The organism is Pseudomonas sp. LBUM1641 (assembly GCF_059716235.1).
The window spans coordinates 1,264,462-1,379,804 of sequence record NZ_CP166815.1; the positions used below are offsets into that span (position 1 = coordinate 1,264,462).

Genomic DNA, 115,343 nt, shown 5'->3' on the forward strand with positions numbered 1-115,343 from the left:
CCGGCCACACCGATAACTTCACCTGCCCGCTGTGTGGGCATGAAGACGACATCAACGGCTTCCTGTTCCTGCAGGAATGCGGCTTTTCCAACCTGGGATTCATCTTCAATAACTGGGCGGAGGCGGGGTTCAAGCAGAGTTTTATCGACGAATTTGCCGATTGGCTGGACCAGAAGATGAGTTGGGTCAAAGTCGAACTTTAATCCATCTATCAGTATTACCAAGTTTGTCAGAGTTTTACATTGAACCCGAGGGGGTGTCTGACTATAATGGCGCGCTTCCATTTTCCCGCTCGGGAGCCCCCGCGATGCTGCGTATCAGCCAAGAAGCTCTGACATTCGACGACATTCTCCTAGTGCCCGGTTATTCCGAGGTGCTTCCTAACGAAGTCAGTCTCAAGACCCGCCTAACCCGTGGCATCGAGCTGAATATTCCTCTGGTTTCCGCTGCCATGGACACCGTCACTGAAGCCCGTTTGGCAATCGCCATGGCTCAGGAAGGCGGCATTGGCATCATCCACAAGAACATGACCATCGAGCAGCAAGCTGCCGAAGTTCGCAAGGTCAAGCGCTACGAAGCCGGTGTGGTCAAGGACCCGATCACCATCGAGGCCGATGCCACCGTTCGTGACCTGTTCGACCTGACCCGCCTGCACAACATCTCCGGCGTTCCGGTACTGCACGATGGCGACCTGGTCGGCATCGTCACTTCCCGTGACGTGCGTTTCGAGAACCGTCTTGAAATCACCGTCCGCGAAGTGATGACGCCTAAAGAGCGCCTGGTCACTGTCATGGAAGGCGCAGACAAGGACGACGCTCGTGAGCTGTTGCACAAGCACCGCATCGAACGCGTACTGATCGTCGACGACAAATTCGCCCTCAAGGGCATGATGACCGTCAACGACATCGAAAAAGCCAAGGCTTACCCGCTGGCCAGCAAGGACGATCAAGGTCGTCTGCGCGTAGGCGCTGCGGTCGGCACCGGTAAAGACACCGGTGACCGTGTAGCGGCCCTGGTGGCTGCCGGTGTTGACGTGGTAGTGGTCGACACTGCCCACGGTCACTCCAAAGGCGTGATCGACCGCGTTCGCTGGGTCAAGCAGAACTTCCCTGACGTGCAAGTGATCGGCGGCAACATTGCCACCGGCGCTGCCGCCAAGGCCCTGGCCGAAGCCGGTGCCGATGCAGTCAAGGTCGGTATCGGCCCTGGCTCGATCTGCACCACCCGTATCGTTGCAGGTGTAGGCGTGCCGCAAATCAGCGCCATCGCCAACGTCGCCGCTGCCCTTGAAGGCACTGGCGTACCGTTGATCGCCGACGGCGGCATCCGTTTCTCCGGTGACCTGTCCAAGGCCATCGTAGCCGGTGCTTCCTGCGTGATGATGGGCTCGATGTTTGCCGGCACTGAAGAAGCGCCGGGCGAAATCGAACTGTTCCAGGGTCGTTCGTACAAGGCTTACCGTGGCATGGGTTCCCTGGGCGCCATGTCCCAGGCTCAAGGCTCTTCCGACCGTTACTTCCAGGACTCCTCCGCGGGCGCCGAGAAGCTGGTACCGGAAGGCATTGAAGGGCGTGTTCCGTACAAGGGCACCCTGAGCGCCATCATCCATCAACTGATGGGCGGCCTGCGTTCCTCGATGGGCTACACCGGCAGCGCCGACATCGAAGAAATGCGCACCAAGCCTGAGTTCGTGCGGATCACCGGTGCAGGCATGGCCGAGTCCCACGTCCACGACGTACAGATCACCAAGGAAGCGCCAAACTACCGCGTAGGTTGATGCTTCCAGCAAATAGTTAAGTAACCGGGGCTGTCTTATTCAGCCCCGAGTTGTTTCTGATTCATTAGACGAGACTGATCTCATGGCCCTCGACATTCACGCCCACCGCATCCTGATCCTCGACTTCGGTTCCCAGTACACCCAGCTGATCGCCCGCCGCGTGCGTGAAATCGGCGTGTACTGCGAACTGCATCCGTTCGACATGGACGACGAAGCGATTCGCGAATTCGCTCCAAAAGGCGTCATTCTCGCCGGCGGCCCCGAGTCCGTGCACGAAGCCAATAGCCCGCGTTGCCCGCAGGCGGTGTTTGACCTGGGCGTGCCGGTCTTCGGCATCTGCTACGGCATGCAGACCATGGCCGAGCAGCTGGGCGGCAAGGTTGAAGGTTCCGAGCTGCGTGAATTCGGTTACGCCCGTGTCGACGTGGTCGGCAAGAGCCGCCTGCTGGACGGCATCGAAGACCACATCGACGCCGACGGCCTGTTCGGCCTCGACGTGTGGATGAGCCACGGTGACAAAGTCACCAAGATGCCGGAAGACTTCCACATCCTGGCCAGCACCCCGAGCTGCCCGATTGCCGGCATGTTCAACGACGAGCGCGGCTACTACGGCGTGCAGTTCCACCCGGAAGTGACCCACACCAAGCAAGGCGGTCGCATCCTGTCGCGCTTCATCCTCGACATCTGCCAGTGCGAAGCCCTGTGGACCCCGTCGAAGATCGCTGAAGACGCCATCGCCAACGTGCGTGCCCAGGTCGGCACCGACAACGTCCTGCTGGGCCTGTCCGGCGGCGTTGACTCCTCCGTGGTTGCAGCCCTGCTGCACAAGGCTATCGGTGACCAACTGACCTGCGTCTTCGTCGACAACGGCCTGCTGCGCCTGCACGAAGGCGAGCAGGTTATGGCCATGTTCGCCGAGAACATGGGCGTCAAGGTGATCCGCGCCAACGCTGAAGATCAGTTCCTGAACAACCTGGCCGGCGAGTCCGACCCGGAGAAGAAGCGCAAGATCATCGGCCGCACCTTCATCGACGTATTCGATGCCCAGTCCAACAAACTGGACAACATCAAGTACCTCGCCCAGGGCACTATCTACCCGGACGTGATCGAGTCGGCTGGCGCCAAGAGCGGCAAGGCCCACGTGATCAAGTCCCACCACAACGTGGGTGGCCTGCCTGAGGAAATGAACCTCAAGCTGGTAGAGCCACTGCGCGAACTGTTCAAGGACGAAGTCCGTCGTCTGGGCCTGGAACTTGGCCTGCCGTACGACATGGTCTACCGCCACCCATTCCCGGGGCCTGGCCTGGGCGTGCGGATCCTGGGTGAAGTGAAGAAGGAATACGCCGACCTGCTGCGTCGCGCCGACCACATCTTCATCGAAGAACTGCGCAAGGCCGACTGGTACCACAAGGTCAGCCAGGCGTTCGTGGTGTTCCAGCCGGTGAAATCGGTTGGCGTGGTCGGCGATGGCCGTCGTTACGCCTGGGTTGTTGCCCTGCGTGCGGTGGAAACCATCGACTTCATGACCGCCCGTTGGGCGCACCTGCCGTACGAGCTGCTGGAGACTGTCAGCGGTCGTATCATCAATGAGATCGAAGGTATTTCGCGCGTTACGTATGACGTGTCGAGCAAGCCGCCGGCGACGATTGAGTGGGAGTGATCCTGCCCTAGCAGGTGAGCGCTGAATATCAAAACCCCGGCCTGGTGCGGGGGTTTTGTGTTTGTGGGATAGGCGCTTTTAATCGAGAGCTGCAAATGATCGTTTATGTGAGTTGCATCGTATGCGATGCATTTTTACGCAATTACCTTTTTATGCACTGTATAGGATGCATTTGGATAGAGATGAGTTGGGAGTCCTGATCAACAATCAATGAGTCACCCAATTCTTTGTTCCCTCACCGCCGCGCAATATCCGAAAAGTAAAACTTATCCAGCGTATGCCGCGACTCGGTGTACTCGAACTGCCTTCCATCCTGCAAAAACGTCTGGTTGCTCACCACGATCACATGGCTCTGACCTTCGAGGTCCAGGTGTGTCTGATCGTCCTTCCCCCGCGGCAGCGCTTCGATGGTGCGCTGCGCATAGCTGATCTGCAGCTGCAAGGTCTGCTCGATAAACGCATAGATCGACTGCTCGGCAATCCCCCGGTCCAGCCCCGGAATCAGGTCGGCGACGAAGTGGTTGATGTCGAGGATCACCCGTTTGCCGTCGATCCGCCGTACCCGTTTGACCCGGGTTATCAGGCTGCCGGCTTCGGCTTCGATGTGTTGCATCAGTGGCCCTTCCAGCGGGAATTGGCTGAACTCCACCACTTCGGTGCTGACGTCATCGCCGAGGGCGGCATGGGTCTCGCGAAAGCTGACGATGCCGCCGAGCTGGAACTCGATGGGGTTGGGCGATAACACGAAGGTGCCCTTGCCGTGGATCTTTTGCGCGAACCCGCGCTCCTGCAATTGCTCGATCGCCCGGCGCACCGTGCCACGGCTGGCCTGGTAGGCGTCCATCAGTTCGGTTTCGGAGGGCAGGCGCGTGCCGCGTTGCAGGCGTTCGGTGGTGATGCTGGCAAGCAGATCGGTATAGATCTGGTTGTATTTGCTCATGGGGGAGGGCTCTGTGCCGCGTTGGCGTTCAAGGCAGGAACCTTAGTGGCAGCGATGGGGTTTGTCCATGCAACCCATTGTAGAACTCGGAAATTTCTGACTTAAAAAACAGAAAATTAATCATTTTCAAACTCGTACATACGAGTTATTGCTTTAACTCGTACAGACGAGTACTTTTGGCTTCGGCGTGCTGCCTATGACCGCCCCAATAAAAAAAACCAAAGTGGATACCAAGCATGAGCCACGACTATCCGAATATTGCCCGCGAGATTCTCAAGAACCTCGGTGGCAGCGACAACCTTGAGCAAGCTGCCCACTGCGTGACCCGCCTGCGCCTGGCCCTCAAGGACCCGAGCCTGGCGAACAGCGGCGCTCTGAACCAGGTCGACCTGGTCAAGGGTTCGTTCTTCACCGGCGGCCTGTTCCAGATCGTGATCGGCCCCGGCGAAGTGGAAAAGGTCTACGCCGCCCTGCGTGAGCAAACGGGCCTCGCCGCGTCGACCATCGCGGACGTGAAACAGAAAAGCGCCGACAAAATAAACCCGATGCAGCGCCTGGTGCGGGTGTTCTCCGACGTGTTCATGCCGATTTTGCCGGCGCTGATCATTGCCGGCTTGCTCATGGGGGTGAACAACCTGATGGGCGCCAAGGGCATGTTCATCGCGGACAAGACCCTGCTCGACGCCTATCCGAACCTGGATGGCCTGTGGAGCCTGATCAACCTGATGGCCAACACCTCGTTCGTGTTCCTGCCGGCGCTGGTGGGCTGGTCGGCGGCCAAGCGTTTTGGTGGCAGTGAAATCCTCGGCATCGTCCTCGGCCTGATGCTGGTGCACCCCGATTTGCTCAATGCCTGGAACTACGGCAAGGCGGTCGCCGGCCTTGATGGCGCGAGCCTGCCGTACTTCGATATTTTCGGCTGGTTCAAAATCGAGAAGGTCGGTTATCAGGGGCAAATCTTGCCGATCCTGCTGGCCGCCTACGTGATGAGCGTGATTGAAAAATGGCTGCGGGCACGGGTGCCGAATGCCATCCAATTGCTGGTGGTACCGATCACTACCATCGTTGTCACCGGTGTGCTGGCGCTGGCGATCATCGGCCCGGTGACCCGTCACCTTGGCATCCTGATCACCGAAGGCGTGGTCACTCTGTTTGACCTGGCGCCCATGGTCGGCGGCGCCATTTTCGGCCTGCTGTACGCACCGCTGGTGATCACCGGCATGCACCACATGTTCCTCGCCGTGGACCTGCAACTGATCTCCACCCAGGGCGGCACCTTTATCTGGCCGATGATCGTCATGTCCAACCTGGCCCAGGGCAGCGCGGCGCTCGGCGTGTTCTACATGAGCCGCAATGCGCGGGACAAAAGCATGGCCTCCACCTCGGCGATTTCCGCCTACTTCGGTATCACGGAGCCGGCGATGTTCGGGGTCAACCTGCGCTTCAAGTTTCCGTTCTACGCCGCCCTGACCGGCTCGGCGCTGGGCAGTATTTTCCTGTCGCTGAACAAGGTCCAGGCCTCGGCCATTGGCGTCGGTGGCTTGCCCGGGTTCATCTCGATCATCCCGCAATACATCCCAAGTTTTGTCATCGGCATGGTCGTCGCGATTGTCGTGCCGTTTGTTTTGACCTGTGTACTGAGCATGAAGATTGTTCGGCCTGGATACAGGGTCGCCTGACCTACCGCTATCGCAGGCAAGCCAGCTCCCACAGTTGATCGCATTTCAAATTGAAGGAACCCACCATGCAAAACTGGCAACACTCGGTGATCTACCAGATCTACCCAAAAAGCTTCCATAGCCACGCGGGTAACGCCACCGGTGACCTGCTGGGCATCGTGGACAAGCTCGATTACCTGAAATGGCTGGGCGTCGACTGCCTGTGGATCACCCCGTTCCTGCGCTCGCCCCAGCGCGACAACGGCTACGACATCAGCGACTACTACGCCATCGACCCGAGCTACGGGACCATGGCCGATTGCGACCTGCTGATCAGTGAAGCCGCCAAGCGCGGGATCACGCTGATGCTCGACATCGTGGTCAACCACACCTCCATCGAACACGAGTGGTTCCAGCAGGCCCGCAGCAGTCTCGACAATCCGTACCGCGACTTCTACATCTGGCGCGACCAGCCGAACAACTGGGAATCCAAGTTCGGCGGCTCGGCCTGGGAATACGAGGCGCAAACCGGCCAGTACTTCCTGCACCTGTTCGACCACACCCAGGCCGACCTGAATTGGGACAACCCCAAGGTGCGCGCCGAAGTGTTCAAGTTGATGCGCTTCTGGCGCGACAAGGGCGTGGGCGGTTTCCGCCTGGACGTGATCAACCTGATCTCCAAACCGGCGGATTTCCCGGAAGACAACAGCGACGGTCGACGCTTCTACACCGACGGCCCGAACGTCCACGAATACCTGCAGGAAATGCACCGCGAAGTGTTCGAAGGGCATGACCTGATCAACGTCGGCGAGATGTCGTCCACCAGCCTTGAACACTGCATTCGTTATTCGAATCCGCAGTCGAAAGAGCTGTCGATGACCTTCAACTTTCACCACCTGAAAGTCGATTACCCGAACCTGCAAAAGTGGGTCACGGCCGACTTCGACTTCCTGCAACTCAAGCAGATTCTGTCCGACTGGCAGCTCGGCATGCAGGCCGGTGGCGGCTGGAATGCGCTGTTCTGGTGTAACCACGACCAGCCGCGAGTGGTCTCGCGTTTTGGTGATGACGGCGAACACCGCGTGGTCTCGGCGAAGATGCTCGCCACTGCATTGCACTTCCTCCAGGGCACGCCTTTTGTGTACCAGGGCGAAGAGCTGGGGATGACCAATCCGGGCTTCGACACCATCGACCAATACCGAGATGTCGAGACCCTGAACATCTACCGGCTCAAGCGCGAGGCGGGTGAATCCGAGGCGTCGAGCATGGCGGCGATCATGCAGAAATCCCGCGATAACGGCCGCACGCCGATGCAATGGAATGCCGAGCAACACGCCGGCTTCAGCCGCGGCGAACCGTGGATCGGCATCCCGGCCAACGCGGCGCAGATCAACGTGCAAAGCCAGCTGGATGACCCGCAATCGGTGCTGCATCACTACCGCGCGCTGATCGAACTGCGTCGGCACGAGCCGCTGATTCAGGAAGGTATTTATCGCCAACTGCTGCCGCAGCACACCCAGGTATGGGCGTACCTGCGCGAAGGCCACGGCGAACGCCTGCTGGTACTCAACAATTTCTATGGCACGCCGTGCCAGATCGAATTGCCCGATGGCCTGCTGACGGCGGCGAGTGAGCAGCGCCTGCTGATCAGCAACTACAACGACTGCCCACAGCGTTCGAGCCAGGTCTCGCTACGCCCCTATGAATCGTTTGTGCTGCACCTCAAGGACTGAGACGCCAAATCCAGGCCGTAGCAGCTGTCGAGCACCAGCGAGGCTGCGTCAGGCGCGACTCGATGTCTGCGCCTGGCGTGATTGCGGCGGTGCGGCCAACGCAGCCTCGCTGGTGCTCGACAGCTGCTACGGGATGTGGCGCGTTAACACCCTGCGTGGGAGCGCAGGGGGCTTCAAAAAAACATAATAAAAATATCGGAGTGCTTCATGAAAACAACAATAAAGCTGGGCCTCGTTGCATCCTGCCTGACCTTGCCGATGGCTGCTCAGGCGTTGGAATTTGCCGGCTACTTGCGTAGCGGGGCGGGGACTTCAACCGGCAGTGGCAAGCAGCAGTGCTTCCAGTTGCCGGGTGCACAATCCAAATACCGTCTGGGCAACGAGTGCGAGCAGTACGCCGAACTCGAATTGCGCCAGGACCTGCTGACCCTCGACGACGGCTCGGTGTTCAGCGTCGATGCCATGGCCTCGCTGTACAACAAGTACGACCGGGCGCTGAAGTTCCAGGGTGAAGACAACGGCTCGGCACGCATGCCGCAGATGTATGCGCAGTGGTCGAACATCCCCAGCCTCAACGGCGGTTCGCTGTGGGCCGGCCGGCGCTACTACAAACGAAATGACATCCATATCTCCGACTTTTACTACTGGAACCAGAGCGCCACGGGCGGCGGTATCGAGGACGTGAAAATCGGCGACCTGAAGTACAGCTATGCACTGTCCCGCAAGGACAACCTGTACCAGAAGGAATACGCCACCCGTCACGACTTCAACGTGGCCGGCTTCAAGACCAACCCGGGCGGCGAGCTGGAACTGGGCTTGAGCTACATCGAAAAAGCCGGTGGCCGCGACACCAACAGCGGCTGGGCCATCACTGCCCAACACGTGCAGAAACCCTTTCTTGGCGGGCGCAACAAGTTCGCTTTGCAGTACGGCGAAGGCCCCGGCACCGGCCTCGGCTACACCGGCGATACGTTCCTCGATAAAAGCAGCAAGAGCTATCGTGCGGTGGAGTTCTTCGACTGGCAAGTGACCCCGCGGTTTGGCGGGCAGATCGAGGCCGTCTACCAGAAGGATATTCGCCCGGGCAGCCAGGACCAGACCTGGATGTCGCTGGGCGTGCGCCCGGCCTATGCGATCTCCGAACAGTTCAAGCTGGTCACCGAACTCGGTCATGATCAGGTCGAGGCCACTGGAGGCACGCGCAAGCTGAGCAAATTTACCTTCGCCCCGACCTGGTCACCCAAAGGCCCGGATTTCTGGGCGCGGCCGGAAGTGCGTTTGTACTACACCTACGCGACCTGGAACGAAGCGGCCAAGCGTGCGGCCAATGAGCTGGCGGCAGGTTCGGCGTTGTCCGACACCGGCAGCTACGGCACGGCGCGGCATGGTTCCAACGTTGGTGTGCAAGTCGAATATTGGTGGAAGTAATCACTTATCTGTAGGCGCGAGCTTGCTCGCGAAAAACTCAAGGGCAACGCGTCTATCCAGAATGCACGCGTACTCGTTGACGACCTTCGCGAGCAAGCTCGCTCCTACAGGGATTTTTACAGAACAAAACAGCAGGTGAAGTCATGACCACAACTCAACCCCTGGAATTGCTGGCGCCCTTGTCCGGGGTGCTGCTCGCCCTGGATCAGGTGCCGGATCCGGTGTTCTCCAGTCGCCTGATCGGCGATGGCCTGTGCATCGATCCGACCTCGCAGACCCTCTGCGCGCCGCTGGACGGGGTGATCAGCAATATCCAGGACAGTGGTCATGCGGTGAGTGTCACCGACGACAACGGCGTTCAGGTGCTGATGCACATCGGCCTGGACACCGTGAATCTCGCGGGCAAGGGTTTCACCCGACTGGTCGAGGAAGGCCAGCGGGTGGAAGCCGGGCAACCGTTGATTGAATTCGATGCCGACTACGTGGCGCTCAACGCCCGTAGTTTGCTGACCCTGATGCTGGTGGTCAGTGGCGAGCCCTTCAAACTGCTGACGCCCGAGCAGGGTTTGGTCGATGTGGGGCAACCGCTGCTGCAAGTAACCTCGCAAGTCGCTGCGGATGAGGCGAAAGACGAGGAGGGCGAAGCCCTGTTCTCCAAACCGCTGACGCTGCCCAACGCCAATGGCCTGCATGCGCGCCCGGCGGCGGTGCTGGCGCAGGCGGCCAAAGGCTTCAAGGCGAGTATTTACCTGCACAAGCAAACCGAGAGCGCCAACGCCAAGTCGCTGGTGCGGATCATGGCGTTGCAGACGGTGCAGGGCGATACCTTGCAAGTCAGCGCGGCAGGCGAGGACGCCGAAGCGGCAATCCAGGCGCTGGTGACCTTGCTGGCCGAAGGCTGCGGGGAAGCCGTCGCGGCTCATCAACCTGCCGCTTCACCCGTGACGCCTGATTCATCGGCGACCTTGCTGCGCGGTGTGTGCGCCTCGCCGGGTTCGGCGTTTGGCCAAGTCGTGCAGGTTAAAGAGCCGGCGCTGACCATCGTCGAAGCCGGTAAGGGCGAAGCGCTGGAGCGTGCTGTCCTGACGCAGGCCCTGAGTGATGCGAATCTGGCCCTGCAAGCCTTGCAGGAAAAAGTCGTCGGCAGCGCCCAGTCCGAGATCTTCCGCGCGCACCAGGAATTGCTCGACGACCCGGCCCTGCTGGAACAGACCCGCGACCTGCTGGACCAGGGTAAAAGCGCGGCCTTCGCTTGGAACAGCGCCACCGAAGCCACCGCCACGCTTTTCCAGGGCCTGGGCAATGCCTTGCTTGCCGAGCGTGCTGCCGACCTGGCAGACGTTGGCCAGCGGGTGCTGAAACTGATCCTCGGCGTTCAGGACCGCGCCTGGGATTTGCCGGAGCAGGCGATCCTGATTGCCGAGCAACTGACCCCGTCACAAACTGCCAGCCTTGACACCCGCAAGGTATTGGGCTTCGTCACGGTGGGCGGCGGCGCTACCAGCCATGTCGCCATCCTTGCCCGCGCTCTTGGCTTGCCGGCCATCTGCGGCGTGCCGGCGCAGGTGCTGGAGTTGGTCAACGGCAAACAAGTGCTGCTGGATGCCGACAAAGGCGAGCTGCACCTGAACCCGGACCTGGCCGAGATCGAGCAGCTGCAAGTCACCCGCCAACAGCAAGTGCTGCGCCGTCAGCGGGAAGTGGAGCAGGCTTCATTGCCCGCCACTACCCGCGACGGTCATCACGTCGAAGTGACGGCCAACGTCGCGTCATTGCAGGAAGTGGAGCAGGCGCTGTCCCTGGGGGGCGAAGGTGTCGGTTTGCTGCGTTCCGAATTCCTCTACCTGGACCGCAATCGCGCACCGAGCCCCGAAGAACAGGCGGGCACCTACAGCGCCATCGCCCGTGCGTTGGGCCCTGAGCGCAATCTGGTAGTACGCACCCTGGACGTCGGTGGCGACAAGCCGCTGGCCTATGTGCCGATGGACAGCGAGACCAATCCATTCCTCGGCCTGCGCGGGATTCGCCTGTGCCTGGAACGCCCGGAACTGCTGCGCGAACAACTCCGCGCGATCCTCGCCAGTGCCGGTTTCGCCCGCCTGCATATCATGTTGCCGATGGTCAGCCTGCTCTCGGAATTGCGCCTGGCGCGGAAGATTCTTGAAGAGGAAGCACTGGCCCTGGGGCTGACGGAATTGCCGAAGCTGGGAATCATGATCGAAGTACCATCGGCGGCGTTGATGGCCGACCTGTTTGCGCCGGAGGTGGATTTCTTCTCCATCGGCACCAACGACCTGACCCAATACACCCTGGCCATGGACCGTGATCACCCGCGCCTTGCCAGCCAGGCCGACAGCTTTCACCCGGCGGTGCTGCGCCTGATCGCCACCACCGTCAAGGCGGCCCATGCCCATGGCAAGTGGGTGGGTGTATGTGGCGCGCTGGCGTCTGAAGCGCTGGCGGTACCGGTGCTGATCGGGTTGGGGGTGGATGAGTTGTCGGTCAGCGTGCCGTTGATCCCGACCATCAAGGCCACCGTGCGCGAGCTGGACCTGGCCGACTGCCAATCCATTGCTCGACAGGTGCTCGGCCTGGAAGAAGCGGCTCAGGTACGCGAGGCGTTGCGCCTGTACCACGCGGCTACCGTTGAAACCTCATTGGTTGTGGAGAACTGACATGTTCGAGAAATTTCAGCGGGCGTTCTGGAAGGCCCTGACGCCGGATCTGGTTCTTGAAACGCCACAGGCGGTTGTTGCGCCAGCGGGCGAAACAGCGCTGGCGCCGGCGGTGCTGAATGCGCTGGGCGGGGCGGAGAATCTCAAGTCGCAGCAGCGGGTGGCATTGACCCGGGTGCGGGTGCAATTGAAGGATGCGGGGCGGTTGGATGCGCAGGCGTTGAAGGTGGCAGGTGTGCCGGGCGTGATGGTGTTGGCGGGCGGAGTGGTGCACCTGATCACCGCCTGAGAATTTGTAGGAGCGAGCTTGCTCGCGAAAATCGTCAACGATAACGCGGGGAGCCTGGTTGACCGCGGTGCCCTTGCGTTTTTCGCGAGCAAGCTCGCTCCTACAGTGAGATGTTCTGCCGGTTACAACTGCGGGGTTTCGTCGGTCGGCTTGGTCTTGTCCACACCCGGCACATGCAGGTTGCCTTCCACCACCTGATTGCCTTCCAACTGCGGCTGCGTCACCCACGTCAGGATGTCGTAGTAGCGCCGGATGTTCGCCACAAAGTGCACGGGCTCACCGCCACGGGCATAGCCATAACGGGTCTTGCTGTACCACTGCTTCTGCGACAGGCGTGGCAGCATCTTCTTCACGTCCAGCCACTTGTTCGGGCTCAGGCCTTCTTTCTCGGCCAGCTTGCGCGCGTCATCCAGGTGACCGGTGCCGACGTTGTACGCCGCCAGGGCAAACCAAGTGCGGTCCGGCTCGGCAATCTTGTCGTCCAGTTCATCCTTGATCTTGGCCAGGTACTTGGCGCCGCCCATGATGCTCTGCTTGGCGTCCAAACGGTTGGACACGCCCATGGCTTGCGCAGTGTTCTGGGTCAGCATCATCAGGCCGCGCACGCCGGTCTTGGAGGTGACCGCCGGCTGCCAGAGTGATTCCTGATAACCAATGGCCGCCAACAGCCGCCAGTCGACCTTTTCTTCCTTGGCGTAGGCGCGGAAGTGTTTCTCGTATTTGGGCAGGCGCTGCTGCAGATGCTGGGCGAAGGTGTAGGCGCCGACATAGCCGAGTACATCGACGTGCCCGTAGTAACGGTCTTTCAGGCGTTGCAGGGTGCCATTCTTTTCAACCTTGTCGAGGTAGCTGTTGACCTCGTTGAGCAGGCTGTTGTCATCACCCGCGGCCACGGCCCACGCCTGGTTGCTGGCATCACCAAGGTCAAAGGCCACCCGCACGTTGGGGAAGTACACTTGGTTCATCGCCACTTCGTTGGAGTCCACCAGGGTCAGGTCGATCTGGCCTTCGTCCACCATGCGCAGCAGGTCGACCACCTCAACGGCGTCGGATTCTTCGTATTCAATTGCGGGAAACTGTTTTTTCAGCGCCGCCAGTTGCTCGGCGTGGGTGCTGCCCTTGAGCACCATGATCTTCTTGCCCACCAGGTCTGCCGCAGTGGTCGGGCGGGACTGGCCGTTGCGGTAGATGATCTGCGGGGTGACTTCCAGGTACGGATGGGAGAAACGCACCTCTTGGCGACGCTGCTCGCTGCTGACCAGACCGGCGGCGGCCAGCACCGGGCCGTTGGGTTTGCCGATCTGTGAGAACAGGTCGTCAAGATTGTCGGCGGTCTGGATCTCCAGCTTTACACCCAGGTCGTCGGCAAAGCGCTTGACCAGTTCGTATTCGAAACCGGTTTCGCCGTTACGGTCCTGGAAATAAGTGGCCGGGCTGTTTCGGGTAACCACCCGCAATACGCCATCCTCCTTGATTCGCTCGAGCGTGTTGGGTTTATCCACACACGCGCTGAGCAGCAGGAAGAGTCCGGTGACGAAGAGCCATTTGGCGCATCGCGGGCGTAAAGCAGTAGGGGAGAACATCTGCGCAGTATACGCAAAGGACTCGCGGCGCCATATCTCGACAGCGGGGCACTTGTCTGCTAGCGGCCGTAAAGCTGGGCTACAGGCCGCAGAAACGGGGCTTGGCAGCCGATTGTGACGGTTAAAATAACTGCCCGGAATAGCCTGGATGGCCATCTGATATCGTGCGATTTATGCCAACTGACGTCCGGCAGCGGCCATAGGTGCCGTTTCGGGTGCCGTTGGCGACGGTTTACGCTAGAATGCACGGCCTCAAAGCACACCCCCTTCCCGAGGCTGTCCCGAAGATGTTGATCCTGCGCGGCGCTCCTGCCCTTTCTGCCTTTCGCCACAGCAAACTCCTTGAGCAACTGAGCCAGAAGGTACCTTCTGTCAGTGGCTTGTATGCTGAATTTGCTCACTTCGCCGACGTTACCGGCGTTTTGACCGCCGACGAACAGCAAGTGCTGGCGCGCCTTCTGAAGTACGGTCCCAGCGTTCCTGTTCAAGAGCCTAACGGCCGCTTGTTCCTGGTCCTGCCACGGTTCGGCACCATCTCGCCCTGGTCGAGCAAGGCCAGCGACATCGCCCGCAACTGCGGCCTGGAAAAAATCCAGCGCCTGGAACGCGGGATCGCCTTCTATGTAGCAGGCCAGTTCAGCGACGCCGAGGCCGAGCTGATCGCCAGCAGCCTGCACGACCGCATGACCCAGATCATCGTGGCCCAGCTGGAACAGGCCGCCGGTCTGTTCAGCCACGCCGAGCCCAAGCCGCTGACCGCGATTGACGTGCTCGGTGGCGGTCGCGCCGCGCTGGAAACCGCCAACACCGAACTGGGCCTGGCCCTGGCCGAAGACGAAATTGACTACCTGGTCAACGCCTTCATCGGTCTGAAGCGCAACCCGCACGACATCGAACTGATGATGTTCGCCCAGGCGAACTCCGAGCACTGCCGTCACAAGATCTTCAACGCCAGTTGGGACATTGACGGCCAGAGCCAGGAAAAAAGCCTGTTCGGCATGATCAAGAACACCTACGTGATGCACAGCGAAGGCGTTCTGTCGGCTTATAAAGACAACGCCTCGGTCATCGTCGGCTCCGTCGCCGGCCGTTTCTTCCCGGACCCTGAGACCCGCCAGTACGGCGCGGTGCAGGAGCCGGTGCACATCCTGATGAAGGTCGAGACCCACAACCACCCGACCGCGATTGCCCCGTTCCCGGGCGCAGCCACCGGTTCCGGCGGCGAGATTCGCGACGAAGGTGCAACCGGTCGTGGCGCCAAGCCAAAGGCTGGCCTCACGGGCTTCACCGTGTCCAACCTGCAGATCCCGGGTTTCGAACAGCCGTGGGAAGTGCCGTACGGCAAGCCTGAGCGCATCGTCACCGCGCTGGACATCATGATCGAAGGTCCGCTGGGCGGCGCTGCGTTCAACAACGAATTCGGTCGTCCGGCCCTGACCGGCTACTTCCGTACTTTCGAACAGTCCATCACCACCCCGCGTGGCGATGAAGTGCGCGGTTACCACAAGCCGATCATGTTGGCCGGCGGCATGGGCAACATCCGCGCCGAGCACGTACAGAAAGGCGAAATTCTGGTCGGCTCCAAGCTGATCGTCCTCGGCGGCCCGGCGATGCTGATCGGCCTGGGCGGCGGTGCCGCTTCCTCAATGGCTACCGGCACCAGCTCGGCAGATCTGGACTTCGCTTCCGTTCAGCGTGAAAACCCTGAGATGGAACGCCGTTGCCAGGAAGTCATCGACCGTTGCTGGCAATTGGGTGACAAGAACCCGATCAGCTTCATCCACGACGTCGGCGCGGGCGGTTTGTCCAACGCCTTCCCGGAACTGGTCAACGATGGCGACCGTGGCGGCCGTTTCGAACTGCGCAACATTCCAAACGACGAGCCGGGCATGGCCCCGCACGAAATCTGGAGCAACGAATCCCAGGAGCGTTACGTCCTGGCCGTCGGCCCTGCCGACTTCGAACGCTTCCAGGCGATCTGCGAGCGCGAGCGCTGCCCGTTTGCCGTGGTCGGCGAAGCCACTGCCGAGCCGCAACTGACGGTCACCGACAGCCACTTCGGCAACAGCCCGGTGGACATGCCGCTGGAAGTGCTGCTGGGCAAAGCCCCACGCATGCACCGTTCGGCCGTGCGTGAAAACGAACTGGGCGACGATTTCGATCCGTCGACCCTGGCCATCGCCGACTGCGTGGAGCGCGTCCTGCACCACCCGGCCGTTGCCAGCAAAAGCTTCCTGATCACCATCGGCGACCGCACCATTACCGGTCTGGTTGCCCGTGATCAAATGGTCGGCCCGTGGCAGGTTCCGGTGGCTGACGTCGCCGTCACCGCCACCAGCTTCGACGTCTACACCGGTGAAGCGATGGCCATGGGCGAGCGCACTCCGCTGGCCCTGCTGGACGCCCCGGCGTCGGGCCGCATGGCCATCGGCGAAACCCTGACCAACATCGCCGCTTCGCGTATCGCCAAGATCTCCGACATCAAACTGTCGGCCAACTGGATGTCTGCTGCCGGTCACCCGGGTGAAGATGCGCGTCTTTACGACACCGTGAAAGCGGTCGGCATGGAGCTGTGCCCTGAGTTGGGCATTACCATTCCGGTGGGCAAGGACTCCATGTCCATGGCCACGCGCTGGAACGATGAAGGCGTGGACAAGAGCGTCACCTCGCCGCTGTCGCTGATCGTCACCGGCTTTGCGCCGGTCACCGACATCCGCCAGACCCTGACCCCGCAACTGCGCATGGACAAGGGCACCACCGACCTGATCCTGATCGACCTCGGTCGTGGCCAGAACCGCATGGGCGCCTCGATCCTCGCCCAGGTGCACGGCAAGCTCGGCAAACAGGCCCCGGACGTCGACGACGCCGAAGACCTGAAAGCCTTCTTCGCGGTGATCCAGGGCCTGAACGCCGACGGTCACCTGCTGGCTTACCACGACCGTTCCGACGGTGGTTTGCTGACCAGCGCCGTGGAAATGGCCTTCGCCGGTCACTGCGGCCTGAACCTGAACCTCGATGGCCTGGCAGAAACTTCCGCCGACATCGCTGCAATCCTGTTCAACGAAGAACTGGGCGCCGTGATCCAGGTTCGCCAGGACGCAACGCCAGACGTACTCGCACAATTCAGCGCTGCTGGCCTGGGCGACTGCGTGGCGGTGGTTGGCCAGCCGATCAACAACGGTGAAATCAACATCGTCTTCAACGGCGAAACCGTGTTTGAAGGCCAGCGCCGCCTGTTGCAACGCCAGTGGGCCGAGACCAGCTACCAGATCCAGCGCCTGCGTGACAACGCTGACTGCGCCGAGCAGGAATTCGAGGTGATCCTGGAAGAAGACAACCCGGGCCTGAGCACCAAGCTCAGCTTCGACGTCAAGCAGGACATCGCCGCGCCTTACATCAAGAAAGGCATCCGCCCACAAGTGGCCGTACTGCGTGAGCAGGGCGTCAACGGCCAGGTGGAAATGGCGGCGGCGTTCGACCGTGCCGGCTTCAATGCGATCGACGTGCACATGAGCGACATCCTCGCCGGTCGCGTTGATCTCAACGAATTCAAAGGCCTCGTGGCCTGCGGTGGTTTCTCCTACGGCGACGTACTGGGTGCCGGTGAAGGCTGGGCCAAATCGGCCCTGTTCAACAGCCGTGCCCGCGACGCGTTCCAGGGCTTCTTCGAGCGCAACGACAGCTTCACCCTGGGTGTGTGCAACGGTTGCCAGATGATGTCCAACCTCAGCGAACTGATCCCGGGCAGCGAGTTCTGGCCGCACTTCGTGCGTAACCGTTCCGAGCAGTTCGAAGCCCGTGTTGCGATGGTCCAGGTGCAGGAATCTAACTCGATCTTCCTGCAGGGCATGGCCGGTTCGCGCATGCCGATCGCCATCGCCCACGGTGAAGGCCATGCCGAGTTCGCCAGCGAAGAAGCACTGCTGGAAGCCGACCTGTCCGGTACCGTGGCCCTGCGTTTCGTCGACAACCACGGCAAGGTCACCGAAGGCTACCCGGCCAACCCGAACGGCTCGCCGCGCGGGATCACCGGGCTGACCAGCCGCGACGGTCGCGTCACCATCATGATGCCGCACCCGGAGCGTGTGTTCCGCGCCGTGCAGAACTCGTGGCGCCCGGAAGAGTGGAACGAAGACGGCGCGTGGATGCGCATGTTCCGTAACGCTCGCGTCTGGGTGAACTAAGACGGTGTACAAGCTCGCCTTCTTTGTGCCCGACAGCCATGTGGAGACGGTGAAAGCCGCCGTCTTCTCAGCCGGCGGCGGGCGTATCGGCAACTATGACAGCTGCGCCTGGCAGGTACTGGGCCAGGGCCAATTCCGCGCGATGGACGGCAGCCAGCCGTTTATCGGGCAGGTGGGGCAGGTTGAAGTGGTTGAAGAATGGAAGGTTGAGCTGGTGGTGGCGGATGAGTTGATCGTGGCTGTCGTAGCTGCGTTGAAACTGAGCCACCCGTATGAGACACCGGCGTATGAGGTGTGGCAGTTGGCGGATTTTTGATTCGTCGGCTGCAAAACAAGAAACCCGCTGGGCCAGTTTGGTCAGCGGGTTTTTTGTTGCCTGTGAAGGCCTCATCGCGGGCAAGCCCGGCTCCCACATTTGACCGCGTTGCCATGTATGGTGGCGATCAAATGTGGGAGCTGGCTTGTCGGAGCGACTCGGATTTTTCTGGCAAGCCTTTCAGGTTGTCCCTCGGAACCTGCCTCTCTAACCTTCGCCAGTCGCTGCCAATTCAGTGACCGGGACTGCAAGCTCGTAAACATCACTAGGAGCGTATTCTTCTCGGAGCTTCACGATGGTCAACGAAAACACTTCATCTTCCATAGCCTCGCTTCAAGCTGCAGCCCGTCAGGCGACGAGTCAACCTGCCGATCAGTTATTCACCCTTGTACCTAATCTGGATAGCGAAACCCTGCTGGCCAACGCCTCTCAGGACCTTGCCTCAGTGCAGGCGCTGATGGTTCATCTGGCGTTTGAAGTCGACGGTTCCCACCGTGATGTGGCGCTGGGGATTTGTCGGATGCTGGAGGGGATTCAAATGATGGTGGATCGGATGCTGGACTTGTATGAGGTGCCTGAGCCTGAGTAATCGGCGCCTGTGAGGGCCATTCGCGAGCAAGCCCGCTCCCACATTTGACCGCGTTGCCATGACGGGCACCGATCAAAATGTGGGAGCGGGCTTGCTCGCGAAGAGGCCCTGATGCTCAGCAAAGATTCAGGCTTTTACCCCAACCTCACGGCCACTGACCAACCGCTCCAACGCCTCACCCAACCCCGAGGCCTTGTCACCAATCAGCAAGTGCCAAACCCCACTCTCAAGCTGGCTAACACCCTGGCAACCCAGCGCAGTCAGTTGGGCTTCCGACAACACCGAACCGTCCCCCAACTCCACCCGCAGCCGCGTCATCGCCACCGCATCCAGTTGCAGCACATTGGCCCGACCGCCCAGGGCGCTCAGCCATTTCTCGGCCTCATGCACATTCACCGGTGTGCTCTTCTCAACAGGCGTTACCACCGCCGCCGGCGCCGCAACATACGAGGGCATCGCCAACCGAATCTCATCGGCAATGCTGTCCGCCATCGGCCCGACCACTACCTGCAAACTCCCGCCATTTCCTGGCCGAACCACAGCCATGGCACCCAGTGCTTTCAGCTCGGCATCTACCGCCTTGTTGCGGTCCACCATGTCCAACCGCAGGCGCGTTGTGCAAGCACCCACACTCAGCAGATTGTCCGCACCACCCAGCGCTCGGATGTAAGCCCCGGCCCGCTGGTTATCGGTCATGGTCTCAGCCTGTACGACCTGAATATCCTCACGCCCCGGCGTCTTCAAATTGAAGCGACGGATGCAGTAGTTGAACACGCTGTAATAGATCACCGCATACGCCAGCCCAACCGGGAACACCAGCCAGCCGTTGGTGGATTTACCCCAACCCAGCACCATGTCGATAAACCCGCCGGAGAAGGTAAAGCCCAGGTGGATGTTGAGCATGTTGGTGACCGCCATCGACAAGCCGGTCAGCAGCGCATGCAGCAGATACAGGAATGGCGCGAGGAACATGAACGCGAACTCAATCGGCTCGGTCACCCCGGTCAGGAACGAGGTCAGCGCCATCGACAGGAAAATCCCGCCCATGATTTTGCGCCGCTCCGGCAGGGCATTGCGGTACATCGCCAGGCACGCCGCCGGCAGACCGAACAACATGACCGGGAACATGCCGGTCATGAACTGGCCGCCTTTCGGGTCGCCGGCAAAGTAGCGGGTCAGGTCGCCGGTCACTACCGCGCCGGTCGCAGGATCCGTGAAGCTGCCGAACACAAACCACGCCATGTTGTTGAGGATATGGTGTAAGCCGGTGACGATCAGCAGGCGGTTGAACACGCCAAATACGAACGCGCCAAAGCTGCCGCTTTCCATCAGCAGTACGCCGAAGCTGTTGATGCCATGCTGGATCGGTGGCCAGATCAAACCAAAGATCACCCCCAGCGCCACCGCCGAGAACCCGGTGACGATCGGCACAAACCGTCGCCCTCCAAAGAACGCCAGGTACTCCGGCAGTTTGATGTCCTTGAAGCGGTTATACAGCGCACCGGCCATCAAGCCGCTGGCGATCCCCGCGAGCATGCCCATGTTGATGCTGGCGTCCATCACCTTGAGGGTGGAGACCATCACCAGGTACCCAATGGCACCCGCCAGGCCCGCCGTGCCGTTGTTGTCGCGGGCAAAACCCACGGCAATCCCGATGGCGAAGATCAGCGCCAGGTTGGCGAAGATCGCCTGCCCGGCGTCGTGCATCACCGCGATGTTCAGCAGGTCAGTGTCGCCCAGTCGCAGCAGGAGGCCGGCGATCGGCAGAATCGCGATCGGCAGCATCAGTGCACGGCCCAGGCGTTGCAGCCCTTCGATAAAATGTTGATACACGGCGTGTCTCCCTATTCTTGTTGTTTTCAGCTCAGCGGCCAGTGGTGTTGACAGGCTTGGCGAACGGCTTTGGCGCTGCTCAGGTTAAGCAGGCTTTGGCTCAGTTGCCGGCATTGGGCTGCGTCCAGGTGACGGACACGGTCCTTGATTTCTCCGATTTGCGGCGGGCTGACGGACAGCTCGCTGATGCCCAGGCCGATCAGCACCGGCGTGGCCAGCGGGTCGGACGCAAGCGCCCCGCACACACCCACCCAACGGCCATGCCTGGCGGCGCCGATGCAGGTCTGGGCGATCAGTCGCAGCAGCGCTGGGTGCATGGCGTCGACCCGGGCGGCGAGGCCGGCGTGGTCGCGGTCCATGGCCAGGGTGTACTGGGACAGGTCATTGGTGCCGATGGACAAAAAGTCCGCATGCTCGGCCAGTTGCTCAGCCATCAGCGCGGCGGCGGGCACTTCAATCATCACCCCCAGTTCCGGGCGCTGGGTCAGTTCCAGTTCGGTGCACAGTTCATCGAGGCGCTGGCGGATGTGCAGCAGTTCGTCGACTTCGCTGACCATCGGCAGCAGGATCCGGCAGCGTTCCAGTGGCGAGACTTGCAGCAGCGCACGCAGTTGCTGGTCCAGCACTTCTGGGCGGACTTGCGCCATGCGAATGCCCCGCAGGCCCAGCACCGGGTTGGTCTCGAACGGCAGCGGCAGGTAGTCGAGTTGCTTGTCGCCGCCGACGTCGATGGTGCGGATGATCACGGACTTTTCACCCATGGCATCCAGCACGGCCTGATAGGCCTGGCGCTGCTCTTGCTCGTCGGGCGCGGTGCGGCGATCGACGAAGAGAAATTCGGTACGCAGCAGGCCAACGCCATCGGCGCCATTCTCGAAGGCCAGTTGGGCTTCGGCGCTGGAGGCGACATTCGCGGCCACTTCAATACGCACGCCATCCTGAGTGCTGGCGGTGCCTTGAGCCTCCGCGTGTTGCTGCTGGCGACGCAGTTTCTGCGCATCGCGCAACTGGTGGACCTGGGCGTGGCGCGCATCGTCCGGCGTCAGTTCCAGGCGACCATTGGCGGCATCCAGCACCACCCGTTGACCTTGTGGCACTTCCAGCACTTGCTCGCCTAAAGCGACCACACACGGCAGGCCTTTGCCCCGTGCCAGAATCGCCACATGAGAAGTCGCGCCGCCTTCGGCCATGCAGATGCCGGCGGCGTTTTGCTTGCTCAGTTGCAGCAGGTCCGAGGGGGTCAATTCATGGGCCGAGACGATCGCGCCGGCCGGCAACTCGAAGTGCCAGGCCTCGCCCAAAAGGGCCCGCAGCACGCGTTGTTGCAAGTCCCGCAGGTCGTTGGCGCGTTCGGCAAATAGCGGTTTACCCAGTGCCAGCAGCACCGCACATTGTGCCTGGATTGCATCGCGCCAGGCATGAGTGGCAGCGCTGCCGTGTTCGATGCTGGTGGTGGCGGCTTCCAGTAGCGTCGGGTCTTCCAGCAGCGCCAGGTGGGCGGCGAAGATCTCCTCTTCCTCAACGTCCTTGCGCTGGCGCGCCTGGTCCAGGGTGTGGCGGATTTCGCTGCGCACCTGTTCCAGGGCACTGTCCAGGTGCTGCAATTGTTCATCCGGAACGTTGTTGCCCGGGTCCGCCGGCAGCTCGATTCCGTTCAGGCGGAACAGCGGGCCGCAGACCAAACCCGGCGCTGCGCAGACGCCTTGCAGCACCCCGGCCTCGGTATTTGCGCGTCGCGGGGCGGCGGCCACCGGGGCGTGATGTTCTTCGCTGACAGCCACCGACAGCGCGGTAATCAACGCTTGCAGCGCCGCTTCACAATCCTTGCCGCGACAAGTGACCTGTACCTCGTCCTGCTCACCAATCCCCAGGCCCATCAAGCCGATCAAGCTGTCGCACGAAGCCGACTTGCCGGCGAAATGCAGCTGCGACTGGCTGCTGAATTCCTGTGCAGTCTTGCGGATCAAGGCCGCGGGGCGCGCGTGCAGGCCGCCACGATGGGTGATGCGAATAGTCGCGCTGGCTTCGGTGACAGACTCATCAATGACCTTCGCCGCCCCGGCCACCCGCGCAACCACGTGTAGCAGCGGCTCGCCGACCCGGACCGTTTTCAGGGTGATCGGCCGCAGTTCGAACACATCACTGTTGGTCAGGATGATCAGGCTGACCAGGCTTTTGCACTGGCGCGCAATCAGGTCCAGGTCAAACTGCACCAGCGCCTGGCCCTTGCTGACCCGCGCACCTTGCTTGACCAGCAACGCAAAGCCTTCGCCGTTCAACTCCACCGTGTCGATGCCCACGTGCATCAGCAATTCAGCGCCGTTATCGGCGCGAATCGTCAGCGCGTGCCCGGTGCGGGCGACGTGGATGATCACGCCGTCGCACGGTGCATGCAGGCAATCGTTGAGCGGGTCGATGGCAATGCCGTCGCCCATGGCGCCACTGGCGAACACTTCGTCGGGAACGTTGCCCAGGGTCAGCACCGGCCCACTGAGGGGAGCGCTGAGGGTAAGGTCTTTATTATTGTGGGACATGGGCACGGTACTCATCAGGAAAACGCTGCAATCAACTCAGTGGGTGCGGGTCACTTTGCTCAAGTGACGCGGTTGGTCCGGGTCCATGCCCCGGGCCTCTGCCAAACCGGCAGCCATCACGTAGAAACTCTGGATCGCCAGGATCGGGTCCAGGGCCGGGTGTTCGGCGCGGCTCAGGGTCAGGTCGCGTTCGGCGATGTCGTCGGGGGCGGCCAGCAACACGCGGGCACCACGCTGGCGCATGTCGGCGGCGAGGCTCAGCAGGCCGGCTTGTTCGGCACCACGGGGGGCGAAGACCAGCAGCGGGTAGTTGGCATCGATCAGGGCCATCGGGCCATGGCGCACTTCGGCGCTGCTGAACGCTTCGGCCTGGATCGCCGAGGTTTCCTTGAGCTTGAGCGCGGCTTCCTGGGCAATGGCAAAACCGGCGCCACGGCCGATCACCATCAGTTGCTGGCAGCCGCGCAGGGCTTCGATGGCCACGCTCCAGTCTTGCTTGGCGGCTTCACGCAAACCGTCGGGCAAGGCCTGGCAGGCTTGCAGCAACTCGGCTTCCTGATTCCAGTGGCCGATCAGTTGGGCGCTGGCACTCAGGGTGGCGATAAAGCTTTTGGTAGCGGCGACACTGCGTTCCGGGCCGGCGCACAGCGGTACGTGGAATTCGCAGGCGGCTTCCAGCGGTGAGTCTTCGGCGTTGACCATCGAGATGCTCAAGGCGCCGCGCTTGCGCAGCAGGCGCAGGCTGTTGACCAGGTCCGGGCTTTGCCCCGACTGGGAGAAACCGAACGCCACTTGCCCGCTGACCTTGAGCGGCGATTGCAGCATGGTCACCACCGACATCGGCAACGACGCCACCGGAATCCCCAGGTGTTGCATGGTCAGGTAGGCGAAGTAACTGGCGGCATGGTCCGAACTGCCACGGGCGATGGTCATCGCCACTTGCGGCGGTTGGCGACGCAGGCGGCCGGCGACTTCCTCCAGCAATGGGTCCAGGCGTTGCAGTTGAGCCTCGACGGCCTCGCAGGAGGCCAGGGCCTCTTCAAGCATTTTTGAAGTCAATGGTTTCTCCTTCGACCATTACGTCGGTGAGGTTCAGGGATCGGTCCAGGCGCACGCAGTCGGCAAAGCTGCCGGGTTGCAGGCGACCGCGTTCTTCCAGGCCCAGGTAGTCCGCAGGAAATTGCGACAGGCGTTGTGAGGCTTCGCTGATCGGCAGGCCGATCTTCACCAGGTTGCGCAGCGCCTGGTCCATGGTCAGGGTGCTGCCGGCCAGCGTTCCATCGGCCAGGCGTACGCCGCCCAGGCATTTGGTCACGGTGTGGCTGCCCAGCTTGTATTCACCGTCGGGCATGCCGGCGGCGGCGGTGGAATCGGTGACGCAGTACAGGCACGGGATCGAACGCAGGGCCACGCGCATGGCGCCGGGGTGCACGTGCAGCAAGTCGGGAATCAGTTCGGCGTATTTGGCGTGGGCCAGGGCCGCGCCGACGATGCCGGGCTCGCGGTGATGCAGCGGGCTCATAGCGTTGTACAAATGGGTAAAGCTGGTGGCGCCGGCGGCGAGGGCGGCGACGCCTTCTTCGTAGCTGCCCAGGGTGTGACCGATCTGCATGCGCACGCCACGTTCGCTGAGGGCGCGGATCAGTCCGTCATGGCCGGCGATTTCCGGGGCAATGGTGATCACCCGGATCGGCGCCAGGCGCAGGTATTCTTCGACTTCGGCCATCAAGGCGGTGTGAGCGAAGTTCGGTTGTGCGCCGAGTTTTCCCGGATTGATGTAGGGGCCTTCCAGGTGCACGCCGAGCACACGGGCGGTGCCGGTCGGACGGCTTTCGCAATAGGTGCCGATCTCGCCGAGCACACGGGTGATTTCGTCCACCGGTGCGGTCATGGTGGTGGCCAGCAGCGAGGTGGTGCCAAACCGCACGTGGGTGCGAGTGATGGTGTGGAAGGCGTCGGTGCCTTCCATGATGTCTTTGCCGCCACCGCCGTGCACGTGCAGGTCGATAAAACCTGGCAGCAAATACGGCAGGTCGTTGTCAGCCGGGTCGCACGGGCGGCCTTCAACGGCAGTGACCTTGCCGTGCTGGTGCACCAGGCGGCCGCGAATCCAGCCGTTGGGCGTAAGAATGTTGTCTTCGGACATGGGCAGTTCTCTAAATTCGCAGTTCAGCGGAATAGTCGTGGCGGCGCAGTTCTGCGACGAAGTCGTAGTAGTCGTTGCGGCAATAGGTGTCGGTGATTTCAATCGGGGTGTTGTCGGCGGTGTAGCCCACCCGGGTCATCAGCAGCATGGCGGTGCCGGGGGCGATGCCCACCAGGGCTGCAAACTCGTCCGACGCGTTGATTGCCTGGATGTGTTGCAGGGCGCGCACGATGGGCTTGCCGATGCTTTCCAGGTATTCGTACAGCGAGTTGCCGATGGCCTGCGGGTGGGGGAGGACGGAGGCGGGCATGGCGGTCATTTCAATCGCCATCACCGTGTCGTCGGCCTTACGCAAACGCTTGAGCCGCGCGACCTTGTCGCTCGGCGACAGGCCCAGGCGGATCAGCTCTTCATGGGTCGGCGGGGTGATGTCGCGCTCCAGCCACTGGGAAGTCGGCACAAACCCCTTGAGCCGGAGCATTTCGCTGAAGCCCGAGAGGCGCGACAGCGGCTGTTCCAAGCGAGGTGTGATGAAGGTTCCGGAGCCTTGGCTGCGACGGATCAGGCCTTGTTCGAAGAGTACTTCCAGCGCTTTACGGGCGGTTACCCGGGAAATGCTCAGTTGCTCGCTGAGGGCGCGTTCCGACGGCAATGCCTGCTCGGATTTCCATTGGCCAGCATGAATCGCGGCTTCGAGGTTACGGGCCAGTTGCAGGTACAGCGGCGTCGATTGTTTATCGTCGGGGCGCAGGGCCAGGATGGGGTTCATCGTGTCGGTTTCCGATGCGGTTATTGGAGTGTTGTCGCCCGGTAGTGATCGCAAGCTAATACCACTTAAATACCATGTCAATGCAGCGAAAACGGTGCAGGCGAGCGTTTACGGGCGCCTTAATAGTGCGCCAATCCAAGTGGTATTAGAGAGGTCTTTCTGTCGGGCAGAAGCGCGCAGCTTGCCGGGGTGAACTGGTATTCACCGGTAAGCGCTGCGCGGGGCAGGAATTTTTTTTGAATTATTTTACGAGCGGCGGGAAATTACGGACGAATCTCGATCATCGTGCCGTCTTTCACCAGGTTCCAGACTTCGCGCATGTCGACATTGCGCATGCCGATGCAGCCGTCGGTCCAGTCCAGGGTGTGGAACAGCTCTTCGGGGTAGTCCTCGGCGTCGGGGGTGCCGTGGATCATGATCATGCTGCCGGGCTTGACCCCTTCGCGGCGGGCGCGGGCGGAGTCGCTGATATTGGGGTAGGAGATGTGCATGGCCAGGTTGAAGCGGTCGCTGGTCTTGCGCCAGTCGATCCAGTAGAAGCCCTCCGGGGTTCGGCGGTCGCCTTCCATCAGCTTGGTGCCCTTGGGGTTTTTACCCAGGGAGATGCGATAGGTCTTGAGGGGCTTGCCGTCGTTGATCAGTTGCAACTGATGGGCGGACTTGAGCACCAGGATTTTCTCGACCGGTTTGCCGCCCAGGATCAATTGGGTGGAGGCTGGCGACAGCGTGGCAAACGACAGGCAGATCAGAGCAAGCAACCAACGCATTAAAACGGTATCCCCTGAAAAGCCTACGTGCCACCTGGATTGTTATTTGGCCAACTGGGTCAGTGGCGGCACGGACTCGCTGCGCACCGGATACGACTGTTGCCGGCGGTCAGCAAAAAAGCATTCTAAGGTACGCCCGACCGTGCGGAAAGCCAGCTCGGACCAAGGGATGTCGGCTTCATCGAATAAGCGCACTTCAAGGCTTTCGGGGCCTGCGGCAAAATCCAGGTTGATCAGTTCGGCGCGGTAGAAAATGTGCACCTGGCTGATGTGCGGCACGTCGATCAAGGTATAGATGCTCAGGTTACGCACCCGGGCGCAGGCTTCTTCCATGGTTTCGCGCATGGCGGCCTGTTCGACGGTCTCGCCGTTCTCCATAAAGCCTGCAGGCAAGGTCCAGAAACCCAGGCGCGGCTCGATGGCGCGGCGGCACAGCAGCACCTGCTCGCCCCACACCGGCACCGTGCCGGCGACGATATTGGGGTTCTGGTAGTGAATGGTCTGACAGTGATCGCAGACATAACGCAGGCGTGCGTCGCCTTCGGGAATGCGCTGGGTGACTGGTTTACCGCACTGGCTACAGAAGTTCATGCTGGGGTTCCTGGAGAGTGCGCCTATCTTGGCGTGACCGGGTATGGCCTGCAAGTTGTCGTTTAGCGACATGGCCAGGGTTTTGGGGTTGGGCGTGCGCAAGGTTTGGTGCATGATGCAAGGTAGCCAACAGACCGAGATGACTCATGCTGGACGAGCTACTTCGCCGGGTAAGCAATCATACGCCACGCACGCTGGAGACCGACGGTCGGTTCCCGGAAGCGGCGGTACTGGTGCCGATCACCCGCAGTGACGAACCCGAGCTGATCCTGACCTTGCGCGCCAGCGGGTTATCCACCCATGGCGGTGAAGTGGCGTTCCCTGGCGGGCGCCGCGACCCTGAAGATCCCGACCTTATATTCACCGCGCTGCGCGAAGCCGAAGAAGAAATCGGCCTGCCGCCGGGGTTGGTTGAAGTGATTGGTCCGCTGAGCCCGCTGATTTCCCTACACGGTATTCGTGTCACGCCTTATGTAGGCGTTATCCCTGATTACGTTGAATACCTGGCCAATGACGCCGAGATCGCCGCTGTCTTCAGCGTGCCCCTGGAGTTTTTTCGCCAGGATCCCCGCGAACACACCCACCGTATCGATTACCAGGGCCGCAGTTGGTATGTGCCCAGTTATCGGTTTGGCGAATACAAGATCTGGGGCCTGACGGCGATCATGATTGTCGAGCTGATCAATCTGCTCTATGACGATGCCGACATCAGCCTGCATCGGCCGCCGAAAAGTTTCATCAATACCTAAGAGCCAGATGGCCATCGTTCCTGCCGTGAGGATCCACCTATGAAATACCGCCTGGGCGACGCCCGAGTCGAAACCCATCCCAACAGCTGGGTGGCCCCCAATGCCACGCTGGTGGGCAAGGTCAAGCTGGAGGAGGGCGCCAACGTCTGGTTCAACGCGGTGTTGCGCGGCGACAACGAGCTGATCCTGATCGGCAAGAACAGCAACGTGCAGGACGGCAGCGTGATGCACACCGACATGGGTTACCCGCTGACCCTCGGCACCGGCGTGACCATCGGCCATAACGCCATGTTGCATGGCTGCACGGTGGACGATTACAGCCTGATCGGCATCAACGCGGTGATTCTTAACGGCGCGAAGATCGGCAAGCACTGCATCATCGGCGCCAATTCGCTGATCGGTGAGGGCAAGGAAATTCCCGATGGTTCGCTGGTAATGGGCTCGCCGGGCAAAGTGGTGCGGGAACTGACCGACGTGCAGAAGAAGATGCTTGAAGCCAGCGCTGCGCACTATGTGCATAACTCCCAGCGTTATGCCCGTGATCTGGTTGAGCAGGAAGAATGACCGTATCTGAACGGCCGGTAGCGTCGCCTTGCGTGAGCATTTGTGCGCTGGATGACGATGATATCTGCACTGGCTGCCAGCGCACGGTGGATGAAATCACCCGGTGGAGTCGCATGGACAGCGCCGAGCGCCGGGTGGTGCTGGGGTTGTGCCATGAGCGGGCGAAGGCGAGCGGGCTGGTGTGGATGATTCCCGGGAAGTCCGGCGGCTGATCGCTAGAGGGCTGCTCTTATGTGGCGAGGGAGCTTGCTCCCGCTGGGCTGCGAAGCAGCCCCAAATCAGACGACTGCATTACTTCAGATACACCGCTATCGCCCATTTCAGGGCCGCTTCGCGCCCCAGCGGGAGCAAGCTCCCTCGCCACATTGATGGGTTGTGAAGTACCCTGTGCCCATTGTTCACAGGTCCCTCGCCCCATGTTCTTCCTGATTGCCTACATCAGCAGCGTCGTGCTGATCAATTTCGCCTTTTCCACCGCCCCGCACCTGGATGTCATCTGGTCTGCCTGGGGCGGTTTGGTATTTGTCCTGCGGGACATGGTGCAAACCCGCTTCGGTCACGGCGCGATCATCGCCATGCTGGCGGCGCTGGTGCTGTCCTATATCACCTCCGATCCGTCCATCGCCCTGGCCAGCGCCACGGCGTTCGCGGTGTCCGAGTGCATCGACTGGCTGGTGTTCAGCATCACCAAGCGCCCACTCCACGACCGCCTGTGGATAAGTTCGGCGCTGAGCATCCCCCTCGACACCTTCATCTTTTTCGGCCTGATCGGCGCGCTCACGCCTGCCGTAGCCGGTACTGCCCTGGTCTCGAAGTTCGCCGGCGTTACCGTGGTGTGGCTGGCCATGGCCTGGCGTTTGCGCCGGCAGCGCGTCGCCAACTGAAGCCAATCTTTACAGTTCATGTAAAATGCCGGCCTTTCTCCACATGATCCGCTCCCCTGAGGACCTGAGATGACCCGAATCGGAACTCCATTGTCGCCAACCGCGACCCGCGTAATGCTGTGTGGCTGCGGTGAGCTGGGCAAGGAAGTGGTAATCGAACTGCAACGCCTGGGCGTTGAAGTGATTGCCGTGGATCGTTACGCCAACGCACCGGCCATGCAGGTTGCCCACCGTAGCCATGTGATCAACATGCTCGATGGCGCCGCCCTGCGTGCCGTGATCGAAGCCGAAAAGCCGCACTTCATCGTGCCGGAAATCGAAGCGATCGCCACCGCCACCCTGGTTGAGCTGGAAGCCGAAGGCTTCACCGTGATCCCGACCGCCCGCGCCACGTTGCTGACCATGAACCGCGAGGGCATCCGTCGCCTGGCCGCTGAAGAGCTGGACCTGCCGACCTCTCCGTACCACTTCGCCGACACCTTCGAGGACTACAGCAAGGCCGTCACCGACCTGGGCTTCCCGTGCGTGGTAAAGCCGGTGATGAGTTCGTCGGGCAAGGGCCAGAGCCTGTTGCGCAGTGCCGATGACGTGCAGAAAGCCTGGGATTACGCCCAGGAAGGCGGGCGTGCCGGCAAGGGCCGGGTGATCATCGAAGGCTTTATCGACTTCGACTACGAAATCACCCTGCTGACCGTGCGCCACATCGGCGGCACCACGTTCTGCGCGCCTGTCGGTCACCGTCAGGAGAAGGGCGACTACCAGGAATCCTGGCAGCCACAGGCCATGAGCCCGATTGCGCTGGCAGAGTCCGAGCGCGTTGCCAAGGCAGTGACCGAGGCCCTGGGCGGTCGTGGTCTGTTTGGTGTCGAGCTGTTCATCAAGGGCGATCAGGTGTGGTTCAGCGAAGTATCGCCGCGTCCCCACGACACTGGTTTGGTGACGCTGATTTCCCAGGACTTGTCGCAGTTTGCCCTGCATGCGCGGGCAATTCTCGGCCTGCCGATCCCGTTGATCCGTCAGTTCGGGCCTTCGGCTTCGGCGGTGATCCTGGTAGAAGGCAAGTCGACCCAGACGGCGTTTGCCAACCTGGGTGCAGCCTTAAGCGAGCCGGATACGGCGTTGCGTTTGTTCGGCAAGCCGGAAGTGAACGGTCAGCGTCGTATGGGCGTTGCGCTGGCGCGGGATGAGTCGATTGAGGCTGCCCGGGCTAAAGCCACCCGTGCTTCGAAGGCGGTTGTTGTAGAGCTGTAACCGAGTCGCGCCCTTCGCGAGCAAGCCCGCTCCCACATTTGAATGTATTCGCAAATCAAAATGTGGGAGGGGGCTTGCTCCCGAAGGCGGTTTATCAGGCGACCTTGTTCAGATCGTTATTGCGCGTCTCTTTCAGGCACAGCACAGCAATCAAGCTGATCACCGCTGCCGCCGACACATACCCGCCGACATAACTCAAACCGCCCATCGCCACCAGCTTGGTCGCGAAGAACGGGGCCGCCGACGCGCCCACGATCCCACCCAGGTTATACGCCGCCGAAGCACCGGTATAACGCACGCGGGTCGGGAACAGTTCCGGCAACATCGCGCCCATCGGGGCAAAGGTCACGCCCATCAGGAACAGCTCCAGCGCCAGGAACAATGCCACGGCCCAGGTTGAACCGTGGGTCAGCAATGGTTCCATGGTGAAGCCGGAGAGGATGGTCAGAATCGCCCCCACAATCAGCACCGGCTTGCGCCCGTAACGGTCGCTTGCCCACGCCGCCAACGGCGTCGCCGCACCCATGAACAGCACGGCGAAGCACAGCAGCCCGAGGAACGTCTCACGGCTGTAGCCCAGCGTGGACACACCGTAGCTCAAGGAAAACGCGGTGGTGATATAGAACAGCGCATAACACACCACCATCGACGCCGCGCCCAGCAGCACCGGCAGCCAATGCTGGCTGAACAGCTCCACCAGCGGCACTTTCACCGGAGCTTCTTTGGCTACGGCATTCGCGAACACCGGCGTTTCGTGCAGTTTGAGCCGCGCATAAAGACCGACCATCACCAGCGCTGCGCTGAGGATGAACGGAATGCGCCAGCCCCAGCTGCGGAACTGCTCGTCGCTCAGGTTCATGGCGAGGATCAGGAACAGCCCGTTGGCCGCCAAAAAGCCAATCGACGGGCCCAGTTGCGGAAACATGCCGAACCAGGCGCGTTTGCCCTTCGGTGCGTTCTCGGTGGCCAGCAACGCCGCGCCACCCCATTCGCCGCCAAGCCCGAGGCCTTGGCCAAAACGCAGCACGCAAAGCAGGATCGGTGCCCAGGCGCCGATGCTGTCATAACCGGGCAGCAAGCCAATCAGCGTGGTGCACACGCCCATCAGCAGCAGGGACGCCACCAACGTCGATTTACGGCCAATCCGGTCACCAAAGTGGCCGAACAGCGCCGAACCCAACGGCCGCGCGATAAACGCGATACCGAAGGTCAGGAATGAGGCGAGCATCTGCGCCGTGCCGGAGGTTTGCGGGAAGAACACCGGGCCGATCACCAGCGCGGCGGCAGTTGCGTAGATATAGAAGTCGTAGAACTCGATGGCGGTGCCGATGATGCTCGCGGTGGCGACCCGGGCCGTCGAGTTGGTCGGGGCGGCGGTCGCCGTCTCGTTATAGGTGGTGCTCATTGAGGTATCCCTGACGGTCATTGCGCGTTTGGACGCGGATTATTATTGGTCGAACACCCATGGATCAGGGTTGTGCGCGGGGCGGCTCGGGATGGGAGCAAACACCGGTCAGACAAGGTAAAACGATGCCTGGACGCGCTTAGTGCGGGTAGCACGCGGTCGGGCGGGGCTTGGGTAAGCCGCCCCGATTATAGGAAGGGGTTTACGGATCCAACAAGGGCCTTAAGCGGCGACCGGCACGGTGCTGGTGTGCCAGATCAGCACCTTGGCGACGCGGTTGTCCTCGGTCTCGAGGATTTCCAGGCGATAGCGGCCGATTTTCAGGCACACGGCGCAATCCGGGATGGTCTCCAGCGCTTCGGTCACCAGGCCGTTGAGGGTCTTGGGGCCGTCGCTGGGCAGGTGCCAGCCGAGGGTTTTGTTCAGGTCACGAATCGAGGCGGCGCCGTCGATCACGTAGCGGCCATCCAGTTGGGGCTGGATGTGCGGGTTGTCGAGGTGCTGCTCGCTTTCGAACTCACCGACGATTTCTTCAAGAATGTCTTCCAGGGTCACGATGCCCAGCACTTCGCCGTATTCATCCACCACCATGCCCAGACGGCGCTGCTGCTTGTGGAAGTTCAGCAGTTGCAGTTGCAGTGGCGTGCTTTCCGGGACGAAGTAGGGCTCGTGACAGGCGGCCAGCAGCGCTTCCTTGGTCAGGCTGGCGTCCGGCAGCAGGTGGCGGATCTGCCGGGTGTTGAGCACCGCTTCGACCTGGTTGATGTCGCTGTGGAACACCGGCAGCCGGGTACGCGTGGAAACCCGTAGCTGCTCGATGATTTCCTCTACCGAGTCATCCAGGTTGATGCCGTCCACTTCGCTGCGGGGCACCAAAATGTCGTTCACGGTGATGTTGTCCAGGGCATGGATGCCTGGCATGCCCGGTGCGCGGGTGTTGGGGATTTCGGCTTCCGGCTCGTCGTCCTGATCCGGCTGCGGCTCGTCGCTTTTCTTGACCACACCAGGCTTGCGGGCGAACGGGCGCAGCAGCAACAGGCTGATTCCGTTGAGCAGCCAGGCCAGCGGGGAAAGGATTTTCAGCGGCACGCCCAACAACGTATTGCCGAAGCCGAGGATGGTTTGTGGGTGGCGAGTAGCCAGAGCACGGGGCAGATAGTCGGCCAGCACCAGCAGGACCGCACTGGAGATCACCCAGCCGAGCCACGGGCCGTTTTCCGCCCAGGCGTAGATCGCCAGCAGTGTGCAGAGAATCACCACCACGGCGCGGCACAGGGTGTTGCAGAGGATCAGGCTGTTGCGCGGGAAATTCAGGCGGGCGGCGGCTTTGTCACCCTGGCGGGTGCCAGGGCGCAGTGCCAGCAAATGTTGCTGGGCGGCTTCGATGGCGGTAAACAGCGCCGACCATAAAACCAGCAAGGCTACTACGGCAAGCATCGGCCCTAAGGGCAAGTTGTCCATGTCGGCTGCCCGTCAGATATGCAGGATGTATTCGCGAACCAGCTTGCTGCCGAAATAGGCCAGCATCAGCAGGCAGAAACCGGCCAGGGTCCAGCGGATCGCCTTGTGCCCGCGCCAGCCGAGGCGGTTGCGGCCCCACAGCAGCACGCTGAACACCACCCAGGCCAGGCACGCCAGCAGGGTCTTGTGCACCAGGTGCTGGGCGAACAGGTTCTCGACGAACAGCCAGCCGGAGATCAGCGACAGCGACAGCAGCGTCCAGCCGGCCCAGAGGAAGCCGAACAGCAGGCTTTCCATGGTTTGCAACGGCGGGAAGTTCTTGATCAGCCCGGACGGGTGCTTGTGCTTGAGCTGGTGGTCTTGCAACAGCAGCAGCAAGGCCTGGAACACCGCGATGGTGAACATGCCGTAGGCGAGGATCGACAGCAGGATGTGGGCGAGGATGCCCGGCTCTTCATCAATAACCTGCACGGTGCCGGTCGGCGTGAATTGCGCCAGCAGCACCGTCAGCATCCCGAGCGGGAACAGCAGCACCAGCAGGTTCTCCACCGGGATCCGGTAGCAGGCCATGAGGGTCAGCGCGATCACCGCGGCGGCAATCAGACTGGCGGCGCTGAAAAAATCCAGGCCCAGGCCGACCGGCGTCATCAAATGCGTGAACAGGCTGGCTGCGTGGGCCAGCAGGGCGATCACGCCAAGGCCTACCAACAGGCGTTTGTCGGCCTTGGCGCCTTGGGCCAGACGAGTGCCCTGATAGAGGGTCGCAGCGGCATACAAGATGGCGGCGGCGAGGCTGGGTAGCAAACTGGGTGACAAAGGGAGCATAAATCCTGTTAAGCAGGCCCGAAAGGCGCTGAGTTTGGCATACACCTGCGTAACACGAAAGACTCTCAGGCCAGACAGCGGGTGTGCATGGCGGCAGTCTTCGCTATAATCCGCGACCTGCCCACGCCGCAGGCTCGCCGAGCGCTGTTTTTAATAGCGATTTACCACAGCCTGGGCCGCCATTACCTCGGTCTAACATAGGGCCTGAAAGGATCGCGCATGTTTGAAAATCTGACTGACCGTCTCTCGCAGACGCTGCGCCATGTCACCGGCAAGGCCAAGCTGACCGAGGACAATATTAAAGACACCCTGCGTGAAGTGCGCATGGCGTTGCTGGAAGCCGACGTCGCCTTGCCGGTGGTGAAGGACTTCGTCAACTCGGTCAAAGAGCGCGCGGTCGGCACCGAAGTGTCCCGCAGCCTGACCCCGGGCCAGGCGTTTGTGAAGATCGTCCAGGCCGAACTCGAAAGCCTGATGGGCGCGGCCAACGAAGATTTGAACCTCAGCGCCGTGCCGCCAGCCGTTGTGCTGATGGCTGGCCTGCAAGGTGCGGGTAAAACCACCACGGCCGGCAAACTGGCGCGCTTCCTTAAAGAGCGCAAGAAGAAGTCGGTGATGGTGGTGTCTGCGGACGTTTACCGTCCGGCCGCGATCAAACAGCTGGAAATGCTCGCGGGCGAAGTCGGTGTGACCTTCTTCCCGTCCGACCTGAGCCAGAAGCCGGTCGATATTGCCCAGGCTGCTATTAAAGAAGCCAAGCTGAAATTCATCGACGTGGTCATCGTCGATACAGCCGGTCGCCTGCACATCGATGAAGAGATGATGGGCGAGATCAAGGCGCTGCATGCCGCGATCAACCCGGTAGAGACCCTGTTCGTGGTCGACGCCATGACCGGCCAGGATGCGGCCAACACCGCCAAGGCCTTTGGTGACGCGCTGCCGCTGACCGGTGTGATCCTGACCAAGGTCGACGGCGACGCCCGTGGCGGTGCCGCCTTGTCGGTGCGTGCGATTACCGGCAAGCCGATCAAGTTCATCGGTATGGGCGAGAAGAGCGATGCGCTCGAGCCGTTCCACCCTGAGCGGATCGCCTCGCGTATCCTCGGCATGGGCGATGTGCTCAGCCTGATCGAGCAAGCGGAAGCGACCCTCGACAAGGACAAAGCCGACAAGCTGGCTAAAAAGCTGAAGAAGGGCAAGGGCTTCGACCTCGAAGACTTCCGCGACCAGCTGCAACAGATGAAGAACATGGGCGGCCTCGGCGGCCTGATGGACAAGCTGCCGAACATCGGCGGCGTGAACCTGGCGCAAATGGGCAATGCCCAGGGCGCGGCAGAGAAGCAATTCAAGCAGATGGAAGCCATCATCAATTCCATGACCCCGGCCGAGCGCCGCGACCCTGAGCTGATCAGCGGTTCGCGCAAGCGTCGGATCGCCATGGGTTCCGGCACCCAGGTGCAGGACATCGGTCGCTTGATCAAGCAGCACAAGCAGATGCAGAAGATGATGAAGAAATTCTCTGCAAAAGGCGGAATGGCCAAAATGATGCGCGGCATGGGCGGTATGTTGCCCGGCGGCGGCATGCCAAAGATGTAAAGAATTCGAGCAAAAGCCTGCTTTTGCTCCGACCCACAGGGATGTGGGATCTCCAGCAAACCCGCCGTTGGCGGGAGCTGACTTGCCGTTTTAACCGACGGCTCTATAGCAGATCTGAATGGCACGCTGATAGGCGCCAGAAAAAGACATTTGCAAAAGTCCGGATATTCCTTAGAATATGCGGCCTTTCGGGCACCTATGCCCGCTGTGCATTTAGATTTGCAGCACCGACTACAGGAACGATGTTCACATGCTAACAATCCGTCTTGCCCTTGGCGGCTCCAAAAAGCGCCCGTTTTACCACTTGACCGTAACTGACAGCCGCAACCCACGTGACGGCTCTCACAAGGAACAAGTTGGCTTCTTCAACCCGATCGCTCGTGGTCAAGAAGTCCGTCTGTCCGTGAACCAAGAGCGCGTAGCCTACTGGCTGAGCGTTGGTGCACAACCTTCTGAGCGCGTTGCTCAGTTGTTGAAGGATGCATCTAAGGCTGCGGCCTGAGCAATATGAACGCGACGCCAGCGGTTGCTGATGATTTGATCGTTATCGGCAAGATTTACTCTGTTCATGGCGTTCGCGGCGAAGTGAAGGTGTATTCCTTTACTGATCCGACTGAAAACCTGTTGCAGTACAAGACCTGGACGCTCAAGCGCGAAGGTAGTGTGAAACAGGTAGAGCTGGTCAGTGGACGCGGGAGCGACAAGTTCCTGGTCGCAAAGCTCAAGGGTCTTGATGATCGTGAAGAAGCTCGTCTTCTGGCCGGTTATGAGATCTGCGTGCCGCGCAACCTGTTCCCTGAATTGACCGACGGCGAGTACTACTGGTACCAGCTGGAAGGTCTGAAGGTAATTGATCAACTCGGGCAATTGTTCGGGAAAATCGATCATCTTCTGGAAACCGGCGCCAATGATGTAATGGTGGTCAAGCCTTGCGCTGGCAGCCTGGATGATCGTGAGCGCCTGTTGCCCTATACAGAGCAATGCGTGTTGGCCATCGACCTGGCAGCGGGCGAGATGAAGGTGGAATGGGACGCGGACTTCTAACGTGGCTAACCTGCGCGTTGAAGTGATCAGTTTGTTTCCCGAGATGTTTTCCGCCATCAGCGAGTACGGCATCACCAGTCGGGCGGTGAAACAGGGGCTCTTGCAGCTCACCTGTTGGAACCCGCGAGACTACACGACGGATCGACATCACACTGTGGACGATCGCCCATTTGGCGGTGGCCCGGGCATGGTGATGAAGATCAAGCCCCTGGAAGATGCGTTGGTTCAGGCCAAGGCAGCCGCCGGGGAGAAGGCGAAGGTAATTTACCTGTCCCCTCAAGGCCGTCAGCTGAATCAGTCGGCGGTACGCGAGTTGGCGAATCTGGAAGCATTAATCCTGATTGCCGGTCGCTATGAAGGCATTGACGAGCGGTTTATTGAAGCTCATGTCGATGAAGAGTGGTCGATTGGGGACTATGTCCTGTCTGGCGGCGAGCTGCCGGCGATGGTCCTGATAGATGCGGTTACACGACTGCTGCCTGGAGCTTTAGGGCATGCGGACTCCGCGGAGGAAGATTCCTTCACGGATGGTTTGCTGGATTGCCCGCACTACACCCGACCGGAGGTGTATGCGGATCAGCGTGTTCCCGACGTATTGCTAAGTGGCAATCACGCACACATCCGGCGTTGGCGTTTACAGCAGTCCCTCGGGCGGACCTATGAACGACGCGCCGATCTTCTGGAAAGCCGCTCGCTTTCTGGAGAAGAGAAGAAGCTGCTCGAGGAATACATCCTCGGGCGGGACGATAGTTAACAACGTATCGATGGTAGGTCCGACGACTTACCTTAGGAGCACAGCATGACTAACAAAATCATCCTTGCACTCGAAGCAGAGCAGATGACCAAAGAGATCCCTACCTTTGCCCCGGGCGACACCATTGTCGTTCAGGTGAAAGTGAAGGAAGGCGACCGTTCGCGTCTGCAAGCGTTCGAAGGCGTGGTAATTGCCAAGCGTAACCGTGGTGTGAACAGTGCTTTCACTGTTCGTAAAATCTCCAACGGTGTTGGCGTAGAGCGTACTTTCCAGACCTACAGCCCGCAAATCGACAGCATGGCCGTTAAACGTCGCGGTGACGTACGTAAAGCCAAGCTGTACTACCTGCGTGACCTGTCCGGTAAAGCAGCTCGCATCAAGGAAAAACTGGCTTAAGTCCAGCTTCCCGATGCAGAAAAAAGCAGCCTACGGGCTGCTTTTTTGTTGCCTGAAATTTGTCCATTTCCCTGGTACCTGTTCATGACCACCCGCCTCGAAGAAATCCAGCGCCGCATTGACCTGTCCGTCACCCATGTGACCAAAGCGGTGTTCCCGCCCACCACCAACCACCACAACACCCTGTTCGGGGGCACCGCATTGGCCTGGATGGACGAAGTGTCGTTCATCACCGCCACGCGTTTCTGTCGCTTGCCGCTGGTGACGGTGTCTACCGACCGCATCGACTTCAACCATGCGATCCCTGCCGGCTCCATCGTTGAACTTATCGGTCGCGTGATCAAGGTGGGTAACACCAGCCTCAAGGTCGAAGTGGAAGTGTTTGTCGAAAGCATGAGCGTTGACGGACGAGAAAAGGCCATCCAGGGTGTGTTCAGTTTTGTCGCGATTGATGCTGACAAACGACCGGTGCCCGTGCTGCCAGGGTTTGCCGACTGATCCTGAATCGAGTCGCTTTTGTGGCGAGGGAGCTTGCTCCCGTTGGGCTGCGCAGCGGCCCTGAAACCGGCAATAGAAGTCTCTCTGTTGGGCCTCAGGGTCAGTCAGGGCCGCTTCGCGCCCCAGCGGGAGCAAGCTCCCTCGTCACAGATTATTTGCCCGCCTTCATTGATGTGTAGATGCCTGTGCTGCGATAGGATCTACCCGACACCGCCACTTTCCCAGCCTGAGCCCTCATGCCCGCCATCGACCACCCCCAGATCGACCGCTTTCTCGATGCCCTATGGCTGGAAAAAGGCCTGTCAGACAACACCCGCCAGGCTTACCGCAGTGACCTCGCGTTGTTCAATGGCTGGCTGCAGGAAAAAAACCTCGAACTGCTTAACGCCGGTCGCGAGCTGATCCTTGACCATTTGTCCTGGCGCCTGGAGCAAAACTACAAACCTCGCTCTACCGCGCGTTTTCTTTCCGGCGTACGTGGCTTTTATCGCTACCTGCTGCGGGAAAAGCTGATCGCTGTCGACCCAACCCTGCAAATCGACATGCCGCAGTTAGGCCGGCCCCTGCCCAAATCCCTGTCGGAAGCCGACGTCGAAGCCTTGCTCGCAGCCCCGGACTTGAGCGAAGCCATCGGTCAGCGCGACCGCGCCATGCTGGAAGTGCTGTATGCCTGCGGCCTGCGCGTCACCGAGTTGATCAGCCTGACCCTGGAGCAGGTCAACCTGCGCCAGGGTGTATTGCGCGTGATGGGCAAGGGCAGCAAGGAACGCCTGGTGCCCATGGGCGAAGAGGCGATTGTGTGGATCGAGCGCTACATGCGCGATGCCCGCAGCGAGTTGCTCAACGGTCGGCCCAGCAATGTGCTGTTCCCCAGCCTGCGCGGTGAGCAGATGACCCGCCAGACCTTCTGGCATCGCATCAAGCACCAGGCCAAGGTCGCGGGGATCGGCAAGTCGCTGTCGCCCCACACCCTGCGTCACGCCTTCGCCACGCATTTGCTCAACCACGGCGCGGATTTGCGCGTGGTTCAAATGCTCCTGGGCCACAGCGACTTATCCACCACCCAGATCTACACCCACGTGGCCCGAGCGCGTTTGCAGGAGATGCACGCCAAGCACCATCCCCGCGGATGAAAATCACATCGGAAAAAGCCCAATTTCCCCGCGACTGGCTGCCCTGCGGCCCAACTGTGGTAGGCTTTGCCGGTTCGCAAAGGGGACGGCCCAAACCCGTGTTTGAAGATCGGTGTTCCTGCTCCCGTCCCTGCATCTGCCTTCAGGAGTTCCCATGCGCTTGACCCAGATTTTCGCCATCGCAGCCATTGCGTTGGTCTCCACCTTTGCCGTCGCCGATGACGCCGCAGAAAAGACAATCCGCAAGAGCCTGGAAGCCCTCCAGCTCGACACTCCGATTGAAAGCATCAGCGCCAGCCCGATGGCCGGCCTGTATGAAGTCAAGCTCAAGGGCAGCCGCGTGCTGTACGCCAGCGCCGATGGCCAGTACATCGTCCAGGGCTACCTGTTCCAGTTGAAAGACGGCAAGCCGGTCAACCTCACCGAGAAAGCCGAGCGCCTGGGCGTGTCCAAGCTGATCAACGGCATCCCGGTGGCTGAAACCGTGGTTTACCCGGCCATTGGCGAAACCAAGACTCACATCACCGTCTTTACCGACACCACCTGCCCGTACTGCCACAAGCTGCACGCCGAAGTGCCTGAGCTGAACAAGCTCGGCGTTGAAGTGCGCTACGTGGCGTTCCCGCGCCAGGGCCTGGGTTCGCCGGGTGACGAGCAGTTGCAAGCCGTCTGGTGTTCGGCCGACAAGAAAGCCGCCATGGACAAGATGGTCGATGGCAAGGAAATCAAGGCTGCCAAGTGCGCCAACCCGGTTTCCAAGCAGTTCGCCCTCGGCCAGTCGATTGGTGTGAGCGGCACGCCGGCCATCGTTTTGGCTGACGGTCAGGTGATTCCGGGCTACCAGCCGGCGCCGCAAGTTGCCAAACTGGCACTCAACGCAAAGTAAGCAAAATCGTCGAGCCTTGACGATCATGACTCGCCGACAGTTCGGCGGGTCATTAATAGAGAGCCGCAGTTGTGCGGCTGTTTTCACGGCCGACCTTGAGTCGGCCGTTTCATGGGGAGTTCTTCAGTGAAACCGGTCAAAGTAGGCATCTGTGGGTTAGGGACCGTCGGTGGCGGCACCTTCAACGTACTTCAGCGTAATGCTGAAGAAATTTCCCGCCGTGCAGGGCGTGGGATTGAAGTGGCACAAATTGCCATGCGTACGCCAAAGCCTCAGTTCCAAACGACCGGTATTGCGATTACCAACGATGTCTTCGAAGTCGCCACCAACCCTGAAATCGATATCGTCATCGAACTGGTGGGCGGCTACACCGTGGCCCGCGAACTGGTGCTCAAGGCCATCGAAAACGGCAAGCACGTAGTCACCGCCAACAAGGCGCTGATCGCCGTGCACGGTAACGAAATCTTCGCCAAGGCCCGCGAGAAGGGCGTGATCGTGGCGTTCGAAGCTGCCGTGGCCGGTGGTATCCCGGTGATCAAGGCGATCCGTGAAGGCCTGTCTGCCAACCGCATCAACTGGGTGGCCGGCATCATCAACGGCACCGGTAACTTCATCCTCACCGAAATGCGCGAGAAAGGCCGTACCTTCGAAGACGTGCTGGCCGAAGCCCAGGCCCTGGGTTACGCCGAAGCCGACCCGACCTTCGACGTCGAAGGCATCGACGCTGCCCACAAGCTGACGATCCTGGCGTCCATCGCCTTCGGTATCCCGCTGCAGTTCGACAAGGCCTACACCGAAGGCATCACCAAGCTGACCACTGCCGACGTGAACTACGCCGAAGCCCTGGGCTACCGCATCAAGCACCTCGGTGTGGCGCGCAGCACCCCGGCCGGTATCGAGTTGCGTGTGCACCCGACGCTGATCCCGGCCGACCGCCTGATCGCCAACGTCAATGGAGTGATGAACGCTGTGATGGTCAACGGTGATGCCGCCGGTTCGACCTTGTTCTACGGTGCCGGTGCCGGCATGGAGCCCACGGCTTCGTCGGTGATCGCCGACCTGGTGGACGTGGTGCGTGCCATGACCAGCGACCCGGAAAACCGCGTACCGCACCTGGCCTTCCAGCCGGACTCGCTGTCGGCCCATCCGATCCTGCCGATCGAGGCCTGCGAAAGTGCCTACTACCTGCGCATCCAGGCCAAGGATCACCCGGGCGTGCTCGCTCAGGTGGCCAGCATCCTGTCGGAGCGCGGCATCAACATTGAATCGATCATGCAGAAGGAAGTCGAAGAACAAGACGGCCTGGTGCCCATGATCCTGCTGACCCACCGTGTGCTGGAACAGCACATCAACGATGCCATCGCCGCGCTTGAAGCGTTGCAGGGCGTGGTTGGGCCGGTGGTGCGAATCCGCGTCGAACACCTGAACTAATCGTTTTGCGACAAGGGCCCCACGTGTTCGGCGGCCCTTGTTCAAACATGCTCTAGAGGAGCCAGTCATGCGTTATATCAGCACCCGCGGCCAGGCACCGGCCCTGAATTTCGAAGACGTTTTGCTGGCCGGTCTGGCCACCGACGGCGGCCTGTACGTGCCGGAAAACCTGCCACGCTTCACCCAGGAAGAAATCGCTTCCTGGGCCGGCCTGCCGTACCACGAGCTGGCGTTCCGGGTCATGCGCCCGTTCGTCACCGGCAGCATCCCGGATGCGGATTTCAAGAAGATCCTGGAAGAAACCTATGGCGTGTTTTCCCACAGCGCCATCGCCCCGTTGCGCCAACTGAATGGTAACGAGTGGGTCCTGGAACTGTTCCACGGCCCGACCCTGGCGTTCAAGGATTTCGCCCTGCAACTGCTGGGTCGCCTGCTGGACTACGTGCTGGAAAAACGTGGCGAGCGCGTGGTGATCATCGGCGCCACTTCCGGTGATACCGGCTCGGCGGCGATCGAAGGCTGCAAGCACTGCGAAAACGTCGACATCTTCATCCTGCACCCGCACAACCGCGTGTCGGAAGTGCAGCGTCGGCAGATGACCACCATCTTCGGCGAGAACATCCACAACATCGCCATCGAAGGCAACTTCGATGACTGCCAGGAAATGGTCAAGGCCAGCTTTGCCGACCAGAGCTTCCTCAAGGGCACGCGCCTGGTGGCGGTGAACTCGATCAACTGGGCGCGGATCATGGCCCAGATCGTCTACTACTTCCATGCGTCCCTGCAGTTGGGCGGCCCGGCGCGTTCGGTGTCGTTCTCGGTGCCAACCGGCAACTTCGGCGACATCTTCGCCGGTTACCTGGCGCGCAACATGGGCCTGCCGATCAACCAGTTGATCGTCGCCACCAACCGCAACGACATCCTGCACCGCTTCATGAGCGGCAACCAGTACGTCAAGGAAACCCTGCACGCCACGCTGTCGCCGTCGATGGACATCATGGTGTCGTCGAACTTCGAACGCCTGCTGTTCGACATGCACGGTCGCAACGGCGCAGCCCTGGCTGGCCTGATGGACAGCTTCAAGCAAGGTGGCGGTTTCAGCGTCGAGCAAGAGCGCTGGACTGAAACCCGCAAGCTGTTCGATTCCCTGGCCGTGGACGATGCCCAAACCTGCGAGACCATTGCCGAAGTCTACGCCCAGACCGGCGAGCTGCTGGACCCGCACACTGCCATTGGCGTCAAGGCCGCGCGCGAATGCCGTCGCAGCCTGGACATCCCGATGGTGATTCTCGGCACCGCGCACCCGGTCAAATTCCCGGAAGCGGTGGAGAAGGCCGGTGTTGGCAAGGCGCTGGAATTGCCACCGCACCTCACCGACCTGTTTGAACGCGAAGAGCGTTGCACGGTGTTGGCCAATGACCTGAAAGCGGTGCAGGCGTTTGTCAGCCAGCATGGCAATCGCGGCAAGCCACTCTGAGCCAACGGCTTTACGTGGTAGCTCAAGCCCGTCTTCGTGACGGGCTTTTTCATTCTGGCGAGCCATACTTGCGCGGCGACCAACAAGAATAATCAAGGAAACCCAACTGGTGTATGTATCGACCCGCGCGTGTGTGTGGCTGACAGGTGTGCTGTTGCTTGTGCAGGGTTCGGCAAGCCTCGCGGCTGTCAGCCTGCCGTTCAAGCTGGTGCCGGCGTTCATTGCCCTGGAGCCCATGGCCCTGACGGCCAGCGAGCAGCAATGGCTGGCGGCACATCGGCCGTTGAAAGTGGGCATCTCGATTGATGACTATCAGCCGATTGATATCACCCGCGACCGCAATCGCTACCAGGGCATCAGCGCCGATTACCTGAGCCTGATCGGCGCTCGCCTGAATGCACCGATGCAAGTACTGGGTTTCGCCGAACGGGCGCAGGCGGTGGAAGCCTTGCGTAACGGCACCATCGATATTCTTACCAGTGCCAACGGTTATGAGCGCGACGTCTCGGGGCTGCGCTTTACCGAAGACTACATGCCGGATCGTTCGGTGGTGGTTGTGCGCCGGGATGACACCACCCAGAACGAAGACCTCAACGACAAGAGGCTGGTGTTGCTGGACGGCTACGCCAACGTCAAGAACGTCCATCAGGCATATCCCGGCAGCCACATCATGCTGGCGCCGAATCTCTACAGCGGCCTGGAAGCGCTGAAACAAGGCGATGCCGATGCGTTTATCGGCAACGAAGTGATTGTGCGCGCCTACAAGTCTTTGCGGCCTTACCTGGGCTTGCAGATCAAGGTGGAAAGCCGCCTGGCGCCCATTGGTTTTGCCTTTGCCACACGGGAGGCCGACCCGCTGCTGGGGACGATGATGGACCAGGCGCTGGCGAGTATCGATGACTCCGTGCGCCGGGAAATCCTCGCGCGCTGGACCACCGGGCTGGGCGTCGGTATGGCCGCCGAGCGCATCGCCTTGTCGGCCCGGGAGCGGGCCTGGGTGCTCCAGCATCCCCATGTGGTGGTGGCGTCCCAGCAACTGTCGCCTTACGTATTCAGGGACAAGGACGGCCAATGGGTGGGGCTGAATGTGGACTTGCTCAACCGCATTTCACGCATGACCGGCCTGCAGTTCGTCATGGAGGACGTGTCTTCCACGGCGCAAACCCTGGCGTTGCTGGAAACGGGCCGGGCGGACATGAACACCACCCTGGCCGAGAATCAGGAGCGCAAGGCATTCCTCAATTTCAGCCATGGTTTCGGGGGTTCCGGCTGGGTGTTTATCCAACGCGTGGATGCACCGCCAGTGGCCAGTTTGAGCGAGCTGTCAGGCAAGGTCCTGGCGCTGCCGGCACGCCATGTCCTGGAGGGATACATTCGTCGCGAGCACCCCGAGATCAAGCTGCAATCGGTGGATAACTACGCACAAGCCCGTGAGCTGGTAACGCAGGGCCGCGCGGCGGCGACTATCCAGAGTGAAGTGGAAGTGCAGAGTTACCCGGCCGATGAATTGCGCATCGGTCGCAGTGTCGAGGGCAAGTGGTCGGCCAACAGCCTCTCGGTGCGCAAGGATCAACCCGAGCTGCTGAGCATTTTGAACAAAGCGCTGGAGGCGCTGCCGGTCGCGGAGTTGAGTGCCTTGCGCTTGCGTTGGCTGGGCACAGTGCCAGTCCCGGTGCCCGCCTGGCAACGTGTGCCACCGTGGGCGTATTGGACGGTCGCGATGGCGCTGTTGTTTGTGCTGGTGTCCCTGGCCTGGAACAGCCGGCTCAAGCGCCAGATTCGCCAACGCTTGCAAGCCGAGCAGCGGCTCAACGACCAGTTGGCATTCAAACGCGCGTTGCTGGATGGCATGCCCAACCCGGTATTTGTGCGTGATCTGGAAGGACGCCTGGTGACCTGCAACACCCGTTACGAACAGCAGTTGGCCACCAAGCGTGAGCATATTAAGGGCCTGACGCTGATGGAAAGCGGCCTGATGCCTGACGCAACGGCTGCGCGCCTGCACGCCGGCCATATGGAACAGTTGGCGACCCAACAGTCGCTGTTCGTCGACCGGCAACTGGAGTTCAAGGGCGGGGCCTTTCATGTCTATCAGTGGACGGTGCCGTTCTTTGACGCCAAGGGCCAATTGCAAGGGTTGCTCGGTGGCTGGATTGACATCAACGAGCGCAAGGTCCTGGAAAACCAACTGATGGACGCACGCCAGGCCGCTGACGAAGCGAACTACGCGAAAAGCGCCTTTCTCTCGACCCTGAGCCATGAGATTCGTACACCGATGACGGCGATCATCGGTCTGCTTGAACTGGAGCAGGAGCGTGCCCTGGCCGAAGGCAAGCCGGTGTCCGAAGCGCTGCGGGTGGCCCATCGCTCGGCACGCGAGTTGATTGCCCTGATGGGGGACAGCCTGGACCTGGCGAAGATTGAAGCCGGACATCTGCAACTGGCACCGCAGACCACTGACTTGAAAGCTTTCTTTGAGGGCATACAACGGCTGTTTGAAGCCATGGCGCAGAAAAAGGGCCTGCACTTGACCCTCGCTTTTGATCCGGCGGCGCAAGGGCACTACTGGTTCGACCCGCTGCGCCTGCGCCAGGTTATCCATAACCTGTTGGGCAATGCGCTCAAATTCACCCGGCGCGGCGAGGTTCGGGTCAGTGTCGCGCGCAAGCTTGACCAGGCGGGTGCCGAATACGTGCACATCTGCGTGGAGGACAGCGGCCCGGGTATCGGCATCGAGCAGCAGGCGCGGGTGTTCAAGCCGTTTATCCAGGTCAGCGCGCTGACGGCTGCCGAGCACGGTGGTACGGGGCTGGGCTTGAGCATCTGCCAGCAACTGGTGGAGTTGATGGGCGGCAGCATCGCCTTGAGCAGTGTTGTGGGGCAGGGCACGGTGGTGTGCATCGACCTGTACCTGGACCGGGTCAGCAGCGACGACGTGCCGGCGGCACCTGCCGTATCATTGCCCGTCGCCGGCCGCAGCCTGTCGGTGCTGGTGGTGGATGACCTGCCGGCCAACCGCCTGGTACTGGTTCAACAGTTACAGTTCCTTGGTCATCAGGTGGTGGCCGTCGACTCGGCCGAAGCTGCCTTGCAGCATTGGCGCAACGAGGTGTTTGATCTGTTGGTCACCGACTGCAACATGCCGGGCATGTCTGGCTACGCCTTGAGCGAGGCCATCCGCCGGCTTGAAGCCCAGGAGCAACGGCCACGCCTGGCGCTGGTGGGTTGCACGGCGAATGCCCAGGATGACGAACAACAGCGGTGCCGGGAGGCTGGAATGGATGAATTGCTGGTCAAGCCCGTGACCCTTGAACACTGGACGCGCGTGCTTGCCCGGGTGGCGCCTTCGCGTTCTTTCAGTATCGAGACCCTGCGCACCATGACCCAGGCCGACGGACCGGTTTTGCAGCAGATGTTGCAGGAGCTGGCGAGGAGTCTTGAGCAGGAACAAAGCGTGATGACCGCCGGCATGGCGGACCACGATCAGGCCCGGCTGGTCGCCTCGTTGCACCGCCTGAAGGGCATATGCTGCCTGGTGGATGCGTTGCCGCTGGCCAAGGCCTGCGTGGCGCTGGAAGGTTGTATTCGGGAGCAGCGCAACGCTGAGATTGAAAGGCATTGGTTAGCGCTGCGCGAAGCATTGATCGAGTTCCGGTGCGAGCTTGATGCCTGTCTGGATCAGTCCGAATAAGACATGTCCTATGGGGAAGGTGCGGGGTTTTGACTAGTCTGTGCACCCTCGCTTCTCCCCGGTAAAGTTTTCATGCGTTCCCTTAAAGTCCTGATCCTCGAAGACAACCCGTTCCAACTGATGGCCCTGCATCAGATGCTCAATGCCAACGGCGTATTCAATGTGCGCACTGCCGAAACGGTTGACGCCGCTCGGCAGTCACTGGAGAGCAAGGGTGCGGTGGACATTGCGATTTGCGATCTTTACCTGGAGCAGGGCGATGGCCTGGAGCTGATCCGCGAACTGGCTGAACGTCGCCAGGCTCAGGTGTTGATCTTGTTGAGCAACGCCGAGCCTGAGGTGTTGGAGGGCGTGGCGAACATGGCGCGGCAGTTGGGGCTCAACGTGCTCGGCTGCTTGCCCAAGCCCGCGTCGGCAAAGCTGATCGGGCAAGTCCTGGCGGCGTGCCAGGAACGCCTGCGGCCCGGGCCGGTGGCGATGTCCTGGGAGCGGGTGCGCCAGTTGCTGGGTTTGAGCGAAATCGAGTTGTTGCCACCTTCAGCGGATCTGAGCCAGGCCGTTATCGCACGCTGTGGCACGGTCTGGTATCAGCCCATCGTCAGCCAGGCCGGTGCGTTGCAAGGTGTTGAGGCGCTGGCGCGTTGGCAGCTTCCTGAAGGTGAACTGCTGTTGTCTGACGAGTTTCTACCGGTGCTGGAGTTTGCCGGAATGGAAGAGGCGTTTACCTGGCACGTATTGGAGCAAGCGCTGGGCCTGGCGGCACACGTCATGCGCGAGACCGGCCAGGTCCTGCCGGTGGCGGTGAATATCCCGGGGCGAATGCTGGAGCGCGCGCATTTCCCCCAGGTGCTGCAAGGCTTGCTGCAACTCCACGGAATACCTGCTCATAGCCTGACCCTGGAACTGGTGGAAACCTCGCGCTTGAATACCGACAGCGCCCACGTCACCGGCTTGCTGCGTTTGCGAATGATGGGGTGCAAGCTGTCCATTGGTGATTTCGGCGTGGGTGGCACCAGCCTGCAACGCTTGCTGGAATTGCCCTTCAGCGAATTGAAGATCCCGCCGGCGTTTGCCAGCGGCATGGCCAAGGACGATCGCAAGGCGGCAGTGGTTGCCGGTGCCATGAGCATGGCCGTGCGCTTGGGCGTCGGAGTAGTGGTGACCGGGGTTGAAAGTGCCGCCGATTATCACGCGGTGAGTGAGCTGGGGGCTGCGTGGTTGCAAGGCTGTTTTATCGCCCGGCCCATGGATGTCGAGGCGCTGAAACAGTGGATCGCGTTTCAGGCTAGGCCAGTCCGTGTTCCTGCACATAGATAAACAGCGCGGCGTCGTTGCTCAGGCCCAGCTTGCGCATGGCGCTGACTTTTTGCGCGCTGACGGTTTGCTTGCTGCGATGAAGATTCGCGGCGATCTCGCCTACCGTCAAGCCGCCGGCCAGCAGGCGGATGACTTCCAGTTCACGGGGTGACAGTTGATCCTGGGAGTGCACGCGCTCGACGCCTGCCAGGTTCAGTGACTGACTGATGGTCTGGGCCACATAACGTCGCTGCTGACGCACCTGGCGGATCGCTTCAGGCAACTCGTCCGCGAGACTGGCCTTGCTCAGCAGGCCCATGACGCCCAGTTCCAGGATGGCGTGGAACAGGCCAGCGTTGTTCAGCATGGTCACCACCACGATGGGCAGCGCCGGGTGATGCCGGCGCAGCTGCTCGATCAGGCGCAAGCCATCGGCCTGGGGCTCGGCGGGCATCATGAAGTCGGTGACCAGTACGTCACAGGAGCAGTGTTGCAGTAGCTCGGCAAGGGCTTGGGGGGAATTGGCCTCACCGACGATGGTCAGCCGCTCGTCACGTTCCAGCACCGCCCGCAGACCGATGAGGAAAATCGGATGGTCGTCGGCGAGGACGATGCGCAATGGCTTTTCAGACGCTTCTTTCAATACAGGCTCCCCGGGGTAATTTGGGGATTCTAGCCTGTTAACGCAGGAGCGGTTCTGAAGTTGCGGTTTACAAAGGCGTAAAAAAACGCCGCGTTCCCGTCCTTGGGTGAGCGGCGTTTTTCGTTTCTGGCAGGCCCGGCCGGAGCGATCGTTTATGCGAGTAGTTTTTGCGCGACTGCCATTACGGTTCCGACAGCCGTGAAGAATCCGATGGCGATACCCACGGGATACCAGAAATTCTCTCGGGTTATCTTGTGGGATTCTGCGTTGAGCTTGCGTTGCTCGGCATAAATTCTTGATATGTCGGCGTGAATCTTCTCTAGTACAGCCTGCTCTTTTTCGTGTTCCAGCATGGTCTTTATCCTTCGCAACGGGGGCCTTTTGGTATGCGCAGTTTATCGGTGTGGCAGCATGATCAGCACTCACCGAGTAATGGATTCACTCTCGGCATCAGCGCCAAAACGGCGACCCATTAAGTAAGCAGTTATGTGCTGCCGTTTTTTGGTTGTCATGTTGCAAGCGCATGCTGGACACGTCATCCCCCGGCAACCCTTGCAAGACGAAAAAGCGAACTTTCCTACGACACAAATAGTCACTTAGGATAGATGCAGCTCCCGTTTACACGATTGTTCCCGAACTATTGAGTGGTGATCGAGATGGAAAGTATCAGCCTATTGCTCGGTGAAGCACTGAGCCCTTATCAGGTCACGCTGACCACCTCGGGTGTGCAGGGCGAATGCCTGGTAACCGTAAAGAATCCGGCCGGTGCCATCGTGGTCGAACGTGAAGTCGACCAGGCGCAATTGACCGACAAGCGTGCGTTGGTAGACGTGGTGGATTGTTTGCACCGCGACCTGATGATTGCCGAAGGACGCCTGGAGCCCTCGGTCATGGCGGCTCTGCGCAACGCGGCCCTGACCAGGCCGAACGCCTGTGCATGAAGATTTATTTTTGTTTGGAACCTTCCTACGGTAAGGCGAGTCAGACTTTGTAACAGCGAGACCAAGCATTGTGCTCCGGTGCTTGTGGCTCGTTGTTACTGGTCTTTTTAGGCCCTTATTAACCCCGAGTTGTCTCCCCACTGCTCGGGGTTTCTTTTTGCCCGCGATTTGTCAGGGCCTCGGGGCATCCTGGAAAAACGTCGGGTTGTCTTTCAGGTATTGCTCACGCATGACCGGGTCGAGCCATGAAGCGTAGGACTGTCGCAGTTGCTCCTGCGGGATTTCGCGCAACACCTGATTGATCCGCTCGATGGCTACGCGCCCTGCTGCAGTATCCGTGCAGCCGATATGGGTCAGTTGAGAGGGCGGGGTGCCCTTGATGGGATAAAAGATCAGGTCCTGGGGATCAATGCCCTGTTGCAACGCCTGATAGCGAACTTCTGTCCAGTAACCCAGCACCGCCTCCAGCCGCCCTTTGCGTTGCATCTGCAGCAGGCTGCCGAGGGCGTCATTGCCGTAGTGCGGTGCCAACTTATGCGTACTGGCGTGCTTCAGTGCTTCATCGATAATGGCGCCATAGCTGCGCTCAGCGATGATGCCGAGGCGCGCCTCCTGCGCATTCAGAAACGCCTCCAGGTCAAACATTCCATCCACCACAAACGGCGCCAGCGCTGCCCGCTGATTTTGGCGGATCGTCACCCCATTGCTCAACGTCGCAAAGGCCTGGGCGGAAAAAACAACGGTTTTTGCGCGTTCTGCCGTCCACAGCAGAGACGGGTCGCATGTAAGAGTGGCGGGGTCGCGGAGCATCTGCATGGCGCGTGCACGGTTTACGTGGAGGATCTGGTGTCGATATTCCGGCATGTGCTCGGCAAGTATCGGCAGCAGTTGGTCGAGGGCGCCCTGGCCTTTTTGCGGGCCTTCGAAAATCGTCACTGGCGGCAGGTCACGCAGCAGCCAGATCAAGGTGTCCTGTGCCTGGCTCGACAGCGGCCACGCCCCGAGCAGTGAACCCAGCAGGCACAGGCGAATGATGAAGCGCCGGGCCATCAGATCGCGCCATCCTCACGCAGGCGCGTAATGGCAGCCGCGTCGTAGCCCAATTCATTGAGCACCACGGCGTTGTGCTCACCCAACTGTGGTCCGACCCACTCACAACTACCCGGTGTGTCCGACAGTTTGGGCACGATGCCGGGCATCTTGAAGTCCTTGCCGCCTGGGAGCTGGGCCTTGAGGAACATTTCGCGGGCGAGAAACTGCGGGTCTCCCAACATGTCTTCAGCGCTGTAGATACGGCTGGCGGGCACTTCGGCCTTGTTCAGCTGTTCCACCACTTGCTCCAGCGGCAGTGAGTTGACCCAGCGATCAATCACGCCATACAACTCATCGCGCCGACTGTCGCGGCCATCGTTGCTGGCCAGGGCCGGATCGTTGGCCAGGTCGTCCCGACCAATGGCCAACATGAACCGCTTGAAGATCGCATCGCCATTGGCGCCGATCTGCACATGCTTGCCATCCTGGCTGGTGTGGATCGAGGAGGGCGTGATGCCGGGCATGATGTTGCCGGTGCGCTCGCGGATAAAGCCAAATACGTCGAACTCCGGGATCATGCTTTCCATCATCGCGAAAATCGCTTCATACAGCGCCACATCCACGACTTGGCCGAGCCCGCCATTCACTTCGCGATGACGCAGGGCCATCAGTGCCCCGATCACCGCCCACAACGCCGCAATTGAGTCGCCGATGGAAATCCCGGTGCGCACCGGCGGGCGGTCCTCGAAACCGGTGATGTAGCGCAGGCCGCCCATCGACTCGCCCACCGCGCCAAACCCTGGCTGGTCCTTCATCGGCCCGGTCTGGCCGAAGCCGGAGAGGCGCACCATCACCAGCTTCGGGTTCAGGGCGTGCAAGGTTTCCCAGCTCAGGCCGAGTTTTTCCAGCACGCCAGGGCGAAAGTTCTCGATCAAAATGTCGGCGTCCGCCAACAGTTGCTTGAGGATCGCCAATCCGTCCGGGTGTTTCAGGTTCAGGGTCAGGGATTTCTTGTTGCGGGCCTGCACAAACCACCACAGCGAGGTGCCTTCATACAGCTTGCGCCACTTGCGCAGCGGGTCGCCGCCATCCGGGGATTCGACCTTGATCACTTGCGCACCGAATTCGGCACAGATGCGGGACGCGAACGGGCCGGCGATCAGGGTGCCGAGTTCGATGACTTTCAGGCCGGCAAGTGGTTTGGCGGTAAACGACATGAGGAACCTTTCGGGCAGGGCAGGGATGTGAGCCTTTTAACATAGGCGAGTCGCGCAGTGATAAGGATGATGCAGCGCAGGATTCGTTGAATCAGCTCGCCATCGGTTAGACTTGCCGCCTTTCCCTGTCTCTAGAAGTCCGTTCATGGCCCAGCCGTCCACGACCTACAAGTTTGAACTCAACCTCACCGACCTTGATCGTTCGGTGTACGAGAGCGTCAAGCAGACCATCGCCCGCCACCCTTCGGAAACCGAAGAGCGCATGACCGTGCGTTTGCTGGCCTACGCACTTTTCTACAACGAACAGTTGTCTTTTGGTCGTGGCCTGTCAGATGTAGACGAACCAGCGCTGTGGGAAAAAAGTCTGGATGATCGCGTCCTGCACTGGATCGAAGTCGGCCAGCCGGATGCAGACCGCCTGACCTGGTGTTCCCGCCGTACCGAACGCACCACCTTGCTGGCCTATGGCAGCTTGCGCGTCTGGGAAGGCAAAGTGGTGCCGGTGGCGAAAAACCTGAAAAACGTGAGCATCGCCGCCGTACCCCAGGAAATCCTGGAAGTGCTGGCCAAGGACATGCCCCGGGTGATCAAGTGGGACGTGATGATCAGCGAAGGCACGATCTTCGTGACCGATGATCGTGGCCAGCACGAAGTCCAGCTGGAATGGCTGGCTGGCGAGCGCGGCTGAAACGTCGATACCTGATTGGATGCTGGTCGAGTGTGGGAGCTGTCGAGCGTTAGCGAGGCTGCGATGCAGGCGCTGCGGCCTGACAGGTACACCGAGGTGATCCTATCGCAGCCTCGCTGGGGCTCGACAGCTCCTACAAGGGATCACCGCTAATTTTCAACATTAAAGAGAAGTTTCCGTCACCCCATGCGTATCGATCCTCGCCCGTTGCCCGCCGTCCTGCCATTCCTCGGTGAATTGCCACCGCTATTGACCCGTCTCTACGCCGCACGCGGGGTGCAATCGGAAGCCGAGCTGGATAAAAGCCTGGCGCGGCTGATTCCATATCAGCAGCTCAAGGGCATCGATGCCGCCGTGGACCTGCTGGTGACGGCCCTGGAACAGCGCCAGCGGATCCTGATCGTGGGTGACTTCGACGCCGATGGCGCCACCGCCAGCACCGTGGGCACCCTGGGCCTGCGCTTGTTGGGTGCCGCCCATGTCGACTACCTGGTGCCCAACCGTTTTGAGTACGGCTACGGCCTGACCCCGGAAATCGTCGCCGTGGCCTTGCAGCGCGAGCCACAGCTGCTGATCACCGTGGACAACGGCATCTCCAGCGTCGAAGGCGTGGCGGCGGCGAAAGCGGCGGGGCTCAAGGTGTTGGTCACCGACCACCACTTGCCGGGCGACGAACTGCCGGCGGCGGATGCGATCGTCAACCCGAACCAGCCGGGCTGTGAATTCCCCAGCAAGGCGTTGGCCGGTGTGGGCGTGATCTTCTACGTGCTGATGGCCCTGCGCGCCCGTTTGCGCAGCCTTGGCTGGTACGAGAACAAGCCGCAGCCGAATATCGGCGAACTGCTGGACCTGGTAGCCCTGGGCAGCGTGGCCGACGTGGTCCCGCTGGACGCCAACAATCGCATCCTGGTCTATCAAGGCCTGGAACGCATTCGTGCCGGTCGTGCCCGCCCGGGGATCAAGGCGATCCTCGAAGTGGCCAAGCGCGATCACGCGCGCATCACGTCCACCGACCTCGGGTTTATCCTTGGCCCGCGCCTGAACGCCGCCGGTCGCCTGGATGACATGAGCCTGGGCATCGAATGCCTGCTGACTACTGATTTCGCCGCTGCCCGGGAAATGGCCGCGCAACTGGACGGCATGAACCAGGACCGTAAATCCATCGAACAAGGCATGCAGCGCGAGGCTCTGGCCCAGCTCAAGGACTTGCCGGTAGAGTCGATGCCGTATGGCTTGTGCCTGTTCGACCCGGAATGGCACCAGGGCGTGATCGGCATCCTCGCCTCGCGGATGAAAGAGCGCTACTTCCGCCCGACCATCGCCTTTGCCGATGCAGGGGATGGCCTGCTCAAGGGCTCCGGGCGTTCCGTGCCGGGCTTTCATATCCGTGACGCGCTGGCCGTGGTGGCCAGCCAGCATCCGACGCTGATCGCCAAGTACGGCGGTCACGCCATGGCGGCAGGTCTTACCTTGCCCGAGGCCAACTTCCCACTGTTTGCCGAGGCCTTTGACGCCGAAGTGCGCCGGCAACTGCGCGAAGAAGACCTGACCGGCCGGCTGCTGTCCGACGGCACCCTGGCGGTTGAAGAGTTTCACCTGGAACTGGCCCGCGCCCTGCGCAATGCCGGGCCGTGGGGCCAGCATTTCCCCGAGCCGTTGTTTCACGGGGTGTTCCAGTTGGTGGAGCAGCGGGTCGTCGGCGAGCGCCATCTGAAAGTGGTGCTCAAGAGCGAATGCGGTTCGGTGAAGCTCGATGGCATCGCCTTCGGCATCGACCGCGAGATCTGGCCCAACCCGACCATTCGCTGGGTGGAACTGGCCTACAAGCTCGACGTGAACGAGTTCCGTGGCCAGGAAACCGTGCAACTGATGATTGCCCATATCGAGCCACGCTGAACCCTGTGCAATCCTCTGTTGTCGACTAGTCTCTAAGCACTGTGTGATCGGTCTTGTGACCTTGTCTTATTTCAGCCCGCCGGGGACGGGTTTTTCGTCGACCTTTCAAACAGAACCCTGGAGCCTGCCCACTGCATAAAAGAGGTGCCCCATGAGTCTGCTGCTTGAACCCTATACCCTGCGCCAACTGACCCTGCTCAACCGCATCGCCGTGTCACCGATGTGCCAGTATTCCAGCGTCGATGGCCTGGCCAATGACTGGCACCTGGTGCACCTCGGCAGCCGTGCCGTCGGTGGCGCCGGGCTGATCTTTACCGAAGCCACCGCCGTTACCGCCGATGGACGCATCACCGCCCAGGACCTGGGCCTGTGGAACGACGAACAGATCGAACCCCTGCAACGCATCACGCGCTTCATCAACGCCCAGGGCGCGGTGGCGGGCATTCAGCTGGCCCACGCCGGGCGCAAGGCCAGCACGCACCGGCCATGGATCGGCAAGCACGGCAGCGTCAAGCCGGAGGACGGCGGTTGGGTGCCGGTGGGGCCATCGCCGATTGCCTTCGATCCGCAGCACACCTCGCCCAAGCAACTGGACGAAGGGCAGATCCAACAAGTGATCGCTGACTTTGTCGCTGCCGCCAAGCGTGCGTTGACCGCCGGTTTCAAAGTGGCGGAAATCCATGCGGCCCATGGCTACCTGCTGCATCAGTTTCTTTCGCCGCTGAGCAATCAGCGTCAGGACCAGTACGGTGGCTCGTTCGAAAACCGCATCCGCCTGGTGCTGCAAGTGACCACGGCGGTGCGTGAAGCCTGGCCGCAAGAGCTGCCGCTGTTTGTGCGGGTATCGGCCACCGATTGGGTCGAAGATGGCTGGAACCCGGATGAAACCGTCGAACTGGCGCGCCGCCTGAAAGACCTGGGCGTCGACCTGATCGACGTCTCCTCCGGTGGCACTGCGGCCAATGCGGAAATTCCCACAGGCCCCGGTTACCAGACCCGCTTCGCCGAGCGTGTGCGCAAAGAGTCGGGAATTGCCACCGGCACCGTGGGTATGATTACCGAGCCCGCCCAGGCCGAACACATCCTGCGCACTTGCCAGGCCGATGTCATCTTCCTCGCCCGCGAGTTGTTGCGTGACCCGTATTGGCCACTGCATGCCGATGATGACCTGGGTGGGCGCAAGGCGATCTGGCCGGCGCAGTATCAGCGGGCCACACATCGCGACCAGCCGATTCATGAGTCGGATTTGCGGGATTGATCTGCAGAGCAATCGTGGTAAACATGAAAGCCCGCCCCTGAACCGGCGGGTTTTTTATTGGCTTCAACACCGGAGGAACCCATGTTGCACCTGATCTGCGGCAAAATCGCATCCGGCAAATCGACCCTGACCCAGCAGTTGTCGCAGGCTCCCCAGACGGTATTGATCAGCGAGGATGAGTGGCTGTCACGCCTCTATCCCGGACAGATCCTGGCCCTGGGCGACTACGTGCGCTGCACCGGCCACCTGCGCGATGCGTTGACGGCCCATATCATCTCGCTGCTCAAGGCAGGCATCTCGGTGGTGCTGGATTTTCCCGCCAACACCCTGGCCAGCCGTCGCTGGATGCGGTCTTTGTTCGAAGGCGCGGGCGCCGACCATCAATTGCATTACCTGGACGTGCCGGACGAGGTCTGCAAGGCACGCCTGCGTGCACGCAATGCAGCCGGTACCCACGCGTTCGAAACCAGTGATGCCCAGTTCGATTTGATCACCGGCTATTTCGAAGCGCCCCGCCTAGAAGAGGGCTTCAACATTATTTGCTATGAGCCGTCGGGGAGTGACGTGGGATAACGCTGTAGGTCATTGCCCTATGAGCACTTTTTTAAGTGATTACTCTAAAAAAATCCCACGCTCGGCCAGATAGTTTCTACGCTTACAGTAAGTCTGATTTCTGGCCCAGGAAGTCAGTCTGTTGGTCCCCGCAGGCATTGCGGGTTGCGGGACAAGGTTATGGGCAACCAGGAGCAGTTGATTGATACGAGGAGACAGTCCATGGCCAAGTCTTATGGTGTTGCAGGGTTTTTGTCGTGTTTTCTGGCCCGCAGGATGTCGCTACGTGGCCGACGCTTGAGTTCGGACGAGGCTGAATTGCTGGAACAGTACCGCGCCCTGACCGAGAGTGATCAGGTGGCGATGCGGTACTTGATTGGGGCGATGAAGAGTATTTCGCGGTTCTGAAAGCGCCGAAGGGACGTTCCCACGCAAGCGTGGGAACGTTCGGTATCAGATGTACTTGCGCTTGTCTGGCGCAGGCGGGAAGTACTGGTACAACCAGGTTTCGCTCAAGGTGCGGTCCTGAGTGCGGATGAACAGCCGCAGTTCAACCGGCTCGACACTGTCGCTGGTCGGGTACCAATCAAACAGGATTCGATAACCCTTGATGGCATCCAGCACCAACACGCTGAAGTCTTTGACTTCGCCATGGGAGCACGTCACCACCGGCTCGATCCCGGTGCCTTCTGGCAACCGATCCAGCCCGCCGCCATTGAAGTCCACCGCAAAGCGTCGTGCCCATACTTCAGGGTAATGCTCGCCCGGTGCCCAACCTTCGGTAAAGCCGCCCATGCCCGAACGGGTGGCATTGACCTGCGCCAGTGGCGTGCTGACCGGCGGCAGGGCGCTCCAGTAGAGCTTGTAGCCGTAGTTCAGGGATTCGCCGGCTGCCACGGGTTTCTTCGGGGTCCAGAAGGCCACGATGTTGTCCAGGGTCTCGCCGGTTGTAGGAATTTCCAACAGGTCGATAGAGCCTTCGCCCCACGAGGTTGTAGGTTCTACCCACAGGCTTGGGCGCTTGCTGTACCAGTCCACGGTGTCCTGATAGCTGGCGAACTCATGGTCGGTCTGCACCAGGCCGAAGCCTTTCGGGTCTTTGTCGGCAAATGCGTTGAATTGCAGGGTGGCCGGGTTGTTCAGCGGGCGGCAGATCCACTCGCCGTTGCCGCGCCACATGGCCAGGCGATCCGAGTCGTGGATTTGCGGGTGGATGGTGTCGCACATCCGCCGCTCAACCGTGCCGCAGCTGAACATGCTGGTCATCGGCGCGATACCTAGTTGTTCGATGGCGGTGCGCGCATTGATGTGGGCGTCGATGCCCATCACCACCTGGTTGGCCTGGCAGTCGATATCGAAGCGGTAGGCACCGGTGGCGCTTGGCGAATCCAGCAGGGCGTAGACCACGAAGCGGGTGCTGTCCTTGTCCGGGGTTTCGAACCAGAACTTGGTGAAGTCCGGGAATTCCTCGCGCTTCTTCGCGTAGGTATCGATGGCCAGGCCGCGTGCGGAAAGGCCGTACTGGCCGGTGGAATCCACCGCGCGGAAGTAGCTGGCGCCGAGGAACGACAGCACGTCATGGCGGTCCAGTTCCGGGGCCTTGAACAGCTTGAAGCCGGAGAAACCCAGGTCGCCGGTCAGCTGCTTGGTGTCTACCGTGGTTTTTTCATAGTTGAACAGCGAAGGGCGGAAGTGCACCTCGCGGGCCTGGCGGGTTTTCGGGTCGACGCTGTACATGCGCACCGGCGTCTTGAAGCCCATACCGACGTGGAAGAACTGCACGTCCAGTTGGCCGTTCAATTCTTTCCACAGCGAATGCTTGCCGTCGTAGCCGATGGCATTGAAATTCTGCGGGGTCATGGTCGCCAGGGTCGGCGGCAATACCTGCTTGGTGTCCTGGTAGCGATTGCCGGCCAACTGCTTGGCCTGGATCTTCAGCGCCTCGAAATCGAAGGCCTGGGCCTCGCCATCAGCGGCGCGATTGCCCGCCCAGGCTTGGGCGGCCAGCAGGCCACTGGCCGATAGACCGGTGTAAGCCGCGATGGCCATGGACGCTTTGAGCAAATTCCTGCGGTGCATAAATACAACCTGTCGTGAACAATCCCGCGCCGTTCCTGGCACGTGCTGGATCAAGGAAAACGGTTCGGACATGCCTTCGGCCAAACGCAACGGACATTAAACAGATGCCAAATAGCTTAAGCGGTTCGGTGCGGAAGGAAAAATGATTGATGGCGGGTTGATGGCGTTGCATATGAAACAAGACATTTCTGCGCAACGCTGGTGTTTATGAATATCGGATTTATGTGGCGAGGGGGCTTGTCCCCTCGCCACAAAAGCCCTTCAGCGATTAGCCCACTTCTCCAACCGCCCGATACGCCTCATCAATCGCCGCATGGGCATACGCACTCCACGCCGCATCCGAGTTGGCGATGCTTACATGCCCCAGCGGCTTACGCGCCAGGTCCTTCAGTTTTTCGCTTTCATCGGCATCATCAAACAAGCTGTTGGAGAAGGTCGCATAGCCGTGTGACCAACGGTTGACAGTGATCGCCAGAATGTCGGTCTGGTGGTTGAAACCGCCCGGGCCGAGCATGCGTTGCAGTTGATCCCGCAGTTGCGCTTCCAGTTGTTCAAATGTCTGCCCATACAACTTGCCCCGGCCGGCGCGGGCCTGGTCGCGGCCGTTCATGCCGCTGTTGGGGCTGGTGGGCACGTAGACCATGTGCAAACCAATCGGCTGTGTCGGGTCGCGTGGGTGCTCGTAGCCGCCCATGCTTACCGGGTAGTCGAGCTTGATCCGGCTGTAAGGCTGGGTAGCCGCATAAATCTCATGCACCCCCAGCTTCTGGAATGACGTCCAGTTGCGCACCACCACTTTGGTGTAGACCAGCGGATACTTCACGTTCTGGCTCAGGGCCTGGGCTTGTTCCGCTGGCAGGTCCCGCAGCAGGTACGGGATCATCATGTTGTAGCACGCCAGGATGCAGCGTTTGCCGCGTATCTGTGCGAGTTGGCCGCCACGGCTGTAGCCGATATGCACGCCGTCGCCGACGTTACGCACACTGACTGCCGTGCTATTGAGGCGCACCCGTACCGGCGTCTTGGGCTGATCAAGCTTGGCGTAGTCAAACGGCGCCAGCACGATGTCATCCATGGTGTGCCCGGGCGCCACGGCCGGAATCAGGCTGCGCACCAGCAACCGAGCGAGGGACGCGTTGCCGTCGGGGAAGTGGTAGATGTAGGGCTCTTCCATTTCTGCGGCGGCTTCTTCGCTGATAGGCGCGAGGTTCATGCCGCCAAAGCCCGGGAAACCCACGCTGTAGGCATCGGCCGAAGCCACGGCATCGATGCTCAGAGCCATGAAGTCGTTGGTGCGACTCTGGAAGTACTTCACCGCGCCCTCCGACAAGCCTACGTCCTTGAGCAGGAAATCGCGGTAGCTGGTGGCCGCCAGATAGTCGGCCTTTTCTTCGGCGGACTTGCCCGGCAGGTAATCCTTGGGCGTGACGTGCAGGGCGATCAGCGCCTGACGGTCGGCCTCCGGCAATGGGAAATCATTGATGAAGTCGCTGATGGAGCGCGCATGCAATTGGTCCGGGGCGATATCGTCGGCCACCATCGGTGTCGGGTCGCCGGTGACCAGCTTGTCTTCGCCGAAGTTTTCCTTGTCGAAGAACACCCCGCGGGATAACCCCAGGCCCGGGTAGAACTGGCGGTCGAAGGCGGTCTCGAAACGCTTGATGTTCACCCCGAGTTTCTTCAACAGCCCGTTTACTTCCTTGCTGTAAAGATGATTTGGCGATTGGAACGCTTCGCTGCCGCCGTAGCCGATGATCAGCCGGCCACCGGCCTGGAATTCATTGCGCTTGGCATGCCCGCCGAAGTCGTCGTGGTTCTCCAGGATCAGGATCTTCGCCTTCGGATGCTTCTCACGGTAGAACCACGCCGCCGACAAACCGCTCAAGCCGCCGCCGACCACCACCAGGTCGTAGTCTTCGGTGATCGGCAATTTATCGGTGTCGAACACCTTCTTTTCCCAGCCCATCTGGTGGGCAATTTCGAACGAACCCACATGGCTGCCACGCAAGCCGGTGAGGGCGGGTGGGTAGTAGCGGCCATCGGGAGCGGCCTGGAGGATTTGCAGCGGGGTCATGCCGGCGGCAATCGTGATGGCGACGCCGTTGAGGAAGTCGCGGCGGGTGATGTCCATGGGAACCTATGAATTATTTATTGTTATTAGGAGACCCCCTGTGGGAGCGGGCCGTTGTGGCGAGGGAGCTTGCTCCCGCTGGGCTGCGTAGCGGCCCCAAAAATCCTGGGAGCGCTTCGCACTTCAGCGGGAGCAAGCTCCCTCGCCACAGTTAGCCCGTTCCACAGGGGTAAAGGGTCAGTGCTTGAACATCACATGGCGAACGGTGGTGTAGTCCTCCAGGCCGTACATGGACATGTCCTTGCCATAGCCGGACAGTTTCTGACCGCCATGAGGCATTTCACTGACCAGCATGAAGTGGGTATTCACCCAGGTGCAGCCGTACTGCAAACGCGCAGCCAGGCGGTGGGCGCGGCCGACATCGGCGGTCCAGACCGACGACGCCAGGCCGTAGTCCGAGTCATTGGCCCAGGCCAATACCTGGGCTTCGTCGTTGAACTTGGTCACCGACACCACCGGCCCGAACACTTCGCGGCGCACGATCTCATCGTCCTGCTGCGCGTCAGCCAGCACGGTCGGCTCAAAGAAGAACCCGTTGCCTTCGACGGCCTTGCCACCGGTGATCAGGCGGATATGGGATTGCGCTACGGCACGCTCCACAAACCCGGCCACACGGTCGCGATGCTGCGCGGTGATCAGCGGGCCCAGTTCGGTATCCGGATCATCCTGCAAACCGTATTTGATGCTGGCGACTGCCGCGCCGAGCTTCTCGACAAACGCATCGTAGATATCGGCCTGTGCATAAATCCGGCACGCAGCGGTGCAATCCTGGCCGGCGTTGTAGAAACCGAAGGTACGGATGCCTTCCACGGCCGCGTCGATATCGGCGTCGTTGAAGATGATCACCGGCGCCTTGCCGCCCAGCTCCATATGCATGCGTTTGACGCTGTCGGCGGTGCTGGAAATGATATTGGCACCGGTGGCAATCGAACCGGTCAGCGACACCATGCGCACTTTCGGGTGATTCACCAGCGGGCTGCCAACGGTTGGCCCACGGCCAAACACCAGGTTGAGCACACCGGCCGGGAAAATTTCAGCGGCCAGTTCCACCAGGCGCAACGCGGTCAGCGGGGTTTGTTCCGATGGCTTGAGCACCACGGTATTACCGGCGGCCAGCGCCGGGGCGATTTTCCAGGCGACCATCATCAGCGGGTAGTTCCACGGCGCGATGGAGGCAATGACGCCCACCGGGTCGCGGCGGATCATCGAGGTGTGGCCCGGCAGGTATTCGCCGCCAGCCGAACCGCTCATGCAGCGGCTGGCGCCGGCGAAGAAACGGAACACATCGGCCACTGCCGGGATCTCGTCGTTCAGCGCGGCGCTGTAGGGTTTGCCGCAGTTGTCCGACTCCAGCTTGGCCAGCTCTTCGCCGTGGGCTTCGATGGCGTCGGCGAGTTTCAGCAGCAGCAGCGAGCGGTCTTTCGGCGGAGTTTGCGACCAGCCTTCAAAGGCGCTGTCGGCGGCGCGCACGGCGGCGTCGACCTGGGCTTCGCTGGCTTCCTTGATCTCCACCAGCACCCGGCCCAGCGCTGGGTTGAACACCGGCTGCGCCGGTCCTTCGCCTTCGACCAGATGGCCGTTGATCAGCAGTTTGGTTTGCATGGTTCAGTCCTCTTAAAGCTGCATCGTTTCCCCTGCCGAAACCGGTTCAAGTGTGGGAGCGGGCTTGCTCGCGAATGCGGTCTTTCAGTTGATACATCACGTGACTGATACACCGCTTTCGCGAGCAAGCCCGCTCCCACATTTGAATCTCATTCCTTCAGTGGCAATGTGTTGTCAGTTATTTACCGCCACTACCGGCCACGCTTTCGCCGCCGCGGGTCAGGTAATAGGCACCCAGAATCGGGAACATCGTCACGATCATCACCAGCATCGCCACCACGTTGGTCACCGGCACATCCCGTGGCCGGCTCAACTGGTTGAGCAGCCACAGCGGCAAGGTGCGTTCGTGGCCGGCGGTGAAGGTGGTGACGATGATTTCGTCGAACGACAGCGCAAACGCCAGCATGCCGCCGGCCAGCAACGCCGAGCCGAGGTTGGGCATGATGATGTAGCGGAAGGTCTGCCAGCCGTCGGCACCGAGGTCCATCGAGGCTTCGATCAGGCTGTGGGAAGTGCGGCGCAAACGGGCGATCACGTTGTTGTAGACGATCACCACGCAGAAGGTGGCGTGGCCGACGATGATGGTGAACATCCCCGGTTCAATCCCCAGGGTCTTGAAGGTCGCCAGCAACGCGATACCGGTGATGATCCCCGGCAGTGCAATCGGCAGGATCAGCATCAGCGAGATGCCTTGCTTGCCGAAGAACTCCCGGCGATACAGCGCTGCCGAGGCCAGGGTGCCGAGCACCATCGCAATCAGCGTGGCGATGGCGGCGATTTGCAGCGACAGCTTGATCGCTTCCAGCACGTCCGGTCGCGAGAAGGCCACGCTGAACCACTTCAGGGTGAAGCCCTGGGGTGGAAAGCTGAAGGCTGCCTCTTCGGTGTTGAAGGCGTAGAGGAAGATGATCAGGATCGGGAAGTGCAGGAAAACCAACCCACCCCAGGCCGCGATTTTTAAACCGAGTGAGGCTTTTTCAGAGTGCATCGAAGGCCCCCAGACGTTTGACGATGGACAGGTAAACCGCGATCAGCACGATTGGCACCAAGGTGAATGCAGCGGCCATGGGCATGTTGCCGATAGCGCCTTGCTGGGCGTAGACCATGCCGCCGACGAAGTAACCCGGTGGGCCCACCAGTTGCGGCACGATGAAGTCGCCCAGGGTCAGCGAGAAGGTGAAGATCGAACCGGCGGCAATCCCCGGCACCGACAGCGGCAAAATCACTTGCATGAAGGTCTGGCGCGGCTTGGCGCCGAGGTCGGCCGAGGCTTGCAGCAACGACGGTGGCAGGCGTTCAAGCGAGGCCTGGATCGGCAGAATCATGAACGGCAGCCAGATGTACACAAACACCATGAACCGCCCCAGGTGCGAGGTGCTCAAGGTGCTGCCGCCCACGCCGGGAATGCCCATGATGAATTGCAGCGCCGGCTCCAGGCCCAGGTGCTGCACGAACCACTGCGCCACGCCGCCCTTGGCCAGCAGCAGGGTCCAGGCGTAGGCCTTGACGATGTAGCTGGCCCACATCGGCATCATCACTGCGATGTAGAAAAACGCCTTGGTCTTGCCCGTGGTGTAGCGCGCCATGTAATAGGCGATGGGGAAGGCCACCACGGCACTGGCGATCGACACCACAATCGCCATGCTCAAGGTGCGCACGATGATGTCGAAGTTCGATGGCTGGAACAGCGCGGCGAAGTTGGCCAGGGTCAGGTCCGGCGTGACCGCCATGGTGAAGTCATCAAACGTATAGAAGCCTTGCCACAGCAAGGTCAGCAGCGAACCCAGGTAGATCGCACCGAACCAGATCAGCGGCGGCACCAGCAGCAACGACAGGTACAGGTTGGGCTTCTTGTACAGCAGGTTGGAAAACCTGCGCATCGGGGGTTGGGACAGGGCCAGGCTCATGTCACACCTCGCCTGCGATGTCGGTCAACGGGGTCATGGCTTCCCGCGCCCAGCGCGCGGTGATGGACTGGCCGACCTGATGCCCGGCGGTGGTGTCCAGCCATTGGTTGTTGGCCTGGCTGATGTTCAGGGCCTGGCCGTTTTCCAGTTTCAGTTCGTAGCGGGTGGCGCTGCCCTGGTACTGGATATCGTGCAGCAGGCCGCTGACTTCTACCTCGCCACTGCCCAGCGGGCCTTCGGCGAAACGCACGTGTTCCGGGCGGATCGAGAACGGCTGCGGGTTGCCGCTCAAGCGTTGCGCCAGCTCGCCACGAATCACGTTGGAGGTGCCGACGAACTCTGCGACGAAAGTGGTGGCGGGCTTCATGTACAGGTTGCGCGGGGTGTCGACTTGTTCGATGCGGCCTTTGTTGAACACCGCCACGCGGTCGGACATCGACAGCGCTTCGGTCTGGTCGTGGGTGACGAAGATGAAAGTGATGCCGAGTTGGCGTTGCAACTTCTTCAGTTCGCTTTGCATCTGCTCGCGCAGCTTCAGGTCCAGAGCGCCCAAGGGCTCATCGAGCAGCAGCACACGAGGGCGATTGACCAGTGCACGAGCCAGGGCCACCCGTTGACGCTGGCCGCCGGAGAGTTGCACCGGCTTGCGGTCGCCGTAGCCGCCGAGGGCAACCATGCCCAGGGCTTCTTCGGCACGGTCAAGGCGTTCGGTCTTGCCCACGCCTTTGACTTTCAGGCCGTAGGCCACGTTGTCCCGCACGTTCATGTGGGGGAACAGCGCGTAATCCTGGAACACGGTGTTCACGTCGCGCTGATAGGGCGGCAAACCGGCGGCTTCTTCACCGTGAATACGGATGGAGCCGGCACTCGGCTGCTCGAAACCGGCGATCAGGCGCAGGCACGTGGTTTTGCCCGAGCCGGAAGGGCCGAGCATGGAAAAGAACTCGCCGTCCTGGATATCGATGGAAACCCGGTCAACGGCTTTCACTTCGCCGAACTGACGGGAAACGTGGGTGAATTGGACTGCAAGCGTCATGGTGCGGTGCTCCAAAAAGGCGCGTTTTGGATAAAAATCAAATCCGAGGCGGTGCGGAAATTCGCAGCCTCGTTTCACTCGACAGCTCCTACATTCGGTGTAGGCGCTGTCGAGCGCAGGCGGCGGTATTGAGGTTCGCGTAGTAGCTGCCGAGGCACGAGGCTGCGTTGGGCCGCGAAGCGGCCCCGAAGGCTAGCGGCCGCCCATGATCGCGATGTAATCCTGGGTCCAGCGGCTATACGGCACGAACTTGCCGCCTTCAGCCTGCGGGGTTTTCCAGAAGGCGATCTTTTCGAACTGGTCGAAACCGTTGGTCTTGCAACCCTCGGCGCCGAGCAATTCGCTCTCCTTGCACGCAGCGGGAACCGCCGGCAACGAACCGAACCACGAGGCCACGTCACCCTGGACTTTCGGCTGCAGCGACCAGTCCATCCATTTGTAGGCGCAGTTCGGGTGCTTGGCTTCGGCGTGCAACATGGTGGTGTCCGCCCAGCCGGTAGCGCCTTCCTTCGGAATGGTCGAGGCAATCGGCTGTTTCTCGTTGACCAGGCCGTTGACCTGGTACGGCCACGCGCTGGACGCCACCACACCTTCGTTCTTGAAGTCACTCATTTGTACGGTGGTGTCGTGCCAGTAGCGGTGGATCAACGGTTGCTGGGCGCGCAACAGGTCGAGCACGGCCTTGTACTGGGTTTCGGTCAGTTCGTACGGGCTCTGGATGCCCAGTTCCGGCTTGGTAGCCTTGAGGTACAAAGCCGCATCGGCGATGTAGATCGGGCCGTCATAGGCCTGCACACGGCCTTTGTTTGGCTTGCCGTCCGGCAGGTTCTGCGCTTCAAACACCACGTTCCAGCTGGTGGGCGCGGTCTTGAACACGTTGGTGTTGTACATCAACACGTTCGGGCCCCATTGGTACGGCGTGCCGTACGTTTGCTGGCCAACCACGTACCACGGCGCATCTTTGAGGCGCGGGTCGATGTTCTTCCAGTTGGGAATGAGCGAGGTGTTGATCGGCTGCACGCGCTTGCCGCCGATCAGCCGCAGCGAGGCATCGCCCGACGCGGTGACCAGGTCGTAGCCACCCTTGGCCATCAAGCTCACCATCTCGTCAGAGGTGGCGGCGGTCTTGACGTTGACCTTGCAGCCGGTCTCTTTCTCGAAACCGGTGACCCAGTCGTAGTTCTTGTCGCTTTCGCCACGTTCGATATAGCCGGGCCAGGCGACGATATCCAACTGGCCTTCGCCGGCGCCGACCGCCTTGAGCGGTTCGGCGGCCTGGATACTGACACTGGCCAGCAGCGCGGTGGTCAGGGCACTGAGCAGTGCGGTCTTGTGCGCAGACATGGGGGTTCCCTCTTCTTTAATTATGGTCGGGGCAGTTTTTGCAGCAGGTGATGCGTGAGCGTAGTTGTTGTTTTAAAGATGCTGGCCGTGGCGCGCCATGATGTGCCGCACCACGCTGTAGTCCTGTAGCGAATCACTGGACAGATCTTTCCCATACCCCGAACGCTTCAAGCCGCCGTGGGGCATTTCGCTGACCAGCATGAAATGGCTGTTGATCCAGGTGCAGCCGTATTGCAGGCGCGACGCCACCTGCATGGCCTTGTCCAGGTTCTGGGTCCAGACGGAGGAGGCCAGGCCGTATTCCGAGTCGTTGGCCCAGTCCACGGCCTGCTCCAGTTCGTCGAAGCGGGTCACGGTGACCACCGGGCCGAACACTTCGCGCTGCACGATTTCATCATTCTGTTTACAACCGGCCAGTAAGGTTGGCTGGTAGAAGAAGCCGGCACCGGAATGCACGGCGGCGCCGGTGATGCGTTCGATATGTGGCTGGCCGAGGGCGCGTTCGACAAAACTGGCCACCCGGTCGCGCTGGCGCGTGCTGATCAGCGGGCCGAGTTCGTTGTCGGCATCGCGCTTGCCGGCAAACCGCAGGCTGCTGACGGCGGCGCCGAGGTCGGCCACCAACTTGTCGTGAATGCCGGCCTGGGCGTAGATGCGGCACGCGGCGGTGCAGTCCTGGCCGGCGTTGTAATACCCGTAGGCGCGCACGCCTTCGACCACGGCTTGCAGGTCGGCGTCGTTACACACGATCACCGGAGCCTTGCCGCCGAGTTCCAGGTGGGTGCGCTTGAGGGTCTTGGAGGCGGCCTGGAGGATTTTTTGCCCGGTGACGATATCGCCGGTCAACGAGACCATGCGCACCTTCGGGTGGCTGACCAAATGGCTGCCGACGCCTTCGCCGCCGCCACACAGGATGTTGATCACCCCGCGCGGCAACAGTTGGCTCAGCACGGGCGCCAGGGCCAGGATCGACAGCGGCGTATGTTCCGAAGGCTTGAACACCAGGGTATTGCCGGCGGCCAGGGCCGGGGCGATCTTCCAGGCGGCCATCATCAGCGGGTAATTCCAGGGCGCAATCGAGGCGACCACGCCAATCGGGTCGCGGCGCACCATGCTGGTGTAGCCCGGCAGGTATTCACCGCTGAGCTGCCCGGTCTGGCAGCGCACGGCACCGGCAAAGAAGCGGAACACATCGACAGTGGCACTCAAATCGTCCTGGCGCGCCAGGTGCAACGGCTTGCCGCAGTTCAGCGATTCCAGGCGGGCGAGGTAGTCGGCTTGTTTTTCGATGGCATCGGCGATGCCCAGGAGAATGTTCGAGCGCTGCTGGGGCGTGGTCCGCGACCAACCGGCAAACGCGCGGTGGGCGGCGAGGATCGCGGCTTCTACCTGTTCGGTGCTGGCTTCGGCGATGTGGGTGAGGATTTCACCGGTGGCCGGGTTGATGATCGGCTCGACAAAACCTTCGCCTGCGACCAGTTCGCCGTCGATCAGCAACGCAGTGAGCAGCGGTGTGGGCGCGCCAGACATTTTTCGCGATCTCTTTTCTTGTGTGGTCATGGCTGTTCTCTTACGAGGCGCCTGACCTTCTCTTATGGGATGAGCAGAGACTAGAGGTCAGGCGCGAGGTCAACAAATACTAAATACTGAAAGCAGCATTCGATTAAATAGATGGCTTGCGTGGGTGGGGCTGTTCACGGGCTACCGTCAGGAACGGGTCCACCAACGCCGGGCGCGCCGTGCCCCGGCGCCAGGCCAGGCCCACGTCGAGGGTTTGGCTGAGGTCGGCAATCGGCCGGGCTTCGATAATGTCGCCCTCCAGAGACCAGGGGCGGTAGGTCATATCCGGCTGGATCGACACGCCGAGGCCGGCGGCCACCAGGCTTCGCACGGCTTCCGTCGAGGCGGTGCGCAAGGTGACGCGTGGTTGCAGCCCGGCGCCGGTCCACATGCGTTGGGCGTTGTGGCCCATTTCGTCGACGTTCAGTTGAATCAGCGGTTCGCGGGCAACGTCGGCGAGGTTGATGCTGTCGTGTTCCAGCAACGGGTGCTGGGCGGGCAGCCATAAACGGTGGGGCGAGTGGGTGAGCACTTCGGTTTGCAGGGCGTGGCGGTCTTCGAGGTTAGAGAGGATCAGCACACCGACGTCGATTTCACCGCTGACCAGCAAGTGTTCGATATAGGGGCGTTCGTCTTCCATTACGCGGATTTCGACATTGGGGTACGCACGCTGGAAACGCGTGAGCAAATCCGCCAGGTAGTAGCCGGCGACCAGGCTGGTCACGCCGATGATCAATTGCCCGGCGACCTGGTCGGTGCTCTGTTGCAGGCTGCGCTTGGCGTTGTCGACGGTGGCGAGGATCAGGTGCGCCTGGCGCAGGAACTGGTGGCCCTGGTGGGTCAGGGTCATGCCCTTGGCATGGCGGTTGAACAGGTTGACGCCGATTTCCTGTTCCAGTTGCTGGATCGCCAGGGTCAGGGTGGACTGGGAGATGAAGGCGGTCTGGGCGGCGGCGGAGATCGAGCCGGTCTCGGCCACGGCGATAAAGTGACGGATCTGACGCAAGGTCATCATGCTGGAATTACCAGTGGGGTGTTTTTATAGATTTGTTCGAGTGTATATCGTTTTAATTGAGGGGTAAGCGCGTTACATCTGGAAGCACTCTAGATCGGGGGTTTTTGGCACTTAGTTTTACGCTGGGGGCCTATTGGTCCTGTGAACCCTAGTTTCTGGAGGCTGTGAATGAATACCCGTGGATTGCTCGATCAACTGCTCAAATCCGGGCAGGACATGTTGCAGAACAAGGCTGGCGGGCAGCGCAAGTCAGATGACAAAGGTGCCCTTGGCGGCCTGCTGGGCGGCGGCGGGTTGGGTAGCTTGCTCGGCGGTGCCGGTGGTGGGGCCCTCGCGGCTGGTGCCATGGGCCTGTTGATGGGCAACAAGAAAGCCCGCAAGTTTGGCGGTAAGGCGCTGACCTACGGTGGGTTGGCGGCGCTGGGGGTGATTGCCTACAAGGCGTATGGCAACTGGCAGGCGCAGCAGGCCAATGCGCCTCAGGGCGAGCCGCAGACCATCGACCGCCTGCCGCCGGCGCAAGTCGAGCAACATAGCCAAGGGATTTTGAAGGCGTTGGTGGCGGCGGCCAAGGCTGACGGGCATGTGGATGAGCGGGAGCGGGCGCTGATCGAAGGGGAGTTTTTGAAGCTGGACAATGATCGTGAGTTGCAGCAGTGGTTGCATGCTGAGCTGAACAAGCCTCTTGATCCGGCAGATGTGGCTAGGGCTGCCAGCACTCCGGAGTTGGCTGCCGAGATGTATATCGCCAGTGTGATGTTGGTGGATGAGGAGAACTTCATGGAGAAGTCGTATCTCGATGAGTTGGCGCGGCAGCTTAAGTTGGAGCCTGGGTTGAAGGCTGAACTGGAGAAGCAGGTGCGGCAGGCTGTGGTGGTTTGATTGTGTACATATCCGTTGTTTAGGTAACGGCGACTTAGGGTTCCGCTCTTACAGCGGGTCACTTTTGAAAAGCCGGAATGCCGGCCCAGTCAAAAGTAACCAAAACGCTCTGCCCCGCCTGTCGGCGCCTCGCTGTGGCTCGGCGTTCCCTCACTTCGGCATTGCTCCGCGGGCCGCCGCGACGGGCCATCCATGGCCCGGCGCGGGTAAACCGGCGTCCTGCCGGTTTACCCGCTCCGTAATACCTGCGTTCGGCCTCGGGCTGAATGGGGCAGTCAGATCAAGATCAAAAGCAAGAGCACAGCGGCCTACCGGCCGGCTTGAGTGTTAGAAGCAGAGGCAAGATCCAGAGCGAAAGCAGAGCTGCTTTTCTGTGGGAGCGGGCTTGCTCGCGAAAAACCTGAGGGCGCCGCGTTCATTCAGGATGCCCGCGTCATCGTTAACGACCTTCGCGAGCAAGCCCGCTCCCACATTTGGACCGTGCCCGCTTTAGCTTCTGATCTTGCTGTTGCTGTTGCTTCACCACACTCAAGCCGGCCGGTAGGCCGCTGTGCTGTTGATCTGCTTTTGATCTTGATCTTAGGCGCCCCGTTAAACCACGCTGGCCGAACGTAGGCAGTACGGAGCGGGTAAACCGGCAGGACGCCGGTTTAGCCGCGACGGGGCAGGGACGCCCCGTCGCGGCGGCCCGCTTCGTGCTGCCGGAGTGAGGGCACACCGAGCATTAGCGAGGTGCCGAGTGGTGGGGCAAGAGCCCTTTTGGTTACTTTTGGGGCTCTTTTCCAAAAGTGACCCGCCGTAAGGGCGGAACCCTAAGCCGCCGTTACCGCAGCAACGGATATGCCCCCCCCAAAAACTTCCCCCCCCGTGTGACCCAGATCCCACAACCCGTTGATTAATGATGGCACCCGCTCAGCTATACTCCCCTCCATTTGAATGGCCCTCGAGGAATTACTGTGAAGAACTGGACCTTGCGCCAACGGATATTGGCAAGCTTTGCGGTCATCATCGCGATCATGCTGCTGATGGTAGTGGTCTCGTATTCACGACTGTTGAAGATCGAGGCTGGCGAAGAGTCAGTCCGCGACGACGCAGTCCCCGGGGTCTACCTAAGCTCCATGATCCGCAGCGCCTGGGTCGACAGTTACCTCGACACCCTCGACATCATCGGCCTGCGCAAAGACAAGGTGCTCACCGACGCCGACAAGGCCGACTACAAGTCCTTCGAAGCGCGCATCCTCACGCAGATGGCCAATTACAAGGCAACCATCAACGGCGCTGACGATCAGGCCGAGTTCGATAAATTCGAAGCCCTGCACCAGGCCTACAACAAGGCATTGGCCACCGTAACGGACAATCTGCAACGCAATGACGTCGCCGCCGCCCGCAAAGTGTTCGACGAAGAGCTGACCCCGACCTGGACCGCAGGCCGCAAGAAGCTCAACGACATCATCACCGAAAACAAAAACGTCGCCGACCGCGCCACCAACGCTATCGACGACGCGGTGTCCGCTGCAAAAATCAGCATGGGCGTCTCCCTGATCCTTGCGATCCTCGCCGCCGGTCTCTGTGGCCTACTGCTGATGCGCGCGATCATGGCGCCGATGAAACGCATCGTCGACATCCTCGAAATCATGCGCACCGGTGACCTGAGCAAACGCCTGAACCTGGAACGCAAAGACGAATTCGGCGCGGTAGAAACCGGCTTCAACGACATGATGACCGAGCTCACTGCCCTGGTATCCCAGGCACAGCGCTCCTCGGTCCAGGTCACCACTTCGGTCACCGAGATTGCCGCCACCTCCAAGCAACAACAGGCCACCGCCACGGAAACCGCTGCGACCACTACGGAAATCGGCGCTACTTCCCGGGAAATCGCCGCCACTTCCAAGGATTTGGTCCGCACCATGACCGAGGTCTCCACCGCAGCCGACCAGGCCTCGGTGGCCGCCGGTTCCGGCCAGCAAGGCCTGGCACGCATGGAAGAAACCATGCACTCGGTGATGGGCGCTGCCGATCTGGTGAACGCCAAGCTGGCGATCCTCAATGAGAAGGCCGGCAACATCAATCAGGTGGTCGTGACCATCGTCAAGGTTGCCGACCAGACCAACCTGCTGTCCCTCAATGCCGCCATCGAGGCCGAGAAGGCCGGTGAATACGGTCGCGGTTTTGCCGTGGTGGCTACCGAAGTGCGGCGCTTGGCCGACCAGACCGCCGTCGCTACTTATGACATCGAGCAGATGGTGCGCGAGATCCAGTCGGCAGTGTCGGCCGGGGTGATGGGTATGGACAAGTTCTCCGAAGAAGTGCGCCGTGGCATGTTCGAAGTGCAGCAAGTGGGCGAGCAGTTGTCGCAGATCATCCATCAGGTGCAGGCCCTGGCGCCGCGGGTGTTGATGGTCAACGAGGGCATGCAGGCCCAGGCCACCGGCGCCGAGCAGATCAATCATGCGCTGGTGCAGTTGGGTGATGCCAGCAGCCAGACCGTAGAGTCCCTGCGCCAGGCCAGCTTTGCCATTGACGAGCTGAGCCAGGTCGCGGTCGGCCTGCGCAGCGGCGTGTCGCGTTTTAAAGTCTGATGAGCGACCTCGCGGCTAAACGCGGTGCCGTTGCGGCAGTGAAGAAAGCACTGTTCCTGGTGTTTCACATCGGCAATGAACGGTATGCCCTCAAGGCCACGGAAGTGGCCGAGGTACTGCCGCGCCTGCCGCTCAAGCCCATTGCCCATGCGCCTGTGTGGGTCGCCGGGATCTTTGCCCATCGCGGGGCGATGGTGCCGGTGATCGACCTTAGTGCCCTGACCTTCGGCACGCCGGCCCAGGCGCGCACCAGTACGCGCCTGGTACTGGTCAACTATCAGCCGGATGCACTGGCTCCGGTGCGCTGGCTGGGGCTGATCCTCGAACAAGCCACCGACACCTTGCGCTGTGATCCTGCTGAGTTCCAGCCCTACGGCCTGGACAACCGCCAGGCACGCTACCTGGGCCCGGTGCGTGAAGATGAGCACGGCTTGATGCAGTGGATTGGCGTGGCCGACCTACTGACGGCTGATGTGCAGGCGCTGCTGTTTGCCGCCGGCGAGGAGGGTTGATGAGCAGTGATCAACGCTTCTTCGACTTCCTGAAAGAACGCATCGGCCTCGATGTGGCCTCGGTGGGCGAAGCGATTATCGAGCGTGCCGTGCGCCAGCGCAGCATCTCCCTTAACGCACAGACGCCAGATCAATACTGGCAGCAGTTGCTGGTCTCGACCGACGAACAGCAAGCGCTGATCGAAGCGGTGATCGTCCCCGAAACCTGGTTTTTCCGTTACCCCGAGTCCTTCGCCACATTGGGCCGGCTGGCGGTCGCACGTCTGGCTGAAATCAAGCACATGCGCGCCCTGCGGATCCTCAGCCTGCCATGTTCCACCGGCGAAGAACCCTATTCGATCGCCATGGCCTTGCTCGACGTCGGGCTGGCACCGCATCAGTTCAAAGTGCAAGGCATGGACGTCAGCCCGCTGTCGGTGGAGCGCGCCCGCCGCGGGGTGTACGGTAAGAATTCGTTTCGCGGCCAGGATATCGAGTTCCGCGATCGCCACTTCACCGAACAAACCGACGGCTACCGAATTGCCGACCGGGTACGCGAACAAGTGCGCCTGCAAGTGGGCAACCTGCTGGACCCCACGCTGCTGGCCAACGAGCCCACCTACGATTTCGTGTTCTGCCGCAACCTGCTGATCTACTTCGACCAGCCTACCCAGAAGCAGGTGTTTGAAGTGCTCGAGGGCCTGACCCACGTCGACGGCGTACTGTTTATCGGGCCTGCCGAAGGCAGCCTGCTGGGGCGCCTGGGCATGCGTTCGATTGGTGTGCCGCAGTCGTTTGCCTTCAGTCGCCACGCTGAACCTGCGCCGGAACCGGTATTTGTGCCGATGCCTGCGCCGATCCCCCAGCGCAGTGCCGCGCCTATCCCGACCAAGCCACGGCCGTTCAGCACGATCAGCGCTCAACCCGTCGTTCCGATCAAACCGCCACCCGCGCAGTCGGACGCTGCCGATCTGCTCAGCCAGATCGCAACCCTGGCCAATGAAGGTAAAAGCCTTGAGGCCCGTGCCGCCTGCGAGCGTTATCTGCAAACTCACCCGCCAGCAGCCCAGGTGTTTTATTGGCTGGGCCTGCTCAGCGATGTGGCCGGCAGCGCCCTGGAAGCCCAGGGTTATTATCGAAAAGCCTTGTACCTGGAACCCCAGCACCCGCAGGCCTTGATGCACCTGGCCGCGTTGCTCGAATCCCAGGGCGATGTCGCCGGCGCCCGCCGTTTGCAGGCCCGTGCCGCCCGCAGTGAGCGTAAACAATGACCCTGGATACCGCGCTGAACCTGGCCCTGGCCGACACCCAAGCCATCGACGACTGCTGGAACCGTATCGGCATCCACGGCGACAAGTCTTGCCCGTTGCTGGCCGAACACATCCACTGTCGCAACTGCTCGGTGTATTCCGCCGCCGCCACGCGCCTGCTCGACCGCTACGCCTTGCAGCAGGACGATCATCGTCCCGTAGCGGCGCCGGAAGTCGAAGGCGATGTAGTCACCCGTTCGCTGTTGATGTTCCGCCTCGGCGAAGAGTGGCTGGGCATCGCCACCCGCTGCCTGGTGGAAGTGGCACCGCTGCAACCGATTCACTCCTTGCCACATCAGCGTTCACGCGCCCTGTTGGGCGTGGCCAATGTGCGCGGCGCGCTGGTGGCGTGCCTGTCCCTGGTGGAATTGCTCGGGCTGGACGGCGCCAGCAGCGGCCCCAGTGGCGGGCGAATCATGCCGCGCATGCTGATCATCGCGGCGCAGGACGGCCCGGTGGTGGTGCCGGTGGACGAAGTGGACGGCATCCATGCCATTGATGAACGCACCTTGAACGCGGCGTCTGCCTCGGGCACCCAGGCCAGCGCCCGCTATACCCAAGGCGTGTTGCAGTGGAAAGGCCGCAGCCTGCGCTGGCTGGACGAGGCGCAATTGTTGTCTGCCGTGACCCGGAGCCTCACATGACCCCCGACCAGATGCGCGATGCCTCGCTGCTGGAACTGTTCAGCCTGGAAGCCGACGCCCAGACCCAGGTGCTCAGTGCCGGTCTGCTGGCCCTGGAGCGCAACCCGACCCAGGCCGACCAGCTCGAAGCCTGCATGCGCGCCGCCCATTCCCTGAAGGGGGCGGCACGTATTGTCGGAGTGGACGCCGGTGTCAGCGTCGCCCACGTCATGGAAGATTGCCTGGTCAGCGCCCAGGAAAGCCGGCTGTACCTGCTGCCGGAACATATCGACGCACTGCTGCAAGGCACCGATTTGCTGATGCGCATCGCCACGCCGGGCAACACCGTGGGCACGGCGGACATCGAGTCCTACGTCGCGCTGATGGAGCGTTTGCTCGACCCGTCGCAAAAAGTCGCACCGCCCGTTGCGCCAACGCCAACGCCAACGCCGGCACCTGCGCCAGAACCTGAATTGTCGATGGAAGCACTGCTGACGCTGCCGCCGGAGCCCGAACCCGCGCCGCCCGTCAGTGCCGAACAGCCACGCCAGAACAAACGCATGACCGAAGGCGGCGAGCGCGTATTGCGGGTCACTGCCGAACGCTTGAACAGCCTGTTGGACCTGTCCAGCAAATCCCTGGTGGAAACCCAGCGGCTCAAGCCATATCTCGCCAGTTTGCAACGTCTCAAGCGCATCCAGAGCAACAGTGCTCGGGCCCTGGATAACCTCGACGGCCACCTCAAGACCGTCGACCTGAGCCTGGAAGCCCAGGAAGCCCTGGCCGACACCCGCCGCCTGTTGAGCGAAGCCCAGGCGTTGCTCGCGGAAAAAACCGCCGAAATCGATGAGTTCGGCTGGCAGGCCGGGCAGCGTGCCCAAGTCCTGTACGACACCGCGCTGGCATGCCGTATGCGGCCGTTTGCCGATGTACTGGCCGGTCAGGTGCGCATGGTTCGGGATTTGGGCCGCAGCCTCGGTAAACAGGTGCGCCTGGAAATCGAAGGCGAGAAGACCCAGGTCGACCGCGACGTGTTGGAAAAACTCGAAGCGCCGCTCACCCATTTATTACGCAATGCCGTCGACCATGGCATCGAAATGCCTGAGCAACGCCTGCTGGCGGGCAAACCCGCCGAAGGCTTGATCCGCCTGCGAGCGTCCCACCAGGCCGGCCTGCTGGTGCTGGAACTGAGCGACGACGGCAACGGTGTCGACCTGGAACGCCTGCGCGGCACCATCGTCGACCGGCATTTGTCGCCGCTGGAAACCGCCCTGCGCCTGAGCGAAGAGGAGCTGCTGACGTTCCTGTTCCTGCCGGGTTTCAGCCTGCGGGACAAGGTCACCGAGGTTTCGGGCCGCGGTGTCGGTCTGGATGCGGTGCAGCATATGGTTCGCCAGTTGCGCGGCGCGGTGGTGCTGGAGCAAACGGCGGGGCAGGGCAGTCGCTTCCATCTTGAAGTGCCGTTGACCCTGTCGGTGGTGCGCAGCCTGGTGGTGGAGGTCGGTGAAGAGGCCTACGCCTTCCCGCTGGCTCACATCGAACGTATGTGTGACCTGGCCCCCGACGACATCGTGCAACTGGAAGGTCGCCAGCATTTCTGGCACGAAGGCCGGCATGTCGGCCTGGTCGCCGCCAGCCAGTTGCTGCAGCGCCCGCCCGGGCAGGGCAATCAGGAAACCCTCAAGGTCGTGGTGATCCGCGAGCGCGATGCCGTCTACGGGATTGCCGTGGAGCGTTTTATCGGCGAGCGCACGCTGGTGGTGCTGCCCCTGGATGACCGGCTGGGCAAAGTCCAGGACATCTCCGCCGGTGCCCTGCTCGATGACGGCTCGGTGGTGTTGATCGTCGACGTTGAAGACATGCTGCGTTCAGTGGACAAGCTGCTCAATACCGGTCGTCTGGAGCGCATCGCCCGGCGTACCCAGCAAACCCAGGAAGCCGCGCGCAAGCGTATTCTGGTGGTGGATGACTCACTGACCGTGCGCGAGCTGCAACGCAAACTGTTACTTAATCGCGGTTACGAAGTAGCCGTGGCGGTCGATGGCATGGATGGCTGGAACGCGCTGCGCTCCGAAGACTTTGACCTGTTGATCACTGACATTGATATGCCTCGCATGGACGGTATTGAATTGGTCACACTCTTGCGCCGTGATACTCGCCTGCAATCCCTGCCGGTGATGGTTGTTTCCTACAAAGACCGGGAAGAAGACCGCCGCCGTGGACTGGACGCCGGCGCCGACTATTATCTAGCCAAGGCCAGCTTCCATGACGACGCGTTGTTGGACGCGGTGGTAGAGCTGATTGGAGGAGCCCGGGCATGAGGATTGCGATCGTCAATGACATGCCCATGGCTGTGGAAGCCTTGCGCCGGGCGCTGAGTCTTGAGCCGGCCCATGAAGTGGTATGGGTCGCCACCAATGGTTTGGAGGCGGTGCAGCGCTGCACCGAGCTGACGCCCGACCTGATTCTGATGGACCTGATCATGCCGGTGATGGACGGCGTGGAAGCCACCCGGCAGATCATGGCCGAGACGCCCTGCGCGATCCTGATTGTCACCGTTGATCGCCAGGCCAACGTCAGCCGCGTGTTTGAAGCCATGGGGCATGGCGCCCTGGATGTGGTCGACACCCCCGCGCTGGGCGTGGGTAACCCGAAGGACGCCGCGGCGCCGCTGTTGCGCAAGATCCTCAATATCGGCTGGCTGATCGGCCAGCGTGGCAGCCGCGTACGGGCCGAGCCTGCGCCCCAGCGAACCATGGGCAAACGCCAGAGCCTGGTAGCCATCGGCTCATCCGCCGGTGGCCCGGCAGCCCTGGAATCCCTGCTCAAGGGCTTGCCCCGGGACTTTTCGCCGGCCATTGTGTTGGTGCAGCATGTGGACCAGGTGTTCGCCGCCGGCATGGTCGAATGGCTGAGCAGCGCCTCGGGCCTGCCGGTGCGCCTGGCCCGCGAAGGCGAGCCGCCCCAAAGCGGCGTGGTGTTGCTGGCGGGCACCAATCATCATATTCGGCTGCTGAAGAACGGCACGCTGGCCTACACCGCAGAGCCGGTGAACGAAATTTATCGGCCGTCCATCGACGTGTTTTTCGAAAGCGTTGCCAGTTACTGGAACGGTGATGCCGTCGGCGTGCTGCTGACGGGGATGGGCCGTGATGGCGCTCAGGGACTTAAAACGATGCGTCAGCAAGGCTACCTGACCATCGCGCAGGACCAGCAAAGCTGTGCGGTTTATGGCATGCCCAAAGCGGCAGCGGCGATCGACGCGGCTGTTGAAATTCGCCCATTGGACAGAATTGCGCCACGATTGCTGGAGGTATTCGCAAAATGACCGATATCACACGCTGTCCTGGCCTGCAGGTAGTAATTCAGGTGACTGCAAATGAATGATTTACAGCTCGACGACTTCAAGACCGACGAAAACGCCGCCATGGTGTTGCTCGTCGACGACCAGGCAATGATCGGCGAAGCCGTACGCCGGGGCCTGGCCCATGAAGAGAACATCGACTTCCATTTTTGCGCCGACCCGCACCAGGCCATTGCCCAGGCGATCCGTATCAAACCGACGGTGATCCTGCAGGACCTGGTGATGCCGGGGCTCGACGGCCTGACCCTGGTGCGCGAATACCGTAATCATCCGGCGACGCAGAACATCCCGATCATCGTGCTTTCCACCAAGGAAGACCCGCTGATCAAGAGCGCCGCGTTTGCCGCCGGTGCCAACGATTACCTGGTCAAGCTGCCGGATAACATCGAGCTGGTGGCGCGCATCCGTTACCACTCGCGCTCCTACATGACCCTGCTGCAGCGGGACGCGGCGTATCGTGCGCTGCGGGTCAGCCAGCAGCAGTTGCTGGACACCAACCTGGTACTGCAACGGCTGATGAACTCCGACGGCCTGACCGGGCTGTCCAACCGCCGGCATTTCGACGAATACCTGGAGCTGGAGTGGCGACGTGCCATGCGTGACCAGACCCAGCTGTCGTTGTTGATGATCGACGTGGACTTCTTCAAGACGTACAACGACAGCTTTGGGCACCTGGAAGGCGATGAAGCGTTGCGCAAGGTGGCTGCGGCCATTCGTGATGCCAGCAGCCGTCCCTCGGATTTGCCGGCGCGTTACGGCGGTGAAGAGTTTGCCCTGGTGCTGCCGAACACCTCGCCGGGCGGTGCGCGGCTGGTGGCAGAGAAACTGCGCCAGGCGGTGGCGGGCCTGAAAATCCCGCACATTGCCCCGGCGGAAGGCTCGAGCCTGACCATCAGTATTGGTCTGGCCACCATGACTCCGTTGCAGGGCACCGATTGCCGGCAGTTGATCTCGGCGGCGGACAAGGGCTTGTACCTGGCCAAGCACAATGGGCGTAATCAGGTGGGGATCGAATAACGACGGCAAAACGCTGGTTGTCGGGAGAGCGCTTGCTGTGGAGAGGTAGCTTGCTGTGGTGAGGGAGCTTGCTCCCGCTGGGCTGCGAAGCAGCCCCAGACCATCACCACGTACCGCCTGACACACCACAGTGACATTGCAAGGGGCTGCTGCGCAGCCCAGCGGGAGCAAGCTCCCTCGCCACAGGGTTCTCTTGAGCTCGCATTTGCTGATGCACCCCGCCTTTTCGGCCAAGCGGACTGCCGTTATCAGCCGTTTGTCGTTATACTCTTCGGCTTTCAAAAGTTCGCCAACGAGTGCTGCCCGCCATGGAAATCAACCCGATCCTTAACACCATCAAGGACCTGTCCGAGCGCTCCGAAACTATTCGGGGGTATCTTTGACTACGATCAAAAGCATGAGCGTCTGACCGAAGTCAATCGCGAGCTTGAAGATCCGGCTGTCTGGAACAAACCTGAATACGCCCAGGAACTGGGCCGCGAGCGCTCTGCGCTGGCGCAGATCGTCGACACCCTCGACGAACTGAACACCGGTCTAGGCGATTGCCGCGACCTGCTGGACATGGCCGTCGAAGAAGACGACGAAGGCGCAGTGGGCGATATCGTCGCCGAGCTGGCCCGCCTCGAGGAAAACCTCGCCAAGCTTGAATTCCGTCGCATGTTCAGCCACGAAATGGACCCGAACAACGCCTACCTGGATATCCAGGCCGGTTCCGGCGGCACCGAAGCCCAGGACTGGGCCAACATCCTGTTGCGCATGTACCTGCGCTGGGCTGACAAACGCGGTTTCGACGCCACCATCATGGAGCTGTCGGCCGGTGAAGTGGCTGGCATCAAGGGCGCGACCGTGCACATCAAGGGCGAATACGCCTTTGGCTGGCTGCGGACCGAGATCGGTGTTCACCGCCTGGTGCGCAAGAGCCCGTTCGACTCCGGCAACCGTCGCCACACTTCGTTCTCCGCTGTTTTCGTCTCGCCAGAGATCGACGACAAGGTGGAAATCGAGATCAACCCGGCAGACCTGCGCATCGACACCTACCGTTCCTCCGGTGCCGGTGGTCAGCACGTAAACACCACCGACTCGGCCGTACGTATTACCCACGTACCGACCAACACCGTGGTCAGCTGCCAGAACGAACGTTCCCAGCACGCGAACAAGGACACCGCCATGAAAATGCTGCGGGCCAAGTTGTACGAGCAGGAGATGCAGAAACGTAACGCCGCGTCCCAGGCGCTGGAAGACACCAAGTCGGATATCGGCTGGGGTCACCAGATCCGTTCTTACGTGCTCGATGCGTCGCGGATCAAGGATCTGCGTACCAACATCGAACGCAGCGACTGCGACAAGGTGCTCGACGGTGATATCGACGAATACTTGGAAGCCAGCCTGAAATCCGGCCTGTAACCCCCTTGTAGGAGCCGGCTTGCCGGCGATCCCCGGCCGCATGCCGGGGACCACGAACCTGATGGAAAATTTAAAGACATGAGCGACCAACAACTCGACCCGCAAGCCCTGCAACAGGAAGAAAACTCCCTGATCGCCCTGCGCAAGGAAAAGCTTGCTGCCGAGCGCGCCAAGGGCAATGCCTTCCCCAACGACTTCCGCCGCGAAAACTACTGCGATGCCTTGCAGAAACAGTACGCGGACAAGACCAAGGAAGAGCTGGCAGAGGCTGCGATCCCGGTCAAGGTGGCAGGTCGCATCATGCTCAACCGTGGCTCGTTCATGGTGATCCAGGACATGACCGGTCGCATTCAGGTCTACGTCAACCGCAAAACCCTGTCTGAAGAAACCCTGGCCTCGGTGAAAACCTGGGACATGGGCGACATCATTGCAGCCGAAGGCACCCTGGCCCGTTCCGGCAAGGGCGACCTGTACGTTGAAATGACCAGCGTGCGCCTGCTGACCAAGTCGCTGCGCCCGCTGCCGGACAAGCACCACGGCCTGACCGACACCGAACAGCGCTACCGCCAGCGCTACGTTGACCTGATCGTCAACGAAGAAGTGCGCCAGACGTTCCGCGTACGCTCGCAAGTGATCGCGCACATCCGCAGCTTCCTGATGGCGCGTGACTTCCTGGAAGTCGAAACGCCGATGCTGCAAACCATCCCCGGTGGTGCCGCAGCCAAGCCTTTCGAAACTCACCACAATGCGCTGGACCTGGAAATGTTCCTGCGTATCGCGCCGGAGCTGTACCTCAAGCGCCTGGTGGTTGGCGGCTTCGAGAAAGTGTTCGAGATCAACCGCAACTTCCGTAACGAAGGCGTTTCGACTCGTCACAACCCTGAATTCACCATGTTGGAGTTCTACCAGGCTTACGCCGACTACGAAGACAACATGGACCTGACCGAAGAACTGTTCCGCGAACTGGCGCAGTTGGTCCTGGGTTCCACCGACGTGCCGTACGGCGACAAAGTGTTCCACTTCGGCGAGCCGTTCGTGCGCCTGTCGGTGTTCGATTCGATCCTCAAGTACAACCCTGAGCTGACCGCTGACGACCTGACCGACATCGACAAGGCCCGTGCCATCGCCAAGAAAGCCGGCGCCAAGGTGCTGGGCTTTGAAGGCCTGGGCAAATTGCAGGTGATGATTTTCGAAGAGCTGGTTGAGCACAAGCTGGAACAGCCGCACTTCATCACCCAGTACCCGTTCGAAGTGTCGCCGCTGGCCCGTCGCAACGATGACAACCCGAACGTTACCGACCGTTTCGAGCTGTTCATCGGCGGCCGCGAAATCGCCAACGCCTACTCCGAGCTGAACGATGCGGAAGACCAGGCCGAGCGCTTCATGGCCCAGGTGGCCGACAAGGACGCCGGCGACGACGAGGCGATGCACTACGACGCCGACTTCGTTCGCGCCCTGGAATACGGCATGCCGCCAACGGCCGGTGAAGGGATCGGCATCGACCGGTTGGTGATGTTGTTGACCAACTCGCCGTCGATCCGTGACGTGATCTTGTTCCCGCACATGCGGCCACAAGCGTAACCGTAGCGAAATCCGAAGCCGCCTTTTATAAGGCGGCTTTTTTATGTGGCGTATTTAAGCGTCAAGCTAACAGCGCCAGATGATCGTCCCCACGCTCTGCGTGGGAACGCAGCCCGTGACGCTCCGCGTCACCCTGAAAGGAAGATCCGTCGTGAACCGCGTAATGGCTCAAAAGGGTGCCGCCGGCATTGCCGCTGCCGTGGCTGAAAGTGTTCAGTACCAGGGCCGCAAGGCCAGTCGCCGGGGCAGTGAGCAACGCAGGCAGGACATTCTCGATGCGGCGATGCGCATCGTGGTGCGTGAAGGCGTGCGCGCTGTGCGTCATCGTGCGGTGGCGGCAGAGGCCGGCGTGCCATTATCGGCCACTACCTATTACTTCAAGGACATCGACGACCTGCTCACCGACACCTTCGCCCAATACGTGGAGCGCAGTGCGGCGTTCATGGGCAAGTTGTGGGTGCGTAACGAAGGGCTGCTGCGGGAGATGGTCGCTTACGGCGACGGCAGTCCGCAGTCTCGCTCGCAGCTGGCCGACGACATCGCGCGCCTGACCGCCGATTACGTGCAACGCCAATTGCTCAACCGCCGCGAGCACCTTATGGCCGAGCAAGCGTTTCGCCAGGAAGCGCTGCTGAACCCGCGCCTGGCCGAGTTGGTACGTTCTCACCAGCAAATCCTGCTGCAGGGTACTTGCCAGTTTTTCCAGGTATTGGGTTCGCGCGAGCCGCAACAGGATGCCAAAGTGTTGACGGCGATTATCGGTCGGATGGAATATCAGGGCCTGCTGGGCGGTGCAGAGCCTCTGACCAGCGAAGAAATGCTTGAGATCCTCAAGCGTTACATGCATTTGGTGTTGGCTTCGGTCTGACACAGGGGAGTGTCCAATGAAAGCCTGGCGTGTCGTTGTGATCGCCTTGTCGTTCCTGTTGCTCAGCGGTTGCCTGGTGACTTTCAAGGATCCGTTGCCGGCCAGTGAGGCGGCGCCTGAGGCCCTGTTGGGCAAATGGGCCAGCAAAAATGCCTGGGGCGAGCCGCTCAACCTGCAGATCAGCCGCGTGGGTGCACATCGCTACAAAGCCGTGAGCTACCCTAAAGCCAAGCCGGGCCAACGTGATGAATACCTGTTCACGGTCTCCCGCCATGGCAGCCGCTGGTATTTGTCGGCGCCGCTGCCGGCCAAGTTTGGCGGGCATTTCATCCTGGCAGGCTTCGAGCTCAACGATGAACACGAATTGGTGGTCTACAACCTCGACCTGGACCAGATCCACCAGGCTGTCGGCCAGAAAGTCCTTGGCGGCAGCACTGTCGAAACTGTCGAAGGCGACGGCGTATTGATCAACAGCCCCATGGCCCAGGTGTTTGCCTACCTGGATGACCCGGCCAATGCTGACGTGTTCGTCGAAGCCGTGCGCTACCAGCGCGCGAGCAAATAACGTTTAAAGAGGAAGTACCGGGTGGACGATTACCAGCAGACGATACGCACCTTGTCCGATCGCATTGTGCTGGCGCAAACACCGATTCGCGTCCTCGACGCCGTGAAGTGGGACGAGAATATCCGCCAGGGATTTCTCAAGGCCAATGGCAAGGAAATGCCGGCGGTGGACCGCGATTACTACCTGAACCGGCCACTGTCGTTCGATTCCAGCGCGGTGAAGCTGGAGTTCCAGAACATCGAGCGTGACATCACCCGCCAGCTTGGCCAGTTCAACCCGGTCGGGCAGATCATGCGGCGCATGTGCAAGGAATACCGCATGGTAGTGCGCATGCTCGAAGCGCGCGGCACCGAGGATTTCGGCCTGATTTCCCAGGAGTTGTACGGCGCCGCCTCCGATGCGTTCCACGCCGGTGACCCGACCCTGGCCGACCTCGGCCTGATGATGTCGGACTACCTGAACAATATCGACGGCCGCGGCGACCTCAAGGACGAAGCCAAGACCCTCACCGCCAAGGACGCCGTCGGCCTGCTGCAAAGCCGCCTGAACAAGGTATTCGGCGAGGCTGAGGAAACCATTCGGGTGTTCGAGTCTGACGGTATCGTGGCGGATGCGGCGGCAGGCGCCGACTACATCAAGATCCGCGCCGACGCGATGTTCAACGACCGCGACGTGCGCGCCCTGGAAGTTCATGAAGGCCTGGTGCATGTGGGCACCACCCTCAATGGCCAGAACCAGCCGATCTGCACCTTCCTGTCCAAGGGCCCGCCCTCGTCGACGGTGACCCAGGAAGGCCTGGCGATCCTGATGGAAATTATCACCTTCGCCTCCTACCCCAGCCGCCTGCGCAAGCTGACCAACCGCACCCGCGCCATCCATATGGTGGAGCAGGGGGCCGACTTCCTGCAGGTGTTCGAATTCTTCCGCGAGCAGGGCTTTGAAATGGCGGAAAGCTACGGCAACGCCAGCCGGGTTTTCCGTGGGTCGACGCCTACGGGCCTGCCGTTTACCAAGGATTTGTCCTACTTGAAGGGCTTTATCATGGTTTACAACTACATTCAGTTGGCCGTGCGCAAAGGCAAACTGGAGCAAGTGCCGCTGCTGTTCTGCGGCAAGACCACCCTGGAAGACATGCGTACCCTGCGCCAACTGGTGGATGAAGGCCTGGTGGTACCGCCCAAATACCTGCCGGATCAGTTCCGTGACATGAATGCGTTGGCGGCGTGGATGTGTTTCTCCAACTTCCTCAACCATTTGAGCCTGGACCGGATCGAGGCGGATTACTCCAATATCCTTTAACGATATCTCTGAAGGAACTCGGTCATTTGATCTCCATAGGTCTTTAGGATCGTTCCCAACCCATTCACGAGGCTTCAACGGATGAGAATCCTCGGCATTCTTTGCCTGCTACTGACCCTGAACGGCTGCAGCTCCCTGCTGTTTTACCCGGAGCGCGGCTTGCCGTTCACCCCGGAAAAGGCCCACCTGCAATACCGGGACGTCACGCTGACCACCGCCGATGGCGTCAAGCTGCACGCCTGGTGGCTGCCGGCCAAGGCCGGTGTGCCGCTCAAGGGCACGGTGCTGCACCTTCACGGCAACGGCGGCAACCTCGCCTGGCACCTCGGCGGCAGTTGGTGGCTGCCGGAGCAGGGCTATCAAGTGCTGCTGCTGGACTATCGCGGTTACGGCCTGTCCGAAGGTGAAGCTTCGCTGCCGGCGGTTTACCAGGACATCGACGCCGCCTTCAAGTGGATCGACAACGCCCCCGAAACCCAGGGCCAGCCACTGATCGTGCTGGGCCAAAGCCTGGGCGGTGCGCTGGTGGTGCACTATCTGGCGGAACATCCCGAGCGCCAGCCCCGGCTCAAGGCGCTGGTGCTGGACGGCGTGCCGGCCAGTTATCGTGACGTAGGACAATTCGCCCTCAGCACCTCCTGGCTAACATGGCCGTTCCAGGTACCGTTGTCGTGGCTGGTGCCGGACGCCGACAGTGCGATCAACGCCATGCCCCGGCTGACCGGTGTGCCGAAGTTGTTGTTCCATAGCCTCGATGATCCGATCGTGCCGCTGTCCAACGGCATCCGCCTGTATCAAGCTGCGCCGCCACCGAGGGTGCTGCAACTGACCCGGGGTGGTCACGTGCAGACCTTTGCCGACAAGACCTGGCAAACCGTGATGCTGCGCTACCTCGACGACCCGCAGCATTTCAACGGGCTGCGCCGCCTGGGGGAAATCCCCAATTACCCGGCGTCCCCGAATTCCAATGCAGAGAACCCGCAATGAGCGAAGAACGCAACATGATCCCCCTGATCCTCACCGGCATCGGCACCATCATCGGCACCGTCGGCTGCCTGTGGTACTACGGCTATTTGCACTTCGCCAAGCCTGAGGATGCATTGCTGCTCAGCGACTTCACCATGCTCAAGACCGTGCCAGGCGAAGACTACAAAATCTCCCTGACCCCGGCCGCCCAGGTAGCGCAGTGTGTCGATGGTGTGTTGGTGCTGTTTGATACCGAACAGAAAGGCCTGACCGGCGTCCTGGTAAACGGCAAGAAACAGGCAGTGCGATGCATGGGCCAGGAAACGCCGCAATTGGAACAGTAGGACGAATGAAGTGGGAAGGGTCTGGAACCATTTTAAGTGAGTTACCACAGATTCTGCACTGGCCAGCGGCGCTGGTGCAGTTATCTCTGCTACTTAATTTGGAGTCAGTCATATGACAAGTCCCATCTCAGGCAACACACCTTCTTCCAGTACTGCAGGTGCGGGAGGAGATAATTCGCGCATTCAGCAATTGGAGCAACAAATTCAGCAACTGAAGAGCCAATCCTCCCAAGGGGGCGGTGGCGCGCAGGGGGCGGAGGGCGGCGAAAACATTCAGGAGCTGATCAAGAAGCTGACGGAAGAACTGTCAAAACTCACGGGGCAGGGTGCTCAGGAGCAGGGCGCAGACCAAGGCGGTGATAACAAGATAAACGCAGTGTCGGAGAACAACCCGGCGCAAGCGACCTTCTGACCCCAAGGCTTTTGAAACGCGCTAAGACCTCGTGATTCTTAGGCCTGCCAATAAAAGAATCCCGCCAACTGGCGGGATTCTTCATGCAGCTACAAACGATCAGTCAGCGACGGTGTGGGCAGCGTGCTGTTACGGGCAGGCGACTGCGCAATGACAGCCGCAGTTCATGATGCGACTCTCTGGAACCGTATTGCGTAAGAAACCACAGAAAGCGATGTAACTTGCACAGATTGGGGCGAGAAGGTGGCGATAATTATTGCTGCAATAAGCAACATGGTGGACATGGTCAGGGGGCATGAGAGGCTGGAAATGCTCGACGCCGAGGATCACAAGCTCAAGCAACTGATGGACAAGCTGTCGGAACATGACTACGGCGGGAAGATGGAGCTGCCGGCCGAGGATACAAACCGACCTGTCCGGTTCGACGACCCGAAAAAAAACCCACTGTAAAGTGGGTTTTCTTTTCAAGCATCAGTCGATCAGTTTGCCATCGAAGAACGTGGCTTGACCGGCTGGTTGTCGTTGGAGATGGTCACTTCAACACGACGGTTCATGGCACGGCCCGAAACGCTGCCGTTATCGGCAACCGGGTATTCCTTGCCATAACCCTGGGTCACGATGCGCGAGATATCCACACCCTGGTTAGCCAGTGCGCGCTGTACGGAAGCGGCACGGCGCTCCGACAGGCTCTGGTTGTACGAGTCGGAACCGGTGCTGTCGGTGTAGCCTTCGACAATCACTTTACGGTCCGGGTTATCACGCAGGAACTGCGCCAGCTTGGTGATGTTGACCAGGCCGCTCGACTTCAGGTCGGACTTGTTGGTGGCGAACAGTACGTCACCAAAAGTTACCAGGGTGCCGCGATCGGTTTGCTTGGCGTTCAAGCTGTCTTGCAGTTGCTTGATCTGCGCGTCACGGGCTTCCAGCAGGGCGCGGGCACGTTCGTCGCCAGCGTTTTTCAGCTTGGCTTCGGACTCACGCAGGACGATGGTGTCCTTGGCCACTTCAACGCGCTGGTTGGTCAGGTAGGCCAGTTGGTCGACCTTCTTCTGGTCTTCCTTGTCGCGGTAGGCCTTGTCAGCCTTGTCCAGCCACTCGCTGGCGTCTTTGGTTTCCAGCGCCGCTACTTTAGTAGCCTGCGGGTTGGCTTGCAGGGCCGAGAAGTTGGTCCGAGCGTTTTCCAGGTTCGCGTTCGGCGGGGTGGAGCACGCCGCCAGAGCAACGCTCATTGCCAGCAGGGCAGGGATCATCAATTGTTTACGCATAATCGTGTCGTCCTTTCAATTCGGTTTCGGGTGCAAAGCAATCAGAGGTAGCGGCTTATTGCTGCGGCTTGATAACAGCCGGACGCATGCCTTCCTGACGCAGCTCCTGAACAGCTTTCTGGGAATCCTTCACAGCTTGGTCGGCCTTGGCAGCCTGGGCTTTACGCTCTGCGACGCGGGCGTCCCACTCGGCTTGTTCGGCCAGGCGACGGGCTTCGTCATAGTTCTTGTCGTGCATGGCAATTTCAGCTTGCTTCAGTTTGTCCTGAGCCGACTTCATTTCCACGGCTGCGTACTCGGTACCACCGGCGCTGACGGCGCTGTTCACCGCAGATTGGGTAACAGCGTATTGCTCGCTCGGTGGGTTGCCGGCGCAGCCAGCCAGTACGAAGCTGGTGCCGATTGCCAGCGCGGCCAATTTAAGCCCGCGCAGGTGGTTAAACGAGGTTTTGGCAGTGCTGGTCTTCATCGTCTTCAACTCCATTAGGTAACTCCTGAAAAACATCAAATCCATCTCCGGCTTGCAGTGTCTGCCGGGGCCCGGCGGTAAAGCTCGGGACGCCTATTCAAACGGCTGTTCCAAGTGATGGCTTACTGGCTGTGACCGGAGGCTTTTTTGAATAGTTCAGCGAAGATGGCGATTTGCCTAAAAAAATATCTGACTGAACGGTCAGCGTTAAAAGTTGGAACTTTTGCAACGCGCAGCGGTATTCAGGGCCTGTCGGAGGCCCTGAATACTGGGGGTGGCGGTTTTTTTAGCGGAGGTTGACTAGTGTTTCTGCTTGTCGGACTGAGCCGACAGATCGTGTAAATAACGCCGTGACAACGTGAGAAAACGTGGGGTTGGACCAACGTCTTCGTACAGCGGATCGCCTTCCTCATCGGTAGCAATCACCTGCTTGCCCTTGATGTAGGGAAAGCTCGCTTCCAGCTCTTCGAGAGCTGCGCCAATCAACTCGCCGAGCAGTTCTTCGGTGTGGCGTTTGGGGTACATCTCGGAGATCGCCGCCAGCCTGGCAGCGGCTTCAACGTCCAGATGGATGGCGTATTCGGTTTTGGTCAGACGACCCTTGGCGTTTTCTTCCCAATGCTGGGCCAGTTCTCGGATTTTCATGGCAACCTCAATGGAGCCCGCGGTACGCGGGCGATGATGAGTGACCAGCCGGCCAGCGCGGATAACGCTGCGGCTTATTGTTGAGACTAGCTGCAACTCACAAGGTTTAAAGTTCCTTGTAAGACTTCGCCGTGGGCGGCACTCTTGAGGATCAAAGCGTCCCGGATTTTCTGCTGGAGATTGGCTGATGAGCGATATCGATGCACGTTTGCGTGAGGATGTTCACCTGCTGGGTGAGCTGTTGGGCAACACGATTCGAGAGCAGTACGGCGATGAATTCCTCGACAAGATCGAGCAGATCCGTAAAGGCGCCAAGGCCGACCGCCGTGGCGCGGCTTCGGAGCAGGCGGCTGGCGAAGAGCTGAGCGCCAGCCTCAACCAACTGAAAGAAGATGAACTGCTGCCGGTGGCGCGGGCCTTCAACCAGTTTCTCAACCTGGCCAACATCGCCGAGCAGTACCAGTTGATCCACCGCCGCGATGAATCAACGCCTGCGCCGTTTGAGTCGCGGGTGCTGCCGGAACTGCTGGCACGCTTGCAGAGCGAAGGCCATAGCAGCGAATCCCTGGCGCGCCAGTTGGGCCGGCTGGAAATCGAGCTGGTGCTCACCGCTCACCCCACCGAAGTTGCCCGCCGCACCCTGATCCAGAAATACGATGCCATCGCCGCACAATTGGCCCTGCAGGATCACCGCGACCTCACCACCGCTGAGCGCGAGCAGATCCGCAATCGCCTGCAACGCCTGATCGCCGAAGCCTGGCACACCGAAGAAATCCGCCGCACCCGGCCAACGCCTGTAGACGAAGCCAAGTGGGGCTTTGCGGTGATCGAGCATTCGCTGTGGCACGCCATCCCGAATTATTTGCGCAAGGCTGATCATGCCTTGCATGCGGCGACCGGTTTGCGCCTGCCCCTGGAAGCCGCGCCGATTCGCTTTGCGTCCTGGATGGGCGGCGACCGCGACGGCAACCCCAACGTCACTGCGCCGGTCACCCGTGAAGTGTTGCTGCTGGCACGCTGGATGGCGGCAGACCTGTACCTGCGCGATATCGATCACCTGGCCTCCGAGCTGTCGATGCAACACGCCAGCCCGGCATTGCAGGCCAAGGTCGGCGACAGCGTCGAACCTTATCGGGCGTTGCTTAAGCAACTGCGTGAGCGCCTGCGCGCCACACGCCAATGGGCCCACACCTCGTTGACTACCACCACGCCGGCGCCTGCCGATGTGCTGCAAAACAACCGCGAGCTGCTCGAGCCGCTGGAGCTGTGCTACGAGTCGCTGCATACCTGCGGCATGGGCGTGATTGCCGACGGCCCGCTGTTGGATTGCTTGCGTCGGGCGGTGACGTTTGGCCTGTTCCTGGTGCGCCTCGACGTCCGTCAGGATTCCACCCGCCACTGCGCGGCCATGACTGAAATCACCGATTACCTGGCCCTTGGCCGTTACGAGGATTGGGACGAAGAGGCGCGCATCAGTTTCCTGATGAAGGAACTGGCCAACCGTCGCCCCTTGTTGCCGGGTTACTTCAAACCCTCGGCAGACACTGCCGAAGTGCTGAACACCTGCAAGGAAATAGCCGCCGCACCTGCCGCGTCCCTGGGTTCCTACGTCATCTCCATGGCGGGCGCCGCGTCGGATGTGTTGGCTGTGCAACTGCTGCTCAAAGAGTCCGGCGTACAACGACCGATGCGTGTGGTGCCGTTGTTCGAGACCCTGGCTGACCTGGACAATGCAGGCCCGGTGATCGAGAAACTGCTGCTGTTGCCGGGCTATCGCGCCCGTCTGCAGGGCCCGCAGGAAGTGATGATCGGCTATTCGGATTCGGCCAAGGATGCGGGCACTACCGCCGCCGCCTGGGCGCAATACAGGGCCCAGGAACAGTTGGTGGAAATCTGCCGCGAACAACAAGTCGAACTGCTGCTGTTCCACGGTCGCGGCGGCACCGTAGGCCGTGGCGGCGGCCCGGCTCACGCGGCGATTCTGTCGCAGCCACCGGGTTCGGTCGCGGGGCGTTTCCGCACCACCGAACAAGGCGAGATGATCCGCTTCAAGTTCGGCCTGCCGGACATCGCCGAGCAAAACCTCAACCTGTACCTGGCGGCAGTGCTGGAGGCGACGTTGTTGCCACCGCCACCACCGGAGCCGGCCTGGCGCCACTTGATGGACGAATTGGCCGCCGACGGTGTCAGCGCTTACCGCGCCGTGGTGCGGGAAAATCCGCAATTTGTCGAGTATTTCCGCCAGTCCACGCCGGAGCAGGAGTTGGGCCGCTTGCCTTTGGGCAGTCGCCCGGCCAAGCGTCGAGCCGGCGGCATTGAAAGCCTGCGGGCAATCCCGTGGATTTTCGGCTGGACCCAAACCCGCCTGATGCTGCCGGCCTGGCTCGGTTGGGAAGCGGCCTTGAGCAAGGCCCTTGAGCGCGGCGAAGGTGAGTTGTTGGGGCAGATGCGCGAGCAGTGGCCGTTCTTCCGCACCCGCATCGATATGCTGGAAATGGTGCTGGCCAAGGCCGACGCCGACATCGCCCGCCTGTATGACGAACGTCTGGTGCAGCCTGATCTGCTGCCATTGGGCGCGCACTTACGCGACCTATTGTCGCAGGCGTGCAGTGTAGTGCTTGGCCTGACTGGCCAGTCTCAGCTGCTGGCCCATAGTCCCGATACCCTGGAGTTCATCCGGCTGCGCAACACCTACCTCGACCCGTTGCACCTGTTGCAGGCCGAATTACTGGCCCGATCGCGGCAACAGGAGGCGGCGCAGGACAGCCCTCTGGAACAGGCGCTGCTGGTGTCTGTGGCCGGTATTGCCGCCGGATTGCGCAACACCGGCTGACATTTATGGCGTGTTCTCAATAGCTTGCAGATACATCGCGCCGGTCGCCGTCAAAATGGCGACCGGCGTTTTGCTGTCCGGGTTGTACCTGCCTATAAAGCCAGCGCGGCGCGGGTTTCTCCTACTTTCGGCGGCTTGTGTGGTTTGGGCCTGCTGTGTATCTTGATCAGCCTTTGGCCGTTTGTGCGGCCTGGACCCAAAATTTCCGAGATTGGCCCCATGCGGCGAATCCGAGCGTCATCTTTATAAAAAATTGAGGAGCACATCGATGCGCGTCATTCTGCTGGGAGCTCCCGGGGCCGGTAAAGGTACTCAGGCAAAGTTCATCACTCAAAAATTCGGCATTCCACAAATCTCCACCGGCGACATGCTGCGCGCGGCCGTCAAGGCTGGCACCGAGCTGGGCCTGATCGCCAAGAGCGTGATGGACAGCGGCGGCCTGGTCTCCGATGACTTGATCATCAACCTGGTCAAGGAACGCATCAGCCAGGACGACTGCAAGAACGGTTTCCTGTTCGACGGTTTCCCGCGCACCATTCCCCAGGCTGAAGCCCTGGTGAAGGCCGGCGTCGAGCTGGACAACGTGGTGGAAATCGCCGTTGAAGACGAAGAGATCGTGCAGCGTATTGCCGGTCGTCGTGTACACGAAGCCTCGGGCCGCGTCTACCACATCGTCTACAACCCGCCGAAAGTGGCTGGCAAGGATGATGTCACCGGCGATGACCTGGTGCAGCGTAAAGACGATACCGAAGAAACCGTGCGCCATCGTCTGTCGGTCTATCATTCCCAGACCAAGCCGCTGGTGGACTTCTACCAGAAGCTGGCCGATGCCCAGGGCAAGCCGAAGTACAGCCACATCGAAGGTGTGGGTTCGGTTGAAGCCATCACTGGCAAAGTACTGCAAGCGCTGAGCTGATCGTTCATCCGCTTGATTGACAACGGCCCGCTTGCGGGCCTTTGTTGTTTATACTGACGCACTTTTTTTCAACGTGGATGCATACACCGATGAGCACCTTGCTGGCCCTGGACACCGCGACTGAAGCTTGCTCCGTTGCCCTGCTGCACGATGGCAAGGTCACAAGCCACTACGAGGTGATCCCGCGCCTGCACGCGCAGAAGCTGTTGCCGATGATCAAGCAACTGCTGCTGGACGCGGGCACCACCTTGTCGGCCGTGGACGCCATCGCGTTCGGACGTGGCCCGGGTGCGTTTACCGGTGTGCGCATCGCTATTGGCGTGGTTCAGGGATTGGCATTTGCTCTCGAGCGTCCGGTATTGCCAGTGTCCAACCTGGCGGTGCTGGCGCAGCGGGCGTTTCGCGAACACGGCGCCAGCCAGGTTGCGGCGGCCATCGATGCGCGCATGGACGAAGTGTATTGGGGTTGCTACCGCGAAACCGCTGGCGAGATGCGCCTGGTGGGTGCTGAAGCCGTGTTGCCGCCTGAAACGGCGGCCTTGCCGGCTGATGCCAGCGGCGACTGGTTCGGTGCTGGCACCGGCTGGGGTTACGGCGAACGCATTGGCGTGACGCTTGCGGGCCAGGATGCCGCAATGTTGCCCCATGCCGAAGACCTGCTGGCCTTGGCACGCTTTGCCTGGGAGCGGGGCGAGGCAATTGCGGCCGACCAGGCAGCGCCTGTGTACTTGCGGGATAAAGTGGCGCAAACCAAGGCTGAACGCGGCATTATTTGACGTCAAAAATGCGGGCAATTTCAGGCAAAAATCGCCAATCGTCAGAATTTGCCCGCGCTTTTAAACCTTTTACCAATTATGTGTTCTAGTTATCACCAGAGCATTTGCGCGCAATGGAGGGCGCCACTAAAATGCCATCACCGATACCGAGTTCGCATGTATGCGCATAGACGGCTTTTCATCACAGTCCTACCCCCTCAAGCGTAAGCCTCGCAAGGCGAACGTGACGGTAGACGACTCCGTCGAAGACTCGCCCGACTTTGTTGAAATCCAGTCTGACTCAACTGCTGTTTCTGCTCGTTCCCATGGCTCCAACGGCGAACGCATCAGCGGTGTACCCGCCCGCCAGCAAGACATGGTCTTCCCGCGCTCCATGAGCAAAAACGTCGCCAATGCCCTGGCCAGCTACCTGACCACCGCCGGCTTTGTCGAATGGGATATGGAAGTGCTGGGCCTCGATATCCATATCTGATGCTGTTGCCTTACTACCTCGGTTGTCCGTCCTGGAGTGAAAACGCCTGGCGCGAATACCTGTATCCCGCCGACGCCCGTTCCAGCGATTACCTCGCCCTGTATTCCCACGTCTTCAACGCCGTTGAGGGCAACACCACGTTCTATGCCCGTCCTTCCGTCGCTACCGTGCAGCGCTGGGCTGAAATCATGCCCGAACATTTTCGTTTCACCGCCAAGTTTCCGGGTGATATCAGCCATAGTGGCAACTTGATTGAGCAGTTGCCGGCGGCGGAAAGTTTTCTTGGGTTGATGAGCCCGTTGGGCGAGCGTATTTCGCCATTGTGGCTGCAACTGCCGGCCAGTTTTACTCCGCAGCGCCTGGGTGAGTTGGCCGGGTTTATCGATGGGTTGGAGCGACCGTTGGCGGTGGAAGTGCGTCACTCGGAGTTCTTTGCCAAGGGCGGCGCCGAGCGCAGTCTCAACCGCTTGCTGCGCGACCGGGGTGTCGAGCGCATCTGCCTGGACCCGCGTGCGCTGTTCAGTTGCACGTCCACCTCGGCAGCCGTGCTGCACGCCCAATCGAAAAAGCCCAAGGTGCCGCCTCGCCCGGCGGCGCTGACGCAGTTTCCGCAAGTGCGCTTTATTGGCCATCCGGAGCTGGAAGCCAATGACCCGTTCCTGGTGCCCTGGGTTGAAAAGGTCGCCGGCTGGATCGAAGAGGGTCGCACGCCCTATGTCTTTCTCCACACCTCTGACAATCGCCTGGCGGCCCAACTGGCCCTGCGCTTTCATGAAAAGCTGATGGTGCGTTTGCCCGGCTTGCCGGCCTTGCCGCAGATTCATCGAGAACCCGAAGCGGAGCAACTAGGGTTACTCTAAGGCTCCTTTTCCCGACAGGAGTCAGTCATGGATGCCCAAACCCTTCGCGCCGAAACCTTCAAGGCCCTGCATGAGCGTGACCGTGCCTTCGTGATGCCCAATCCGTGGGATGCCGGTTCCGCAAAAATGCTCGCCAGCCTGGGTTTCGAAGCCCTGGCCACCACCAGCGCCGGCTTCGCCTTCAGCCTCGGCCGCCCGGATGCCGAAGGTGCGTTGTCCCTGGAAGACACCTTGGGCAATGCCGGGGCGATCGTCCAGGCCACCTCGCTGCCCGTTGCCGCCGACCTGGAAAACGGCTTCAGCGACACGCCCCAAGGTTGCGCCGAGACCATCCTGCGGGCGGCAGCGACTGGCATTGTCGGTGGCTCCATCGAAGACGCCACCGGGATTGCCGTCGACCCGATCTATCCTTTTGATTTGTCCGTCGAACGTGTCGAAGCGGCGGTCGCTGCTGCCCGCAGCCTGCCGTTCCCCTTCACGCTGACCGCCCGTGCAGAAAACCTCCTGCATGGCCGGCTGGATTTGCCCGACACCATCCGCCGCCTCCAGGCCTACGCCGAAGCCGGTGCCGACGTGCTGTATGCACCGGCCCTGCGCAGTGCCGAGGAAGTGTTGGCCGTGGTGAAGGCGGTCGCGCCCAAACCGGTGAATATCTTGATGTCAGGCGCCCTGAAACTCAGCGTGGCGCAGTTGAGCGAGCTGGGCGTAAAGCGCATCAGCGTGGGTTCGGCCATGGCCCTGGCGGCTTATGGAGAGTTCTTCAGGGCGGCCCAGGAGGTTCATGAACTGGGGACGTTTACCTTTACCGAACGCTCGATGCCGTTCAGCCAGGCCAATCAACTGTTCAAGGGTTGAGGGATCGTGCGCTTCTTCAAAGTGCTGGGTGTGTTGCTCGTGTTGGCGGGCGGCCTGTTTGTCGGCGTGTGGCGAGGCTGGGTGCCGCTGCCCGATGACTGGAATCCGTGGGCACCGCTGGACGTGCGCGCAAGCCCGAACCTGTTGACCCGATTCAAGCTTGGGCGCCTGCAGGATGATCCTGCGCTGTGTGACCAGGTGCTGAAAACCTCCGGGCTGCGGGTCACCCATCAGGCAGACAGCCCTGCCGATGCCGCCTGTCCGCTGCGCAATACCTTGCGCGTCCAGGGGGCGGAGGTCGGTCTGAGCAGCAGCTTTCTCGCCAGTTGCCCGCTGGCCGTGGCGTTCGCCCTGTTCGAGCGCCACAGCCTGCAACCCGCGGCCCAGGCGGTGTTTGGCCAGGCGGTGACACGGGTTGATCACCTCGGCAGCTTTGCCTGTCGCAATATCTACAACCGTGCCGATGGGCGCCTCAGCCAGCACGCGTCGGCGAATGCTTTGGATATCGCCGGCTTTCGCCTGGCGGACGGGCGCACCATCAATGTGTTCAAGGATTGGCCGGGCGGCGGCGAGGGCGCGAAGTTTCTGCGGCAAGTGCGCGATGGCGCCTGCAAGGATTTCAACGTGGTGTTGAGCCCGGATTACAACGCCGCCCACCGAAACCACTTTCATCTCGACATGGGGCGTTGGTGGGTGTGTCGCTGAGAATCAGGCCGCCAGGCGCAGGTTGTGGATAATCAGCGGGCGAGCCCAGCGGCTGTCGAAGTCCAGGGCTTTTTGTTGCTCAACCAGCTCTTCTGCCGGGAATGGCGGCGGTGGCGGTGGCAGCAGGTCCAGCTCGAATTCGGCAATCGGCAAATGCAGTGGGCGTGGCTGAGGCGCCGGGCCAGGCACGGGCAGCGGTTGGCCGGCGGTCAGGACGATAGGGCGCACCCAACCGCTTTCGAAGTTCTGCTGTTTTTGCTGGGCGACCACTTCTTCCGCCGGGTACGGTGGCGGGGCCGGTGGCAGCAATTCCAGTTCGAATTCGGCGATGGGCAGGAACAGCGGCTCGGGCGGGGCGATCTCGGTGTCTTTCACGTCACACGCGCGTTGGGTGACGATCTGCGACAGGAGGTCACTGCCTTCACTGGGTTCAACCGACGGATCTACCGGCATTGCCACGGACTTGGCGAGCGCGCCGGGCGTGTCGCCGAGCTGTTCGGCCAATGCTTGGGCGAAGAAGTCCTGCCACACATGACTGACGCCGGCCAGCGCTTGGGTATTGCGCAGGCCGAAGTGGTTGTGGGTCGGCAGTACACCGGTAAATAGCGAAGGAATGTCTGACATTTCTCTCGATCGTCGCTCAGCTCTGGCAAAATGCCTGATCCTTTTTTTTATCGGCCGCTTTTCGCCGATCCTTAATATTTTTGAGCGTAGTCACCGATGAGCGAACAACCAGCGGCCAGCCGCATTCGGGTCGAGGCCTTGGCTGAAGGTTTTCAGGCCCGTGCCCAGCAATGGGCCGAGCAGCTTGGGTTGCCTTTGCATCTGGATGAGGCGGACTTTGCCTTGCAGGTGAGCGAGCAGGGCCTGCAGTTGCAACAACTGGGGCCTGACGCGCCTGGGCCGGTGCGGGTGGATTTTGTGGAAGGTGGTGCGGCGCACCGGCGTTTGTACGGTGGTGGCAGCGGGCAGATGATTGCCAAGGCGGTGGGCGTGGCTCAGGGCGTGCGGCCACGGGTGTTGGACGCTACGGCGGGGTTGGGCAAGGATGCTTTCGTACTGGCTAGCCTGGGGTGCGAGATGAGCCTGATCGAGCGGCAGCCGTTGATTGGGGCGTTGCTGGAGGATGGTCTGGCGCGCGGGGCTGAGGATTTTGAGGTGGCGCCGATTGTGGCCCGGATGAAGTTGCTCAAGGGCAATTCGATTGAGGTGATGCGCAGTTGGGAGGGGGAGCCGCCTCAGGTGATTTATCTGGATCCGATGTTTCCTCATCGGGAGAAGACTGCGTTGGTGAAGAAGGAGATGCGGTTGTTTCGGCCCTTGGTGGGGGATGATCCGGATGCGCCGGCGTTGTTGGCGGCGGCGTTGGCTTTGGCCAGCCATCGGGTGGTGGTTAAGCGGCCGCGTAAGGCGCCGTGTATTGAGGGGGTGAAGCCGAGTCATGCGTTGGATGGGAAGTCCAGTCGGTATGACATTTATCCTAAGAAAGCGCTGAAGTCCTGAGGTTTGGGTACATATCCGTTATTTAGGTAACGGCTACTTATGGTTCCGCTCTTACAGCGGGTCACTTTTGGCAAACGCCCGGAATGCCGGCCCAGCCAAAAGTAACCAAAAGGTCTCTGCCCCACCACTCGGTGCCTCGCCTAGGCTCGGCATGCCCGCACTCCGGCCCGTCTCCGCGGGCCGCCGCGACGGGCCATCCATGGCCCGGCGCGGCTAAATCGGCTTCCCTGCCGATTTACCCGCTCCACCGTGCCTGCTTGCGGCCATCGTGGTTGACGGGGCCCACAGATCAAAATCAAAAGCAGATCAAAAGCAGAGCACAGCGGCCTACAGGCCGGCTTGAGTGTTAAAAGCAAAAACAGAGCTGCTTTCCTGTAGGAGCGAGCTTGCTCGCGAAGAACCTGAGAACGCCGCGTTGAATCAGGATGCCCGCGTCATCGTTAACGACCTTCGCGAGCAAGCCCGCTCCCACATTTGGACCGTGCCCGCTTTAGCTTCTGATTTTGCTGTTGCTTCATCACACTCAAGCCGGCCTGTAGGCCGCTGTGCCCTTGATCTGCTTTTGATCTTGATCTTAGGCGCCCCGTTAAACCACGCTGGCCGAACGCAGGCAGTACGGAGCGGGTAAACCGGCAGGACGCCGGTTTAGCCGCGACGGGGCAGGGACGCCCCGTCGCGGCGGCCCGCTTCGTGCTGCCGGAGCTGAGGGCACACCGAGCCTAAGCGAGGTGCCGAGTGGTGGGGCAAGAGCGTTTTGCTTACTTTTGCGCTGTTCAAAAGTGAGCCGCTGTAAGAGCGGAACCATAGGCGGCCGTTACCCAAATAACGGATATGCCCCCCGTTCAAAAACGCCGAAAAACCACATCAAACCCGATAAGCCCGCATAAACAATCCCACAACCTCCTGCACATGCTCCTCGGCCGCCTCAGCGCTCAACTGCCCCCCGCACCCATACAGCAAACAAAAATTCGCCGTGCCCTTGAGCAAGCAAAAAAAGTGCTCCGCTGCGGTGAACGGCTTGGCAATACGCAGTGCGCCACTCTGGTCGATCTTACCGAGGAGCCGCTCCATCCCCTGCAACATACGCATCGGCCCAGCCTCGAAAAAGATCTGCGACAACTTCGGATCCTGACTCCCGGAAGTCATCATCAACCGATGCAAGTTCACCGACTCCTCGCTGTTGATCAGCACATGAAACCCGCGAGCGATAGTGAGCAGCACCTTCTCCACCGGCATACCTTCGGGCAACTCAAAATACATTACCGGTAGCTGCTCTTCGCACTTGGCGACCACCGCCGCCGAGAACAGCGTCTCCTTGTCGGTGAAGTGGCTATACACCGTCAGCTTCGACACCCCGGCCTCCACTGCCACGGCATCCATGCTGGTACTGGCATACCCATTACTCAAAAACAGGATCTTCGCCGCATCGAGGATCGCCTGGCGTTTTGCCATGTCCTTGGGACGCCCGGGGCTATTGGTGTTTACAGGATTGTCAGACATTTTCACTTTATTACTGGACTGGTGAGTTTGGTATTAATAACATACTGGCCAGTATAATTATTCCTAGCTCCATTAGCGAAAGGTCCTTCAGCATGCGCAGCTATTTCCTGCCACTCGCGTTGCCTGCCAGCTTGTTATTCCTGTTGGCTGCCTGTGGCCATGAAGACGCCGCGCAAACCACCATCCGCCCGGCCATGGTGGTTCAGCCAGAGCCTTCGGCGCAGGCTTCTGACAGCTACCCGGGCGAAGTGCGCGCCCGTTATGAACCCGACCTGGCCTTTCGCATCGGCGGTAAAGTCAGCCGACGACTGGTGGAGGAGGGCGAGCGCGTCAAGGCCAACCAGCCCCTGGCAGAACTCGACCCCCAGGACGTACGCCTGCAACTCGAAGCCACCCGCGCCCAGGTCGCCGCCGCCGAGGCCAACCTGAGCCTGGTGCGCGCCGAACGTGACCGCTACAAGACCCTGATGGACCGTCAGATGGTCAGCCGTTCCCAGTACGACAATTCCGAAAATCTCTACCGCTCCGGTGAAGCCCGCCTCAAGCAGATCAAGGCCGAATTCGACGTGGCCAATAACCAGGCCGGTTACGCCGTACTGCGCGCGCCCCAGGATGGTGTGGTCGCCAAGCGTGCGGTGGAAGTCGGCCAAGTGGTGTCTGCCGGCCAGACCGTATTTACCCTGGCCACCGATGGTGAGCGGGAGGTGCTGATCAGCCTGCCGGAGCAAAGCTTCGGGCGCTTCAAGATTGGCCAGCCGGTGTCCGTGGAGTTATGGAGCCAGCCCGACCAGCGCTTCAACGGCCGCATCCGCGAACTGTCGCCCGCCGCCGATCCAAAGTCGCGAACCTTCGCCGCCCGCGTCGCGTTTACCGGCGGCAAGGTGCCTGCTGAACTGGGGCAGAGCGCTCGCGTATTCATACAGGCAGACGGCGTGATTCCCCTGGCGGTGCCGCTGTCTGCCCTCAGCGCGGAGAACGGTGCGTCCTACGTCTGGGTGGTGCAACCCGACAACACCCTCAAGCGCACACCGGTGCGCATCGGTGCCTTTGGCGAGAAGACCGTGCCGGTGCTGGAAGGCTTGAGCGCAACAGACTGGGTGATCGCCGCCGGTGTGCATGTACTCCACGAGGGTCAGCAAGTGCGCCCGGTGGATCGCTCCAACCGAGTGGTAAGTCTGGCGGCCAAGGAGTAGTCCCCGATGGGTTTCAATCTTTCCGAATGGGCGTTGCGTAATCGCCAGATCGTACTGTTCCTGATGATCCTGCTGGCGGTGGTTGGCACTCTGTCCTACACCAAGCTGGGACAAAGCGAAGACCCGCCGTTTACCTTCAAGGCCATGGTCATCAAGACCAATTGGCCGGGTGCGACCGCTCAGGACGTCTCGCGTCAGGTCACCGAGCGTATTGAAAAAAAACTGATGGAGACCGGCGACTACGAGCGCATCGTTTCCTTCTCGCGCCCCGGTGAATCCCAAGTCACTTTCATGGCCCGGGACTCGATGCACTCCGCGCAGATCCCGGACCTCTGGTACCAGGTGCGCAAGAAGATCAGCGATATTCGCCAGACCTTGCCGCCGGATATCCAGGGCCCGTTTTTCAACGATGAATTCGGCACCACTTTCGGCAATATCTACGCCCTGACCGGCGACGGCTTCGACTATGCCGTGCTCAAGGACTACGCCGACCGCATCCAGATTCAGCTGCAACGGGTGCCGGATGTCGGCAAGGTCGAACTGTTGGGTTTGCAGGACGAGAAGATCTGGATCGAGCTGTCCAACCTCAAGCTCGCCACCCTCGGCTTGCCGCTGGCCGCCGTTCAACAGGCGCTGCAAGAGCAGAACGCAGTGTCGACCGCCGGCTTCTTTGAAACCCCGAGCGAGCGTGTGCAGCTAAGGGTTTCCGGCAACTTCAAGACCGTTAAAGAGATTCGCGACTTCCCGATCCGCGTCGGCGATCGCACCTTCCGTATCGGCGACGTGGCCGAGATTCATCGCGGCTTTAACGATCCACCGGCACCGCGCATGCGCTACATGGGCGACGATGCCATTGGCCTGGCCGTGGCCATGCGCGACGGTGGCGACATCCTGGTGTTGGGCAAGGCCCTGGAAGGCGAATTTGCACGCCTGCAGAAGAACCTTCCTGCCGGCATGGAACTGCGCAAGGTGTCGGACCAACCGGCTGCGGTAAAAACCAGTGTCGGCGAATTCGTCCAAGTGCTGGCGGAAGCCCTGGCGATTGTGTTGTTGGTGAGCTTCTTCTCCCTGGGGGTGCGCACCGGCATGGTGGTCGCCCTGGCGATTCCGCTGGTGTTGGCCATGACCTTTGCCACCATGTATTACCTCGGCATCGGCCTGCACAAAATCTCCCTCGGCGCGTTGGTGCTCGCACTCGGCTTGCTGGTAGACGACGCGATCATCGCCGTGGAAATGATGGCGATCAAAATGGAACAGGGGTACGACCGGCTCAAGGCTGCGAGTTTCGCCTGGACCAGCACCGCTTTTCCGATGCTCACCGGTACGCTGATCACCGCGGCGGGTTTCCTGCCGATTGCCACCGCACAGTCGAGCACCGGTGAATACACCCGTTCGATCTTCCAGGTAGTGACCATCGCACTGCTGGCCTCGTGGGTCGCCGCCGTGGTGTTCGTGCCGTACTTGGGGGAAAAACTTCTGCCGGACCTGGCGAAGATTCATGCGGCCAAGCATGGCACCGACGGGCCGGATCCCTACGGCACGCCGTTCTATCAGCGCGTAAGGCGCCTGGTGGAGTGGTGCGTGCGTCGCCGCAAGACGGTGATCGTCCTGACCTTGCTGTTGTTTATCGGCTCGGTGGCGCTGTTTCGCTTTGTGCCCCAGCAGTTCTTCCCGGCTTCCGGGCGACTGGAGTTGATGGTCGACCTGAAACTGGCTGAAGGCGCTTCGCTGAGCAATACGGCTGACCAGGTCAAACGCCTTGAAGCGTTGCTCAAGGAACATGCAGGTATTGAAAATTACGTGGCCTATGTCGGTACAGGTTCGCCACGTTTCTACCTGCCGCTGGACCAGCAACTGCCGGCCGCCAGCTTCGCCCAGTTTGTGGTATTGGCCAAAACCATCGAGGAGCGCGAAAGCCTGCGCACCTGGCTGATCGAGACCCTCAACGAACAGTTCCCGGACCTGCGCTCGCGGGTCACGCGTCTTGAAAACGGCCCACCTGTTGGCTACCCCGTGCAGTTCCGGGTGACGGGCGAGCACATCGAAGAAGTCCGGGCCCTGGCGCGGAAAGTGGCGGCCAAGGTTCGCGAAAATACCCACGTGGTCAACGTCCACCTGGACTGGGAAGAACCGAGCAAGATCGTCTACCTCAACGTCGACCAGGACCGCGCCCGCGCCCTCGGCGTGAGCACCGCCAACCTGTCGAAATTCCTCCAGAGTTCCCTCACAGGTTCCAGCGTCAGCCAGTACCGCGAAGACAACGAGTTGATCGAGATCCTGCTGCGCGGCACTGTGCATGAGCGTACTGAACTGTCGTTGCTGCCAAGCCTGGCGGTGCCGACCGACAACGGCAAGAGCGTTGCGCTGTCGCAGATCGCGACCCTGGAATACGGCTTTGAAGAAGGCATCATCTGGCACCGCAACCGTCTGCCGACGGTGACCATCCGCGCCGATATCTACGGCAAGGAGCAACCGGCAACCCTGGTCCAGCAAATCCTGCCAACCCTGGAGGGCGTACGCGCCGAACTGCCGGACGGTTACCTGCTGGAAGTCGGCGGCACGGTGGAGGATTCCGCCCGTGGGCAGAACTCGGTGAAGGCTGGCGTGCCGCTGTTTATCGTGGTGGTGCTGACCTTGCTGATGCTGCAACTGCGCAGCTTCTCACGCACGGCGATGGTGTTTCTCACTGCGCCGTTGGGGTTGATCGGGGTGACGCTGTTCCTGCTGGTGTTCCGCCAACCCTTCGGGTTCGTGGCGATGCTGGGGACCATCGCGTTGTCGGGGATGATCATGCGCAACTCGGTGATCCTGGTGGACCAGATTGAACAGGACATCAAGGCCGGCCTGGCTCCCTGGCAGGCAATTATCGAGGCGACGGTGCGACGCTTCCGGCCAATCGTATTGACTGCCCTGGCCGCCGTATTGGCGATGATCCCGCTGTCTCGCAGCGTGTTCTTCGGGCCGATGGCCGTGGCGATCATGGGCGGCTTGATTGTGGCGACGGCGTTGACGCTATTGTTCCTGCCGGCGTTGTATGCGGCCTGGTTCAGGGTCAGGAAGGATGTGGTGTAAGGCGGGAGGTCTTCATATTCCAGGGGGACAGGGAACGTTTTCGGACGTTCCTTCCACTTAGGGACTACCTGATTGCAGGTACTGATTTACCGGCTCTGGCGGTTGCTGTCGCCGGTAAGTGAAGACGTCTAAACGGATTGAAGGATTGCCCTATGTGTATTTGTTCCATCATACGAATGATTGCTCGCCCTCCTAAACCGCCAGAGCCCGAGTGCTCGAAGCCAAAGCCTTGCGAGACAAGGCCGCCAGAGCCCGAATGCCCGCCAAAATCCTGTTCAACGAATTCGGACTACCAGACAGGAAAAATCAACTTTGGGCTGGTTGCGATGGAGTCGTTGTCCCTCGTTCGCAACGCATAGCAACAGAGGAAGGGATCGCCCCGGGCAGAGGGGCGATCCTGTTGGCTTACAAGCTGCCAAACACTTTTTTCGCCAAACTGGTCGCCGCGGCTGCCGGGTTCTTGCGAATGGTCTCCTCCTGCTGCGCAATCATCTTGAACAGCCCGTCCAGCGCCTGCTCGGTCACGTAGCTTTCGACGTTGGCACTCTTGGCATCAATCGCGCCAAAGGTCGCCGCCTTGCCCGCTAGGGCGTTGTACTGCTGGGCCACGCCGACCTTGTCGGTGGCCGCTTTAACGATCGGCAGGAACTTGGCCCGGATCTCGTCACGGCTGCTTTTGTTCAGGTACTGGGTGGCGGAGTCCTGGCCACCACTGAGGATGCCCTTGGCATCGGTCACGCTCATGTTTTTCACCGCGTTTACCAGGATCGGCTGAGCCTGGGTAACGGCAGTTTCGGCCGCCTTGTTCATGCTGGCTTCCAGTTGGTTGACCTGGTCACCCATGCCAAACATCTTCAACTTGTCGGCGACTTTGCCCAGCTTGCCCGGCAGGCCGATTTTCACTTCGGGGTTGTTGCTGAAGCCGCCGGGCACGCCCAGTTGTTTGACGGCAATCTGCGCGCCTTGGGTCAGTGCATCCTTGAGGCCGCCGGCAGCGTCGCCCTGGGAAAGGCTGCCGAGGGACAAGGCCATGGCGTTGGCGCCGAACAGCAGGCCGGCGCACAGGGCAGTGAGGCGAAGGGAGTTACGGAGCATGGGCGCTTCCTTATGATCGATTTTTTAATCAGTGTGCAACCGCATCCACGCGTACGCGCAGCGGTTGTGGATCCTGGCCGTTCAACTGTACGGAGTGCCGTTCGGTGGTAATAAACAGTAGCTTGCCATCCAGTTCGATGCGAGCGCTGACCGAGTAACTGTGGCCAGGCTTGACTTGGGCCGGGTCGTAGCTCAGGTGGAAGGGCAGTGGCACCTGGCCTTTCACCGGGCCTTTCTGCTCGGCCAGGGTCACGGCCGGGGTGTCCATCAAGGACACGTCTTGCAGGGTCACGCTCAAGGTGGCGGCGGGCGGCAGGGCGATGCGTTGCAGGTAGAACACTTCGCCGTCGAGGCTGGCTTTGGTGGGCGTGGGGCTCATGGTCTGGCAGGCTCCCAGCAGGGCGGTCAGGCCCAGGAGGATGATTTTTTTCATGGTACAGCTCCTTGTCAGCGGCGCCAGAAACACCCTGGCGCCTCGGTCACTCTAGTGTGTTTCTTCGGGTACGACGGGCTTGTCGGCCGCGTCTTCACTGCGATGCAGGGCCACCTGGCGAATTGACAGGCGAATATCCGCCGGCAACACGCGCTTGGCCGCGCCTTCGGCCAGTTCACCCAGCAGCGGGTGATAGCTCAGCTTGCCGGCCTCGTCGCGGCGCAGTACATCTTGCTCCAGCAACGTCTGGATGAAATGTCGGAAAAGACTCTTGTCGAAGAACTCCGGGGCATTCAGCCCGTGAAGGATCGACAGGCGCTGGGCCATGACGGTGCACAGGTCTTCCAGCTCTTCGGCGCTGATGCTGTTCTGGCCGCTGTTGAGCAGCAGCGAGATAGCCATGTAGAAGCGTTGCAGGGTCTGGGCGATGCTCTTGGACAGCAGCGTCAGCAGTACAAAGTGCCGCGAACTCGGGGCCGGGCGCAGGTACACCTCGTTCTCGAAGCGCAGCAGGCCTTGTTCGACGAAGGCCTCCAGCCACTGGTCGACCACCGCGTCCAGCTCGTCCAGGGGCCAACGGATAAACAACTCCGATTGCAGATACGGGTAGAGCGCGCGGGTGTAGCGCAGGATCTGTTCGCGGCTCATGCGCGAGCTGCTCTGGAAGAAACTCGCCAGCAGCGCCGGCAGGGCAAAGATGTGCAGCACGTTGTTGCGGTAGTACGTCATCAGGACGGCATTTTGCTCGTCCAGATAAAGGATTTTGCCCAGGGCATCGCTCTGTTCCGACAGCAGTTTCATGTCCTTTACATGCTTGATCAGCGCCAGGCCATCCCCCTCGGGCAAGGTGGTGTGGGGCGAGTAGGGCACCTTGCGCAGTAGCGCCAGATACAGATCAAGCTGGCGCGCCATGGCTTGTTCGTCCAGGGCCAGGCGGGTGGTGGACAGCAGCGCCAGCGCCACCAGGTTCACCGGGTTGATCGCCGCCGCTTCGTTCAGGTGTTGCGCCACCCGCTCGCCGAGGCGGTTGGTGGTTTCGTTGAGCCATGCCGGCTTGTAGTTCGGGCCCAGTTCCTGGGAACGCCAGTCGGGCTGCTCGCTGTCGAGGAATTCAGCCAGCTTGATCGGTTCGCCGAAGTTCACCGCGACCTGGCCAAAGCGCTGCTTGAGGGCGCCGACCACTTTGAAAATATCGAAAATCGACTCTTTCTTCTTGCTCGCACCGCGCAGTTCGCCGAGGTAAGTCCGGCCTTCCAATACGCGCTCGTAGCCGATGTACACCGGTACAAACACGATGGGCATGCGCGAGGAGCGCAAGAAGCTGCGCAGGGTGATCGCCAGCATCCCGGTCTTCGGTTGCAGCATGCGCCCGGTGCGCGAGCGTCCGCCTTCGACGAAGTACTCCACCGGGAAACCCTTGGTGAACAAGGTGTGCAGGTATTCGTTGAACACCGAGGTGTACAGCGGGTTGCCCTTGAAGGTGCGACGCATGAAAAACGCCCCGCCACGGCGCAACAGGCTGCCGATCACCGGCATGTTCAGGTTGATCCCGGCGGCAATGTGCGGCGGGGTCAGGCCATTCTTGAACAGCAGGTACGACAGCAGGAGGTAATCGATATGGCTGCGATGGCACGGCACATAGATCACCTCGTAGCCCTGGGCGACCTTTTGCACGCCCTCGACGTTGTTGACCTTGATGCCGTCGTAGATCTTGTTCCAGAACCAGCTCAGCACCACTTCCAGGAAGCGGATGGCCGTGTAGGTGTAGTCCGAGGCAATTTCGTTGCCGTAGCGCAGGGCCTGGGCCTTGGCTTTCTCGGGGGTGATGTTCTCGCGCTCGGCTTCGTCGAGGATCGCCTGGCGCACCAGCGGCATGTTGACCAGGCCTTTGACCAGGTTGCGCCGGTGAGACAGGTCGGGGCCGATCACTGCGGTTTTCAGGTTGCGAAAGTGCACCCGCAGGATGCGTTGGGCCATGCGCACGGTGCGTTCGTGGCCTTTATTGTGCTCGATCAATTCACGCAGGTTGATGGGCGCGGAGAATTGCACCCGGGTCTTGCGGCCCAGGATCAGGATGCTCAGCAGCCGGCGCAGGCGGCCGGTCACGGCCCAGCTGTCGGCGAACAGCAGCTTCCAGGGGCTGGACTCGCTGTCGGGCGACTGGCCCCAGAACACGCTGACTGGAATGATCTGTGCATTCTCTTCGGCGTGTTCGGTGAGCACATCCACCAGGCGGGTCAGGGTCGGCGGTGCGCCACGCTTGTCCTGGCGGCCGAGCCAGTCAGGGTCGGGCGTCAGGTAGAAGAAGGCCGCCGGTTCCATCAACGGGCCGACCGATACCGGCAGTACCGGGCGCGGCAGGCTGGCCTTGGTACATTCGGTATCAACCACCGCCAACTCGGTGAGGGAAGGGGATTGCAGGACGTAAAACACCGGACGGCTGCGGTCGAGGTTCAGGGTAAGGGACGACTGGTTGATCGTCTCTGAGCGAACCCAGAGGTACAACAGCCGACGCAAGGTGCCAAATACCAGACGGCGAAAGGGAGAACGGGTCATACGGCTTCTGCTTTGAGTGGGAAAAACCGAGCGGATGCTCGGGGCGCTAGTGTGCAGTATTAGCCGAAAATCGGCAAAAAAGCGGCGAAGTAATCTTGAGTTGAAGCTTTTTGAGCCTGTCTTATACTCGGCAGTTCAACTGCGACGACTTAACAATAAACGTACTAATAAAAGCATGTGGGAGCAAAACAGATGGCAACGCGCGAGACCGGCAATGTGAAGTGGTTCAACGACGCCAAGGGCTACGGCTTTATACAGCGGGAAGATGGCAAGGATGTGTTTGTGCACTACCGCGCCATTCGCGGTGACGGGCACCGTTCGTTGTCTGAAGGCCAGCAGGTGGAATACGCCGTGGTGACGGGCGAGAAGGGCTTGCAGGCTGAGGATGTGGTGGGCCTGTAAACAATTGCAGCGACACCGGATAACCCATGTGGGAGCGAGCTTGCTCGCGAAAGCGGAGTGCCAGTTGATACTCAGGTGACTGACACACTGCATTCGCGAGCAAGCCCGCTCCCACATTTTTGATTGGATTTACAGCGTTAGATCAGGCTGTTTTCCAGGTGATCTGCTCTTCACCGTCTTCGCTGATACGAATCCAGGTATCCGCGCTTTCTTCACCTTCTTCCTCAACCCAGCTGCCCGGCGCGCAACGCACTTCGACGTTCAGCGCGGCAAAGGCCGCACGGGCGCAGGCGATGTCGTCTTCCCACGGAGTCTGGTCGCTTTCCAGGTACAAGCTGTTCCATTTGCCTACGGCTTTCGGCAGCCAGGTGACCGGCACGCTGCCGGCTGTGCACTTGTAGGTCTGGCCGCGCTGGACCCAATCGGTGCACGGGCCCAGGGCGGCGCCCAGCCAGGCGGCGATGGCCTTGTAGTCGACGTCGGCGTCCTTGAGGTAAATCTCGATATCAGGTTGGCGCATGGATGTTCCTCATTGCGGGATTCTGAAAATCCATTCGCGGATTCAGCGCAGGCCTCGAGAGGCCCGCAAAATAATGGGTTATTGAAGCACGAAATAGTCGTAGCGCATCGACACAGTGACCAGCAGCGGTTCGGCGGCCTCGATCACCTGCGCTCGGCGCTCGGCACTGGCGCGCCAGCCGTGGGGTGTCATCGCCAGCAGGTTGGCGCGGTCCTTGGGGTCGGCCAGGCTGAGTTTGAACTCCAGGGTTTCACTGTGCTGCAGGCTCATGCCGTCCGGTACCAGCGCCAGGTGCTTGTCGTCGCTGTACTCGCGCACTTCGTCGTACAAGCGCTCGCGCAGCTCCATCAGGTGGCCGCTGGTCGGGCCGACCTTCATCAAGCCGCCGCCCGGGCTGAGCAGGCGCTTGGCCTCCAGCCAGTCCAGCGGGCTGAAGACACTGGCAAGGAACTGGCAGCTGGCATCGGCCAACGGCACCCGGGCCATGCTGGCGATCAACCAGGTCACCGTGGGGTTGCGTTTGCAGGCGCGCTTGACGGCTTCCTTGGAGATATCCAGGGCATAACCATCGGCACGCAGCAGGGTGTCGGCGATTTGCGCGGTGTAGTAACCCTCGCCACAGCCGATATCCAGCCAGCGCTGGGGTTTGCGTTCCGCGGCCAGTTCGGCAAGGCGCTTGGCCACCGGGGCGTAGTGCCCGGCATTGAGGAAGTCGCGGCGCGCTTCCACCATCGCCAGGTTATCGCCCGGGTCGCGGCTGTTCTTGTGCTGCACCGGCAACAGGTTCAGGTAACCCTGGCGCGCGCGGTCGAAGCGGTGCCCGACCGGGCAGGCCACGCCATTGTCCACCTCGTGTAACGGTGCGCTGCAAATGGGGCAAGCGAGCATCAGGCGAGCAACTTGATCAGGGTCTGGTAGTAGATTTCGGTCAGCACATCGAGGTCGCTGGCGAGGATGCGCTCGTTGACCTGATGGATGGTCGCGTTGACCGGGCCCAGTTCCACCACCTGAGTGCCGAGTGTCGCAATGAAGCGACCGTCGGAAGTGCCGCCACTGGTGGACGCCTTGGTCTCGCGGCCGGTGACGGCCTTGATGCTGGCGGAGACGGCATCGAGCAATGCGCCCGGCTCGGTGAGGAACGGCAGGCCCGACAGCGCCCACTCCACATGCCAGTCCAGGCCATGCTTGTCGAGAATCGCCGCGACCCGCTGTTGCAGGCCCTCGACGGTGGACTCGGTGGAGAAACGGAAGTTGAACACCGCCGTCAGGTCGCCCGGGATCACGTTGGTGGCGCCGGTGCCCGAATTAAGGTTGGAAATCTGGAAGCTGGTGGGCGGGAAGAAGCTGTTGCCATCGTCCCAATGCTCGGCGGCCAGTTCGGCCAGGGCCGGAGCGGCCAGGTGGATCGGGTTCTTCGCCAGGTGCGGGTAGGCCACGTGGCCTTGCACGCCGCGCACGGTCAGGGTGGCGCCGAGGGAGCCGCGACGACCATTCTTGACCACGTCACCCACCAGGGTGGTGCTCGATGGTTCGCCGACGATGCACCAGTCCAGGCGCTCCTTGCGGGCTGCGAGGCGTTCGATCACAGCCTTGGTGCCGTGGTGCGCCGGGCCCTCTTCATCGCTGGTGATCAGGAAGGCGACGGAACCCTTGTGGTCCGGGTAGTCGGTGACGAAGCGCTCCGAGGCGACCAGCATCGCGGCCAGGCTGCCTTTCATATCGGCCGCGCCACGGCCGCAGAGCATGCCGTTTTCGTCGATCAACGCGTCGAACGGATCGTTCTGCCAGGCCTTGACCGGACCGGTCGGCACCACGTCGGTGTGGCCGGCGAAGCACAATACCGGGCCTTCGTGTTTGCCGTGGGTGGCCCAGAAGTTATCCACATCCTCGATGCGCATCGGCTCAAGCGCAAAACCGGCGTCGCCCAGGCGCTGCATCATCAGCTTCTGGCAATCGGCATCGATCGGCGTCACCGACGGGCGACGGATCAGGTCGATAGCGAGTTGGAGGGTCGGCGAAAGGTCGGCGTGGGCCGTCATGGGAAAACTCCGGAAATCGAGGCGGCGACGTTCTAATTGTAGGAGCGAGCTTGCTCGCGAAGGTCGTTAACGATAACGCGGCCTGTCTGGATGGACGCGTCGATCTCAAGTGCTTCGCGAGCAAGCTCGCGCCTACAGTCATGTGCAAGGCAAAAGGGCCGTTATCTTATAGCAAAACGGCGGCCAGAGGCCGCCGTTTAGTGCATTGCGCAGGATTTTAAGCGGCCTTCACAGGCTCTTCCTTCGGCGCCGGTTTCGGCAGCGACGACAGGAACGCCATGATCAGCGCCGCCACATACGGCAGCGACTGCACCAGCAACATCACCACCCAGAAGCGTATGTCATTGCTCGGCAGGCCCTGCACCAGGTAAATCCCCAGTGCCGCGCCCCACAACAGCAGCATGATGAACATCTCTTCCCGGGCTTCGGAAATCGCGACCCAGAAACCGTGGTTATCGGCGTTCTTCGGTGTACGAAAGAACGGAATGCTGGTGGTGAAGAAGCCGTACAACACCGCCTTGGCGATGGTGTGGGACAACGCCAACCCGGCCAGTGCCGCGCAGAACGCATCTTTCAGGTTCACACCCACCGCACGACGGTAGAGGAAGATGATCTTGCCGACCTTGAACACGAACAACGCCAACGGCGGGATCGCGAAAATCAGCAGCGGCGGGTCAACCCGCGTCGGCACGATAATCATCGCGGCCGACCACAGCAGGGCGCCCACGGTGAAGAAGATGTTCATGCCGTCTGCCACCCACGGCAACCAGCCCGCGAGGAAGTGGTAGCGCTGGCCACGGGTCAGCTCGGTGTCCTTGCCGCGCAAGAGGCTCGCGGTGTGACGCTTGATGATCTGAATCGCCCCGTAGGCCCAGCGGAAACGCTGTTTCTTGAAGTCGATAAAGGTATCGGGCATCAGGCCCTTGCCGTAGCTGTCGTGGTAGTACGCCGCCGACAGGCCTTTCTCGAATACCCGCAGGCCCAGCTCGGCATCTTCGCAGATGCACCAGTCGGCCCAGCCCAGCTCTTCAAGCACCGAACGCCGGGTCATGGTCATGGTGCCGTGCTGGATGATCGCGTCGCGGTCGTTGCGGGTGACCATGCCGATATGGAAGAAGCCTTTGTATTCCGCGTAGCAGAGCTTCTTGAAGGTGCTTTCGTTCTGGTCGCGATAATCCTGTGGCGACTGCACCACAGCGATTTTCGGGTCGGCGAAGTGCGGCACCATGTGCTTGAGCCAGTTTGGCGACACGCAGTAATCGGAGTCGATCACCGCGATCACTTCGGCATCCTTGGCGGTATGCGGGATCAGGTAGTTCAGCGCGCCGCCCTTGAAACCGGCCAGGGGCGAGACGTGGAAGAACTTGAAGCGCGGGCCCAGGGTTTCGCAGTAGTCGCGCACAGGCTCCCACACGGCCGGGTCCTTGGTGTTGTTGTCGATGATCAGGACTTCGTAGTCCGGATAGTCGAGGGCGGCCAGGGCGTCGAGGGTCTGTTTGACCATCTCCGGCGGCTCGTTGTAGCACGGCACGTGGATCGAGACTTTCGGGCGGTAGTCCGAATCCCCTTCAACCGGCAGGAATTCACGCCGGCGTTTGTGGGTCCAGACCGCTTCCGCCAGTTCATGGGCCTCGGTCAGCAGCACGATGAATACGCCCAGGGCGCCGAGGGCCAGGAGGATGCCCACGGTAACGCTGAACCAGGTGCTGTATTGCTGGCTGTAGTCGTAACCGATCCACACCAGCACCGAACCGCACAGGAACGCGATGAAGGTCAGGAAGGTCCGGCCTCGCTGGCGCAGGGCCGAGCCGTCGATCATCAGCAACGTCAGGGACAGCAGCGCAAGCACCACCGAACCGATGGCCAGCACCCGCCATTGCGGGATCGCTACCACCGGCCCTTCAAAGTTGAATTTCTGCTGGCGTGCGGCGTTGAACACGCCCCAGTAGGCGCCCGCCGAGCCTTCATCGCTGACTTTCCACGGCTGGTCGAAAGCCTCGATCACGAAGTAGTTGTAGCCCTGGCGATTGAGCTTGTTCACCAGTGTGCGCAGGTAAATTGCCTGGTCGGCCGGGGACGTTTCATTGCCACCACGCATGCGGCCGTTACTCGGCCAGCCAACCTCCGACAGCAGCAGCGGCTTTTTCGGGAACAATTTCTTCAGGTCCCGGGCGCGGTCGAGTACGTACTGGCCGGCCTTGTCCATCGGAATGAATTCCCAGAACGGCAGGATGTGCGCGGCGATCAGGTCGACGTGCTTGGCCAGTTGCGGGTTCTTTTCCCAGATGTGCCATTGCTCGGAAGTCGTCACCGGCACTTTCACGGCGGCGCGCACCCGGTCCAGCAGCACGATCAGCGCCTCCGGGGTGATTTCTTCACGGAACAGGGCTTCGTTACCCACCACCACCCGCACTACGCTGCGGGAGTTGTTGGCGATTTCGATGGCACGCTGGATCTCGCGCTCGTTGCGCTCGAGGTCCGGGCTGATCCAGATACCCAGGGTCACCCGCAGGCCGAACTCTTCCGCCAGCTTGGGGATATCCCCCAGGGTGCCGTCGACCGAGTAGGTACGGATGTTGTCCGTCAGCTTGCTCATGATCGCAAGGTCCTGACGCATTTGATCGTCAGTCGGATACTGGTCTTTCTGTGGGAACTGGCCTTGCTGGAACGGCGAGTAGGAAAAACCGGAGATCTGTTCAGGCCAGTTAGGGGCAGTGACCGGGCGGTTGATCAGCGCCCAGAAGCCGGTGAACAGCGCGGCAATTGCCAGCACTACCACCAGGTTGAGTCCAAATTTACGCGATGACATGGCTATTTCGGGTTCCAAAGGGTGTGGAACGAAAAGAGGTGTCGGCCTGCGCCGAACGGCGCGCATCCTACACCGGCCTTTCACTGACCGTACAGCAAGCCGAGAAAAACCGGACATTGGGCAGCGAAAGTTCACCTAAGTTCTTTACTTGTAGCTGGATGCGTCGAACTTGTCGCGGCAACGCCCTATAATGCGCGCCGGTTTTTGGGGTAATGGTCATGAGTACAGAAGATCCACGGTTTGCCGGCGTCGCCCGCTTGTATGGCATTGAAGGCCTGGAACGCTTGAAGGCGGCCCACGTGGCCATCGTCGGCGTGGGCGGTGTGGGCTCGTGGGCGGCGGAAGCCATCGCCCGGTGTGGGGTGGGCGAGATTTCGCTGTTTGACCTGGATGATGTGTGCGTCAGCAACAGCAACCGTCAGTTGCATGCGCTGGACAGCACGGTGGGCAAGGCCAAGGTCGAGGTCATGGCTGAGCGCTTGAAGGGCATCAACCCGGACTGCACCGTGCATGCGGTGGCGGATTTTGTCACCCGCGAGACCATGGCCGAGTACATCACTGCGAACATTGATTGCGTGATCGACTGCATCGACAGCGTCAATGCCAAGGCCGCGTTGATCGCCTGGTGCAAGCGACGCAAGATCCAGATCATCACCACCGGCGGTGCGGGCGGGCAGATTGATCCGACGCTGATTCAGGTGTGTGATTTGAACCGTACGTTCAATGACCCGCTGGCGTCGAAAGTGCGCTCCACCCTGCGCCGCGACTATGGCTTCTCTCGCACCGTGACCCGCCATTACAGCGTGCCCTGCGTGTTTTCCACCGAACAACTGCGTTATCCGAAGCCGGACGGCAGCATCTGTTTGCAGAAGAGTTTTGTCGGAGATGGCGTGAAGCTGGACTGCGCCGGCGGGTTTGGCGCGGTGATGATGGTCACCGCGACTTTTGGCATGGTGGCGGCGACCAAGGCGGTGGACAAGATTGTGGCTGGGGTGCGCCGGCCTGC

At 61.0% G+C, this 115,343-nt stretch carries 100 protein-coding genes and 1 pseudogene (2 of these 101 only partly in view); 64 read left to right on the forward strand and 37 right to left on the reverse strand.

The genetic code is table 11. The features are described 5' to 3' along the window. From ACA046_RS05720 to guaA, 3 genes are all read left to right on the forward strand, one after another. Positions 1 to 203 carry the 3' portion of a hypothetical protein gene (locus tag ACA046_RS05720; protein WP_003209647.1) on the forward strand. The gene continues 346 nt to the left of window position 1, outside the view, so the window shows 203 of its 549 coding nt (coding positions 347–549); its start codon lies beyond the left edge, outside the window; the stop codon is at positions 201 to 203. 104 nt (positions 204 to 307) lie between these two features. Then, positions 308 to 1,777, forward strand: a complete 1,470-nt coding sequence (gene guaB / locus ACA046_RS05725) for an IMP dehydrogenase (RefSeq protein ID WP_076017533.1) — start codon at positions 308 to 310, stop codon at positions 1,775 to 1,777. A gap of 82 nt (positions 1,778 to 1,859) precedes the next feature. Continuing rightward, positions 1,860 to 3,437: a glutamine-hydrolyzing GMP synthase gene (gene guaA, locus ACA046_RS05730; protein ID WP_017134673.1), complete on the forward strand. Its 1,578-nt coding sequence runs from the start codon at positions 1,860 to 1,862 to the stop codon at positions 3,435 to 3,437. A 235-nt stretch (positions 3,438 to 3,672) separates the two neighbouring features. Here guaA and treR read toward each other — a convergent pair whose 3' ends face one another. After that, entirely contained in the window at positions 3,673 to 4,377 is a 705-nt protein-coding gene (treR, locus tag ACA046_RS05735; protein WP_459026333.1) for a trehalose operon repressor, read from the reverse strand. A gap of 236 nt (positions 4,378 to 4,613) precedes the next feature. Here treR and treP point away from each other — a divergent pair, with 236 nt between their 5' ends. From treP to ACA046_RS05765, 6 genes and pseudogenes are all read left to right on the forward strand, one after another. Continuing rightward, a complete protein-coding gene (treP, locus tag ACA046_RS05740) occupies positions 4,614 to 6,056 on the forward strand; it encodes a PTS system trehalose-specific EIIBC component (RefSeq protein ID WP_459026335.1) in 1,443 nt (480 codons plus the stop codon). A 65-nt stretch (positions 6,057 to 6,121) separates the two neighbouring features. Further along, positions 6,122 to 7,768 carry an alpha,alpha-phosphotrehalase gene (gene treC, locus ACA046_RS05745; RefSeq protein ID WP_497676078.1) on the forward strand — a complete coding sequence of 549 codons (1,647 nt, stop codon included), beginning with the start codon at positions 6,122 to 6,124 and terminating at the stop codon, positions 7,766 to 7,768. 207 nt (positions 7,769 to 7,975) lie between these two features. Further along, complete coding sequence (locus tag ACA046_RS05750; RefSeq protein WP_167664519.1) at positions 7,976 to 9,196, forward strand: maltoporin; 1,221 nt, start codon at positions 7,976 to 7,978, stop codon at positions 9,194 to 9,196. A 143-nt stretch (positions 9,197 to 9,339) separates the two neighbouring features. Further along, on the forward strand, positions 9,340 to 11,871 hold the full coding sequence (ptsP, locus tag ACA046_RS05755; protein ID WP_497676079.1) for a phosphoenolpyruvate--protein phosphotransferase: 2,532 nt from the start codon (positions 9,340 to 9,342) through the stop codon (positions 11,869 to 11,871). Between the two features lies 1 nt (position 11,872). Beyond that, complete coding sequence (locus tag ACA046_RS05760; protein ID WP_497676080.1) at positions 11,873 to 12,160, forward strand: PTS sugar transporter subunit IIB; 288 nt, start codon at positions 11,873 to 11,875, stop codon at positions 12,158 to 12,160. An 18-nt stretch (positions 12,161 to 12,178) separates the two neighbouring features. Beyond that, positions 12,179 to 12,274 (forward strand): annotated as a pseudogene (locus ACA046_RS05765) (outer membrane lipoprotein carrier protein LolA); the annotation flags it as partial. 8 nt (positions 12,275 to 12,282) lie between these two features. Here the strand turns inward: ACA046_RS05765 and mltF are convergent. Further along, positions 12,283 to 13,743, reverse strand: coding sequence for a membrane-bound lytic murein transglycosylase MltF (mltF, locus tag ACA046_RS05770; protein ID WP_459026343.1), 1,461 nt, complete (start codon positions 13,741 to 13,743; stop codon positions 12,283 to 12,285). Positions 13,744 to 14,030: 287 nt separating this feature from the next. On the opposite strand from mltF, the gene purL reads away from it, so the two are divergent. From purL to ACA046_RS05785, 3 genes are all read left to right on the forward strand, one after another. Then, on the forward strand, positions 14,031 to 17,927 hold the full coding sequence (gene purL / locus ACA046_RS05775; RefSeq protein WP_497676081.1) for a phosphoribosylformylglycinamidine synthase: 3,897 nt from the start codon (positions 14,031 to 14,033) through the stop codon (positions 17,925 to 17,927). Between the two features lie 4 nt (positions 17,928 to 17,931). Further along, positions 17,932 to 18,243: an NGG1p interacting factor NIF3 gene (locus ACA046_RS05780; RefSeq protein WP_497676082.1), complete on the forward strand. Its 312-nt coding sequence runs from the start codon at positions 17,932 to 17,934 to the stop codon at positions 18,241 to 18,243. Between the two features lie 295 nt (positions 18,244 to 18,538). Continuing rightward, on the forward strand, positions 18,539 to 18,832 hold the full coding sequence (locus ACA046_RS05785) for a DUF6124 family protein (protein ID WP_497676083.1): 294 nt from the start codon (positions 18,539 to 18,541) through the stop codon (positions 18,830 to 18,832). 126 nt (positions 18,833 to 18,958) lie between these two features. Here the strand turns inward: ACA046_RS05785 and nagE are convergent, their stop codons facing one another. The 7 genes from nagE to ACA046_RS05820 all read right to left on the reverse strand — a co-directional run bounded on the left by nagE (position 18,959) and on the right by ACA046_RS05820 (position 27,472). Beyond that, entirely contained in the window at positions 18,959 to 20,617 is a 1,659-nt protein-coding gene (gene nagE / locus ACA046_RS05790; RefSeq protein WP_497677048.1) for an N-acetylglucosamine-specific PTS transporter subunit IIBC, read from the reverse strand. A 74-nt stretch (positions 20,618 to 20,691) separates the two neighbouring features. After that, complete coding sequence (gene ptsP / locus ACA046_RS05795; protein WP_497676084.1) at positions 20,692 to 23,199, reverse strand: phosphoenolpyruvate--protein phosphotransferase; 2,508 nt, start codon at positions 23,197 to 23,199, stop codon at positions 20,692 to 20,694. 36 nt (positions 23,200 to 23,235) lie between these two features. Beyond that, a complete protein-coding gene (locus ACA046_RS05800; RefSeq protein ID WP_143503711.1) occupies positions 23,236 to 24,258 on the reverse strand; it encodes an SIS domain-containing protein in 1,023 nt (340 codons plus the stop codon). Continuing rightward, positions 24,239 to 25,345, reverse strand: a complete 1,107-nt coding sequence (gene nagA / locus ACA046_RS05805) for an N-acetylglucosamine-6-phosphate deacetylase (RefSeq protein ID WP_497676085.1) — start codon at positions 25,343 to 25,345, stop codon at positions 24,239 to 24,241. Before nagA ends, ACA046_RS05800 begins: the two co-directional genes overlap by 20 nt. A 10-nt stretch (positions 25,346 to 25,355) precedes the next feature. After that, a complete protein-coding gene (locus tag ACA046_RS05810) occupies positions 25,356 to 26,114 on the reverse strand; it encodes a GntR family transcriptional regulator (protein WP_003209609.1) in 759 nt (252 codons plus the stop codon). A gap of 263 nt (positions 26,115 to 26,377) precedes the next feature. Then, on the reverse strand, positions 26,378 to 26,881 hold the full coding sequence (locus ACA046_RS05815) for a L,D-transpeptidase family protein (RefSeq protein ID WP_010176835.1): 504 nt from the start codon (positions 26,879 to 26,881) through the stop codon (positions 26,378 to 26,380). A 42-nt stretch (positions 26,882 to 26,923) separates the two neighbouring features. Further along, entirely contained in the window at positions 26,924 to 27,472 is a 549-nt protein-coding gene (locus tag ACA046_RS05820; protein ID WP_459026354.1) for an NUDIX hydrolase, read from the reverse strand. Positions 27,473 to 27,618: 146 nt separating this feature from the next. Between ACA046_RS05820 and ACA046_RS05825 the strand changes: the two genes are divergently transcribed. From ACA046_RS05825 to purT, 5 genes are all read left to right on the forward strand, one after another. Beyond that, positions 27,619 to 28,221, forward strand: a complete 603-nt coding sequence (locus ACA046_RS05825) for a CoA pyrophosphatase (protein WP_076017515.1) — start codon at positions 27,619 to 27,621, stop codon at positions 28,219 to 28,221. A gap of 39 nt (positions 28,222 to 28,260) precedes the next feature. After that, the gene (locus ACA046_RS05830; protein ID WP_003209603.1) at positions 28,261 to 28,785 is read left to right on the forward strand and encodes a gamma carbonic anhydrase family protein; all 525 of its coding nucleotides are present in this window, start codon (positions 28,261 to 28,263) and stop codon (positions 28,783 to 28,785) included. Further along, a complete protein-coding gene (locus ACA046_RS05835; protein WP_497676086.1) occupies positions 28,782 to 28,997 on the forward strand; it encodes a DUF1289 domain-containing protein in 216 nt (71 codons plus the stop codon). The genes ACA046_RS05830 and ACA046_RS05835 overlap by 4 nt, the downstream gene beginning before the upstream one ends. A gap of 204 nt (positions 28,998 to 29,201) precedes the next feature. Next, positions 29,202 to 29,669 (forward strand): hypothetical protein, encoded by a 468-nt coding sequence (locus tag ACA046_RS05840; protein ID WP_003209599.1) that lies wholly within the window; start codon positions 29,202 to 29,204, stop codon positions 29,667 to 29,669. Positions 29,670 to 29,738: 69 nt separating this feature from the next. Beyond that, on the forward strand, positions 29,739 to 30,920 hold the full coding sequence (gene purT / locus ACA046_RS05845; RefSeq protein WP_076017513.1) for a formate-dependent phosphoribosylglycinamide formyltransferase: 1,182 nt from the start codon (positions 29,739 to 29,741) through the stop codon (positions 30,918 to 30,920). Positions 30,921 to 31,014: 94 nt separating this feature from the next. Here purT and ACA046_RS05850 read toward each other — a convergent pair whose 3' ends face one another. The 3 genes from ACA046_RS05850 to ACA046_RS05860 form a co-directional block, all read right to left on the reverse strand. Continuing rightward, the gene (locus ACA046_RS05850) at positions 31,015 to 32,325 is read right to left on the reverse strand and encodes an MFS transporter (RefSeq protein WP_063032967.1); all 1,311 of its coding nucleotides are present in this window, start codon (positions 32,323 to 32,325) and stop codon (positions 31,015 to 31,017) included. A 222-nt stretch (positions 32,326 to 32,547) separates the two neighbouring features. Further along, positions 32,548 to 33,786, reverse strand: coding sequence for a transporter associated domain-containing protein (locus ACA046_RS05855; protein ID WP_459026360.1), 1,239 nt, complete (start codon positions 33,784 to 33,786; stop codon positions 32,548 to 32,550). Positions 33,787 to 33,798: 12 nt separating this feature from the next. After that, positions 33,799 to 34,611 carry a cytochrome C assembly family protein gene (locus ACA046_RS05860; RefSeq protein ID WP_076017511.1) on the reverse strand — a complete coding sequence of 271 codons (813 nt, stop codon included), beginning with the start codon at positions 34,609 to 34,611 and terminating at the stop codon, positions 33,799 to 33,801. A 219-nt stretch (positions 34,612 to 34,830) separates the two neighbouring features. On the opposite strand from ACA046_RS05860, the gene ffh reads away from it, so the two are divergent. From ffh to ACA046_RS05920, 12 genes are all read left to right on the forward strand, one after another. Further along, the gene (gene ffh, locus ACA046_RS05865; protein WP_162438271.1) at positions 34,831 to 36,207 is read left to right on the forward strand and encodes a signal recognition particle protein; all 1,377 of its coding nucleotides are present in this window, start codon (positions 34,831 to 34,833) and stop codon (positions 36,205 to 36,207) included. 250 nt (positions 36,208 to 36,457) lie between these two features. After that, positions 36,458 to 36,709 carry a 30S ribosomal protein S16 gene (gene rpsP / locus ACA046_RS05870; RefSeq protein WP_003209587.1) on the forward strand — a complete coding sequence of 84 codons (252 nt, stop codon included), beginning with the start codon at positions 36,458 to 36,460 and terminating at the stop codon, positions 36,707 to 36,709. A gap of 5 nt (positions 36,710 to 36,714) precedes the next feature. Next, on the forward strand, positions 36,715 to 37,251 hold the full coding sequence (rimM, locus tag ACA046_RS05875; RefSeq protein WP_049711676.1) for a ribosome maturation factor RimM: 537 nt from the start codon (positions 36,715 to 36,717) through the stop codon (positions 37,249 to 37,251). 43 nt (positions 37,252 to 37,294) lie between these two features. Continuing rightward, positions 37,295 to 38,005, forward strand: coding sequence for a tRNA (guanosine(37)-N1)-methyltransferase TrmD (trmD, locus tag ACA046_RS05880; RefSeq protein WP_231988895.1), 711 nt, complete (start codon positions 37,295 to 37,297; stop codon positions 38,003 to 38,005). A 45-nt stretch (positions 38,006 to 38,050) separates the two neighbouring features. Beyond that, the gene (rplS, locus tag ACA046_RS05885; protein WP_003175895.1) at positions 38,051 to 38,401 is read left to right on the forward strand and encodes a 50S ribosomal protein L19; all 351 of its coding nucleotides are present in this window, start codon (positions 38,051 to 38,053) and stop codon (positions 38,399 to 38,401) included. Positions 38,402 to 38,485: 84 nt separating this feature from the next. Beyond that, a complete protein-coding gene (locus ACA046_RS05890) occupies positions 38,486 to 38,899 on the forward strand; it encodes an acyl-CoA thioesterase (RefSeq protein WP_459026365.1) in 414 nt (137 codons plus the stop codon). A gap of 236 nt (positions 38,900 to 39,135) precedes the next feature. Further along, a complete protein-coding gene (gene xerD / locus ACA046_RS05895) occupies positions 39,136 to 40,032 on the forward strand; it encodes a site-specific tyrosine recombinase XerD (RefSeq protein ID WP_497676087.1) in 897 nt (298 codons plus the stop codon). A 154-nt stretch (positions 40,033 to 40,186) separates the two neighbouring features. Next, entirely contained in the window at positions 40,187 to 40,918 is a 732-nt protein-coding gene (dsbC, locus tag ACA046_RS05900; protein ID WP_063032964.1) for a bifunctional protein-disulfide isomerase/oxidoreductase DsbC, read from the forward strand. Between the two features lie 126 nt (positions 40,919 to 41,044). Next, on the forward strand, positions 41,045 to 42,349 hold the full coding sequence (locus tag ACA046_RS05905) for a homoserine dehydrogenase (protein ID WP_459026368.1): 1,305 nt from the start codon (positions 41,045 to 41,047) through the stop codon (positions 42,347 to 42,349). Between the two features lie 67 nt (positions 42,350 to 42,416). Further along, positions 42,417 to 43,826, forward strand: a complete 1,410-nt coding sequence (gene thrC, locus ACA046_RS05910; RefSeq protein WP_226476555.1) for a threonine synthase — start codon at positions 42,417 to 42,419, stop codon at positions 43,824 to 43,826. A gap of 109 nt (positions 43,827 to 43,935) precedes the next feature. Beyond that, positions 43,936 to 47,517, forward strand: coding sequence for a transporter substrate-binding domain-containing protein (locus ACA046_RS05915; RefSeq protein ID WP_497676088.1), 3,582 nt, complete (start codon positions 43,936 to 43,938; stop codon positions 47,515 to 47,517). Between the two features lie 72 nt (positions 47,518 to 47,589). Continuing rightward, positions 47,590 to 48,834, forward strand: coding sequence for an EAL domain-containing response regulator (locus tag ACA046_RS05920; protein WP_497676089.1), 1,245 nt, complete (start codon positions 47,590 to 47,592; stop codon positions 48,832 to 48,834). On the opposite strand, the gene ACA046_RS05925 is transcribed toward ACA046_RS05920, so the two are convergent. Then, positions 48,803 to 49,456, reverse strand: a complete 654-nt coding sequence (locus tag ACA046_RS05925; RefSeq protein ID WP_459026374.1) for a response regulator — start codon at positions 49,454 to 49,456, stop codon at positions 48,803 to 48,805. The genes ACA046_RS05920 and ACA046_RS05925 overlap by 32 nt on opposite strands. Positions 49,457 to 49,608: 152 nt before the next feature. Next, positions 49,609 to 49,809 (reverse strand): hypothetical protein, encoded by a 201-nt coding sequence (locus ACA046_RS05930; protein ID WP_076017508.1) that lies wholly within the window; start codon positions 49,807 to 49,809, stop codon positions 49,609 to 49,611. Between the two features lie 303 nt (positions 49,810 to 50,112). Between ACA046_RS05930 and ACA046_RS05935 the strand changes: the two genes are divergently transcribed. Further along, entirely contained in the window at positions 50,113 to 50,397 is a 285-nt protein-coding gene (locus ACA046_RS05935) for a DUF3509 domain-containing protein (protein ID WP_017478706.1), read from the forward strand. Between the two features lie 171 nt (positions 50,398 to 50,568). On the opposite strand, the gene ACA046_RS05940 is transcribed toward ACA046_RS05935, so the two are convergent. Both ACA046_RS05940 and ACA046_RS05945 read right to left on the reverse strand, forming a co-directional pair. After that, positions 50,569 to 51,447 (reverse strand): TIGR02285 family protein, encoded by an 879-nt coding sequence (locus tag ACA046_RS05940; RefSeq protein WP_459026377.1) that lies wholly within the window; start codon positions 51,445 to 51,447, stop codon positions 50,569 to 50,571. Then, positions 51,447 to 52,646: a CaiB/BaiF CoA transferase family protein gene (locus tag ACA046_RS05945; RefSeq protein ID WP_459026379.1), complete on the reverse strand. Its 1,200-nt coding sequence runs from the start codon at positions 52,644 to 52,646 to the stop codon at positions 51,447 to 51,449. Before ACA046_RS05945 ends, ACA046_RS05940 begins: the two co-directional genes overlap by 1 nt. Positions 52,647 to 52,791: 145 nt before the next feature. Between ACA046_RS05945 and ACA046_RS05950 the strand changes: the two genes are divergently transcribed. From ACA046_RS05950 to ACA046_RS05970, 5 genes are all read left to right on the forward strand, one after another. Beyond that, positions 52,792 to 53,334, forward strand: a complete 543-nt coding sequence (locus ACA046_RS05950) for a YaeQ family protein (RefSeq protein WP_003209567.1) — start codon at positions 52,792 to 52,794, stop codon at positions 53,332 to 53,334. Between the two features lie 186 nt (positions 53,335 to 53,520). Next, the gene (gene recJ / locus ACA046_RS05955; protein ID WP_318301898.1) at positions 53,521 to 55,230 is read left to right on the forward strand and encodes a single-stranded-DNA-specific exonuclease RecJ; all 1,710 of its coding nucleotides are present in this window, start codon (positions 53,521 to 53,523) and stop codon (positions 55,228 to 55,230) included. Positions 55,231 to 55,381: 151 nt separating this feature from the next. Beyond that, a complete protein-coding gene (locus ACA046_RS05960) occupies positions 55,382 to 56,488 on the forward strand; it encodes an NADH:flavin oxidoreductase/NADH oxidase (protein ID WP_076017503.1) in 1,107 nt (368 codons plus the stop codon). An 81-nt stretch (positions 56,489 to 56,569) separates the two neighbouring features. Further along, complete coding sequence (locus ACA046_RS05965) at positions 56,570 to 57,061, forward strand: P-loop nucleotide/nucleoside kinase family protein (RefSeq protein ID WP_459026383.1); 492 nt, start codon at positions 56,570 to 56,572, stop codon at positions 57,059 to 57,061. Between the two features lie 201 nt (positions 57,062 to 57,262). After that, positions 57,263 to 57,448, forward strand: a complete 186-nt coding sequence (locus ACA046_RS05970) for a hypothetical protein (protein WP_497676090.1) — start codon at positions 57,263 to 57,265, stop codon at positions 57,446 to 57,448. Positions 57,449 to 57,493: 45 nt separating this feature from the next. On the opposite strand, the gene ACA046_RS05975 is transcribed toward ACA046_RS05970, so the two are convergent. The 9 genes from ACA046_RS05975 to ACA046_RS06015 all read right to left on the reverse strand — a co-directional run bounded on the left by ACA046_RS05975 (position 57,494) and on the right by ACA046_RS06015 (position 69,714). Beyond that, complete coding sequence (locus ACA046_RS05975) at positions 57,494 to 59,119, reverse strand: glucan biosynthesis protein D (RefSeq protein ID WP_167664497.1); 1,626 nt, start codon at positions 59,117 to 59,119, stop codon at positions 57,494 to 57,496. Positions 59,120 to 59,387: 268 nt separating this feature from the next. Then, positions 59,388 to 61,250 (reverse strand): NAD(P)-binding protein, encoded by a 1,863-nt coding sequence (locus ACA046_RS05980; RefSeq protein ID WP_497676091.1) that lies wholly within the window; start codon positions 61,248 to 61,250, stop codon positions 59,388 to 59,390. 177 nt (positions 61,251 to 61,427) lie between these two features. Beyond that, on the reverse strand, positions 61,428 to 62,852 hold the full coding sequence (locus tag ACA046_RS05985; RefSeq protein WP_497676092.1) for a gamma-aminobutyraldehyde dehydrogenase: 1,425 nt from the start codon (positions 62,850 to 62,852) through the stop codon (positions 61,428 to 61,430). Between the two features lie 178 nt (positions 62,853 to 63,030). Continuing rightward, positions 63,031 to 63,840: an ABC transporter permease gene (locus ACA046_RS05990; RefSeq protein ID WP_459026393.1), complete on the reverse strand. Its 810-nt coding sequence runs from the start codon at positions 63,838 to 63,840 to the stop codon at positions 63,031 to 63,033. Continuing rightward, on the reverse strand, positions 63,830 to 64,759 hold the full coding sequence (locus ACA046_RS05995) for an ABC transporter permease (protein ID WP_076017498.1): 930 nt from the start codon (positions 64,757 to 64,759) through the stop codon (positions 63,830 to 63,832). Before ACA046_RS05995 ends, ACA046_RS05990 begins: the two co-directional genes overlap by 11 nt. A 1-nt stretch (position 64,760) precedes the next feature. After that, positions 64,761 to 65,795, reverse strand: a complete 1,035-nt coding sequence (locus tag ACA046_RS06000; RefSeq protein WP_497676093.1) for an ABC transporter ATP-binding protein — start codon at positions 65,793 to 65,795, stop codon at positions 64,761 to 64,763. A 192-nt stretch (positions 65,796 to 65,987) separates the two neighbouring features. Then, positions 65,988 to 67,139 carry a putative ABC transporter substrate-binding protein YdcS gene (ydcS, locus tag ACA046_RS06005; protein WP_076017496.1) on the reverse strand — a complete coding sequence of 384 codons (1,152 nt, stop codon included), beginning with the start codon at positions 67,137 to 67,139 and terminating at the stop codon, positions 65,988 to 65,990. A gap of 72 nt (positions 67,140 to 67,211) precedes the next feature. Further along, positions 67,212 to 68,669, reverse strand: a complete 1,458-nt coding sequence (locus ACA046_RS06010; protein ID WP_172834529.1) for a gamma-aminobutyraldehyde dehydrogenase — start codon at positions 68,667 to 68,669, stop codon at positions 67,212 to 67,214. Between the two features lie 133 nt (positions 68,670 to 68,802). After that, positions 68,803 to 69,714 (reverse strand): LysR family transcriptional regulator, encoded by a 912-nt coding sequence (locus ACA046_RS06015; RefSeq protein WP_003209548.1) that lies wholly within the window; start codon positions 69,712 to 69,714, stop codon positions 68,803 to 68,805. 168 nt (positions 69,715 to 69,882) lie between these two features. On the opposite strand from ACA046_RS06015, the gene ACA046_RS06020 reads away from it, so the two are divergent. The 17 genes from ACA046_RS06020 to ACA046_RS06100 all read left to right on the forward strand — a co-directional run bounded on the left by ACA046_RS06020 (position 69,883) and on the right by ACA046_RS06100 (position 87,869). Continuing rightward, positions 69,883 to 70,596, forward strand: a complete 714-nt coding sequence (locus ACA046_RS06020) for a tellurite resistance TerB family protein (RefSeq protein WP_459026401.1) — start codon at positions 69,883 to 69,885, stop codon at positions 70,594 to 70,596. Positions 70,597 to 71,552: 956 nt separating this feature from the next. Beyond that, positions 71,553 to 73,175 (forward strand): methyl-accepting chemotaxis protein, encoded by a 1,623-nt coding sequence (locus ACA046_RS06025; RefSeq protein WP_459026402.1) that lies wholly within the window; start codon positions 71,553 to 71,555, stop codon positions 73,173 to 73,175. Further along, a complete protein-coding gene (locus tag ACA046_RS06030) occupies positions 73,175 to 73,687 on the forward strand; it encodes a chemotaxis protein CheW (protein ID WP_497676094.1) in 513 nt (170 codons plus the stop codon). The genes ACA046_RS06025 and ACA046_RS06030 overlap by 1 nt, the downstream gene beginning before the upstream one ends. Beyond that, positions 73,687 to 74,937, forward strand: coding sequence for a CheR family methyltransferase (locus ACA046_RS06035; protein WP_497676095.1), 1,251 nt, complete (start codon positions 73,687 to 73,689; stop codon positions 74,935 to 74,937). Before ACA046_RS06030 ends, ACA046_RS06035 begins: the two co-directional genes overlap by 1 nt. Beyond that, positions 74,934 to 75,620: a chemotaxis protein CheW gene (locus tag ACA046_RS06040; RefSeq protein WP_459026408.1), complete on the forward strand. Its 687-nt coding sequence runs from the start codon at positions 74,934 to 74,936 to the stop codon at positions 75,618 to 75,620. Before ACA046_RS06035 ends, ACA046_RS06040 begins: the two co-directional genes overlap by 4 nt. Then, a complete protein-coding gene (locus ACA046_RS06045) occupies positions 75,617 to 77,920 on the forward strand; it encodes a hybrid sensor histidine kinase/response regulator (protein WP_497676096.1) in 2,304 nt (767 codons plus the stop codon). The genes ACA046_RS06040 and ACA046_RS06045 overlap by 4 nt, the downstream gene beginning before the upstream one ends. Continuing rightward, positions 77,917 to 78,927 (forward strand): chemotaxis response regulator protein-glutamate methylesterase, encoded by a 1,011-nt coding sequence (locus ACA046_RS06050; RefSeq protein WP_497676097.1) that lies wholly within the window; start codon positions 77,917 to 77,919, stop codon positions 78,925 to 78,927. Before ACA046_RS06045 ends, ACA046_RS06050 begins: the two co-directional genes overlap by 4 nt. A gap of 51 nt (positions 78,928 to 78,978) precedes the next feature. Beyond that, on the forward strand, positions 78,979 to 79,980 hold the full coding sequence (locus tag ACA046_RS06055; RefSeq protein ID WP_459026414.1) for a diguanylate cyclase domain-containing protein: 1,002 nt from the start codon (positions 78,979 to 78,981) through the stop codon (positions 79,978 to 79,980). Positions 79,981 to 80,288: 308 nt separating this feature from the next. After that, positions 80,289 to 81,384, forward strand: a protein-coding gene (gene prfB, locus ACA046_RS06060; protein ID WP_459026416.1) for a peptide chain release factor 2 whose coding sequence is annotated in 2 segments (ribosomal slippage) — positions 80,289 to 80,360 and positions 80,362 to 81,384 — 1,095 coding nt in all. Because the reading frame shifts where the segments join, the coding sequence is not laid out codon by codon here. 78 nt (positions 81,385 to 81,462) lie between these two features. Further along, the gene (lysS, locus tag ACA046_RS06065) at positions 81,463 to 82,965 is read left to right on the forward strand and encodes a lysine--tRNA ligase (RefSeq protein WP_167664453.1); all 1,503 of its coding nucleotides are present in this window, start codon (positions 81,463 to 81,465) and stop codon (positions 82,963 to 82,965) included. A gap of 151 nt (positions 82,966 to 83,116) precedes the next feature. Continuing rightward, entirely contained in the window at positions 83,117 to 83,833 is a 717-nt protein-coding gene (locus ACA046_RS06070; protein ID WP_023659125.1) for a TetR/AcrR family transcriptional regulator, read from the forward strand. A gap of 16 nt (positions 83,834 to 83,849) precedes the next feature. Further along, entirely contained in the window at positions 83,850 to 84,398 is a 549-nt protein-coding gene (locus tag ACA046_RS06075) for a hypothetical protein (protein ID WP_459026419.1), read from the forward strand. A gap of 21 nt (positions 84,399 to 84,419) precedes the next feature. Then, positions 84,420 to 85,697 (forward strand): flavohemoglobin expression-modulating QEGLA motif protein, encoded by a 1,278-nt coding sequence (locus ACA046_RS06080; protein WP_497676098.1) that lies wholly within the window; start codon positions 84,420 to 84,422, stop codon positions 85,695 to 85,697. A gap of 81 nt (positions 85,698 to 85,778) precedes the next feature. Further along, positions 85,779 to 86,684 (forward strand): alpha/beta hydrolase, encoded by a 906-nt coding sequence (locus ACA046_RS06085; RefSeq protein WP_459026423.1) that lies wholly within the window; start codon positions 85,779 to 85,781, stop codon positions 86,682 to 86,684. Next, a complete protein-coding gene (locus tag ACA046_RS06090; protein WP_076017482.1) occupies positions 86,681 to 87,007 on the forward strand; it encodes a PA3694 family proteiin in 327 nt (108 codons plus the stop codon). Before ACA046_RS06085 ends, ACA046_RS06090 begins: the two co-directional genes overlap by 4 nt. Positions 87,008 to 87,119: 112 nt before the next feature. After that, complete coding sequence (locus ACA046_RS06095) at positions 87,120 to 87,419, forward strand: hypothetical protein (protein ID WP_497676099.1); 300 nt, start codon at positions 87,120 to 87,122, stop codon at positions 87,417 to 87,419. A gap of 309 nt (positions 87,420 to 87,728) precedes the next feature. Beyond that, entirely contained in the window at positions 87,729 to 87,869 is a 141-nt protein-coding gene (locus ACA046_RS06100; protein WP_459026427.1) for a hypothetical protein, read from the forward strand. A 29-nt stretch (positions 87,870 to 87,898) separates the two neighbouring features. Here the strand turns inward: ACA046_RS06100 and lptF are convergent, their stop codons facing one another. The 3 genes from lptF to ACA046_RS06115 all read right to left on the reverse strand — a co-directional run bounded on the left by lptF (position 87,899) and on the right by ACA046_RS06115 (position 89,798). Then, a complete protein-coding gene (gene lptF, locus ACA046_RS06105) occupies positions 87,899 to 88,684 on the reverse strand; it encodes a lipotoxin F family OmpA-related lipoprotein LptF (protein ID WP_076017480.1) in 786 nt (261 codons plus the stop codon). Positions 88,685 to 88,739: 55 nt separating this feature from the next. Further along, a complete protein-coding gene (locus ACA046_RS06110) occupies positions 88,740 to 89,168 on the reverse strand; it encodes a DUF4398 domain-containing protein (RefSeq protein WP_459026429.1) in 429 nt (142 codons plus the stop codon). Positions 89,169 to 89,453: 285 nt separating this feature from the next. Then, the gene (locus tag ACA046_RS06115) at positions 89,454 to 89,798 is read right to left on the reverse strand and encodes a hypothetical protein (protein ID WP_010176787.1); all 345 of its coding nucleotides are present in this window, start codon (positions 89,796 to 89,798) and stop codon (positions 89,454 to 89,456) included. Positions 89,799 to 89,985: 187 nt separating this feature from the next. Here ACA046_RS06115 and ppc point away from each other — a divergent pair, with 187 nt between their 5' ends. From ppc to ACA046_RS06150, 7 genes are all read left to right on the forward strand, one after another. Then, positions 89,986 to 92,631: a phosphoenolpyruvate carboxylase gene (gene ppc / locus ACA046_RS06120; RefSeq protein ID WP_497676100.1), complete on the forward strand. Its 2,646-nt coding sequence runs from the start codon at positions 89,986 to 89,988 to the stop codon at positions 92,629 to 92,631. Between the two features lie 268 nt (positions 92,632 to 92,899). After that, on the forward strand, positions 92,900 to 93,547 hold the full coding sequence (gene adk / locus ACA046_RS06125) for an adenylate kinase (RefSeq protein ID WP_497676101.1): 648 nt from the start codon (positions 92,900 to 92,902) through the stop codon (positions 93,545 to 93,547). 89 nt (positions 93,548 to 93,636) lie between these two features. Continuing rightward, on the forward strand, positions 93,637 to 94,323 hold the full coding sequence (tsaB, locus tag ACA046_RS06130) for a tRNA (adenosine(37)-N6)-threonylcarbamoyltransferase complex dimerization subunit type 1 TsaB (protein ID WP_318302223.1): 687 nt from the start codon (positions 93,637 to 93,639) through the stop codon (positions 94,321 to 94,323). A 160-nt stretch (positions 94,324 to 94,483) separates the two neighbouring features. After that, positions 94,484 to 94,795, forward strand: a complete 312-nt coding sequence (locus tag ACA046_RS06135; protein ID WP_167664449.1) for a hypothetical protein — start codon at positions 94,484 to 94,486, stop codon at positions 94,793 to 94,795. Beyond that, positions 94,795 to 95,655, forward strand: a complete 861-nt coding sequence (locus ACA046_RS06140) for a DUF72 domain-containing protein (RefSeq protein ID WP_459026440.1) — start codon at positions 94,795 to 94,797, stop codon at positions 95,653 to 95,655. The genes ACA046_RS06135 and ACA046_RS06140 overlap by 1 nt, the downstream gene beginning before the upstream one ends. 27 nt (positions 95,656 to 95,682) lie before the next feature. Next, positions 95,683 to 96,510 (forward strand): isocitrate lyase/PEP mutase family protein, encoded by an 828-nt coding sequence (locus ACA046_RS06145; protein ID WP_497676102.1) that lies wholly within the window; start codon positions 95,683 to 95,685, stop codon positions 96,508 to 96,510. Positions 96,511 to 96,516: 6 nt separating this feature from the next. Next, positions 96,517 to 97,215, forward strand: a complete 699-nt coding sequence (locus ACA046_RS06150) for an extensin-like domain-containing protein (RefSeq protein WP_459026444.1) — start codon at positions 96,517 to 96,519, stop codon at positions 97,213 to 97,215. A 3-nt stretch (positions 97,216 to 97,218) separates the two neighbouring features. Here the strand turns inward: ACA046_RS06150 and ACA046_RS06155 are convergent, their stop codons facing one another. After that, positions 97,219 to 97,839, reverse strand: coding sequence for an energy transducer TonB (locus ACA046_RS06155; protein ID WP_497676103.1), 621 nt, complete (start codon positions 97,837 to 97,839; stop codon positions 97,219 to 97,221). A gap of 96 nt (positions 97,840 to 97,935) precedes the next feature. On the opposite strand from ACA046_RS06155, the gene ACA046_RS06160 reads away from it, so the two are divergent. Beyond that, positions 97,936 to 98,718: a class I SAM-dependent methyltransferase gene (locus tag ACA046_RS06160; protein WP_459026448.1), complete on the forward strand. Its 783-nt coding sequence runs from the start codon at positions 97,936 to 97,938 to the stop codon at positions 98,716 to 98,718. Positions 98,719 to 99,582: 864 nt separating this feature from the next. Here ACA046_RS06160 and ACA046_RS06165 read toward each other — a convergent pair. Continuing rightward, the gene (locus ACA046_RS06165; protein ID WP_459026450.1) at positions 99,583 to 100,218 is read right to left on the reverse strand and encodes a TetR/AcrR family transcriptional regulator; all 636 of its coding nucleotides are present in this window, start codon (positions 100,216 to 100,218) and stop codon (positions 99,583 to 99,585) included. A 92-nt stretch (positions 100,219 to 100,310) separates the two neighbouring features. Between ACA046_RS06165 and ACA046_RS06170 the strand changes: the two genes are divergently transcribed. Both ACA046_RS06170 and ACA046_RS06175 read left to right on the forward strand, forming a co-directional pair. Then, the gene (locus ACA046_RS06170) at positions 100,311 to 101,411 is read left to right on the forward strand and encodes an efflux RND transporter periplasmic adaptor subunit (protein ID WP_459026452.1); all 1,101 of its coding nucleotides are present in this window, start codon (positions 100,311 to 100,313) and stop codon (positions 101,409 to 101,411) included. A gap of 6 nt (positions 101,412 to 101,417) precedes the next feature. After that, on the forward strand, positions 101,418 to 104,483 hold the full coding sequence (locus tag ACA046_RS06175) for an efflux RND transporter permease subunit (RefSeq protein WP_459026454.1): 3,066 nt from the start codon (positions 101,418 to 101,420) through the stop codon (positions 104,481 to 104,483). Between the two features lie 405 nt (positions 104,484 to 104,888). Here ACA046_RS06175 and ACA046_RS06180 read toward each other — a convergent pair whose 3' ends face one another. The 3 genes from ACA046_RS06180 to plsB are packed head-to-tail and all read right to left on the reverse strand — an operon-like array spanning position 104,889 to position 108,567. Continuing rightward, complete coding sequence (locus tag ACA046_RS06180; protein WP_497676104.1) at positions 104,889 to 105,578, reverse strand: DUF4197 domain-containing protein; 690 nt, start codon at positions 105,576 to 105,578, stop codon at positions 104,889 to 104,891. Between the two features lie 28 nt (positions 105,579 to 105,606). Further along, positions 105,607 to 106,011, reverse strand: a complete 405-nt coding sequence (locus ACA046_RS06185) for a YbaY family lipoprotein (protein ID WP_497676105.1) — start codon at positions 106,009 to 106,011, stop codon at positions 105,607 to 105,609. A 51-nt stretch (positions 106,012 to 106,062) separates the two neighbouring features. Next, complete coding sequence (plsB, locus tag ACA046_RS06190) at positions 106,063 to 108,567, reverse strand: glycerol-3-phosphate 1-O-acyltransferase PlsB (protein ID WP_497676106.1); 2,505 nt, start codon at positions 108,565 to 108,567, stop codon at positions 106,063 to 106,065. 192 nt (positions 108,568 to 108,759) lie between these two features. On the opposite strand from plsB, the gene ACA046_RS06195 reads away from it, so the two are divergent. After that, positions 108,760 to 108,969, forward strand: coding sequence for a cold-shock protein (locus tag ACA046_RS06195; protein WP_076015802.1), 210 nt, complete (start codon positions 108,760 to 108,762; stop codon positions 108,967 to 108,969). A 142-nt stretch (positions 108,970 to 109,111) separates the two neighbouring features. Here the strand turns inward: ACA046_RS06195 and ACA046_RS06200 are convergent, their stop codons facing one another. The 4 genes from ACA046_RS06200 to ACA046_RS06215 all read right to left on the reverse strand — a co-directional run bounded on the left by ACA046_RS06200 (position 109,112) and on the right by ACA046_RS06215 (position 114,337). Next, entirely contained in the window at positions 109,112 to 109,489 is a 378-nt protein-coding gene (locus ACA046_RS06200; RefSeq protein ID WP_122540682.1) for a hypothetical protein, read from the reverse strand. 78 nt (positions 109,490 to 109,567) lie between these two features. Continuing rightward, the gene (locus ACA046_RS06205) at positions 109,568 to 110,377 is read right to left on the reverse strand and encodes a putative RNA methyltransferase (RefSeq protein WP_497676107.1); all 810 of its coding nucleotides are present in this window, start codon (positions 110,375 to 110,377) and stop codon (positions 109,568 to 109,570) included. Next, entirely contained in the window at positions 110,377 to 111,528 is a 1,152-nt protein-coding gene (dapE, locus tag ACA046_RS06210; RefSeq protein ID WP_167665520.1) for a succinyl-diaminopimelate desuccinylase, read from the reverse strand. The genes ACA046_RS06205 and dapE overlap by 1 nt, the downstream gene beginning before the upstream one ends. Before the next feature lie 217 nt (positions 111,529 to 111,745). After that, a complete protein-coding gene (locus ACA046_RS06215) occupies positions 111,746 to 114,337 on the reverse strand; it encodes a glycosyltransferase (RefSeq protein ID WP_497676108.1) in 2,592 nt (863 codons plus the stop codon). 218 nt (positions 114,338 to 114,555) lie between these two features. On the opposite strand from ACA046_RS06215, the gene tcdA reads away from it, so the two are divergent. Further along, positions 114,556 to 115,343: the 5' portion of a tRNA cyclic N6-threonylcarbamoyladenosine(37) synthase TcdA gene (tcdA, locus tag ACA046_RS06220; protein ID WP_497676109.1), read on the forward strand. The gene runs 37 nt beyond the window's last position; only the first 788 of its 825 coding nucleotides appear in the window; it begins with the start codon at positions 114,556 to 114,558; its stop codon lies beyond the right edge, outside the window.

Coding starts and splice junctions, on each gene's coding strand:
- guaB (WP_076017533.1), top strand. CDS start 308: ATGCTGCGTATCAGCCAAGAAGCTCTGACATTCGACGACATTCTCCTA.
- guaA (WP_017134673.1), top strand. CDS start 1,860: ATGGCCCTCGACATTCACGCCCACCGCATCCTGATCCTCGACTTCGGT.
- treR (WP_459026333.1), bottom strand. CDS start 4,377: ATGAGCAAATACAACCAGATCTATACCGATCTGCTTGCCAGCATCACC.
- treP (WP_459026335.1), top strand. CDS start 4,614: ATGAGCCACGACTATCCGAATATTGCCCGCGAGATTCTCAAGAACCTC.
- treC (WP_497676078.1), top strand. CDS start 6,122: ATGCAAAACTGGCAACACTCGGTGATCTACCAGATCTACCCAAAAAGC.
- ACA046_RS05750 (WP_167664519.1), top strand. CDS start 7,976: ATGAAAACAACAATAAAGCTGGGCCTCGTTGCATCCTGCCTGACCTTG.
- ptsP (WP_497676079.1), top strand. CDS start 9,340: ATGACCACAACTCAACCCCTGGAATTGCTGGCGCCCTTGTCCGGGGTG.
- ACA046_RS05760 (WP_497676080.1), top strand. CDS start 11,873: ATGTTCGAGAAATTTCAGCGGGCGTTCTGGAAGGCCCTGACGCCGGAT.
- mltF (WP_459026343.1), bottom strand. CDS start 13,743: ATGTTCTCCCCTACTGCTTTACGCCCGCGATGCGCCAAATGGCTCTTC.
- purL (WP_497676081.1), top strand. CDS start 14,031: ATGTTGATCCTGCGCGGCGCTCCTGCCCTTTCTGCCTTTCGCCACAGC.
- ACA046_RS05785 (WP_497676083.1), top strand. CDS start 18,539: ATGGTCAACGAAAACACTTCATCTTCCATAGCCTCGCTTCAAGCTGCA.
- nagE (WP_497677048.1), bottom strand. CDS start 20,617: ATGCTGCCGATCGCGATTCTGCCGATCGCCGGCCTCCTGCTGCGACTG.
- ptsP (WP_497676084.1), bottom strand. CDS start 23,199: ATGTCCCACAATAATAAAGACCTTACCCTCAGCGCTCCCCTCAGTGGG.
- nagA (WP_497676085.1), bottom strand. CDS start 25,345: ATGTCCGAAGACAACATTCTTACGCCCAACGGCTGGATTCGCGGCCGC.
- ACA046_RS05810 (WP_003209609.1), bottom strand. CDS start 26,114: ATGAACCCCATCCTGGCCCTGCGCCCCGACGATAAACAATCGACGCCG.
- ACA046_RS05815 (WP_010176835.1), bottom strand. CDS start 26,881: ATGCGTTGGTTGCTTGCTCTGATCTGCCTGTCGTTTGCCACGCTGTCG.
- ACA046_RS05820 (WP_459026354.1), bottom strand. CDS start 27,472: ATGAACTTCTGTAGCCAGTGCGGTAAACCAGTCACCCAGCGCATTCCC.
- ACA046_RS05825 (WP_076017515.1), top strand. CDS start 27,619: ATGCTGGACGAGCTACTTCGCCGGGTAAGCAATCATACGCCACGCACG.
- ACA046_RS05830 (WP_003209603.1), top strand. CDS start 28,261: ATGAAATACCGCCTGGGCGACGCCCGAGTCGAAACCCATCCCAACAGC.
- ACA046_RS05835 (WP_497676086.1), top strand. CDS start 28,782: ATGACCGTATCTGAACGGCCGGTAGCGTCGCCTTGCGTGAGCATTTGT.
- ACA046_RS05840 (WP_003209599.1), top strand. CDS start 29,202: ATGTTCTTCCTGATTGCCTACATCAGCAGCGTCGTGCTGATCAATTTC.
- purT (WP_076017513.1), top strand. CDS start 29,739: ATGACCCGAATCGGAACTCCATTGTCGCCAACCGCGACCCGCGTAATG.
- ACA046_RS05850 (WP_063032967.1), bottom strand. CDS start 32,325: ATGAGCACCACCTATAACGAGACGGCGACCGCCGCCCCGACCAACTCG.
- ACA046_RS05855 (WP_459026360.1), bottom strand. CDS start 33,786: ATGGACAACTTGCCCTTAGGGCCGATGCTTGCCGTAGTAGCCTTGCTG.
- ACA046_RS05860 (WP_076017511.1), bottom strand. CDS start 34,611: ATGCTCCCTTTGTCACCCAGTTTGCTACCCAGCCTCGCCGCCGCCATC.
- ffh (WP_162438271.1), top strand. CDS start 34,831: ATGTTTGAAAATCTGACTGACCGTCTCTCGCAGACGCTGCGCCATGTC.
- rpsP (WP_003209587.1), top strand. CDS start 36,458: ATGCTAACAATCCGTCTTGCCCTTGGCGGCTCCAAAAAGCGCCCGTTT.
- rimM (WP_049711676.1), top strand. CDS start 36,715: ATGAACGCGACGCCAGCGGTTGCTGATGATTTGATCGTTATCGGCAAG.
- trmD (WP_231988895.1), top strand. CDS start 37,295: ATGTTTTCCGCCATCAGCGAGTACGGCATCACCAGTCGGGCGGTGAAA.
- rplS (WP_003175895.1), top strand. CDS start 38,051: ATGACTAACAAAATCATCCTTGCACTCGAAGCAGAGCAGATGACCAAA.
- ACA046_RS05890 (WP_459026365.1), top strand. CDS start 38,486: ATGACCACCCGCCTCGAAGAAATCCAGCGCCGCATTGACCTGTCCGTC.
- xerD (WP_497676087.1), top strand. CDS start 39,136: ATGCCCGCCATCGACCACCCCCAGATCGACCGCTTTCTCGATGCCCTA.
- dsbC (WP_063032964.1), top strand. CDS start 40,187: ATGCGCTTGACCCAGATTTTCGCCATCGCAGCCATTGCGTTGGTCTCC.
- thrC (WP_226476555.1), top strand. CDS start 42,417: ATGCGTTATATCAGCACCCGCGGCCAGGCACCGGCCCTGAATTTCGAA.
- ACA046_RS05920 (WP_497676089.1), top strand. CDS start 47,590: ATGCGTTCCCTTAAAGTCCTGATCCTCGAAGACAACCCGTTCCAACTG.
- ACA046_RS05930 (WP_076017508.1), bottom strand. CDS start 49,809: ATGCTGGAACACGAAAAAGAGCAGGCTGTACTAGAGAAGATTCACGCC.
- ACA046_RS05935 (WP_017478706.1), top strand. CDS start 50,113: ATGGAAAGTATCAGCCTATTGCTCGGTGAAGCACTGAGCCCTTATCAG.
- ACA046_RS05940 (WP_459026377.1), bottom strand. CDS start 51,447: ATGGCCCGGCGCTTCATCATTCGCCTGTGCCTGCTGGGTTCACTGCTC.
- ACA046_RS05945 (WP_459026379.1), bottom strand. CDS start 52,646: ATGTCGTTTACCGCCAAACCACTTGCCGGCCTGAAAGTCATCGAACTC.
- ACA046_RS05950 (WP_003209567.1), top strand. CDS start 52,792: ATGGCCCAGCCGTCCACGACCTACAAGTTTGAACTCAACCTCACCGAC.
- recJ (WP_318301898.1), top strand. CDS start 53,521: ATGCGTATCGATCCTCGCCCGTTGCCCGCCGTCCTGCCATTCCTCGGT.
- ACA046_RS05960 (WP_076017503.1), top strand. CDS start 55,382: ATGAGTCTGCTGCTTGAACCCTATACCCTGCGCCAACTGACCCTGCTC.
- ACA046_RS05965 (WP_459026383.1), top strand. CDS start 56,570: ATGTTGCACCTGATCTGCGGCAAAATCGCATCCGGCAAATCGACCCTG.
- ACA046_RS05970 (WP_497676090.1), top strand. CDS start 57,263: ATGGCCAAGTCTTATGGTGTTGCAGGGTTTTTGTCGTGTTTTCTGGCC.
- ACA046_RS05975 (WP_167664497.1), bottom strand. CDS start 59,119: ATGCACCGCAGGAATTTGCTCAAAGCGTCCATGGCCATCGCGGCTTAC.
- ACA046_RS05980 (WP_497676091.1), bottom strand. CDS start 61,250: ATGGACATCACCCGCCGCGACTTCCTCAACGGCGTCGCCATCACGATT.
- ACA046_RS05985 (WP_497676092.1), bottom strand. CDS start 62,852: ATGCAAACCAAACTGCTGATCAACGGCCATCTGGTCGAAGGCGAAGGA.
- ACA046_RS05990 (WP_459026393.1), bottom strand. CDS start 63,840: ATGCACTCTGAAAAAGCCTCACTCGGTTTAAAAATCGCGGCCTGGGGT.
- ACA046_RS05995 (WP_076017498.1), bottom strand. CDS start 64,759: ATGAGCCTGGCCCTGTCCCAACCCCCGATGCGCAGGTTTTCCAACCTG.
- ACA046_RS06000 (WP_497676093.1), bottom strand. CDS start 65,795: ATGACGCTTGCAGTCCAATTCACCCACGTTTCCCGTCAGTTCGGCGAA.
- ydcS (WP_076017496.1), bottom strand. CDS start 67,139: ATGTCTGCGCACAAGACCGCACTGCTCAGTGCCCTGACCACCGCGCTG.
- ACA046_RS06010 (WP_172834529.1), bottom strand. CDS start 68,669: ATGTCTGGCGCGCCCACACCGCTGCTCACTGCGTTGCTGATCGACGGC.
- ACA046_RS06015 (WP_003209548.1), bottom strand. CDS start 69,714: ATGATGACCTTGCGTCAGATCCGTCACTTTATCGCCGTGGCCGAGACC.
- ACA046_RS06020 (WP_459026401.1), top strand. CDS start 69,883: ATGAATACCCGTGGATTGCTCGATCAACTGCTCAAATCCGGGCAGGAC.
- ACA046_RS06030 (WP_497676094.1), top strand. CDS start 73,175: ATGAGCGACCTCGCGGCTAAACGCGGTGCCGTTGCGGCAGTGAAGAAA.
- ACA046_RS06035 (WP_497676095.1), top strand. CDS start 73,687: ATGAGCAGTGATCAACGCTTCTTCGACTTCCTGAAAGAACGCATCGGC.
- ACA046_RS06040 (WP_459026408.1), top strand. CDS start 74,934: ATGACCCTGGATACCGCGCTGAACCTGGCCCTGGCCGACACCCAAGCC.
- ACA046_RS06045 (WP_497676096.1), top strand. CDS start 75,617: ATGACCCCCGACCAGATGCGCGATGCCTCGCTGCTGGAACTGTTCAGC.
- ACA046_RS06050 (WP_497676097.1), top strand. CDS start 77,917: ATGAGGATTGCGATCGTCAATGACATGCCCATGGCTGTGGAAGCCTTG.
- ACA046_RS06055 (WP_459026414.1), top strand. CDS start 78,979: ATGAATGATTTACAGCTCGACGACTTCAAGACCGACGAAAACGCCGCC.
- lysS (WP_167664453.1), top strand. CDS start 81,463: ATGAGCGACCAACAACTCGACCCGCAAGCCCTGCAACAGGAAGAAAAC.
- ACA046_RS06075 (WP_459026419.1), top strand. CDS start 83,850: ATGAAAGCCTGGCGTGTCGTTGTGATCGCCTTGTCGTTCCTGTTGCTC.
- ACA046_RS06085 (WP_459026423.1), top strand. CDS start 85,779: ATGAGAATCCTCGGCATTCTTTGCCTGCTACTGACCCTGAACGGCTGC.
- ACA046_RS06090 (WP_076017482.1), top strand. CDS start 86,681: ATGAGCGAAGAACGCAACATGATCCCCCTGATCCTCACCGGCATCGGC.
- ACA046_RS06095 (WP_497676099.1), top strand. CDS start 87,120: ATGACAAGTCCCATCTCAGGCAACACACCTTCTTCCAGTACTGCAGGT.
- ACA046_RS06100 (WP_459026427.1), top strand. CDS start 87,729: ATGCTCGACGCCGAGGATCACAAGCTCAAGCAACTGATGGACAAGCTG.
- lptF (WP_076017480.1), bottom strand. CDS start 88,684: ATGCGTAAACAATTGATGATCCCTGCCCTGCTGGCAATGAGCGTTGCT.
- ACA046_RS06110 (WP_459026429.1), bottom strand. CDS start 89,168: ATGGAGTTGAAGACGATGAAGACCAGCACTGCCAAAACCTCGTTTAAC.
- ACA046_RS06115 (WP_010176787.1), bottom strand. CDS start 89,798: ATGAAAATCCGAGAACTGGCCCAGCATTGGGAAGAAAACGCCAAGGGT.
- ppc (WP_497676100.1), top strand. CDS start 89,986: ATGAGCGATATCGATGCACGTTTGCGTGAGGATGTTCACCTGCTGGGT.
- adk (WP_497676101.1), top strand. CDS start 92,900: ATGCGCGTCATTCTGCTGGGAGCTCCCGGGGCCGGTAAAGGTACTCAG.
- tsaB (WP_318302223.1), top strand. CDS start 93,637: ATGAGCACCTTGCTGGCCCTGGACACCGCGACTGAAGCTTGCTCCGTT.
- ACA046_RS06135 (WP_167664449.1), top strand. CDS start 94,484: ATGCGCATAGACGGCTTTTCATCACAGTCCTACCCCCTCAAGCGTAAG.
- ACA046_RS06140 (WP_459026440.1), top strand. CDS start 94,795: ATGCTGTTGCCTTACTACCTCGGTTGTCCGTCCTGGAGTGAAAACGCC.
- ACA046_RS06145 (WP_497676102.1), top strand. CDS start 95,683: ATGGATGCCCAAACCCTTCGCGCCGAAACCTTCAAGGCCCTGCATGAG.
- ACA046_RS06155 (WP_497676103.1), bottom strand. CDS start 97,839: ATGTCAGACATTCCTTCGCTATTTACCGGTGTACTGCCGACCCACAAC.
- ACA046_RS06160 (WP_459026448.1), top strand. CDS start 97,936: ATGAGCGAACAACCAGCGGCCAGCCGCATTCGGGTCGAGGCCTTGGCT.
- ACA046_RS06165 (WP_459026450.1), bottom strand. CDS start 100,218: ATGTCTGACAATCCTGTAAACACCAATAGCCCCGGGCGTCCCAAGGAC.
- ACA046_RS06170 (WP_459026452.1), top strand. CDS start 100,311: ATGCGCAGCTATTTCCTGCCACTCGCGTTGCCTGCCAGCTTGTTATTC.
- ACA046_RS06175 (WP_459026454.1), top strand. CDS start 101,418: ATGGGTTTCAATCTTTCCGAATGGGCGTTGCGTAATCGCCAGATCGTA.
- ACA046_RS06180 (WP_497676104.1), bottom strand. CDS start 105,578: ATGCTCCGTAACTCCCTTCGCCTCACTGCCCTGTGCGCCGGCCTGCTG.
- ACA046_RS06185 (WP_497676105.1), bottom strand. CDS start 106,011: ATGAAAAAAATCATCCTCCTGGGCCTGACCGCCCTGCTGGGAGCCTGC.
- plsB (WP_497676106.1), bottom strand. CDS start 108,567: ATGACCCGTTCTCCCTTTCGCCGTCTGGTATTTGGCACCTTGCGTCGG.
- ACA046_RS06195 (WP_076015802.1), top strand. CDS start 108,760: ATGGCAACGCGCGAGACCGGCAATGTGAAGTGGTTCAACGACGCCAAG.
- ACA046_RS06200 (WP_122540682.1), bottom strand. CDS start 109,489: ATGCGCCAACCTGATATCGAGATTTACCTCAAGGACGCCGACGTCGAC.
- ACA046_RS06205 (WP_497676107.1), bottom strand. CDS start 110,377: ATGCTCGCTTGCCCCATTTGCAGCGCACCGTTACACGAGGTGGACAAT.
- dapE (WP_167665520.1), bottom strand. CDS start 111,528: ATGACGGCCCACGCCGACCTTTCGCCGACCCTCCAACTCGCTATCGAC.
- ACA046_RS06215 (WP_497676108.1), bottom strand. CDS start 114,337: ATGTCATCGCGTAAATTTGGACTCAACCTGGTGGTAGTGCTGGCAATT.